This is a genomic window from Colwellia sp. BRX9-1, assembly GCF_014077195.1.
Lineage (GTDB): Bacteria > Pseudomonadota > Gammaproteobacteria > Enterobacterales > Alteromonadaceae > Colwellia_A.
Genome location: NZ_JACGVM010000002.1, coordinates 288,357 through 403,699 on the forward strand (window position 1 = coordinate 288,357; position 115,343 = coordinate 403,699).

Annotated in this window: 99 protein-coding genes and 1 other RNA gene (2 of these 100 cut by a window edge); 44 read left to right on the forward strand and 56 right to left on the reverse strand. The window is 37.3% G+C overall.

Annotation, left to right across the window (positions count from 1 at the left end):
• Both H4J76_RS03815 and H4J76_RS03820 read left to right on the forward strand, forming a co-directional pair.
• On the forward strand, window positions 1-862 hold the 3' portion of the coding sequence (locus H4J76_RS03815; protein ID WP_182214848.1) for a response regulator. The gene continues 83 nt to the left of window position 1, outside the view; the window shows 862 of its 945 coding nt (coding positions 84-945); its start codon lies off the left edge, out of view; the stop codon is at window positions 860-862.
• A gap of 89 nt (window positions 863-951) precedes the next feature.
• The gene (locus tag H4J76_RS03820; RefSeq protein ID WP_182214846.1) at window positions 952-1,272 is read left to right on the forward strand and encodes a GIY-YIG nuclease family protein; all 321 of its coding nucleotides are present in this window, start codon (window positions 952-954) and stop codon (window positions 1,270-1,272) included.
• A 54-nt stretch (window positions 1,273-1,326) separates the two neighbouring features.
• Here H4J76_RS03820 and H4J76_RS03825 read toward each other — a convergent pair whose 3' ends face one another.
• Together H4J76_RS03825 and H4J76_RS03830 are read right to left on the reverse strand one after the other, a co-directional pair.
• Complete coding sequence (locus H4J76_RS03825) at window positions 1,327-1,848, reverse strand: NUDIX hydrolase (protein ID WP_182214967.1); 522 nt, start codon at window positions 1,846-1,848, stop codon at window positions 1,327-1,329.
• A gap of 266 nt (window positions 1,849-2,114) precedes the next feature.
• Complete coding sequence (locus H4J76_RS03830) at window positions 2,115-2,939, reverse strand: zinc-dependent peptidase (protein WP_182230132.1); 825 nt, start codon at window positions 2,937-2,939, stop codon at window positions 2,115-2,117.
• A gap of 259 nt (window positions 2,940-3,198) precedes the next feature.
• Here H4J76_RS03830 and H4J76_RS03835 point away from each other — a divergent pair, with 259 nt between their 5' ends.
• From H4J76_RS03835 to H4J76_RS03850, 4 genes are all read left to right on the forward strand, one after another.
• Entirely contained in the window at window positions 3,199-5,286 is a 2,088-nt protein-coding gene (locus H4J76_RS03835) for a dipeptidyl-peptidase 3 family protein (protein WP_182230133.1), read from the forward strand.
• Between the two features lie 237 nt (window positions 5,287-5,523).
• Window positions 5,524-7,683 carry a S46 family peptidase gene (locus H4J76_RS03840; protein ID WP_182230134.1) on the forward strand — a complete coding sequence of 720 codons (2,160 nt, stop codon included), beginning with the start codon at window positions 5,524-5,526 and terminating at the stop codon, window positions 7,681-7,683.
• A 70-nt stretch (window positions 7,684-7,753) separates the two neighbouring features.
• Entirely contained in the window at window positions 7,754-8,197 is a 444-nt protein-coding gene (locus tag H4J76_RS03845; RefSeq protein ID WP_182214840.1) for a disulfide bond formation protein B, read from the forward strand.
• On the forward strand, window positions 8,194-8,838 hold the full coding sequence (locus H4J76_RS03850) for a thioredoxin domain-containing protein (protein ID WP_182214838.1): 645 nt from the start codon (window positions 8,194-8,196) through the stop codon (window positions 8,836-8,838). Before H4J76_RS03845 ends, H4J76_RS03850 begins: the two co-directional genes overlap by 4 nt.
• 136 nt (window positions 8,839-8,974) lie before the next feature.
• Here the strand turns inward: H4J76_RS03850 and minE are convergent, their stop codons facing one another.
• The 5 genes from minE to H4J76_RS03875 all read right to left on the reverse strand — a co-directional run bounded on the left by minE (window position 8,975) and on the right by H4J76_RS03875 (window position 11,457).
• Complete coding sequence (gene minE, locus H4J76_RS03855) at window positions 8,975-9,253, reverse strand: cell division topological specificity factor MinE (protein ID WP_070374180.1); 279 nt, start codon at window positions 9,251-9,253, stop codon at window positions 8,975-8,977.
• A gap of 1 nt (window position 9,254) precedes the next feature.
• Entirely contained in the window at window positions 9,255-10,064 is an 810-nt protein-coding gene (gene minD, locus H4J76_RS03860; RefSeq protein WP_070374181.1) for a septum site-determining protein MinD, read from the reverse strand.
• 28 nt (window positions 10,065-10,092) lie between these two features.
• Complete coding sequence (gene minC, locus H4J76_RS03865; protein WP_182214836.1) at window positions 10,093-10,812, reverse strand: septum site-determining protein MinC; 720 nt, start codon at window positions 10,810-10,812, stop codon at window positions 10,093-10,095.
• Window positions 10,813-10,903: 91 nt separating this feature from the next.
• Window positions 10,904-11,185, reverse strand: a complete 282-nt coding sequence (locus tag H4J76_RS03870) for a cell division protein ZapA (RefSeq protein WP_182214834.1) — start codon at window positions 11,183-11,185, stop codon at window positions 10,904-10,906.
• Window positions 11,185-11,457, reverse strand: a complete 273-nt coding sequence (locus H4J76_RS03875) for a DUF904 domain-containing protein (RefSeq protein WP_182214833.1) — start codon at window positions 11,455-11,457, stop codon at window positions 11,185-11,187. The genes H4J76_RS03870 and H4J76_RS03875 overlap by 1 nt, the downstream gene beginning before the upstream one ends.
• A 469-nt stretch (window positions 11,458-11,926) precedes the next feature.
• Between H4J76_RS03875 and H4J76_RS03880 the strand changes: the two genes are divergently transcribed.
• Complete coding sequence (locus tag H4J76_RS03880; RefSeq protein WP_182214831.1) at window positions 11,927-12,265, forward strand: GIY-YIG nuclease family protein; 339 nt, start codon at window positions 11,927-11,929, stop codon at window positions 12,263-12,265.
• A gap of 160 nt (window positions 12,266-12,425) precedes the next feature.
• Here the strand turns inward: H4J76_RS03880 and H4J76_RS03885 are convergent, their stop codons facing one another.
• Window positions 12,426-12,701, reverse strand: coding sequence for a GNAT family N-acetyltransferase (locus tag H4J76_RS03885; protein WP_182214830.1), 276 nt, complete (start codon window positions 12,699-12,701; stop codon window positions 12,426-12,428).
• Between the two features lie 199 nt (window positions 12,702-12,900).
• Between H4J76_RS03885 and H4J76_RS03890 the strand changes: the two genes are divergently transcribed.
• Window positions 12,901-13,872, forward strand: coding sequence for a DnaJ C-terminal domain-containing protein (locus H4J76_RS03890; protein WP_182221634.1), 972 nt, complete (start codon window positions 12,901-12,903; stop codon window positions 13,870-13,872).
• Between the two features lie 32 nt (window positions 13,873-13,904).
• On the opposite strand, the gene H4J76_RS03895 is transcribed toward H4J76_RS03890, so the two are convergent.
• Together H4J76_RS03895 and H4J76_RS03900 are read right to left on the reverse strand one after the other, a co-directional pair.
• On the reverse strand, window positions 13,905-14,453 hold the full coding sequence (locus H4J76_RS03895) for a hypothetical protein (protein WP_182230135.1): 549 nt from the start codon (window positions 14,451-14,453) through the stop codon (window positions 13,905-13,907).
• Window positions 14,454-15,095: 642 nt separating this feature from the next.
• Window positions 15,096-15,707: a hypothetical protein gene (locus H4J76_RS03900; protein ID WP_182221636.1), complete on the reverse strand. Its 612-nt coding sequence runs from the start codon at window positions 15,705-15,707 to the stop codon at window positions 15,096-15,098.
• An 813-nt stretch (window positions 15,708-16,520) separates the two neighbouring features.
• Here H4J76_RS03900 and H4J76_RS03905 point away from each other — a divergent pair.
• From H4J76_RS03905 to H4J76_RS03915, 3 genes are all read left to right on the forward strand, one after another.
• Window positions 16,521-17,480, forward strand: a complete 960-nt coding sequence (locus tag H4J76_RS03905; RefSeq protein ID WP_182230136.1) for an MBL fold metallo-hydrolase — start codon at window positions 16,521-16,523, stop codon at window positions 17,478-17,480.
• A gap of 213 nt (window positions 17,481-17,693) precedes the next feature.
• Entirely contained in the window at window positions 17,694-18,683 is a 990-nt protein-coding gene (locus H4J76_RS03910; RefSeq protein ID WP_182222228.1) for a transposase, read from the forward strand.
• A gap of 394 nt (window positions 18,684-19,077) precedes the next feature.
• Window positions 19,078-19,848, forward strand: coding sequence for an ABC transporter substrate-binding protein (locus H4J76_RS03915; protein ID WP_182230137.1), 771 nt, complete (start codon window positions 19,078-19,080; stop codon window positions 19,846-19,848).
• A 164-nt stretch (window positions 19,849-20,012) separates the two neighbouring features.
• Here H4J76_RS03915 and H4J76_RS19840 read toward each other — a convergent pair whose 3' ends face one another.
• Window positions 20,013-20,138, reverse strand: coding sequence for a hypothetical protein (locus tag H4J76_RS19840; RefSeq protein ID WP_259366378.1), 126 nt, complete (start codon window positions 20,136-20,138; stop codon window positions 20,013-20,015).
• A gap of 642 nt (window positions 20,139-20,780) precedes the next feature.
• Between H4J76_RS19840 and H4J76_RS03920 the strand changes: the two genes are divergently transcribed.
• Window positions 20,781-22,007, forward strand: a complete 1,227-nt coding sequence (locus tag H4J76_RS03920; protein ID WP_182222226.1) for a DEAD/DEAH box helicase — start codon at window positions 20,781-20,783, stop codon at window positions 22,005-22,007.
• Window positions 22,008-22,391: 384 nt separating this feature from the next.
• On the opposite strand, the gene H4J76_RS03925 is transcribed toward H4J76_RS03920, so the two are convergent.
• The 4 genes from H4J76_RS03925 to H4J76_RS03940 form a co-directional block, all read right to left on the reverse strand.
• Complete coding sequence (locus tag H4J76_RS03925; RefSeq protein ID WP_182230138.1) at window positions 22,392-22,622, reverse strand: glutaredoxin family protein; 231 nt, start codon at window positions 22,620-22,622, stop codon at window positions 22,392-22,394.
• Window positions 22,623-23,039: 417 nt separating this feature from the next.
• Complete coding sequence (locus H4J76_RS03930) at window positions 23,040-25,286, reverse strand: GGDEF and EAL domain-containing protein (RefSeq protein ID WP_259377115.1); 2,247 nt, start codon at window positions 25,284-25,286, stop codon at window positions 23,040-23,042.
• Between the two features lie 45 nt (window positions 25,287-25,331).
• Window positions 25,332-28,412 (reverse strand): chemotaxis protein CheB, encoded by a 3,081-nt coding sequence (locus tag H4J76_RS03935; protein ID WP_182230139.1) that lies wholly within the window; start codon window positions 28,410-28,412, stop codon window positions 25,332-25,334.
• A gap of 632 nt (window positions 28,413-29,044) precedes the next feature.
• The gene (locus H4J76_RS03940; RefSeq protein WP_182217812.1) at window positions 29,045-29,791 is read right to left on the reverse strand and encodes a CPBP family intramembrane glutamic endopeptidase; all 747 of its coding nucleotides are present in this window, start codon (window positions 29,789-29,791) and stop codon (window positions 29,045-29,047) included.
• A 312-nt stretch (window positions 29,792-30,103) separates the two neighbouring features.
• Here H4J76_RS03940 and H4J76_RS03945 point away from each other — a divergent pair.
• Window positions 30,104-31,272, forward strand: a protein-coding gene (locus H4J76_RS03945) for an IS3 family transposase (protein WP_182230140.1) whose coding sequence is annotated in 2 segments (ribosomal slippage) — window positions 30,104-30,362 and window positions 30,362-31,272 — 1,170 coding nt in all. Because the reading frame shifts where the segments join, the coding sequence is not laid out codon by codon here.
• A 123-nt stretch (window positions 31,273-31,395) separates the two neighbouring features.
• On the opposite strand, the gene H4J76_RS03950 is transcribed toward H4J76_RS03945, so the two are convergent.
• The 10 genes from H4J76_RS03950 to H4J76_RS03995 form a co-directional block, all read right to left on the reverse strand.
• Window positions 31,396-31,875 carry a hypothetical protein gene (locus H4J76_RS03950; protein ID WP_182217811.1) on the reverse strand — a complete coding sequence of 160 codons (480 nt, stop codon included), beginning with the start codon at window positions 31,873-31,875 and terminating at the stop codon, window positions 31,396-31,398.
• A gap of 189 nt (window positions 31,876-32,064) precedes the next feature.
• Window positions 32,065-32,349: a hypothetical protein gene (locus tag H4J76_RS03955; protein ID WP_182217809.1), complete on the reverse strand. Its 285-nt coding sequence runs from the start codon at window positions 32,347-32,349 to the stop codon at window positions 32,065-32,067.
• Window positions 32,350-32,675: 326 nt separating this feature from the next.
• Complete coding sequence (locus H4J76_RS03960) at window positions 32,676-33,383, reverse strand: SDR family oxidoreductase (protein WP_182217807.1); 708 nt, start codon at window positions 33,381-33,383, stop codon at window positions 32,676-32,678.
• Between the two features lie 476 nt (window positions 33,384-33,859).
• Window positions 33,860-34,732, reverse strand: coding sequence for a TIR domain-containing protein (locus H4J76_RS03965; protein WP_182230141.1), 873 nt, complete (start codon window positions 34,730-34,732; stop codon window positions 33,860-33,862).
• A gap of 111 nt (window positions 34,733-34,843) precedes the next feature.
• Window positions 34,844-35,401, reverse strand: coding sequence for a GNAT family N-acetyltransferase (locus H4J76_RS03970; RefSeq protein ID WP_182230142.1), 558 nt, complete (start codon window positions 35,399-35,401; stop codon window positions 34,844-34,846).
• A gap of 49 nt (window positions 35,402-35,450) precedes the next feature.
• Window positions 35,451-35,783: a hypothetical protein gene (locus H4J76_RS03975; protein WP_070374205.1), complete on the reverse strand. Its 333-nt coding sequence runs from the start codon at window positions 35,781-35,783 to the stop codon at window positions 35,451-35,453.
• Between the two features lie 108 nt (window positions 35,784-35,891).
• Entirely contained in the window at window positions 35,892-36,167 is a 276-nt protein-coding gene (locus H4J76_RS03980; protein WP_182230143.1) for a hypothetical protein, read from the reverse strand.
• A gap of 114 nt (window positions 36,168-36,281) precedes the next feature.
• The gene (locus tag H4J76_RS03985) at window positions 36,282-37,481 is read right to left on the reverse strand and encodes a serine hydrolase (protein WP_182230144.1); all 1,200 of its coding nucleotides are present in this window, start codon (window positions 37,479-37,481) and stop codon (window positions 36,282-36,284) included.
• 139 nt (window positions 37,482-37,620) lie between these two features.
• A complete protein-coding gene (locus H4J76_RS03990) occupies window positions 37,621-37,923 on the reverse strand; it encodes a hypothetical protein (protein WP_182230145.1) in 303 nt (100 codons plus the stop codon).
• Window positions 37,924-37,947: 24 nt separating this feature from the next.
• A complete protein-coding gene (locus H4J76_RS03995) occupies window positions 37,948-38,385 on the reverse strand; it encodes a hypothetical protein (protein ID WP_182217800.1) in 438 nt (145 codons plus the stop codon).
• A gap of 644 nt (window positions 38,386-39,029) precedes the next feature.
• Here H4J76_RS03995 and H4J76_RS04000 point away from each other — a divergent pair.
• Window positions 39,030-39,812, forward strand: coding sequence for a 3-hydroxybutyrate dehydrogenase (locus tag H4J76_RS04000; RefSeq protein WP_182217798.1), 783 nt, complete (start codon window positions 39,030-39,032; stop codon window positions 39,810-39,812).
• 15 nt (window positions 39,813-39,827) lie between these two features.
• Complete coding sequence (locus tag H4J76_RS04005; protein WP_220465987.1) at window positions 39,828-40,196, forward strand: carboxymuconolactone decarboxylase family protein; 369 nt, start codon at window positions 39,828-39,830, stop codon at window positions 40,194-40,196.
• Window positions 40,197-40,300: 104 nt separating this feature from the next.
• On the opposite strand, the gene H4J76_RS04010 is transcribed toward H4J76_RS04005, so the two are convergent.
• The 3 genes from H4J76_RS04010 to H4J76_RS04020 all read right to left on the reverse strand — a co-directional run bounded on the left by H4J76_RS04010 (window position 40,301) and on the right by H4J76_RS04020 (window position 44,721).
• On the reverse strand, window positions 40,301-42,301 hold the full coding sequence (locus H4J76_RS04010; protein ID WP_182230146.1) for an alpha-amylase family protein: 2,001 nt from the start codon (window positions 42,299-42,301) through the stop codon (window positions 40,301-40,303).
• Between the two features lie 303 nt (window positions 42,302-42,604).
• Window positions 42,605-43,534 (reverse strand): alpha/beta hydrolase, encoded by a 930-nt coding sequence (locus tag H4J76_RS04015; protein ID WP_182217792.1) that lies wholly within the window; start codon window positions 43,532-43,534, stop codon window positions 42,605-42,607.
• Complete coding sequence (locus H4J76_RS04020) at window positions 43,522-44,721, reverse strand: CynX/NimT family MFS transporter (RefSeq protein WP_182230147.1); 1,200 nt, start codon at window positions 44,719-44,721, stop codon at window positions 43,522-43,524. Before H4J76_RS04020 ends, H4J76_RS04015 begins: the two co-directional genes overlap by 13 nt.
• A 191-nt stretch (window positions 44,722-44,912) precedes the next feature.
• Here H4J76_RS04020 and H4J76_RS04025 point away from each other — a divergent pair, with 191 nt between their 5' ends.
• A complete protein-coding gene (locus tag H4J76_RS04025; protein ID WP_182230148.1) occupies window positions 44,913-48,374 on the forward strand; it encodes a PAS domain-containing hybrid sensor histidine kinase/response regulator in 3,462 nt (1,153 codons plus the stop codon).
• Between the two features lie 590 nt (window positions 48,375-48,964).
• Window positions 48,965-49,678 (forward strand): alpha/beta fold hydrolase, encoded by a 714-nt coding sequence (locus tag H4J76_RS04030; RefSeq protein WP_182217787.1) that lies wholly within the window; start codon window positions 48,965-48,967, stop codon window positions 49,676-49,678.
• 604 nt (window positions 49,679-50,282) lie between these two features.
• Here the strand turns inward: H4J76_RS04030 and H4J76_RS04035 are convergent.
• Window positions 50,283-50,939 carry a 3-oxoacid CoA-transferase subunit B gene (locus H4J76_RS04035; RefSeq protein ID WP_182217785.1) on the reverse strand — a complete coding sequence of 219 codons (657 nt, stop codon included), beginning with the start codon at window positions 50,937-50,939 and terminating at the stop codon, window positions 50,283-50,285.
• Window positions 50,940-50,941: 2 nt separating this feature from the next.
• Window positions 50,942-51,652: a CoA transferase subunit A gene (locus tag H4J76_RS04040; RefSeq protein WP_182230149.1), complete on the reverse strand. Its 711-nt coding sequence runs from the start codon at window positions 51,650-51,652 to the stop codon at window positions 50,942-50,944.
• Window positions 51,653-51,779: 127 nt separating this feature from the next.
• Here H4J76_RS04040 and H4J76_RS04045 point away from each other — a divergent pair, with 127 nt between their 5' ends.
• A complete protein-coding gene (locus tag H4J76_RS04045) occupies window positions 51,780-52,667 on the forward strand; it encodes a LysR family transcriptional regulator (protein WP_182217781.1) in 888 nt (295 codons plus the stop codon).
• A gap of 63 nt (window positions 52,668-52,730) precedes the next feature.
• On the opposite strand, the gene H4J76_RS04050 is transcribed toward H4J76_RS04045, so the two are convergent.
• The 4 genes from H4J76_RS04050 to H4J76_RS04065 form a co-directional block, all read right to left on the reverse strand.
• Window positions 52,731-53,396, reverse strand: a complete 666-nt coding sequence (locus tag H4J76_RS04050) for a response regulator transcription factor (RefSeq protein WP_182217780.1) — start codon at window positions 53,394-53,396, stop codon at window positions 52,731-52,733.
• A gap of 175 nt (window positions 53,397-53,571) precedes the next feature.
• Window positions 53,572-55,854, reverse strand: coding sequence for a TonB-dependent receptor (locus tag H4J76_RS04055; RefSeq protein WP_182230150.1), 2,283 nt, complete (start codon window positions 55,852-55,854; stop codon window positions 53,572-53,574).
• Between the two features lie 203 nt (window positions 55,855-56,057).
• Window positions 56,058-57,023: a PHB depolymerase family esterase gene (locus H4J76_RS04060; RefSeq protein WP_182230151.1), complete on the reverse strand. Its 966-nt coding sequence runs from the start codon at window positions 57,021-57,023 to the stop codon at window positions 56,058-56,060.
• A gap of 549 nt (window positions 57,024-57,572) precedes the next feature.
• The gene (locus H4J76_RS04065; RefSeq protein WP_070374211.1) at window positions 57,573-58,337 is read right to left on the reverse strand and encodes a Crp/Fnr family transcriptional regulator; all 765 of its coding nucleotides are present in this window, start codon (window positions 58,335-58,337) and stop codon (window positions 57,573-57,575) included.
• A gap of 335 nt (window positions 58,338-58,672) precedes the next feature.
• On the opposite strand from H4J76_RS04065, the gene dnaK reads away from it, so the two are divergent.
• Complete coding sequence (gene dnaK, locus H4J76_RS04070; protein ID WP_182230152.1) at window positions 58,673-60,565, forward strand: molecular chaperone DnaK; 1,893 nt, start codon at window positions 58,673-58,675, stop codon at window positions 60,563-60,565.
• Window positions 60,566-60,698: 133 nt separating this feature from the next.
• Here the strand turns inward: dnaK and H4J76_RS04075 are convergent, their stop codons facing one another.
• From H4J76_RS04075 to H4J76_RS04095, 5 genes are all read right to left on the reverse strand, one after another.
• Window positions 60,699-60,998 (reverse strand): YkgJ family cysteine cluster protein, encoded by a 300-nt coding sequence (locus H4J76_RS04075; protein WP_182176625.1) that lies wholly within the window; start codon window positions 60,996-60,998, stop codon window positions 60,699-60,701.
• Between the two features lie 185 nt (window positions 60,999-61,183).
• The gene (locus H4J76_RS04080; RefSeq protein WP_182222212.1) at window positions 61,184-61,561 is read right to left on the reverse strand and encodes a PAS domain-containing protein; all 378 of its coding nucleotides are present in this window, start codon (window positions 61,559-61,561) and stop codon (window positions 61,184-61,186) included.
• Window positions 61,562-61,866: 305 nt separating this feature from the next.
• Window positions 61,867-62,268: a hypothetical protein gene (locus H4J76_RS04085; RefSeq protein ID WP_182230153.1), complete on the reverse strand. Its 402-nt coding sequence runs from the start codon at window positions 62,266-62,268 to the stop codon at window positions 61,867-61,869.
• 223 nt (window positions 62,269-62,491) lie between these two features.
• Window positions 62,492-63,280 (reverse strand): phytanoyl-CoA dioxygenase family protein, encoded by a 789-nt coding sequence (locus tag H4J76_RS04090; RefSeq protein WP_070374215.1) that lies wholly within the window; start codon window positions 63,278-63,280, stop codon window positions 62,492-62,494.
• A 51-nt stretch (window positions 63,281-63,331) separates the two neighbouring features.
• Window positions 63,332-63,652, reverse strand: coding sequence for a hypothetical protein (locus tag H4J76_RS04095; RefSeq protein WP_182213907.1), 321 nt, complete (start codon window positions 63,650-63,652; stop codon window positions 63,332-63,334).
• Window positions 63,653-63,922: 270 nt separating this feature from the next.
• Here H4J76_RS04095 and H4J76_RS04100 point away from each other — a divergent pair, with 270 nt between their 5' ends.
• The 8 genes from H4J76_RS04100 to adhP all read left to right on the forward strand — a co-directional run bounded on the left by H4J76_RS04100 (window position 63,923) and on the right by adhP (window position 74,462).
• Complete coding sequence (locus tag H4J76_RS04100) at window positions 63,923-64,828, forward strand: ABC transporter ATP-binding protein (RefSeq protein WP_182213908.1); 906 nt, start codon at window positions 63,923-63,925, stop codon at window positions 64,826-64,828.
• Window positions 64,828-66,360, forward strand: coding sequence for a hypothetical protein (locus tag H4J76_RS04105; protein ID WP_182213910.1), 1,533 nt, complete (start codon window positions 64,828-64,830; stop codon window positions 66,358-66,360). The genes H4J76_RS04100 and H4J76_RS04105 overlap by 1 nt, the downstream gene beginning before the upstream one ends.
• Window positions 66,361-66,599: 239 nt before the next feature.
• Window positions 66,600-67,730: a methionine aminotransferase gene (locus H4J76_RS04110; protein ID WP_259377117.1), complete on the forward strand. Its 1,131-nt coding sequence runs from the start codon at window positions 66,600-66,602 to the stop codon at window positions 67,728-67,730.
• Complete coding sequence (locus H4J76_RS04115; protein WP_182230155.1) at window positions 67,718-68,506, forward strand: amidohydrolase; 789 nt, start codon at window positions 67,718-67,720, stop codon at window positions 68,504-68,506. The genes H4J76_RS04110 and H4J76_RS04115 overlap by 13 nt, the downstream gene beginning before the upstream one ends.
• A 263-nt stretch (window positions 68,507-68,769) precedes the next feature.
• The gene (locus H4J76_RS04120; RefSeq protein WP_182213913.1) at window positions 68,770-70,416 is read left to right on the forward strand and encodes a M14 family zinc carboxypeptidase; all 1,647 of its coding nucleotides are present in this window, start codon (window positions 68,770-68,772) and stop codon (window positions 70,414-70,416) included.
• Window positions 70,417-70,418: 2 nt separating this feature from the next.
• Window positions 70,419-72,173 carry a M14 family metallopeptidase gene (locus H4J76_RS04125; RefSeq protein ID WP_182213915.1) on the forward strand — a complete coding sequence of 585 codons (1,755 nt, stop codon included), beginning with the start codon at window positions 70,419-70,421 and terminating at the stop codon, window positions 72,171-72,173.
• Window positions 72,174-72,465: 292 nt separating this feature from the next.
• Complete coding sequence (locus H4J76_RS04130; protein WP_182213917.1) at window positions 72,466-73,125, forward strand: peptidylprolyl isomerase; 660 nt, start codon at window positions 72,466-72,468, stop codon at window positions 73,123-73,125.
• Between the two features lie 326 nt (window positions 73,126-73,451).
• Window positions 73,452-74,462 (forward strand): alcohol dehydrogenase AdhP, encoded by a 1,011-nt coding sequence (gene adhP / locus H4J76_RS04135; protein WP_182213919.1) that lies wholly within the window; start codon window positions 73,452-73,454, stop codon window positions 74,460-74,462.
• Window positions 74,463-74,728: 266 nt separating this feature from the next.
• Here the strand turns inward: adhP and H4J76_RS04140 are convergent, their stop codons facing one another.
• Together H4J76_RS04140 and H4J76_RS04145 are read right to left on the reverse strand one after the other, a co-directional pair.
• Window positions 74,729-77,617 carry a pitrilysin family protein gene (locus H4J76_RS04140; RefSeq protein WP_182213921.1) on the reverse strand — a complete coding sequence of 963 codons (2,889 nt, stop codon included), beginning with the start codon at window positions 77,615-77,617 and terminating at the stop codon, window positions 74,729-74,731.
• Between the two features lie 374 nt (window positions 77,618-77,991).
• Window positions 77,992-79,272: an acyltransferase family protein gene (locus tag H4J76_RS04145; protein WP_182213923.1), complete on the reverse strand. Its 1,281-nt coding sequence runs from the start codon at window positions 79,270-79,272 to the stop codon at window positions 77,992-77,994.
• A gap of 146 nt (window positions 79,273-79,418) precedes the next feature.
• Between H4J76_RS04145 and H4J76_RS04150 the strand changes: the two genes are divergently transcribed.
• The gene (locus H4J76_RS04150) at window positions 79,419-80,264 is read left to right on the forward strand and encodes a LytTR family DNA-binding domain-containing protein (protein ID WP_182230156.1); all 846 of its coding nucleotides are present in this window, start codon (window positions 79,419-79,421) and stop codon (window positions 80,262-80,264) included.
• 241 nt (window positions 80,265-80,505) lie between these two features.
• On the opposite strand, the gene H4J76_RS04155 is transcribed toward H4J76_RS04150, so the two are convergent.
• The 10 genes from H4J76_RS04155 to H4J76_RS04200 form a co-directional block, all read right to left on the reverse strand.
• The gene (locus H4J76_RS04155) at window positions 80,506-82,263 is read right to left on the reverse strand and encodes an ATP-binding protein (protein WP_404842526.1); all 1,758 of its coding nucleotides are present in this window, start codon (window positions 82,261-82,263) and stop codon (window positions 80,506-80,508) included.
• A gap of 390 nt (window positions 82,264-82,653) precedes the next feature.
• Window positions 82,654-83,637, reverse strand: a complete 984-nt coding sequence (locus tag H4J76_RS04160; RefSeq protein ID WP_182213927.1) for a transposase — start codon at window positions 83,635-83,637, stop codon at window positions 82,654-82,656.
• A gap of 338 nt (window positions 83,638-83,975) precedes the next feature.
• Window positions 83,976-84,605, reverse strand: coding sequence for a heme-binding protein (locus H4J76_RS04165; protein WP_182213929.1), 630 nt, complete (start codon window positions 84,603-84,605; stop codon window positions 83,976-83,978).
• 289 nt (window positions 84,606-84,894) lie between these two features.
• Window positions 84,895-87,786 (reverse strand): aminomethyl-transferring glycine dehydrogenase, encoded by a 2,892-nt coding sequence (gene gcvP / locus H4J76_RS04170; RefSeq protein ID WP_182213931.1) that lies wholly within the window; start codon window positions 87,784-87,786, stop codon window positions 84,895-84,897.
• A 243-nt stretch (window positions 87,787-88,029) separates the two neighbouring features.
• The gene (gene gcvH / locus H4J76_RS04175) at window positions 88,030-88,419 is read right to left on the reverse strand and encodes a glycine cleavage system protein GcvH (protein ID WP_070374238.1); all 390 of its coding nucleotides are present in this window, start codon (window positions 88,417-88,419) and stop codon (window positions 88,030-88,032) included.
• Between the two features lie 184 nt (window positions 88,420-88,603).
• Entirely contained in the window at window positions 88,604-89,692 is a 1,089-nt protein-coding gene (gcvT, locus tag H4J76_RS04180) for a glycine cleavage system aminomethyltransferase GcvT (RefSeq protein ID WP_182213933.1), read from the reverse strand.
• A 476-nt stretch (window positions 89,693-90,168) separates the two neighbouring features.
• The gene (locus H4J76_RS04185; RefSeq protein ID WP_182213935.1) at window positions 90,169-91,437 is read right to left on the reverse strand and encodes a UbiH/UbiF/VisC/COQ6 family ubiquinone biosynthesis hydroxylase; all 1,269 of its coding nucleotides are present in this window, start codon (window positions 91,435-91,437) and stop codon (window positions 90,169-90,171) included.
• A gap of 72 nt (window positions 91,438-91,509) precedes the next feature.
• Window positions 91,510-92,733 carry a 2-octaprenyl-6-methoxyphenyl hydroxylase gene (gene ubiH / locus H4J76_RS04190; RefSeq protein ID WP_182213937.1) on the reverse strand — a complete coding sequence of 408 codons (1,224 nt, stop codon included), beginning with the start codon at window positions 92,731-92,733 and terminating at the stop codon, window positions 91,510-91,512.
• A gap of 189 nt (window positions 92,734-92,922) precedes the next feature.
• Window positions 92,923-94,290 (reverse strand): Xaa-Pro aminopeptidase, encoded by a 1,368-nt coding sequence (gene pepP, locus H4J76_RS04195; protein ID WP_182213939.1) that lies wholly within the window; start codon window positions 94,288-94,290, stop codon window positions 92,923-92,925.
• Window positions 94,291-94,304: 14 nt separating this feature from the next.
• Complete coding sequence (locus H4J76_RS04200) at window positions 94,305-94,874, reverse strand: UPF0149 family protein (protein WP_070374244.1); 570 nt, start codon at window positions 94,872-94,874, stop codon at window positions 94,305-94,307.
• Between the two features lie 185 nt (window positions 94,875-95,059).
• Between H4J76_RS04200 and zapA the strand changes: the two genes are divergently transcribed.
• The 5 genes from zapA (at window position 95,060) to metK (ending at window position 98,830) form a co-directional block, all read left to right on the forward strand.
• Window positions 95,060-95,368, forward strand: a complete 309-nt coding sequence (gene zapA / locus H4J76_RS04205) for a cell division protein ZapA (RefSeq protein ID WP_182213941.1) — start codon at window positions 95,060-95,062, stop codon at window positions 95,366-95,368.
• A gap of 92 nt (window positions 95,369-95,460) precedes the next feature.
• A non-coding RNA gene (gene ssrS, locus H4J76_RS04210) (6S RNA) lies at window positions 95,461-95,642 on the forward strand.
• Between the two features lie 216 nt (window positions 95,643-95,858).
• A complete protein-coding gene (locus H4J76_RS04215) occupies window positions 95,859-96,560 on the forward strand; it encodes an ABC transporter substrate-binding protein (protein WP_182213943.1) in 702 nt (233 codons plus the stop codon).
• A gap of 103 nt (window positions 96,561-96,663) precedes the next feature.
• Window positions 96,664-97,512 carry a glutamate racemase gene (gene murI, locus H4J76_RS04220; protein WP_220465961.1) on the forward strand — a complete coding sequence of 283 codons (849 nt, stop codon included), beginning with the start codon at window positions 96,664-96,666 and terminating at the stop codon, window positions 97,510-97,512.
• A gap of 130 nt (window positions 97,513-97,642) precedes the next feature.
• Window positions 97,643-98,830, forward strand: coding sequence for a methionine adenosyltransferase (gene metK, locus H4J76_RS04225; RefSeq protein WP_182213945.1), 1,188 nt, complete (start codon window positions 97,643-97,645; stop codon window positions 98,828-98,830).
• 91 nt (window positions 98,831-98,921) lie between these two features.
• Here the strand turns inward: metK and H4J76_RS04230 are convergent, their stop codons facing one another.
• From H4J76_RS04230 to H4J76_RS04240, 3 genes are all read right to left on the reverse strand, one after another.
• Complete coding sequence (locus H4J76_RS04230) at window positions 98,922-99,902, reverse strand: rhodanese-related sulfurtransferase (RefSeq protein ID WP_182213947.1); 981 nt, start codon at window positions 99,900-99,902, stop codon at window positions 98,922-98,924.
• Between the two features lie 248 nt (window positions 99,903-100,150).
• On the reverse strand, window positions 100,151-103,258 hold the full coding sequence (locus tag H4J76_RS04235) for an efflux RND transporter permease subunit (protein ID WP_182230157.1): 3,108 nt from the start codon (window positions 103,256-103,258) through the stop codon (window positions 100,151-100,153).
• 10 nt (window positions 103,259-103,268) lie between these two features.
• Window positions 103,269-104,453: an efflux RND transporter periplasmic adaptor subunit gene (locus tag H4J76_RS04240; protein ID WP_182230158.1), complete on the reverse strand. Its 1,185-nt coding sequence runs from the start codon at window positions 104,451-104,453 to the stop codon at window positions 103,269-103,271.
• Window positions 104,454-104,692: 239 nt separating this feature from the next.
• On the opposite strand from H4J76_RS04240, the gene rsmE reads away from it, so the two are divergent.
• The 4 genes from rsmE (at window position 104,693) to ruvX (ending at window position 107,584) form a co-directional block, all read left to right on the forward strand.
• The gene (gene rsmE, locus H4J76_RS04245) at window positions 104,693-105,454 is read left to right on the forward strand and encodes a 16S rRNA (uracil(1498)-N(3))-methyltransferase (RefSeq protein ID WP_182213953.1); all 762 of its coding nucleotides are present in this window, start codon (window positions 104,693-104,695) and stop codon (window positions 105,452-105,454) included.
• Window positions 105,455-105,478: 24 nt separating this feature from the next.
• Window positions 105,479-106,435 (forward strand): glutathione synthase, encoded by a 957-nt coding sequence (gshB, locus tag H4J76_RS04250; protein WP_070374249.1) that lies wholly within the window; start codon window positions 105,479-105,481, stop codon window positions 106,433-106,435.
• Between the two features lie 140 nt (window positions 106,436-106,575).
• A complete protein-coding gene (locus tag H4J76_RS04255) occupies window positions 106,576-107,130 on the forward strand; it encodes a YqgE/AlgH family protein (protein WP_070374250.1) in 555 nt (184 codons plus the stop codon).
• Between the two features lie 19 nt (window positions 107,131-107,149).
• Window positions 107,150-107,584 carry a Holliday junction resolvase RuvX gene (gene ruvX / locus H4J76_RS04260; protein WP_070374251.1) on the forward strand — a complete coding sequence of 145 codons (435 nt, stop codon included), beginning with the start codon at window positions 107,150-107,152 and terminating at the stop codon, window positions 107,582-107,584.
• Between the two features lie 119 nt (window positions 107,585-107,703).
• Here ruvX and H4J76_RS04265 read toward each other — a convergent pair whose 3' ends face one another.
• Window positions 107,704-108,831 (reverse strand): PilT/PilU family type 4a pilus ATPase, encoded by a 1,128-nt coding sequence (locus H4J76_RS04265; protein WP_182213955.1) that lies wholly within the window; start codon window positions 108,829-108,831, stop codon window positions 107,704-107,706.
• A gap of 427 nt (window positions 108,832-109,258) precedes the next feature.
• Window positions 109,259-110,302 carry a type IV pilus twitching motility protein PilT gene (locus H4J76_RS04270; RefSeq protein WP_070374253.1) on the reverse strand — a complete coding sequence of 348 codons (1,044 nt, stop codon included), beginning with the start codon at window positions 110,300-110,302 and terminating at the stop codon, window positions 109,259-109,261.
• 68 nt (window positions 110,303-110,370) lie between these two features.
• Between H4J76_RS04270 and H4J76_RS04275 the strand changes: the two genes are divergently transcribed.
• From H4J76_RS04275 to tadA, 7 genes are all read left to right on the forward strand, one after another.
• On the forward strand, window positions 110,371-111,051 hold the full coding sequence (locus H4J76_RS04275) for a YggS family pyridoxal phosphate-dependent enzyme (RefSeq protein WP_182214126.1): 681 nt from the start codon (window positions 110,371-110,373) through the stop codon (window positions 111,049-111,051).
• A 91-nt stretch (window positions 111,052-111,142) separates the two neighbouring features.
• On the forward strand, window positions 111,143-111,958 hold the full coding sequence (proC, locus tag H4J76_RS04280; RefSeq protein ID WP_070374255.1) for a pyrroline-5-carboxylate reductase: 816 nt from the start codon (window positions 111,143-111,145) through the stop codon (window positions 111,956-111,958).
• Window positions 111,959-112,000: 42 nt separating this feature from the next.
• Window positions 112,001-112,549: a YggT family protein gene (locus H4J76_RS04285; RefSeq protein WP_070374256.1), complete on the forward strand. Its 549-nt coding sequence runs from the start codon at window positions 112,001-112,003 to the stop codon at window positions 112,547-112,549.
• A gap of 94 nt (window positions 112,550-112,643) precedes the next feature.
• Window positions 112,644-113,084, forward strand: a complete 441-nt coding sequence (locus tag H4J76_RS04290; RefSeq protein ID WP_070374257.1) for a DUF4426 domain-containing protein — start codon at window positions 112,644-112,646, stop codon at window positions 113,082-113,084.
• An 85-nt stretch (window positions 113,085-113,169) separates the two neighbouring features.
• Complete coding sequence (locus tag H4J76_RS04295; protein ID WP_182222193.1) at window positions 113,170-113,763, forward strand: XTP/dITP diphosphatase; 594 nt, start codon at window positions 113,170-113,172, stop codon at window positions 113,761-113,763.
• A gap of 2 nt (window positions 113,764-113,765) precedes the next feature.
• Window positions 113,766-114,914 carry a radical SAM family heme chaperone HemW gene (hemW, locus tag H4J76_RS04300; protein ID WP_182230159.1) on the forward strand — a complete coding sequence of 383 codons (1,149 nt, stop codon included), beginning with the start codon at window positions 113,766-113,768 and terminating at the stop codon, window positions 114,912-114,914.
• A gap of 2 nt (window positions 114,915-114,916) precedes the next feature.
• Window positions 114,917-115,343 carry the 5' portion of a tRNA adenosine(34) deaminase TadA gene (tadA, locus tag H4J76_RS04305; RefSeq protein ID WP_182230160.1) on the forward strand. The gene runs 86 nt beyond the window's last position, so the window shows 427 of its 513 coding nt (coding positions 1-427); its start codon is at window positions 114,917-114,919; its stop codon lies off the right edge, out of view.

Below are 115,343 nucleotides of genomic sequence, written 5' to 3' on the forward strand. Positions count from 1 at the left end.
ATCGGGGAGCGCCGGCGAAGCTTTTATGGATAAAGTTGAAGACTTTCGTTTTAAAGGTTATGCCGTTTGCTCTGATATTACCGGCTGTTTAGATGGGGTAATTATGATGCATCATTACCCAGAAACCGCAGTAGCTATTGGTAATTCTGTTTGCCAAAATATGTTTGATGAAGCATATGATTACACAGAAATAAATGATGAGTTAAGTAATGCTTTAGCAGAATGGGGCAATACCATTGTTGGTCGAGCAACTGATTTACTGAGCCGCAACAACTTAAAATTTGATTTTTCTAGCCCATATTTTATCCATAATTTTAAAGATATGGAAAAATACTTAGCAGGCGTTAAAGAAATAATAACTGTACCAATTACCGTTGAAGGTGTTGGTCGTTACTATTTTAATTTATTGGTGCGTAATGTTAATTTTCAAACCAGTAATGTTGAAAGAGAACAAAGCTCAGGCATTGCAAATCCACACAGCACACCTTTACCACTAGAGAGTAAAATATTACTTGTTGACGATAGTGCGATGATACGAAAAGCAATAAAACGCTTTTTAGCCGGTTTAGGTTATGAAAATGTCATTGAAGCAGACGATGGTAGTACTGCGGTAGAAGCGGTAAAAAATCAAGCACCTGACTTCCTTTTCATGGACGTCGTGATGACTAAGATGAACGGTAACGAGGCATTGAAAGCTATTCGTGCCAGTGGCTCAAATGTACCTGTGGTAATGTTGTCTTCTGTTACCGATAAAGGACTCGTCGATGAATGCCAAGCAAGTGGCGTTTCTGGTTTTATTTTTAAGCCAATTCAAGCCAGTAATGGCGCAAAAATAATTAAAGACTATTTAAAAGTAGTTTAAGCCCGTACATATTTATTTGATGAGGTACTTTATTTCAAAGATAAAGTACCTTTAAACTATTTAATATAAAAAAGAAGTTTATAAAAGACATGGAAAAAGACACTGTTTCAACGGGTAACGTTTATGTGATGACTCACTCTTTTTTTTCAGATGTGATAAGAATAGGCTGTACTCCAGATGATCCGGTCGAATACGCTCGGTTACTATCAAAAAACTCGCCAGGTGATTACTCGCTGGTATTTTCTTTAGCGTGTAACAACCCGTGCGCGATAAAAAAGAAAATACGCGAATATCTCAACGCACAAGAATACGTTAATGAGTTTTACCAAGTATCGGCAGAGGTCGCAGCAAAACTATTAAAAAGAGAAACCTTAAGAATTGCCATTACTAATGAAGTAAGTACTGACTAATTTTTGTGAAAAACGTCCTGCCCCAGACAATAGCCACAATAAAACCACTTAACCCTATTTGACTAGTAGCTCACTAACAATAAGCTTTAACAAAAAAGTTTCACGTTCAATAGAAAGTCCCTTTTTTAGACTATTCGCTATTGTTTGCTCATTATGACTAATAGCTTGATGTATATTCATCCAAATTGGATGCATACCATTATTAATTTCATGCGCTTCAAGCTCGGGTTCAAGTAACTCTTCATCTATTGAACAAATATAACAGTAAGACTCCATATGAATAAGTTCGAAGTCGGGCTTATGCCAAGGTCTAAATTCTTCATATAAACCAAACGCTTGAATATTTTGCACATTATGTGCGCCAGTTTCTTCTTTTAACTCGCGCACCAAACCGGCAACATTACTTTCACCTTCGTCGATACCGCCACCGGGTAAACTGTAATCATGATACCGCTTGGTATACAGCAAAAGTATATCTTCACCCTTTAAGACAATAGCCCGCGTTGCTTTTCGAGTAAATTGGCGTGCTGACATATCACGAATGTCAGGATGAATAGTTGATTTTAGTAAACGCATAGCAGGATCTTTAGAAATATCTAGAAAATCATCACCATTAAAACAAGAAGTTGTTAACTCCACGCCCTAACCGTAATAATTTTAAACAACAAGTTATGAGCATCTTACTACAGTGAAGATAGATTAGCCGAAGATTTTATAGCTCCGCCTAAATAGTACCCAGTAATAACAGGAGCTTGCGCTATTATTTTAGTATATCAATAAAGTACTTTAGAATAATCACCAGATTTGTCATTATTAAAGTGATGTTATCTGTCATATGAATATTAAGCCCAGTGAACAGGATCAACATGATAATAATTTTTAAGTTGCTGATAGAGCATCGGATACTTAGCATGAAACTGTTTAGCTTGTTCAAAAAATACTTCACTGGTAACAGCAAAAAATTCAGCCGGATTTGTTGCTCCGTAATAATCAAATAATGAGGGTGCTCCGGTTCTTGCTTGCATCTTTAACTGTTCAAATTGTAGAGAAAAAGCAGCAGACCAACCTTGATAGCTCTGCCCTTCATCCAGTATAGGCGCACCGTTAGCGCTGCCATTTTCTTGGTCTAGCTGATGGGCAAACTCATGAATGACCACATTACGACCATCATCAGGTATTTTTGCACCGTCTAAAGTATCTTGCCAAGATAATACAACTTTACCAAAATCCCATGATTCACCCGCCAATGCTACTTTTTGTTGGTATCTTAAGCCATCAGTCCCCATATTTTGCTGTTGCTTAATAAAAGCCCGAGGGTAAACCAGTATGGTTTGTAATTTAGGGTAAAAATTAGTCTTGCGATTAAGCAACAATAGACATGCTTGGGCAGCAATAGTTATACGTATTTCATCGGTTATTTTAACACCGTTACAACCAACGAAGGTTTTCTCCGCCAAGAATACCTGAATATGTTGCTTTAACTGCAACTGTAAATCTGTTGGCATTTGTCCAAAATAAGGCATTCTTTGTTGAATGATTTTTCGCCATGTTTTTTTAAATGGCTGACGCCTTATTTTATCTCGCTGATATTCTCGCCAGTAAGGCTTACCGACAGAATAGCCAATAAGTAAAACGCCAATAAATATGGGAAGAAGATAAGACAACATAGTGAACTTTACTGGTTAGGATTTACTATGATGTAGGTCCGCTATGATTAAATATCAAGCTATTGCCGCTATATTTAATCATTAAAAACGCTAAATATTAATTTTCCCGTCCTTTAAAGAACCTTTTAAGCTAAATACTGATTGTTGCCAATAAAGTTAACAGGTATACATATTGCGACATTGTGAGTATTATTTTAGCGTTAAGTAATACTTATAATAAAAGGCTCGATCGCAGGGCAATACTTGGAATTAAAACCACATGAAATTATCAAAAATATCTGCAGCGTTAGCAGCTGTGCTCGCTTTTTCTGGCTGCTCTGAACAAGAAACAAGCAGCAATAAAGCAGAGCCAAAGCAAACTCATCAAGCGACAGCAACTAGCAACAATGAATTTAAATGGCAGGTAGACCGTTTTGCTGATATCCGTGTTATACGTTATCAAGTACCTGGTTTTGAAGAGTTGCCTCTAGAAACTAAAGAGTTGTTATTTTATCTTTATAAAGCAGCGCTTTCTGGTCGTGATATTACTTGGGATCATAACTACAAATACAACCTCACCATTCGTCATACGCTAGAAGCGGTTATTGCTGATTATGCCGGAGACAAAAGCAGCGAAGAATTCAAAAAGTTCAATGAATACACCAAACGTGTTTGGTTTTCTAACGGCATTCATCACCATTATATGTCAGGTAAATTCAGCCCTGAATTTAGCCCTGAAACTTTTGAACGCTATGTCATGTCAGTTGCCGAAAAAGGTAAATTACCCTTAAATAAAGACCAAAGTGCTGAGCAGTTAGTGGCCTTACTAACGCCTATTTTATTCGACCCAACGGTCGCACCTAAAATGGTTAATCAGTCTGCTAACATTGATAATGTTGTTGCCTCTTCCGTTAACTATTATGAAGGCGTTACCGAACAAGAAGTTGAAGACTTTTATAAAAATAAGGTCGATGTAGACCCTAAGCGTCCAGTATCTTGGGGCTTGAATTCTAAATTAGTAAAAATTGACGGCAAGATAGTTGAACAAGTGTGGAAAGTGGGTGGTATGTACGATAAAGCCATCAGTGAAATTGTCTTTTGGCTAGATAAAGCAGCAACCGTTGCTGAAAACGAGCAACAACGTAAAGCCCTAACCTTGTTATCTAAATACTATAGAAGCGGTGATTTAAAAGACTTTGACGACTACTCTATTGCGTGGGTTAAAGACGTTAATTCAGATGTTGACGTAGTAAATGGTTTCATCGAAGTTTACGACGATCCTCTAGCTTACAGAGGTTCATTTGAATCCGTTGTTTCGGTAAAAGATCACGAAGCCACCAAGGTGATTGCTAAGATTGCCGCAGAAGCTCAGTGGTTTGAAGATAATTCACCACTCATTGAAAGCCATAAGAAAAAAGAAGTCAAAGGTATTACCGGTAAAGCCATTACAGTTGTTATTGAATCTGGCGATGCTTCTCCTTCTACGCCTATTGGCATTAACTTACCCAACGCTAACTGGATACGCGCTGAGCATGGTTCAAAGTCGGTAAGCTTAACTAATATTGTTAGTGCTTATGACAACGTAAAAGGTGGTTCGTTAGCCGAGTTTGTTTGGGACGATGCTGAACTTGCCCGCAGCAAAGAATTTGGTCCGTTAGCGTCTCACTTACATACCGATTTACATGAAGTTGTTGGTCATGCTTCGGGGCAAATTAACGAAGGCGTTGGCACACCTAAAGAAACGTTAAAGCAATATTCGTCAGCCCTTGAAGAAGGTCGCGCCGACTTAATTGCCTTGTACTATCTTATGGATCAAAAATTAATTGATATGGGTGCAATGCCAAGCTTAGAAGTGGGTAAAGCAAGCTACGACAGTTATATTCGTAACGGCATGATGTTGCAATTAAGGCGTCTAAAAGAGGGTGAGCATATTGAAGAAGCACACATGCGTAACCGCCAGTTAATTGCAAGTTGGGCATTTGAAAAAGGTGCCACTGACAATGTTATTGAAAAGCGAGTTCGTGATGGAAAAACTTTTTTTGTTGTCAACGACTATCAAAAGCTACGGACATTATTTGGCCAATTATTACGTGAATTACAACGAATAAAGTCTGAAGGTGACTTTGCTGCAGGCCAAGCTTTAATTGAAGGCTATGCGGTTAAGGTTGACAAAAAATTGCACTTAGAAGTGTTGAGCCGTTATGAGAAACTTAAATTAGCACCATATTCTGGTTTTGTTAACCCTAAATTAGAGGCCGTTTATCTAGGTGATAAAATGACTAATGTTAAAATCACTTACCCTGATAACTTCCAAGAGCAGATGTTGGAATATGGTAAAGATTATGGTTTATTGCCCGTTTTAAACTAAAGTCAAAACCTCTTAAAATAACGTAAACGTTATCAGAAACCAAGGCGTGTGATCACAATAATCATACGCCTTGTTTATTTTGCTTAAAACGCCCTCTTTATCCTTAAAGTTATCTTTGGCATAATGTCGATTAGCAATATTAAGTAAAAACATGACAACTAAGTATTTTATAATATTTACGCGCAGCTTATAACTATAAAATTAAAACTATAAATTAATACAATCCAGAGAATTCTAATGAAAAAAACAACGATTTTATTATTAGCGATGGCTTCAACATTTGCCACAGCTGATGAAGGTATGTGGCAACCTCACCAATTGCCAAGCATTGCATCAGAACTTACCCAAGCAGGTTTAAAATTAAATCCTAACGATTTAACCGATCTTACTGGTTTTCCTATGGGTGCTATTGTCAGCCTTGGTGGCTGCACGGCTTCTTTTGTTTCTGATAAAGGCTTAGTTGCCTCTAATCACCATTGTGTTTATGGCTCTGTTCAATACAACTCAACAGCAGAAAACAACCTACTCGCCAATGGTTTTCTAGCAAAAACCTTTGATGAAGAGCTACCCGCTACACCCGGCAGTCGTATCTATGTAACAGAAGAAATCAATGATGTTACCACGTTAATTAAAGGCAGTATTACCGAGAACATGTCGGGCTCTGAGCGCTATAAAGCCATAGATAAAAACTCTAAAACATTAGTAGCTGAATGTGAAAGTGATGACAAATATCGTTGTAGTGTTGTCAATTTTCATGGCGGTTTAGAATATTATTTATTTAAACAATTAACTATTCGCGATGTTCGTTTAGTCCATGCTCCAGCAAGTAGTGTTGGTAAGTATGGTGGCGATGTTGATAACTGGATGTGGCCACGCCACACCGGAGACTATGGTTTTTATCGTGCATATGTCGGTAAAGATGGCCAACCCGCCGATTTTAGTAAAGACAACGTACCTTATGAGCCAAAGCATCACCTAAAAGTGAATAAAAGTAGTGTTGATGAAGGCGATTACATTATGGTGCTAGGTTACCCAGGACGCACCAACCGTTACCGCACTGCACTTGAGGTTGAAAACCAATTTACTTGGACTTACCCTAATGCTAAAAATTATCGTGAAGAGCTTATCGACTTAATTCATAACGAGTCTGCACCAGAAAGTGAAGCGAGAATAAAGTACGAAAGCACCTTAGCCGGCTTAGCTAACTACGCAAAAAATTACGGTAGCATGATAAAAAGCTACAATAAAGGCACAACGTTAGCCCGTAAACAGCAACTAGAACAAGACTTAAGCGCTTGGATCAATGCTGATAAAATGCGAAAAGCTAAATATGGCAACGCACTTACCGGCCTAAATAAGCTCCTAAAACAAAACCAAAAAAATCAAGCACGCGATTTGATTCTAGGTTATATGGCTTACAACAAAATGTTAAGCACCGCTTATCGTTTACATCGTTTAGCCGTAGAAAAAAACAAACCAAACGTAGCGAGAGAAAGGGGTTACCAAGAACGTGATCTTGCACGTTTTGAACAAAGCATGAAAACCTTTAATCGTCGATTCGACGCGAATATCGATCAAAAGATCTTATTCGCTATGTTGACACATTATGTTGAATTGCCTAAATCAGAACGTATTCTCGCCATCGATGAATTTTTTGAACTTGAACAAGGGCTAAATAAAAAAGCCTTAAGCACTAAGCTTGAAAAAATGTATCAAACATCAACAATTGCTGACCAAGAAACTCGCCTTACTTGGATGAATAAATCGGTAGCCGACTTTGAAAAAAGCTCAGATCCCTTTATTCAACTTGCCGTAAAGACTTTTTCTGTAAGAAAAGCACTTGAAGAAAAAGACGAAGAATTGTCAGGTAATATTCAAGCTTATCGTCCTAAGTATATGGAAGCGTTAATCGCCTATTTTAACGATAAAAAACTCCCTGTATACGCAGATGCTAACAGTACATTACGTATTACTTACGGTAACGTAAAAGGTTATTCGCCAGTAGACGGACTCACTGCAACACCTTTTACCACACTTGAAGGTATAGTAGAAAAAGACACAGGTATAAAACCTTTTAATGCGTCTAAAAAACAACTCGAGTTAATTAAGAGTAAAAATTATGGCGAATACGCTAAAAAAGAACTCGGCTCAGTGCCAGTAAACTACCTAGGCACATTAGATATTACCGGTGGTAACTCTGGCTCACCTACTCTCAACGATAAAGCAGAATTTGTTGGTTTAGTCTTTGACGGTGTTTATGAAAGTATTATTGGTGATTGGGATTACGACACTAAATTAAACAGATCGATTCACGTTGATATTAAATACATGTTATGGGTGATGGAACATGTTGACGGCGCGACCAATCTTATTGAAGAAATGGATATAGTTGAATAATTAACTTAATTTTATTTACCTTAAAAATCCGGCTTAAGCTGGATTTTTAACGTTAACTAAACGAGATTATATGAACGATATACCTGCTAACAATACGTTATCCAAAGGTTGGTTGTTACTCTTTTCAGTTTGGGTACTCGCCACCATAAGCACGCTTGCTAGTTTATTTTTTAGTGAGGTTGTTAAACTCCCCGTTTGCTCTTTGTGCTGGTATCAGCGAATTGCTATGTACCCTTTGGTCGTTATTTTACCAATGGCTTTATTTCCATTCGACGCTAAAGTGACCCGCTATGCGAGTGTATTGGTTTTATTTGGCTGGCTAACCGCATTATTTCATGTGTTATTAGTGGCCGGTTATATTCCTAAAAGCGCACAGCCCTGCGTACAAGATATTCCTTGTTCAGAAACGCATCTCAATGTTTTTGGGTTCTTAAATATGCCAATGATGTCTTTACTAACCTTTAGTCTCATGGCTTTATTATTATTTTTTATGACTAAATCGGAATCATCATGAATAAAAAAACACTTTTCATTAGCGCCAGCCTTATTATCCTTTTGGCTTTTATTGGCGCAGCAACAATATTTAAAGCAAACAATAGCCACCAGAGCGCTAAGGTTGAAAACCTCGACATCATTGAACGTGTTGGCGCGCCAATAAAAGGACCGTTAGAGGCAAAAGTGACCATTGTCGAATTTTTCGATCCTGCTTGCGAAACATGTTCAGCTTTTTACCCACTGGTAAATAATTTAATTAAACGCTACCCTGGTAAAGTTAAGGTTATGATGCGCTACACCCCTTTCCATAAGGGTTCAGATCAAGTGGTTAAACTACTTGAAGCCGCACACTTACAAGAACAGTTTTGGCCGGCAGTAGAAATTTTATTTGCCAAACAGCAAGCCTGGACTCGCCATCATGTTGCTCAACCACAAAGTGCTCGTGCGTTATTAAAGGACTTACCTTTAGATAGCGCACAGTTTATGCGTGATGTCAGTAGCGAAAACGTTAGCAAGGTTATAATGCAAGATATCGCAGACGGTAAAACCCTCGAAGTTCGAGCAACGCCGCAGTTTTTTGTTAATGGAAAACCTCTGGTTAATTTTGGCTACGAACAGTTAACTCAGTTAGTTGAAGAAGCCATCGCCGAAGCCTACTAAGTGTTAAAAAAAAGATGACGGTAAAATGTTTAATCATTTCATCGTAAAATAAAATGAAAAAGGCGCGTATTCTTTCAAAGAATACGCGCCTTTTTTATGTTTACCAATAAGGTCTGATAAACAATATCAAATCGACTTAGTTAATACTGTTCTCATCACTTAATTCAATATTAAGTTCTAAGACATTTAAATCGCCACCTTTATTATCAAGGTTTATCGAAAAACTTTCATCGGTGACTTTAATGTACTTACGCAATACCTCAAGGATATCCGCAGTGAGTTGCGGCAAGTAATCAGGCTGTTTATTTCGACTATTGCGCTCATGGGCAACAATAATTTGTAAACGTTCTTTCGCCTTAGAAGCGGTTGTTACCTGTTTTTCTTTTTTACGTAAAAAATAATCAAGTAATGCCATGTTATCCTCCAAACATACGACTAAGAATGCCTTTTTTCTTGGCATGTAAAAATCTAAAATCAACGGTTTCACCTAAAAGGCGATCAACCACATCCTGATACGCTTTTCCTGCATCACTTTCAGTATCTAAGATCACTGGCTCACCGGCATTAGATGCCTTAAGTACCGCTTGTGATTCCGGAATAACACCTAATAAAGGTATTGATAGAATATCTACCACATCTTCAACACTTAGCATTTCACCATCATCAACACGCTTAGGTGAATAACGCGTTAATAATAAATGTTCTTTAATAGGTTCTAAGCCAAGCTCAGCTCTGCGAGAACGGCTAGCTAACATACCTAAAATTCGATCAGAGTCACGAACCGATGAAACTTCAGGGTTAGTAGTGACTATAGCTTCATCAGCATAATAAAGCGCCATCATAGCGCCTGCTTCAATACCCGCTGGAGAATCGCAAACTATATAGTCATAGGTTTTACCAAGCTCTTCAAGAACCTTACCAACGTTTTCTTTATTTAACGCATCTTTGTCACGGGTTTGTGAAGCAGGTAATATAGATAAACTACTGACACGCTTATCTTTAATTAATGCCTGATTTAGGGTGGCTTCACCATTAATCACATTAACAAAGTCATAAACAACTCGGCGTTCACAGCCCATAATCAAATCAAGATTTCGTAAGCCTATATCAAAATCAATTAACACAACCTTTTGACCTTTTAACGCCAAACCAAGACCGATTGCCGCACTTGATGTCGTTTTGCCAACCCCGCCCTTTCCTGATGTAACTACTATTATTCGTGCCATAGACCGAATATCCTTTATAAGTTAAAAGTTAAATAAGTTTTGATGACGTTAATTCACTGTCAGTCAAATGTATATATACGGGTGAGCCCCAATGTTGCTCCATTGACTCGCTTAGCCAATAGTTACCATTAATCGAAACTAATTCTGCTTCAAGATTTTGGCAATATATTTGCGCATGATGGTGACCTGTTGCGCCGGCAATGGCTCGACCACGTAACGAACCATAAACATGAATATTACCATCAGCAATCACTTCAGCTCCAGCAGATACTGAGCCAATAACCACTAAATTTTGGTCTTTAGCATAAACTTGCTGACCAGAACGAATTTGACCACGATGTATTTTATCGCTGAAAAGTCCACGATCTGGTATATCTGCTATCGTTTCAGTTTTTGTAATTTCTGGTTTTTCTGCACGAGGCGCTTTATCTAAAGACTGGTTTTTTGCCGTATTAACGAATGAAAAGCCAAGTTCGCGGATCAACGTTCGTTGTTCGTTAGCTATCAACCCCGTAAAGCCAACAAAGGTAAAATTGAATTCTTCAATTAATGATTTGATTGCTTGATAGTCAACCGAACCCTCTAATTTTTCAATACTAACCACAATAGGAACAAGATAAAAAAAATCTGGCGCTTGCGCGACTTTTTTTGCTAAATCAGACCGAATATCTGCTAATTTTGATGTTTTTAAATGTAAAACAGACAGGGTAAAGCTTGAACCTTTAAATTCAATGCTAGCATCAGCCATAGCTAAATTTTTCCTAAGTATAAAGTAACGATGATTACCACTATCTTAACTTACTCAGCGATAGTGGCAATACTAGAAAAGGTGAAAGTGTTTATAAAGCGTTTTTAAGTGTCGAAATCAACACTTCTTGTCTGTGTTGATTTTGCTCAATTTTATTATTTGCTATTAATAATGAATAGCTTAAATTAATTGACGCAACTAATAAAGCACGCTCGCTGCTAGCATTTCCTCTTTGCTGTTTAATGTCATCGCACATAACAGCAAGTTTACTAGCCGCTTCCTTTAAATCCTCTGCCTGTTCAGCTGGGCAAGAAAACTGATGTAGCTTACCCATAATTTCAATGCTGATGCCATTAGAGTCTTTAATAGACATTAACTAAGCTCTTCTGCACTTTGCAATTTAGCTAATAAAGCAGTTAATACATTATTTGTTTGTTTCTGTTTTTCTTCACCTTCTAAGACTTCAAGCTGAAAGGTTTCATTTTCATCGACAAGCAAAGCTTTTTGCTCTGCTAATTCTGCCACTTGCTGAGCTAAGCCTGCTTTTTGCTCTGCTAATTCTGCTATTTGGCTTTTTAATTGGTTATTTTTATCAATGATTTTTTCGATCAGTTGTTCGAGTTGTGGGAGAGTATTTTCGTTCATAAGGCGCTCTGGTTAACTGTACTAATTAAGGGCGGCAAATTTAATATAAAGTGAGGCAGAATGCTACTTTTTACGACAATTATCGCCTTAATTTGTGTAACAATTATTAAAGATAGAATAGATTAATAAATCACGTTTAAAAAACAAGCGCTTCGACCAAATAACAAGCGGCAAATATAAGAAGTCTAGCCGGTAAATTTTTATATTAATTAACACCAATACGCATTTAGCAACGCAAACTATCTTAATCTCGACCCTTTTGTATCACTAAATTAACTGACCTTTCTCTAACCTACTTATCAATAACTAAAACATTGACCCGCATCAAGTCTGCGTTCAAATAATAACGCAACGACATAAATAACAGTTCGAGATCAATATTCGAGACAAAGAACTCGATAAAATAACGTCATAGATAAAGATAAAGACAATAAGTCACTACATTTTATTACTCAATGAGAACAAACTTATGAGCTTAAAAAATTCCCGCTTGGTTAACCCACTTGATAATGTTTCGTTTGGCAATGTCTACATAATGACACATTCTATTTTTTCAAATGTAATTAGAATAGGGTGTACTTCAAGCAATACTGAAGAATATGCAAAGTCGCTGTCAAAGAAGAGCCCAGGCCATTATCAACTCTTTTTTTCTTTGGCATGCGAAAATCCGTGTAAAGTTAAAAAGCAGATAAGACAGTATTTTGATGCGAAAAAATACGTTAACGAGTTTTATGAAGTATCGCCTGAAATAGCAAGAAGCCTATTAAAAAGAGAAGTGTTAAAAATACCCGTTTTAAGCGTGAACTAAACTATTTTTATAGGGTTGATCTTAATAAGTACTGATTAATATACTATTAAGATGACGGTCAACATTATGGAAATAACAGATTGGTTATAAGCGCCTATAGATAAAAGTGACTTTATTCATTTTAAAACTCATCGCTAATGACGCTTTTTATTGTCAATAATTATACAAATAAGTGACTTGCTTCAGGGTGTTTTTCTAAATATTTGATAATGTATGAACACTGCGCAACCGCTTTTTTATTATCAATTTTTATCTGCTGAAGAACATCTTCTAACAGTGTTTTTGCTAGGCCTTTCCCCGCTAGCTCATCAGGAACAATAGTATGGGTTAAGTGCATATTACCGTTTTGATCATCGTAAGTGATATAAGCAACCGCGCCATCGATATGGTATTCGTATTTACATTCGTTTGCGTTATGTATGAGCGTGTAAGACATTATTTTTTCCTTAAAAGAGATTAAAACGACTTCTTTCAAAAATAGCATGAAAGATCTAAGTCTACCTGCCATATTTTACTGAAAGTGTCACATTACTGACATTCATCATATTTATTTATTCTTATAATAACACCATCAAATTGGACTAGTTAACATTAGGACAATATTTATCTGCCGGTTTACTAAGCAGGAGTTCACTGTGAATTATAAAGATTATTACAAAATTATGGGCGTTGATAAAACGTCGTCTCAGGATGAAATTAAAACATCATATCGGAAATTAGCACGAAAGTTTCATCCCGATGTCAGTAAAGAAAAAGATGCAGAAGCTCGCTTTAAAGACATTAATGAAGCCTATGACGTGTTACGCGATAAAGAAAAGCGCGCAGCTTATGACCAACTGGGTAGTAATTGGAAGGCGGGCCAAGCAGGCTTTACCCCGCCACCTAAATGGCAAGAGCAATATCAGCAAGGTAATGGGAATTTTAATGCCGGTGGTCAAGGCGACTTTAGTGATTTTTTTGAATCATTATTTGGTGGCGGCTTCAACGCAAACCAGCATTCATCGCGTGGTCCTCAGTCTAGGCAAGGGCGAGACAGTCATGCAAAAGTATTAATTGACTTACCTGATGCATATACCGGGGCAACTCGAAGCTTTACCTTGCAAGATCAAGTGGTTGATGAACATGGACAAGCACAATCAAAAGCGCGAACCTTGAAAGTAAGTATTCCAAAAGGTATTAAACCTGGACAGAAAATTCGTTTACAAAAGCAAGGTGAAACAGGTTTTGGCGGCGCTAACAATGGTGACTTATATATTGAAGTGGGCTTTAACCCTCATCCCTTATATACCATTGAAGGGCAAGACATCACCACCGAGCTTACTATTAGTCCATGGCAAGCAGCACTAGGTGAAAAAGTAAAAGTGCCAACACCAACAGGAACAATTGATTTAAGCCTGCCTAAATTAGTAAGTAGTGGTGCTAAAATGCGTCTAAAAGGTCGGGGCTTACCAGGTAAAATTGCTGGAGACTTTTTTGTAAAACTTAAAATTGTTTTTCCAAAAAGCTTATCCGCAGCAGAAGAAGCGCTATACCAATCTTTAAAAGGACTCGCGAATGATACTAGCAAAAAAGAAAGTGAAGATGACAAGGTTAAACAAAGTAGTTAAACAAAGTATTTAGCGTCTGCTGAGGGGAAAGACTAACGGGTAATGGTTCTCAACAAAGTAACATATTTTTGATAACCGGTATTATTGAAGTTATTCGAATGATAATTCATAAAACCATGTAGGTACTCTACTTGTGTTATTTTAACATTAGCTTTAACTTCAAGCTTTTTTATAAGCTCAATAACATCAAAATGAGCTTCATTTTTAGGAAAGATTAAATTTATTTTAAAATACGGGTCTATTTGGGTGAAATTTCTTATTTGTGAGCTATAAAAACAAAAAGCTTGTTTGATAAAATTATTTTCATTTGTTTGAGAAATTCTCCAAATAGCCGAGGCCCCAATACTAAACCCAATGAGTGTTGTTTTTCCATCAAGCGACACCAAGGCCTCTAAGACTATTGAAATATAGCGATCAAGTCCAACCTCAGCCATAAAGTATGAATATGCCTCAGCTTCATTTTTAAAATCCATACTTTTTCCATTATATGGATCAACAATAGTCGTTACCCCGAGTTTATCTTTTAGTTTTATTAAAGCGGGGGTCATACCAAAAACATCTGAAACTATCACTATATTCATAAATCTTATTTACCCATTAACACCTTGAGTTATGACAATAGCTTTGCCCCGAGTTGCATTTAAACCGTAAGTCAATAACATTGAATCCAGCCACTAAATAACATCGACATTGCCCCATCAATAACTTTTAGCTATTAATCAGTCATTAGTAGCGTATTGTTAAAAACAGATGTTACTAGTTATTTTTATAATGACAAGTGCTCCACCATTACGTCTTTTGGATAAATAGCTTTAACCCTCAGTATTTCAGCAAACGTTCGTCAGCACAGAGTAACTTTAAAGACGTTTTAGATACGATATCGGACATTAGTCTAGGCTTATCTAGTACAAGTGATCAGACAAACGGTCATTAGTATCAATGTTTTTTTGAACTGTTTTAGTATTCAGAAGGCATCAAACTACCATCATTTTGATAGACAAAAACCACCACAACGTTAGTTCATGTTCAGCGGCTTAGTTCTTTGTGCGCTTAGTTGAAGGTAGTAGGCTCACTTTCTAAATTCAGGACATAACTTCAAGCGGACATGAGATATTAGCGAATCGTCTTTGGTGAGCGGTAAACTTAACGTATTTATTTCCTAGAAAGTTAGGTTTGGTTGCTCTTTGACACCATAGCAACTTTTTATGTCGACTCTTTTATTACTACCTAGAATATATTCGTAATAACCGACCAGTAGGTGAAAATTCAAACATAACACTTTTACTCTGAATTCTAATATCCGATGATTTAGTTAAGATATTGTTAGATTTAAGTGACAATAAAATTTCTTTCTTTGGGATATTTTGTAATAAATACTTGAGTGTTCTAGTGTCGATTTCCCATTCATACCCGCCTGTAATCCTTCCATCATATTCTTTTTTTAAATTACTTTGCTCTTCTGTTATTTTTACGTAACGGTTAGATTCCCAATATACTTGACGTAATTTACTGAGGGGTTCAAGGTTGCGCTTAATTGAATCTATTTCTATTTGTGTCTTATTTGCAAGAAATATAGATAAAATATTGTAGATATCGTATTTAAAATTAGTGGAGGACATATATACATTATCATCATCGAGGGCGACATCAGGCCCTCTTTTGATAACAGCGCTGAAAGGTCTAGGTTTATGAAGTTCACTAAAGGGTTTGTTTCCTTTTACAACATCTATTAGAGACAACAGACTTATAGGGCCAGCTACAAAGCCATAGGTGCTTATTAACAGTCCCAAAGCCAAGGAAAACCAAAGTATAGTTTTGTTATAAGTTAAGGCCATTATGATTCACTATTATAGTTGTATACCAGAATCATATCGTACTGCTTTTTGATTCTCAATCTGAAATGTATCCAAAAAAACTATCCAAAGCCTTTAATTGCTATTTAGAGTCGACTGGGTCTCATTTTTTATAAGTATCAGATATAACGTCTTTTTTCGTATCTAAACTGTCCATCAAGAGGGATGGTTTTGGTTCACAAAAGCTTATAACTAAGTGGTAAACGTTAGCGTTTCAATATGACTTACCACTGACTGCTTTGATACAAGAGCAGGCATTAACATCAATAACTAGCGAATTTAAACACGGTAAAATGTTATTTTATAGTTAAGAGTGTGAACTTTTTTAGTTCGTGGATCGTATGAATTCTAATGCTAAAAAGGGATAAATATTTTTAATATTTGTCTAGGTCAACTGAACCAGCAGAGCTCGTTCACTGTTGAACTGCAACTGTGCACTTTTCGGAATTTCTCATTACTTTTTGTCGATATATTTTCTAATAAATTATTCGAACCATATTACTGAGAAGTATCCATAATAAACTGTTATTTTTTTGAAGATACTTGTCGTTCTAAAATTTGTATTTTAAATTTTTCAGTTTAAGCGTGATAATTGCGTATGATTTTATATCCCCTTTACGCTAGCCATGCATAGCTTCTTCAAGCTTACTTTCATAAAGTTTGTCTAGTTTTTAATTGGAGCTTCCTTACATATTAAAAGTATATTCATTAACTTTTAATTTAATAGCTAAGCCTATACGTTAATTAATATGTTTTTGGTTTTAAATAAAGACTAAGAAAAAATGAGCAAGCTAAATGAAAAAACTATCAGCGTTAATATTTACCCTTTTACTATCCTCTTGTGTATCTCAACCTTATGAAAAGACTAATGCTCCTTTTGACGGTGTGAAATTTGATAACATTGAGCCTTTTAGCGATAAAAGTATATTTGACCTACTCAGTTGGAGAATTAAGGCTATAAGTGAGTCTACTCCTTGGCCAGATAAAATTGACTCCAAGCAGTTTAAACCCTCTAGCCAAAGATCGGTAAAGCCAATAATTACTGTGATCAGCCATGCATCAGTTCTTATTCAGATTGATAATTTAAACATATTAACAGATCCTCATTATTCACTCAGAGCTTCACCTGTTCAATTTGCTGGACCCAAAAGAGTCGTTAAACCTGGTATTGCCTTTGATGATCTGCCATCAATAGATATCGTTCTTATATCTCATAATCATTATGACCATCTAGATGTTGATACGCTTAAGCGATTAAACGATAGAGATGCCCCCAAATTCGTTGCAGGATTGAAAACAAAGTCATTTCTAGAAGATAATGGAATTGAAGCCGCTGTCGATCTGGATTGGTGGCAAAATATAACAGCTAATAATACTAAGATTACTTTTGTTCCTTCCCAGCATTGGTCAGCCAGAGGTCTATTCGATAAAAGGAAAATGCTTTGGGGTGGATTCTATATTGAAAATAATTATAAGATCTACTTTGCAGGAGACACCGGATATGGAAAGTTTTTTAAAAAAATTAAAGAGAAACTTGGTGCACCGGATCTTTCTTTGATTCCAATTGGAGCATATGAACCTAGATGGTTCATGAAAGATGCCCACCTTAACCCAAAGGATTCTTTACAAGCATTTAGAGACCTAGAGAGTAAGAAGATGATCGGTATTCACTTTGGAACTTTTAAGTTAACTGATGAGGGATATAATGATCCAATTGAAACTCTTAATGAAGAAATTAAACATGGATCCTCTTAAAGTAATTATTCCTACTTTTGGAAAGCCTTATTCAATTTAGGTGATATTGCAGTCAGTTCACTATTGATATCACTTAAATATTTTGAGGCTAAAAAACATAACAATAGACTATAGCTGCAATAGGATCACTAATTAAGCCACCCATAATAACTTGTTTGTTTTTTCAACAATAAACTACACTTAATTTACACTCTTATAAGTGTGGTGATTGTTATGCCCAAGCCTCGTTCACAACAAATTAGTTTATCTGATACGCCGTATTATCATATTTGCAGTCAAACCGTTCGAAAAGCCTTTTTATGTGGTGTTGATAAAGAAACCGGTGTCAGTTATGAGCACAGGCGCCATTGGATTGAACAGCGCATTTTTACATTATCTCAAGTCTTTGCTATTGGCATTTGTGCTTACGCTGTCATGAATAATCACTTACATTTAGTCCTTCATGTTGATAGTGAAAAAGTTAACAACTGGACGACGCTCGAGGTACTGTCCCGTTGGCATACGTTGTTTAAAGGCACCCTATTAACCGGTCAATATCAGCGACAGCAATCATTAACTACATTAACGACATTCGAAATGGAAATAGTTGAAGAAACAGCACAGGTCTATAAACAGCGTTTAATCGATATCAGTTGGTTTATGCGAGCATTAAATGAGCCTATTGCTCGACAAGCCAATAAAGAAGATGAATGCACGGGGCACTTTTGGGAAGGACGCTTTAAATCACAAGCCCTGCTCGATGAAGGGGCATTACTTGCTTGTATGGCTTATGTAGATTTAAATCCAGTGCGGGCAGGCATTGCTCCAACACCTGAGCAATCGAGTTTTACCAGTATTCAACTGCGTATCAAAGCAGCCATTACAGGAGAGCAACCGACAAGGTTATTACCTTTTACGGGCAATGAACAGCAAGCTAAAACCTCCGGTATCCGCTTTAGCTTAAAGGACTATTTAACCCTTGTAGATGAAACAGGTCGCGTAATAAGAGCAGACAAACGAGGCGCTATCGTGACTAAAACCGCAAATATACTGTCAAGACTTCACATCAGCGATGAAAGTTGGCTCAAACTCACCACAAACTTTGAAGGTATATTCACGGGCGCGGTCGGCACCGCAGAGCATTTGTGTGAATTTACTGAGCACGTGGGGTTAAAGCGCGCACACGGTAAAGCAAATGCTCAAGCTTGTTTGGATAGCGCGTAAACTTAACTAGATTCAAAGACCACACTAAGACAGCAAAAAAATACGGCTACCTTTAGGTAACAAGTTAAGCTTGCCTGAAATTCACTCATTTAATCAACATCTATAAAAATCGATAGGCAAAGGCTTATAATATGAAGTACATGAATTGTTGCTGACCAATCGATAGCTGTGTTTCAGAGCATTATTACTGCGGAGAATTATCATGGGTGGCATAATAATTTATATTTCAGAGCATTATTACTGCGGAGAATTATCATGGGTGGCATAATAATTTATAAGTTTTTAAAAATATGTTCTTAACTACGTAGTCTACAAATTAATCTATAAGAATTTTTGATAGCGTGTAATATTTATCCTATATTTAAACTTACCAAATGTCTTTTATGTTGTCTTAATGATTTATAAAAAAAGAATCATACTATTTTTACTACTGGCATGCTTTAAAGTCTCCGCATCAATGAGAGTGCCTTTAATATTAAATGACATTGATTGGCCTCCTTTTTTCTTAAATAACGAAGAGGAATCACTTAAAGGTGTGGCAAAAGACATTCTCGAAAAATGTGTAGACAATAAAGTATACCAACAAAAATTCATAAAACTTCCTGTTAAAAGAACCCACGTTTACATGCAATCAGGTGAAATTGACATTAGTATTTATTCTTACAATAAATTTCGCAAAAATTTTGTTATTTATAGTAAAGAGCCTATGTTTACCAGTGATTATGGTTTTGTGGTAAGTGCAGAAAGTAGCATTGAAATTAATGAACTGAATGACTTGTCTCCTTATGTTATTGGCCATCTGTCAGGTTTGTCACACACGCCTGAAATAATGCAAATAATTAAGGATAAACGTCTAAAGAAACAAGTTTTTGATGGGTATAATGTTGACGCAATGTTTAAACAATTACTCGCAGAAAAACCTAGGTTTGACATTATGATTAACTCCAAAGAAACATTTTATTGGCGTGCGAATGTACTGAATATCAAATCAAAAGTTAGAGTGTTAGATTACAATATCAAAGTGAAAAATTATTTTCTTACTGTATCAAAAGCATCAAAAAACATAGAAAATAAAGAACAGTTTTTAAATAATTTTGATGCCTGTTTGGTCAAGATCAAAGAACAGGGTCAATATAAGGAAATATTAGCTAAATATGGTCTTTAAGCTTTATAAATATCACTTTGGCATGGGAAAGCTGTCACATTGTCATCGACTGTTTTTTCATAACCCACAGGATTTGAAAAATTTAGAACGGGATCCGTCTTAAATTCCCATTAGCATTCACCTGAACTTTTTAACAAAAAAAATCTTAAACGATTCATCAATCATTATACAACCAATTTAGGTTCTGCTCTTGCTTCTTCAAAGGGCTCATTGAGTAACTGCTTGCGTAAATCAAATAACTCCTTACTAACAAAAATATGTATATGAGCAGCGGGTGGTGCTTTACCCACATATAAACTTTATCCCTCAAGCGTCTTTTTAATAAAATCAACTTGTTGATCTTCAATATATACATACTAACGGAGTTTTATCCGTTGGTAGTAAACTCTTGTTATTGTAAGGCGAACTTTGATTTATCATTCTAAATTTAGGCGAATAGTTAACATTTGAAATTCGAAATCCACAGTTGCCTTGAGCTTAAACCAGCCCTAAAAACGAACTGTAAATTTTAGTTAAACTTACCCTGGATATGATCATGGTTTCTTAAAAGCTCAATGACCGTATATGGCTAGAAGTTCCCCCAAGGCTCAACTAATACCTAATTACTGCAAAGCTGGAGAAACCGATCATTGCAATAAGGGGATTTTAGTCACTTTGGATACGAAAGCTGCCTAAGGTCGAAGGTAAATACAATCTATATATACTTTGTTTTATAAGGCTTACTGTCAATGTATCCTTTTTAAATTAACTATCCCGTAAAGTCCCCCCCGTGAAAGAAAAATCAAGGGGTCAGAGCACTTAGTTACTTAATTATAATTTTAATAAGATCTTTTGTGAGGATCCGTCAGAAAAAGCCATCTTTAATACGTCTTAAATATATTAAAGCATTCTGTTAGAATAGTCGGCTATTGATTAAAGGACACCGAGGCAGCATGTCAGAATTTACAGAATTTTCACTTTTAGAGTCAATTATTGATCGCGTTACTCTTAAGGGCTATAAACAGCCTACACCGATCCAAAAAGAATGTATTCCGGCTCTTATTAATGGGAATGATCTTCTTGGTATAGCGCAAACGGGAACAGGAAAGACGGCGGCTTTTTCACTGCCTATTATCAATAATTTTGGTCGAAATAAAATAGATATTCAAGCGAAGAGCACACGTTCGCTAATACTAACGCCAACGAGAGAGCTCGCCTCGCAAATAATGCAAAACATTGATGACTACTCTGAAGGTTTAGAACTTAAAACTAAGGTTGTTTATGGTGGTGTAGGAAGACAAGCTCAAGTTGACTCGATCGCGCTTGGACTTGATATTTTAGTGGCAACCCCTGGACGATTATTAGATTTAATTGAAACGGGTGATATAAATTTTAAGGCGTTAGAAATATTTGTCTTAGATGAAGCCGATACTATGCTTGATATGGGGTTTTTTAAAGATGTTCAAACCATTATATCTAAACTGCCAAAGAAGCGACAAACACTATTGTTTTCAGCGACTATGCCCGCTGAAATAGAAATACTGGCAGAAGCAATATTAACAGATCCAATAAAAATTCAAGTTGCGGCTGAAACGGTCACTATCGATTTGGTTAATCAAAGCGTATACCATCTTGATAAAGCGAATAAAGTACCTTTACTCTTTAATATATTACAAAAACCTGAATTTGAAAAAGTGCTTATCTTTTGTAAAACAAAGTATGGCGCTGACATCATTGTTAAAGCATTAGAAAAAGCATCAATAACAGCCGCTAGCCTTCACAGTAGTAAAACACAAGCAGTTAGAGAGGAAGCGCTACAAAACTTTAAAGATTCAAATCTAAGAGTATTAGTTGCCACTGATGTTGCTGCTCGCGGAATTGATGTTAATAATATTACTTTAGTTATTAACTATAACCTTCCTGAAGATCCAAGAAATTACATACATCGTATAGGTCGAACTGCTCGCGCCGGTAAAAGTGGAATGGCCATTTCATTTGCTGTAGAGAATGATATGAGGCAATTAATTAATATCGAAAATAGCATAGGACAAGTCATTCCTGTTGTTACAGAGCAGCCTTTTCATAAAGAGTTTTCAAAATTACCTAAAGAAGTCAAAAAAAAGGTAAGTAAAACAAATAAAACGAACAGAACGAATAGCACAAGAAAAAAAAGAAAATAAGATAGCTATAAAGTAGCCAACTAGAGATTTTTAGCTCGGCTACACATATCAACTCTCGATGCCTTAGGATGCTTTTTTTGCGGTGAAGATAAGCACACTGGGCAAAAAATTATCAGCATTAACCTAGTTGCTGTGCAAATGAGCACCATACATTAAGTAATGTTTAGCGATTAATTTTAGTGCGCATGCGGTAATGGCTAACCACACCTATTGGGTGCTATTCGTTGCTCAGTAATACGCAATAAGTGATCATTAATTATTATAATGCTCAGGGGCAGATTATATGGTGCCCTACTTTTCTATCTTTTTATCCATTCGAAATAGAGTAATCAAGCATTCTGTGCTCGTTGGTTACTCAATTATCTAATGAGATAATTGAGCTTGTTAATCTTCGGCATAGAGTTTCTTAAAGTTTTTTAGATTCCAGCCAATCATGACTGCATTACCAATTTTAAGGGCGGGTAAAGAGCTAGCTCCGGCAGCGTCAAGCTCTTTTCTACCGCGCTGCATTTTTGCATTGGTTAATCTGTATTTTATGCCGTTATTATCCAAGTATTTTTGAGCTTCACGAGAATGGGGGCATTTATCTGAAATATATAAAACAACGCGTTTCATCACTAACCTTTGCAGAATTGTTAAAGATTCACTATTTTACTGAACTCTCAGAAAAAACAAAGATGAATTAACCGAACTTTCAATTTTATACAAAGAAAATTAAGCTACTTTGTTAAACCAAGGTGATAAAAATATATCAACTAGTTGTTTGGGTTTTGAATTTAATCGTTTCTGCTTAGAGCTGCCAACAGAAAAACATTAACAATTAAACTTTTTTTAATTTGTGGTTTTATCCACTTTACAAATGTGAACATCATTAGTTTCTTGGACGGTTTACAGCATTCAGAATATGTAGTTCTACCTTTCCCCTGACAGACAACTAAACCACCAAACTTAACGTTCAAATGATTGCCTTGGCATTATTTTTTGTAAACTCAATTGACCTAAAAACCTTAACAAACTTCTCTAATTGAAATCTTACGCTGTCCAAATTGGATTTATATGCCAACTCTCCAACCACAAAGGAAAATCATCCGCCGGCATGGGGCGAGAAATTCCGTAGCCTTGCGCAATAGTGCAGTTAAGCGACAGTAGTTTTTCAGCGTGAGCCTTTGTTTCAACTCCCTCGGCTATCACACCACGATTGAAAATATTAGCTAAGCCGATAACAGCCTTAACAATGGCAAGGTCAGAGGGATCTGTAAGCATATCTCGAATAAAAGTCTGATCAATTTTTAAAATATCAGCGGGTAGGCGTCTAAGGTAAGTTAGCGAAGAATAGCCAGTGCCAAAATCATCCAAGGCAAACTTTACCCCCATCTTTACACAGGTATTCATGAGTTTACTGACCTGAATTACATCTTCTAGTGCACTAGTCTCTAATATTTCTAATTCCAGTAATTCAGGATAAATTTCAGGGTAGGCAGCTAACGCTCCCGCTAAATGTGTTACAAAATTACCACTTTGTAATTGGCTAGCACCTACGTTGACACTTACTGGTATGGTTAACCCTTGTGTCTGCCAGATACTCATCTGTTTAAGTGCTGTATCAATAACCCATTCACCAATTTTAATACTAATTAAATGGCCTTCAATGATGGGTAAAAAACCTCCTGGTGGCAAGATGCCTTGTTGAGGGTGTTTCCACCGGATCAGAGCCTCTGCGCCAATCACCTCATTGGTTTTCATGTTCACTTTAGGCTGATAATATAAAACAAACTCTTTTTTCTCAAACCCCTGACGAATGCGCTCAAGACCCTCCCTTCGTGTTCGATCTGCCTCTGAGGGGCCTATATCGAAAAACCGATAACAACCTTTCCCTGCATCTTTGGCAATATACATGGCCTGATCCGCTTGGCGAAGTAGGAGGTCAGGATCAGAGCCGTTTTTCGGATAAAGCGTCACACCAATGCTGGCTGAAACTTTAAGTATATTATCATTACAGATAATATTTTGAGATGCAGCTGTCAATATGCGCTGCAATACCGGCTCACATTCGTTTACATTATCGAGGTCGCTAAGTACAGCGATAAATTCATCACCGCCAATACGCGCTAAAAAATCACCCGCACGTAAAGACTGCTCAAACTTAGCTGAAATGTCGATTAGAAATTGATCACCCGTGTTGTGCCCATAACTATCATTAATTTTCTTGAAACCGTCTAAATCAATATAGGCAAGTGCAAGTATTTTTCCGTGTCGCTGGCTTTGCTTAATAGCCAACGTTAACTTATTAGCCAACAGTATTCTATTGGGAAGACCGGTTAATATATCGTGATGGGCGCTATGTTCAAGTTGCTCTTGATGCGCTTTAAGATGAGTAATATCAGAGAACATTGATACATAGTGCATTACCTGACCCAATGCATCACTTACTGCGCTAATTGATTGCATTTCGGGATAAATGTCACCATTTTTTCGTCGATTCCATATTTCTGAGCTCCAGTAGCCGTGTTTCTTCAGGGCTTTCCACATGTGTCTATAATAGTCATCGGACTGACGTCCTGATTTGAGAATTCGTGGGTTTTGACCAATAGCTTCCTTTCTACTATAACCAGTAATTTGGGTAAAAGTGTCATTAACCTCAAGGATATTACCCCTGATATCTGTTATTAAGATACCTTCGTGGGCGTGACTAAATACGCTAGCAGCGAGTTTTAGTTTTACTTCTGTTTGCTTGCGCGCGGTGATATCAGTTAATACGGTTAAGCACTCGAGGCCGTCGTCATTGATACTCATCATCACCTGAACGGTAATTAATTTATTATCAACGTATAGTTTTACCTCACAAGCGGGTTGATTTAGCTCTTTAAAAGCATTCGACAGGTGTGAGTTGAATTGAGGCAGGGAATCTTCGGTTAAAAACGCGGCCAATCTCAAACCATTTATTTTTGCGCGCGGAATACCCAACATGCTAGCAGCGGTTAGATTAGTTTGGGTAATATGGCCTGAACGGTTAAGGGAAAAAAAAGCCACTGGGGCAAAGTCGTATAAGGATTCATAGCGTATTGCTGCTGCTTCAGAAGAATCTCTGGCTAGAATAAGATCATTTTTCTGCATTTCTAACTCTATCTGGTGCACCTGTAACTCATGCAGAAGGCTAGCAGTGGTTGCTTCATCAGTAATTGAATCACTGTCAGGCAGCCCCTTTTCTTGCAGACGTAGCATAGCCTCTTTACGCACAGCAACTTTTTTACTTGTAAGCTGCTTTGAGTCTTTTTTCATGATGTACTCTTACTCATCGGGCATTTACCTTTATGTGATACTCAATTATTCCAGTATTAGCAGTTTTTCTAGTGTATTTTGTACATTAACGAGCATTTTTTTCATTGCCTTTGCCGAGGTGTTATCACCTTGTGCCAACATCACCTTAACATCATCCAACGTGCTAATATTTTGTTTTTTATCAGTAATATTTTCGGTCACACAAACGAATAGGCCTTGCTCTTGTGAGTACATTGCACAAACAAACCACTGCCTAGACTCTTTAACGTAATATTCAAATTTTTCAGACTTTCCTGACATTGCTACGCGACCACAAGCGGCCATAAATTCAGCGTTAGATTGTAGGATATTTGGCACGACTTCACTGCCTTTTTTCCCTGCTACATGATGTAATCCAGTTATGCCCGCGTAAGCATTGTTTACTTCAAGATAGTTGAAATCAACCGCTTTGTCGCCTTCCATTAGTATGTTCTTGTAGGCAACGGCATGAGATGAATTCTCAAATAGCAAACGAAAGCGAGATTCTGACACAGCCATAGCAATACTTGCATTCCTGTTAATAGTATTATCGCTAAAAGTTATAACCACGCCATCAATTAGAGTTTCCTGCGTGCGATAGGGCATAATGCGTACAATATACCAACGACCATCATGAGTTGTTACTTCTTCTTCATGAAATATCAGGCTTCGTAGTACTTCATCCGTATGTTCTGACAACTTAGGATAAATTAATGAACTGACCAAGTCTGTAATAGGGCGACCGACATCACTAGGAATGAGTTTGAAAATTTTAATTGTTTCTGGGGTGAAACGACGTACATTGAGCTCATTGTCTAAAAAAAGCGTGGCGATGCTAGTACTATTAAGTAGATTTTTTAAATCATCTCTCGCTTGAGACAATTCATTGACTTTGATGTTTAGCTCATGATTAACCGCTCTTAACTCTTCATTCATCGACTGCATTTCTTCTTTGGAGGTTGTAAGCTCTTCGTTAGTGCTTTGAAACTCCTCATTCGTACTTTGTAATTCTTCGTTGGTAGATTTAAGATTCTCTTGTGCAACCTGCATTTCGTTAGTGGTAAGTCGCAGTTCTTCCCTGCCCTGCGACAATACATTTTTTAGTTTTTCTATTTCATTACTATGTTCTTTGGCTAGATTACCTTTGAGCGATGTTTTAATGGGTGCAATGGGCGTTGCGGAAGTCGTAAACAACACAAGAACCATAGGGCCTAATGCTGATGAATCTAATAGTGGTTGTACCCTCACATCGACCAGAATAATATTACCGTTACTGACAACCTCAACGTTCGTTATATCTAACTTTTTCTTCAGGCGCACCGCGCGATTAAATATTTCGTTCAATGGTGCCGCCAAGCCTTCACGTGCCATTGAGAAAAGGTTGTAATTCACCTTGCCTACCGCTGGCTCTAAATATTTCCCAGTTTTTCCGTTGATATAAATGACATCCGCTTTTTCAGTGGTTAGTAGAGCCGCCGGAGTAAAATTCTCTTGTAATAAGGATTGGAGTAAATCTTCTAAGTTCATAGTAACTGTATCTTGGGGGTTAACGGGCACATTTTTTTCTGGCTTTAACTCATGAGAATAACTATTCACTTCGTTAACCGGAAATTTCATTACATTAAAAGGCTGTGATGTCTCACGTCGTTTGTAAATACGCTGTTTTCCCTCTAAAAGAGTAAACAGTGACTCTTCGTTTCCAATGGTTTCAGACGTTCCTAAAACAAGCACTCCAGACGGTTTTAAACTGTAATGAAATAAGGGAAACAGTTTCTTTTGTAACTCTGGCTCTAGATAGATGAGCAAGTTACGACAACTGATGATATCAAGTTTGGTAAATGGGGGATCCATCACCAAATTTTGTTGGGCGAAAATAACACTTTCTCGTGCCTGTTGGCCTATTTGATAGCCACCGTCTACTTTCACAAAATATAGGTCTAATAGTTCCTTGGAAATATCGGCGCGAATACTATTGCTGTAAATCCCCATTCTAGCTTTGTTTACGGCATCTATATCGAGGTCAGTAGCAAAAATCTGTAGTTCAAAATGTTTGGTCGAGTTAAATTTTTTAAAAGCTTCTTGAAACACAATTGAGAGGGTATAGGCTTCTTCTCCGGTAGAGCAAGCAGGAACCCAAGCACGCAATGTACCTCCCTCTGGATATTCAGAAAAAAGCGAGGGGATCACCTCATTTTCTAGTTTTTTCCAAACAGTATTGTCGCGAAAAAAGTTAGTAACACCAATCAGTAATTCCTTAAGGAGTAATTCATTTTCTTGGGGATTAGTCCGTAAATAACGTACGTAGTCGGGTATGTTGGAAAGCTGATGCAAGGCCATACGTCTTTCAACACGACGATTAATAGTGGTTTTTTTATAAAGCGAGAAATCTTGTCCGGTATGAGCACGTAGTAATACCATCACCTTTTCAATATCTTCTTTATTTTTATTGTAATCTTCAATCGGCAACGGCACTTTATTTACATAGTTAACGATATAACTCATTAACTCATCTGCTGGTGCTACGGCATCAACTAATCCGGTATCAATGGCATTTTTGGGCATACTGTCAAACTCGGCTGTATCAGGACTTTGCACAAATACCGCACCTGCTTTATCTTTGATCGACTCCAAACCTAACGTACCGTCTGCCCCCATACCTGAAAGAATAACAGCAATACTATCCTCCTTTCTATCGGCTGCCAGAGAAGTGAAAAAAGAATCAATAGGCAATTGCAAACCATGCGGGTTAACACGAGCGAATAAAATTAATGTTCCATTTAGAATAGTTAGATCGCAGGCAGGTGGTATCACGTACACATTATTGGGCATAATCACCATATGATCGGTAATTTGATGTACATCTAAGGGAGTCATGCGTTGCAATAAGTCACACAGGATGTTTTTGTGGTTAGGGTCTAAGTGTTGCACCACAACAAAGGCCATGCCGCAGTCAGCAGGCACATTACTTAAAAATCGTTCGATGGCTTGAAGACCGCCAGCAGAAGCACCAATACCAATGATAGGGAAAACATCAACAGTAGACGACGTTTTATTCTCTGTTTTCTCATCAACCTGTTGTTCAGAAACAACATCTTTAGATTTTTTCATTGTGTGTGGGTATTTTTATTCTTAGGGTGGCGTTTATAGATAATGCGCCGAATATGATGAAAATTCAATAAATTCAGGTTAATCATTGGCTGCGATGAACTAAAAATACTGTCATGGTGATTGATTGAAGAGTTCTTAAACCTCAAATAACAATTAGACTCATATTGAACAAATTTACTACATAAATTCTATTTGGAGTTATTTTCTTTACAAAAGAGAAATATAAGATTTATGTCGTCAATATGTTTGCAAAGATGACTTTCAAACACGAAGACCTACTTTGTATTCAGTGCTGATGAAGTAAACCTGTGACTTCAGTAAGTTTACGACCTCGAATTACTGGATAGCTTTCTGAAATAAAATTTCATTGGCGGATTTGAGCTTGAAAACGCCTCACAAGTAGTCAGATAGAGGTCATTCACCCTTACATTATTAATGCTACCTTTGATAGTATCAATTGATTTTAGGTGGTCAGCTCGTTAAAAATTGCCGTTGATGCTTAGGTGTTATTACTAACATTTTGTTGAAAGAGCTACCCTGCCCCTAATGACATTACCCTTAAAGGTAACAGACATTATAAAATAGCTTAAAAACGCTTTATGGTTATAGGAAGAGGAAGTTGTTTTAGTCTTTTATAAAAAATTTTCTGCAACCACTATAATATTCATGACCATGTGACCAAATATGCAATACCATAAATTCCCACTTACATATCTAATCAATCCTAATAAGCATGAAGATAAGAAGAGTAAAATAAATACCTCTGTTTGTTCATATTGAGAATGTATCAAGGTAAACGCTAAACTGGTAATGACAATGATGAACGTTGGATTTAGGGAGATTTGTTCTAACTTGTAGAAGGCGATCCCCCTAAAAATAATTTCTTCAAAAAAAGGACCTACGATTCCAACCGTTAAAATAAGTAATGTAATTTCAAGACCTGTATCTATTGATTCTAAAAAGTCGAGCATAAAGCTTGGCGTTTCAAAAATGCCCATACGAAATATAAAATATTCAAATAATGAGAAGGTTAACACGGCTAATAAGGTCATTATTAGTCGTGTTAACGTTATAGATCTTAAAGCTAATCGGTTAACTATATTTTCTTTATTTTTTGCGGAAAGATAATACTGAAGAAGGGGTAGCATTAAAAGTACCGAAACTATTGATGTTGTAAAATTAAAGCCTAGATTCGTGCTCAGCTGTTCAATAGTATGTACATCATCTAAAAATATTGAGCCAAGACCTGATATAAACACAATAAAGGTTGAAAATATCGGTAGTGCTAGAGCTAACAGTAATATCGATAACATTGACAATACCGATAACATCATCTTATTTAATGCCGCTGATGCGTTATTAACCTTTGATATACTCATAAATATATTAAAATCCAATTGAAAAAAACAAAACGATTGAGAAATTAATCTCAATGCATAATATTAAAACGTAATTGTCGAACCCTACTTACTGGTAAAATTAACCTGTATATCTATTAGGTCCAATAAAACAGGCAGTAAGATCCTGTCATTTAAGTGGAGACCTTAGAAGCTCCAACCATTATATTTGCAAAAGTCAGCGATATTATTAGGGAAGCCGATTTGTATGCTGATTTATAGTAAGAGAAATGACGTGGTGTAATGGATTCGACTACCTAGTTAAGAGATAATAATCTTAATTGGAGATCGAAAATGACAAAACGTAAAAAATATTCAAAAGAATTCAAACTTGATGCTATCGCTTTAGTCGTTGAGCAAAACTATAGCCAAGCAGAAGCCTCAAGAAACTTAGGTGTTAATCCTAATATGCTAGGTCGTTGGATCAAAGAAGCTGACAATGAGAATGGTCACGCTTTTCGTGGAAACGGGAAATTAACACCCGAGCAGGAAGAAATCCGTAACCTAAAAGCTCAAGTAAAACGTTTAGAAATGGAGCGTGAGATCCTAAAAAAAGCGACGGTCTTCTTTGCCAAAGAAACGAAGTAAAATATTCGTTCATTACCCAACATAAGAAGATCTGGCCTGTGGTCGTAATGTGTCACGTACTGGGTGTTAAAAGTAATAATTTCTATAGCTTTCAAAAGCGTAAAGTAAGTACCGCTGATGATCCAACACATCAAGAAATGATTGCGTTGATCAAAGATATTGCTAAATTCAGCGACAATACTTATGGCGCTAGACGGATTAAAAAAGTACTCAATACATTAAGCTTTCCGGTTAGTCGACGTAAAACGGCTCAACTAATGAAAGAAGCGAACGTTTGGGTTCGTTATAAAAAGAAATACAAGGCAACAACGAACAGCGACCATAACAAACCCATTTATCAAAATGAGCTAAAGCAAAACTTTGCTGTTGAAGCGCCAGATAAAGCGTGGGTAGGTGATATCACCTACGTTTGGACATCAGAAGGTTGGCTATATTTATGTGTCGTGATTGATTTATATTCACGAAAAGTCGTGGGTTGGAGCATGGGGTCAAGAATGAAAGCGCAGCTTGTTTGTGATGCGTTAACAATGGCTATTTGGCAACGACAACCCAAAGAAGGATTGATAGTTCATTCAGATCAGGGCGTTCAATATGCCAGCCATCAATATCGTCGATTACTCAAGTCACATGGTTTTGTTGGCAGTATGAGTAAAAAAGGATGTTGCTGGGACAATGCCGTTGCCGAAAGCTTCTTCGGTAGCTTGAAGCAAGAGAGAGTTCATTGGCGTAATTATGAAACTCGTTATGCCGCACAGCAAGATGTACTGAATTACATAACCATGTGGTACAACAGCCACCGACTTCATTCGTATCTGGATTATCAAAGTCCTAACGTTTTTGAATCAGTGGAGAGAGAATTAGAAATGGTTGCTTAACTAGGTTGACTGAATTTGGTTGACCACGTCAAAAGCCTTATTTGTACTTTTAGTGAATGTTAGCATGTGAAATAACAACGGCAGTAATGAGCTAAAACCGACTAGGCAGATTCATTAAATATCTTAATTAACAAATTTGCCATAAAGTTTATTTCGAATAGGTCGTTTAACGAGATAAATAGCCTCATTAGCCCTCATTTCTTTAATTAAACTAAAAGGAATGTAATCGGGTATTAGCTCAAAATAATTATTATTATTTAAATCATCATACTTAATGCTATTTACCACTGCATTCTGCCATTGATAGAAAACCCTTCCATAAACAATAGCCACATTACTGCCGCTAACACTTACCACTTTAGCTAATCTATATTTATGCTTAGGATTCAATTTATTATTAATCAACCTCATGTCTAAAAAGTAAATATCATTGACTTGAGGAGTTAAAATAAAAACGGATGCTTGTGTTTGCTCAGCATTATGTAAAGCATATTTTTCATAGCCAAAATATGCAATCACCACTAGAAAAGTCAATAACACGAGTTTATTTAAGGAGATTGATAACTTTGCTTTTACATTTTTTGATTCGAAGGTATGTGGCACTTTAATAAATCCTTTTAAAGTTAACTCTATTTGATAACACTGTTTAGGTTTAAAATTGAGTAATAAATCATAAATTCAATGATATATCCAATGCTCATCTCCAATATAACACCTCATCAAAAGTTAAAGATGGTTGAATAAAATAGTAAGTTAAATACAAGGTCAGCCACTCTTTAAATGTTGAGTAACTTAGGCGTTTACACTAGATAGCATCATATAAGTAACATAGGTAAATAGACATATTGGAACAACAACATATGCAAAAGCATCAGATTTACACCAACAGCCTTGAGCTATTTTTTCTTTTCTAAATAAGGATATTGAAGAGCCATAAAGAATAATCAAACCAACGGCAACTATCGACATCCAAGAAATATCATTGCCCACTAAAAGCAATAATGGCGTTATTGCCGAAAGACACCACAATGAAGCTACAAAACTAGCGCTGTTGTATATAACAATTAGATACTTCATCACATCCAAAATCTTACTAAGTCGTTAAAAATTGTTAGTTAAAATAACTAGCCATTGGAAACAACCAACTTTTATTTATTCTACTTTAATCGTTTGTCAGTTTTTAACGTCTTGATGATCGAGTATAAAAACCAAAAGTGAGCAAATAGTCATACAAATAAAACGCGAAAAACTGCTCATTACCGCTTCCATAAAAGTATACGAAGAAAAAATACTCTTTTATTGCTAATTAATGCCTTTACTGTTGATTTTTAAACTAATTTTTTATTTTATAATAATGTTTTGTTAATTACCATTTCATCTAATTATCCCTATTTAATAGCTTTTTAAAACGGTAATTCCTCTCCCTTAAAATCATAAAATTTCCCAGTGGTATCAATAGATAAATTTAGAATCACTTTCATAATTCCAAGAGCCGAATCTTTAACATTTTCTCTTGCAGAAGAACCGCCCATATCTGTTTGAACCCAACCAGGATGAACAGCCACCACAGCGACATTGTCATTAACAAGTTCATTGGATAAATTCACGGCTAGCATGTTGGCTGCTGCCTTAGACATTCGGTAACCATACCAATCTACACTTCTTTCTCGTGTTAGGGATCCCATAACAGAAGAAATTATAGCTATTTTACATAGACGATTTTTCTTCATCAAAGACAAAAAACAATGAGTTAAATACAATGGGCCAAGCGAATTCACTTTAAAACTCATTTCAGCATTTGCATAATTAATGTCATGAATACTTTTATTTTCTTGATCTAAATAACCAGCATTATTTATGATTAAATCTATTTTGATACTTTCTTCACTGAGTTTATTTGCTAACCTCTCAATATTTTCTGGACAGGTGATATCCATTAATTCAATGAGTAATTTTTCAGAGAACTTATCCTTCAATGTTATTAAGTCAGCCGATGCCTTTTCATTTCTACAGGTAGCAATTACTGTCCACCCATTTATAAGATATTGTTTTGTTAATTCGAAACCAATGCCTCTATTAGCACCCGTTATTAATACAATTAAATCACTCATGTTGAACCTTTAAATATGACACCCCATTTAGAGGCAAAAATGGTTTACTAAAATGGTAGATATTTTCCAAATATGAGAGCGCAACAGAAAACTGTTTTTGGTCTCTCTTTAATAGCTTATAGTTTGATTAACAGCAAACTAAAATAACACAATTAAAAAACAAGCTAGAATAATTGCCAAATAAAAAAACTGCCTACCTGTACTCGAACGTTTTTCCGCTTGCTTTGAGTGTGTCATGTGAATATCACGAATAATTTGTCCCTTGTTTTTACCGACACAATGGGGGCAAATAGAATAAGATATTTTATATCTCAAACCACATTTATTGCACTGGGTCGTTGGCTCTCTACTGTAATCTATAATCATGATTTTTTGTCATAAAGCACTTTATTAAGCTTGTAAAAATAGCTATTTATAATAACAGGAACAAGAGAAGCAAATGTTTTGTGGCCGTTTAAGTAACTGCATAGACGCTATTATAATTCAGGCTTAAAACCAGCTGCTTTAATTTCATTAATTAAAAATAGCCCAATATCATCGATATTATGATCAACTTTTTTATATATAAAACCGCTTAAATCAGCAGGTATATCCACATCGCCTTTATGAAGAACACAGACATTTTTTCTCCCAAGCTTAGCGACCAAATAACCAAACTCAAAAATGACATTAGGTTTGGCTCTAATGACTTTTTTTCTCTCAGCATCTATAACACTAGATTGATCAATCGTATACGAAACTTCATCAGGGGTAAGTAATATGAATGCATAAGATACATCACTGTTGGCCTCGAGTTTTTCAATGAGACTTTGCTCAGCATCCACTTCTCTGTGCAAAAAAATTGGCTGAATTCCGATTTGTGTAAGAAATAGCGCTAATTCAATTTTTAAAGCATTGTCATGCCCATGAACAATAAGTACTTTATTATTACTTGGTACTAGGGAGTTAGTTACATTTGTTTTTTCGGTCGAACCTTTGGATTTATTGGTTTTTTTTGGTGGCCCTGAAACTAATAATTCATTAAATATATCGCCTTCATCTATTAACGAAATTAATGCATTTAATGTTTTAATATAATTGTCTTTTGCAAACTCAAATTTGTCTTCACTATTACCTGTTACCTTTGAATTATTTGCAGCTTTAAAATAAACAAAAGGTTCTGAATTTGGCTTAACTGTTTGTTTCAAAATATTTTCTATATCATTTACCCATGTATCCCACGTATCCCACGTAGTTAAAGGCTCCCCTAAAGTCAGATCAAGAGGATCATGCTTTTTACTACAGTTTTTCCAATTAAACGCTTCACTCATTTCTGCTAGTTTATTGATTTTATTTTTTAACAGCTTCACTACTCGGATCCTTGAACTGCATATAACGCCCGATTAACTGGCGTATAATTGTTGACTAAAGTAAGCACCGAAGAAGCAAATAGCCAACGGTTATTTATTTTATTTAATAGCTTATGTTTCACCGTACTCTGACTTTATTAAGCCAAAACATTTAAGGTCGTGAAACTGATTCTTCCAATATCCACTTTGACGGCGAAGACCCTCTTCTTTAAAGCCTACGTTGAGTAAAAGAGACTCTGAGGCTAGATTCCCGGGAACCGTATCACCTTGAATGCGATTCAATGCTCCGCATGGTAAGTCACCACAAAATGCTGATTTAACAATTCTATGCACAGCTTCTGTTGTGTAACCACTGCCCCAGAACTTAGGCAATAAATCGTAACCTATAACAGCATTTTTCATTTTAGGACTCCAAGTATTAAACCCACAAGTCCCTATTAATTGATGTGTTTCTTTTAAGCGTATAGCCCAACGAATACCAGAGTTTTCTGTAAAGCGAGCATTAAAGAATTCTATTAAATTACTCGCTTGTGAATGTTTAGTAAATGCGTCCAGATCATAATATTTGACAACTGAATTGTCTGAGAATAAATCAAATAAGCTCTTTGAATCTTCTGTAGTTAATTTATCTAACCTTAAACGATTAGTTTCTAATACTGGAAATAACAACCTAAATCCTCCATGAACTATAGTATCCTACTTGAGTCGCTTACTATTTTTACCACTCTCGCCATTCTTCTGTAACATCACCTTCAAATTCTACATTGGCTTTAGTTGTTACTTTTTGAATGAAATCACAAATATCTTCACGTTGGTCAGTTTCTATTAAACATTGACCACAGTCATCGTTTAATTCGTTCAAAGATAAAATTAAATATTTAATATGATTTTTAGTACTATCAACAGTTTGAATTTCTGATCCCATTGACGACATGAACTCTAAGAGTAATGTAATGCAATCAGTAACATTATCAGATGTGTAATCAGGTTGATTTTCTCCCTCAATAAAATCTAACATTCCATATTGAATACTTTTAAGTAAACTTTTCACATAAATCTCCGTAAAAAAATGCCCAATTAAGGGTAAAGTTTAGTTAGCTAAAATGTGAAGCTAAACGTAAGCTAGCCAACGGTTAAAAGCCCAGCTTGAATACCTTTGCTATATAACAAATGCAACAATAATTGCCGTTACAGCTAATACACTGTACTCGGGCATCCCTGTTGGTAACTTAGACATAAGTACGAAGCAAACGAAAGCTAAGGCAAATAAAATGGCACTGCCAACAAAAACCCCCATAAATGTATGCCCCATAATTAAACCAACAATAGCTAAGGGAATACTAAACAATAATGCTGAAAAATAAGGTTCCTTTTTCATCAAGTATAATTTATATGAAAGAGCTAACATCGATAGTTTAATAATCAAAAAGAGCATGGAAATACCTTGTAATATAACGCCCATTTAAGGGGGGAATAATGGTTAGTTAAAATAGCGACCAAAGAGCAAAAGCCAGCGGCTTTTTGTCCTTGTTTAATTTGTTGTTGCTTGCTAATCGGCATAGGTATGCAATATTTCGTTTACAGATGGCCGTTTATCGAAGCTGAAGTTACAAAGTTGAATATACCCAATATTATGACTAGGTGAAAGCCAAAAGTAACTCCCCATTGAGTCAATTGATAAACCTCTATGAGAATATATTGTCTCACCTTTAACCTTCCTAATGAACAGTCCATTATTATATGGTACTCCTCCAATTTTAGAAACGGTCTTTAAAGAAGATAATATTTGACTGATAAAATGACCTTTACTGTCGTCAGTATTCTGGAAACTGGAGAGTCCTCCAATGTTGGAAACAGGCTTCATCGGATGCAAGAATGTACTCCAAAATAATTTGTCATCAATAGGGGACATTAAATGACTTATCCATTTGGCAAAATCAGGAAGCGTTGCTAAAATTCCGCCATCGCCCTGGGTAATTAGATTTGATGAATTACGTCGATATTTGTATGTAGGCGAATTTACAACACTATACCCCGTAGCACTCCAAGGAATTTCAATAGTCTGTGAACTCACAAGTCCAGTCGAAGACATTCCAAGTGGTTTAAATAGTTGTTTTTTAGCTAAGTCACTAAAAGGTATTCCACTAGCTTTTTCAAGTATATCAGCCAAAAACAAATAACCCGTATTACTGTAACTTGAATTTTCTCCCGGTTTGAATGATGGTGCAGATAACGCCATCATAGTATCAAGAACGTGCATTAGAGTAACATCACGTGCAATCGGCTTCCCTACAACTAGATCTTCAAGTACATGGGGTATGGTAGATACCCTTTTTACAAGTTCCTCCCTAGTTTTTTCATCATTTAAATAGTCTGGCAGACCACTTTGGTGATTAATTAAATGATGTAACTTGATATTTTCAAACCAACGGGGGCCTTGGGGATAATATTTCTTCAATGAATCATTTAAAGATAGTTGGCCTTTCACCTCTAATTGTAACGCTAAAACAGCAGTAAAATGTTTAGTAATAGACCCCAAGTTAAAAACGGTTTTCTTATCTATTGGAACTTGATAGCGTAAGTTTGCCTGCCCAAAATAGCGCTCATAAACTAATTCACCTTTCTTCACCACACCAACAGCACAACCAGGAGTTTCAGAGTTTAACTCACTAAAATCATCACTAACGTTAGCATCTACGGTGAATGTAATCGTGTTTAAAATAATAAATATTAACAAAGGTATTTTCATTTAAAATCCATTTTATCAATGCCAAGTTTTATATTGTAAGCTAACGCGGACTAAAATAGGCGACGCGCAGAAGCAAGTAGCCAACGGTTAAAAGTCCTGCTTAAATGGCCTGTTATAAGCAAATGCCAGCTAACTTTAACTATTTCGTTAACGTGCACTCTTTTTTTATATTGCCTTCAGGATCTATACAGGTAGCTACATCTGGCTTAACACACGAATTATAAGTCTCGGGGGAGATATTTCTATGGGCACCTTGCACGGTTACGTTAAACAAGCCAACAAAAATATCGCTAATAAAATTAGAGCTCCAAGAGCTTTCTTTATCGTGTTCACTATAAGTAGAACCAGAAGCAAAATTGCAACCAACCTCTTCTGCACCATGAGAAGAGCAACCAGAAACCCCCAAGACTAAAAGTAAAACTAACGTAAATTTAAATGCCATTGTTCATCCTTGTTTAATGGGGCGTTATATTTTTTGACACAGCTTAGTATCGACCTTTATTTCGGTGATCTGTTTATGATTAGTATCATAGTAATTATATGAAATGAAAATATTTAAATCTCTAAATGCTTGCATTTCTTTTGTTGAACAAACAAAGTTCGTCACCTTAGGTGTCATAGTTTCGACAAATTTTTTTAAATCTAAATTGTCTTTCTCATAATTTGGCAATTGATAGTTATATGTAAACGTTTCTTTTGCACCAATAGTAGCTATTAAAACTGTTTCTGAATCTACATTCATTGGTAGATTCTTATTTATTTCGCTAGCTGTACTCATGAGAAATTTAGTTTTATCTTCACCTGCATCACCACTAAATAAACCACTTACTGCCCAATTTCCAATTATTGCCCCACCGATTGCACCAGCAATGGTTAAAACATTCGTCCATGTAATTTTTTTCATTAATACTCCAAACTTGGTAATAATAAAACAGCTTATTAGACGAGCAAAAACTTCCTTCTCTCCAGATAATTAACCGTCTATGATTATAATGAAAACATAAAATACTCATAACCTTCAATTGCATCAAGCCTTTATTAACATTATTTTAACTAAACTTTAAATTATGACTGTTTTATCACGCGTTCTCTGTTGAAAGTATACAAAGTTACTAGCTTAAAAATTATTTTTCTTACTTAGTCTTATTGTCGAAATATTATCAAGGCTGATGCCTGTTCATTTACATAGGGTAATTAACGATCTGTTTTCCAATTAATAAAGGCGATGTGATTTTTAGCTGTTGATGAATGCAGCAGCAAAGTTATTTGACTAAACCTATGGTACTAAGGTGCCAATTAAAAAGTTAACTGTTTGCATTAATATATAGCATAAGAATAATGCTGAAGATTTTAGAGCAACGGGTTAAATAGCCTTTTCGAGATGGCCAAACTTACTCTTTTACTATTATCTGATGCCCTTTAATAAACCGCCCTATCGCAAGTATTTGCCCAATAATGATCAACGGCGCAGGGGCTCACACGTCTAATTACTTTTTTATTGACGAAAACGGTAAGAAACTAATAACACAATTAAATAGGAAAATAATTATGCTAAAAGGTAAAACAGCTTTGATCACAGGTTCAACCAGTGGTATTGGTTTAGCGGCTGCACATGTCTTAGCTGAGCAAGGCATTAATTTGGTACTACACGGTTTAATGGCTGACGAAGAAGGCCAAGCCTTAGCCGATGAATTTGCGAAAAAATATAATATCAAGACACTTTTTGATAGTGCAAATTTAATGTTAGCCCAAGATATTTCAGTGTTTATGACTAAGGCTACTCAAGTCATGGGCTCTATCGATATACTGGTCAATAATGCCGGTATTCAACATACCGAAAGTATTGATACTTTCCCTGAAAATAAGTGGGATGCGATAATTGCCATCAATTTGACCGCGGCATTTCACACCATTCAAAAGTCACTTCCGGGTATGAAAGCAAAGGGTTGGGGCCGCATTATTAATATCGCTTCTGTTCATGGACTCGTGGCCTCGCTAAATAAATCCGCTTATGTTGCAGCAAAGCATGGCATTGTTGGCTTAACGAAGGCCGTTGCGCTTGAGTGTGCCGAGCATGGCATTACCGTTAATTCTATTTGCCCAGGTTGGGTGGATACCCCATTAATTAATAATCAAATTAATGATATAGCACAACAGAAAAGTGTTAGCTTCGAACAAGCCAAGTATGCCTTAGTAACGGCTAAGCAACCCTTACCTGAAATGATGGACCCTCGCCAAATTGGTGAATTTATTTTATTCTTATGCAGTAATAGTGCGCGTAGTATAACCGGTTCGGCACTTCCCATGGATGGTGCTTGGACCGCCCAATAAATAACAGGATAATATATGACGATAGCTAACAACGAAAAAACAGCAGGTGAAAAAATTCGCCGTCAAGTAATGGGCGATGAATTTGTTGACCGCGCACTTAATAATGCCGATGATTTTAGTCAACCTATGCAAGACTACATCAATGATCATGGCTGGGGAGCAACCTGGCAGCGAACTGAATTAGATATTAAAACCCGTAGTTTAGTGACTATTGCTATGCTGGCAGCACTAAGAGCTCCTCAAGAACTTAAAGGGCATATTCGTGGTGCATTAAATAATGGCGCGACTAAAGAGGAAATACGAGAAGTATTACTGCACAGCGCTGTGTATTGTGGCGCGCCAGCTGCACAAGAGGCTTTTAGAGCCGCTAAAGAAGTTTTATAAATCGTCTATAAATACCGCTTTAAAGTTATAAAGGCTAGACAAAAAAATTTGCCTAGCCTGCTTACTTATTTAGTTAAAAATCATCATAAAAACGCGACAAAATTCTAAAAACTTCGAATTTCTACGATATTACTATTGAAGTTAAATTTGTTGATTTTTCCGCATTCAGCAAAATGATTACTCGATGCATAAGGTGTGTTAGCTTGGTTTATGTCACCTTCCCAACCTTGACCATTTTTAACATAGGCTTTTACTTCAAACTTGTTATTAACCGCTTTACTACAATCCATATCAACATCTAACATCCAGTAATGTTGACCCCAAATATTTAACGGCTCTTCACCATAACCATCATTAGCAACGGTACGCTTTGTTCCCCAACCTGCAGGCCAAGCATTGGTGGTCCAATCAAGCGGAGTTCCTTCAGCGGTGCTACTTTGAGCGGCCTCACTGCCATACCAATCTAAGTAGCTTTCGTTGGTTTTCCATGGTGTTGTCGTTGCACTTTTTAAGTTGTTATGGCGAATAGTCATTGCACACTCAAAATTAGTGGTTTGACAATTTCTACCAAGATTATTATTGGCGTAGTTATGATCAATGCCGCCGCGAATAAACATATCTTGACCACTTTGCGTTTGTGCTTGAATAAATATCACCGTACGTTTCAATGTTGCTGGGCCTGTTACTTCACCATTAATTTTTGCGCCTTGATGAATGGCAAATGCATCCCAAACCCCCACATTGGCATTAATACTTCCACCGTTGTTTACTGTAATCGTTTCACCGCTACACGATTTAGCATCAGCAGATAATTGCCCTTTTAAAACGTTACAATAAGTACCTGCACTCATTTGTGTACTTAGCGTAGACGTTAAATTAACATCTTCTTTATTAATTGCGACAAAACCCGAACTACCTCGACCAAAAGCAATTTGGTTATTGCCATTATCCCACCAGTTTGTGGTGCTCCAATTATCTGCAGTATTATTTCTAAAGTCGACACCACCAGCAATATATGACCATCGATGCTCACACTTCCAACTACTGCCAAAGCATTCTAGATCACCATTGTTATGGACCGGAACACTTGGAGCACCCGCATCAGTATCACCCTGGAAATCATAGCTCGACATAACTTTTGGGTAACCATACGGATAAGCCAACATAAATACATTCGCTAAGTCGTATAAACGGCCATCTTCAAAAGTAATCACATTACCACCGCCACCATGACCACGTTGATTATCATGGTTATCGACAAAAACCACCGCAGAACTACTCGGTAAAAATCCCCAAGCTTCACCAAAACTACTCAGTGATGCTAGGCTGCCATTTTTGAAGGTGTTACCCAGCTGTGTGGTATATTTAAATTCAGTTACTAAACCTGTGCTTTGGTATTCACTGGAGGTGATGGGTTCACCGCCTTGATCAATCACTTCCTGAAACACCAAAGGTGAGCCATTAACTTTCGACAATACTCCTTGAATATCGCCTAATGACATGTGCTTAGAGGCGTCAAATCGAAAACCTGTAACACCAATATCTTGCAAGTCGTTTAAATAACCTGCGAGCGTTTCTTGTACATAAGCGGCACCAGTATTGAGGTCAGCTAAGCCCACTAGCTCACAGTTTTGTACTTGCCAACGATTGTTATAATCGGTAATGGCACAAGTATCATGAAAGTCTTGTGGCCCATAATTAGGGAAGCTTTTGTTACCATAATTACTCCCTGCAGTACCTGTACCACTGCCAGATGCCATATGATTTAAAACTGCATCAACATATATTTCTACGCCAACGGCCTTACAACGATTCACCATATCGACAAACTGGGCACGGTTACCGCTTCGACTCTCTATTTTATAGCTTACCGGTTGATATCGAGTCCACCATTGTCCCCCTTGAATATGCTCATTAGGTGGTGACACCTGAACTGCGGCATAACCTTTAGGGCCTAAATAATCTTCACATTCTTGGGCAACATCTTGCCAGCTCCATTCAAAGAGATGAACAAAAGTAGTCGGTTGAGCAGCAGCTTGAACCTGACAAACAATGCCTAATGCCAGACCTGTTGTTAATAACGATTTTATTACTTTAGTTTTCATTTTTATTGTTATTCCTAATGTAAAATTAATGTTTATATTTGCTTATTAAATAGCCAAGACAGGTTGCGTTAAATTTAAACAAAGCGCTATATCAAAGAAGATGAATACGTATTCAACCATTTTTTGTAGGTGTTTTACCGAACAAGAAACTATATTGAAATTATGATGACCTAGATAAATATGAAACGTGTTAACAACGTCGGTAACGGGATCACTGACATTATGATAAAGAGATCTTGCTCTCTGGTAACAAGACCTTGCGATAATTAATGCTTTTGCCACAGAAATATGTGGCAAGCTTAGCTATTTATTAATAAAGTTAGCGATTAGCTGAAAAGTTTGCTGACACTCTTCTGCAACCAATGCATCAAGTAACATATAGGCATGCGTTAACCCATCAAACTGATGATGATGCACCGCTACCCCAACCGCTTTTAGCGCTTTAGCATAAGCTAAACCTTCATCTCTTAACGGGTCGCATCCGGCGGTAATAACTAAGGTTTCGGGTAAAGTCTTGCTTATTTCACCATACAAAGGTGATGCAGCTTTACTGTTATCACTCGCTTTAAAATACTGATTAAAGTACCAAGTTATTTTATCTTGCTCAAGTAAAAAACCTGAACCATTCTCGGTAAAAGAAGGCTGCTGGCCGGTGTAATCAACACTTGGGTAAATTAAAATCTGCTTATCGATTCTTAAGCGTTTATCTTGCTGGCTTTGCATAGCAAGCGTAGTACAAATAGCGCCGCCAGCACTATCACCGATAATATAAAGTGCATTAGAAAAGTTGAGCCCAGCTAAACAGGCTTGGTAATTAATTAACACCTCTCGACAATCATCGATACCTGCTGGATAAGGATGCTCTGGTGCTAAACGGTATTCGACACTGATAACAATACAATGACTTTGTGCGGCAATTTTACGACAAATGGGATCGTATAATTCAACACTGCCACACATATGACCACCGCCATGATAATGAATAACTACGGGTAATGCTTCCTCTGGCGCTGGGCTATAAACTCGCACGGCAATAGCGCGTTCTTCTGCTTGCACTGCACGGTCTTGCACAAAACTGAGTGCTGGCCCCTCGCCTATCAAAGGCGCCAATTTATCTAAATTTGAGCGAACCAGTGCAGGAGAAAATTGCACACCTTGTTTTTTTGACTCGGCTAAAGCTTCATTTGCCTGCGCTAAAAAGGGCGCTAATTTTTCTGAAATTACACCTCGCATAATTCATCTTCCTTGTTTTTTTGTTGACCCGTTTCAGTTAAGAAAAAACTACCTATAAAGAAAGTACCACTGACCAAGGTGGTTAAAGCAAATGCCCATGTATAGTCACCTTGGTGGATATCAACTAACTTGCCAAACAGCCATAAAACCAAGGTACCCACCATATAACTTATCGAATAGAACAAACTAAAAACAACGGTTATTTTTTGGCTGGTCATTTTTGACAACTCATGAGGTATTGCCACTAATGCCGTTATTGGAAAGAATATAGAAAAACCTAACACCATAGCACTAAGTGTTTGTACTACTTCTGACGGGCTAAAAGATAAGGTAAACACAGTGATCACAATCAGTAAACCTGACCAACGGATCACAGGCACCCGTAAAGGGAATTTTTTACTGTAAATAATACCGGCTAACGTTCCTATAATTCCAAAACCTATCAATAACGCACTTTGACTGATACCCGCCTTAGGATAGAAAGTGAACAAACATAAATAAAAGGCAAGAATACCTGAATAGGTTAACGCATAGACCCAAGAAAATTTATCTTTTAAGCCATCTGTGTACGAATAATGCGTGTTAATTTCACTTGTATCTTTGGCTTGGTTATGAGGTTTTGCCTCGTCAACAAATAACCAAGCAATACTTAATGCCAAACTTGCTAATGAAAAAATAATCAAGGTATTTTGCCAGCTACCGGTTAACGAATTAAAGTTACTCATTTGCCATAAAATAATGCCTGTGCCTAAATTAAAAGCAACGGCATTGATCCCGTTTATCGTGGCACGCTCTTCTGGAGGGAACCAAGACATAACGATGGGGTTAAAATATACAATCATAAACGCTCCGCCCAATCCCATTAAAAACCGGCTCACTAATAGCAATTCATAATTGGGCGCAAAAGGTGTTAATAGCCCCACTGAAATTAAAATACCTGATGCAAAAAAAGCATACTTACCCCCTAGTTTTAGGGCTAACCAAGCAGCGGCAAAGGTCCCTACAATTTTAGCTAAGGTAACCGCACCACTAATAAAGCTGGCTGAAGCTAAACTATTAATATTCATTGCCGCCATGATTTGATTCATGCTTGCGGTGCCGCCAACCCATGCCATTGCAAATAAGGTGTAACTAATAAAAACAATGGCTTCTACTAAATACTTGTTACTTATCTTAAGAGTTCTCATATAGATTAATTTCTAATATAGTAATGTCAAAATTCAGCTTAACTAAATAAATTATCTATTGATGTACTACCTTCGTGCACTGTGCTGAAATTTAAGCCATGTTATGATGTCTGCCGCCATTTTATTTGCAGACGTAAAGTTGATATGAGATCGGTACATAGTAAAGTGTTGCTATTTATAAGGTGTTTTCAGTGTTAATTTGGCTTTCTCTTAATACTTGGTTGGTGTCTTTTCTTGCCATAGGTTATTTATTATTATTGTTTGTTGTTGCCTATTGGGGACAAAAGCAAACCACTAAGCAGTGGCATTCTCGCCCTTGGGTTTACAGTTTAGCTTTAGGGGTAAGCTGCACCTCTTGGGCTTTTTATGGCACGGTTGGGCAAGCAGCAACAACCGGCGCTTGGCTTGCTCCCATCTATATTGGCTCAATTTTATGCTTTGTTTTGGCTTGGCCGATGTTGCTGCGAATATTACGTATTACCAAGCAACAAAACCTAACCTCTATTGCTGATTTTATTGCTTGTCGCTATGACAGATCGCCAAAAATAGCAGCGACAGTAACCTTAGTCGCCCTTCTGGGCACCATTCCCTATATCGCACTACAATTAAGAGCTATCAGCAAAAGTTTTGATTTACTCACCGGCACTTACCGCTCAGGAATAAGCACGACCTTTGTTGTGACCTTAGTATTAATTATTTTCAGTATATTATTTGGTGCCCGCCAAGTAGCCGCCAATAAACAAAATCAAGGCTTAGTTCTAGCCATAGCTTTTAGTTCGTTAGTTAAATTATTTGCCTTAACCGCGATAGGTATTTTTGCGACATTCTTTGTTTTTGATGGTATTGGCGATTTAATCAGCCAAGCCGAAACGTCAACTAATTATCAACCGGTAAAAAACACTTATTTTGCAGTATCACAAGCGATACTTGGCGTAATTACTATTTTTATTTTGCCACAGCAATATCACATGTTGATGATAGAGAATCATCAGCAAAAAGAATTGAAAATGGCACGTTGGCTCTACCCCGTTTATTTAATTGCCATTAATTTATTTATCTTACCTATTGCCTTAGCTGGCCAAAGTTTATTTCCGGGTGGTGGTGTTGATGCCGATACGTATGTTATTACTATCCCACTCTTTTTTCAGCAAGCATGGCTTGGTGGCCTCGCTTTTATTGGTGGTTTAGCCGCAGCAACCAGCATGGTCATAGTCGCCACAATAGTACTCAGCACTATGGTAACAACAGAAATCGTTAACCCCTTGCTACTGCACTACAACAGTTATATTAATACCCAGAAAAAACAACTGTCAGGGCTGTTATTAAATATTCGCCGCATAGCAATTGCTTTACTGCTGCTATTGGCTTTTGGCTTTGAGCGGATCGTTAATCAACAAAATCACCTTGCCACCATTGGCCTATTGTCATTCGTACTTCTATCACAATTAGCCCCTTTAGTTGTTGGCGCATTATATTGGCGAAGAGCAACCAGTAACGCCGCTTTTATTGGCTTAATTGTCGGCAGTCTTTGCTGGTTTTATACCTTATTGCTACCCAGTTTATTGCCGAACGCTCCGTGGATAACTACAGGATTATTTGGTATAAGCAGCTTACGGCCTTATGCACTTTTTGGTGTCAACTTTCTCGATAATATTAGTCACGGTTTATTATTTAGTTTATTAGCCAATACTTGCTGTTTTATTGGTTTTTCATTATTTGGTCAGCGCAGTGTTGGCGAAAGATTACAAGCAGAGCTCTTTATCAGTAAAAAGCAGGGGGCAATTCAACAAAACTTATCAAGTAAAGACCTTTATCACTTATTGCAACGCTTCGTTAATGATACAAGCGCCGATGATTTTCATCATAATCATGCAAAACAACTTAGTAATACCGCCGCGAGTCAAAAGCTGGTCGAGTATACCCGCTTGCAGTTATCAAGCGTATTAGGCTCAGCCTCAACGCGCATGGTAATGAAAGCCGCAAGTAAACAACAAGCCTTACCTTTGGAATATGTCGTTAATATTGTTGATGAAGCCAGCAAGTTGTTTCAATTTAATCGCGAATTATTACAAGCCGGTGTAGAAAATATAGAACAAGGTATAAGTGTTGTTGACGCCGACATGCGCTTAGTTGCTTGGAATAAACGCTATATAGAATTACTAGATTACCCAAGCAGTTTAGTTTGTGTCGGTAAACCAATCTCCGAGCTTATTCAATACAATGCCGATCGCGGAGTCATTATTGCTGATAAAGGTAACTCTACAAAAAATAGTGCCGAGCATACCGATGATTTTATAACACGCAGAATTGACTATATGCGTAAAGGGAACAGTCATTATTTTCAGCGAGAAATGCCAAGCGGTATTGTCTTAGAAATTAGAGGCCAAGCGATGCCTGGCGGTGGTTTTGTTAGTACTTTCTCAGATATAACCGCACATATAGAAGCTGAAAAAGCTTTACAAAGGGCGAACGAGACCCTTGAACAAAGAGTGATTGAACGAACCCGTGAACTAAACCATGCAAAGGCAGAAGCCGAAACAGCTAATAAAAGTAAAACTAAGTTTTTAGCGGCTGCCAGCCATGATTTAATGCAACCTTTCAATGCTTTATCTTTATTTACCAGTATGCTTAATAAAAAAGTAACCGGTACTCATTTAGAAGAATTAGCCAGCAACATTCGTCATTCACTAAATGCTGCAGAAAGTTTACTCTCAGATCTCGTTGAAATATCTCGCTTAGATGGTAAGTCGCAACACATTGCGATCACCTCTTTTTATGTTGACGAATTATTAGCCCCCTTGAGTAAAGAGTTTTTCTTACTGACAGAGCAAGCTAATCTAACGTTTAGCTATGTAAAATCTAACTGTATTATTGAAACCGACCAAAGATTGTTACGCCGTGTGGTGCAAAACTTTCTCTCCAATGCTATTAACTATTGCCCACAAACCGACCGCCAAGGCAAAGTATTACTTGGCGTTAGGCGACAACAAGACAAGATCGTTATTGAAGTTTGGGATAATGGACCGGGTATTGCGAAAAACAAACAGCAAACTATCTTCAAAGAGTTTGAGCGCTTAAATGAAACTCAAGACCAACCGGGTTTGGGGCTAGGTTTAGCCATATCAGATCGTATAGCTAAACTTTTAGGGTTAACCATTTCAGTAAAATCTACGGTTGGTAGAGGTTCATGCTTTAGCATTACTCTACCTCGTAGTAAGTTATTACCGGTCAGAGCCTCGGTTGTTAATACTCAAAATAGCATTAGCGCCACTGCTGAATTTAATCAGTTACCTATTTTACTTATTGATAATGAGCCCTTAATGCTAAAAGCGATGCAATCGCAACTCGCTGAATGGGGGTGTCATGTTATTGCCGTGAGAAATGAAAAACACTTAGCAGAAGTACTAGTTGATAAAGAGTTCAAACCCAAATTAATTATTTCAGACTACCACTTAGATGATGACAAAAATGGTGTTGATTTAGTGCAAAAAACGCTTGCTAACAATAAGTGGCAAGCTCCTTGTATTATCTGCTCTGCAGACCCCTCTGAACAAGTGCGAGAACATACCAGCGGTGCCGACTTCTCGTTTATGCGTAAACCAATTAAAGCGTTAGCGTTAAAAAAATTGATGCGACAGTTATTATCGCTTTAGTCATACTAGCAGTGACAGCAAAGTTAGTGTCGCTGCTATGATTTTAAATATATTCCAAAGTCTTTAACAATAATAAAACTACGAATAAAAACCTCAAAAATCTGATAAAAGTGTCCGCCACAACAGACACTTTAATTAAGCGAGAATTATTTAATTTATTCCACATAATCCTTCTACTACTAAAGAGTCACTTCTTTTGCTACCAATATTCGTTAATGTTGTTGAGTTCAAATTTCAAACAGTTTGGATACAAAAATGGAGAGTACCCCTCAGGACAAGTCAAAAATAAATGACAATAAATAATAGGCTTTTTATGAAACAGGTCCTAATTACACTTTTTACATACATTTTAACAACCGTGACGTCCCTCACTCGAACTTATCTAACCGCTTTATGACTAGTGTTTTAGTTGGTAATACGACCGATAGTTCGCCGTAAAGGTCAACATTGGCGGCTAATAAAATACCTAGATACAACACTTGCAGTTACTTCCTAATGTTTACTTTATCTTTTGATAAAACTAACCAATAGACCAAGTAGAAAATATTGAAATAACACTCAAATAATAATAAAACAAAGAGAGATTCATTATGAAAAGAAAAATAAATATCCAATTAAAGGCAATATTAACCGTTGCTGGCTTGTTACTCGCCAGTGCAACCGTGCAAGCCAGTTGTCTCGATAACGTGGTACTGGTGCATGGCAATACTGGCACGCCGTCAGATTGGGATAATACCTACGACGCTTTACTCGCGAAAGGCTACAGCAGCAGTCAAATATACCGCCCAGCATGGGGTGGTAGTAATGCCGCTTATAATAATCACAGCGGCTCAGAAGAAACACCTGTTCGAAATGCTATCAATTCAGCGCTTAGTGCGTCATGCACAGGAAAAATTGATGTAATTGGCCACTCTATGGGGGTTACTTTAGCAGCACAACAAATTATTAAACTCAATAAAAGTAGCCAAGTGGATGCCTTTGTCGGCGTTGCAGGTGCTTATCGCGGTTTATGGACTTGTGGCGCATATCCATGGAATGTTTGGATCCCTACCTGTGCCAGTAATGGCTTATCGGTATCAAGTCCATTTCTTGATTGGCTAGGTAATAAAGTCATTGCTAATCGTGTTTATTCTATTAAAAGTTGGGATGATCAAATAGTTTGCGGTAGCGGAACATGTACGGTAAGCGGAGTTCATTCGAGTCAAATACCTAATGAACTAGCCAGCTATACTTATTCACTTGACCATTTTGGTTTACAAACCAATACAGCCAGTAAACAAGTAAGCTTAGTGACAGCACAATAACTCCTTATGAGTTATACAAACCAATACGGCCAGTAAACAAGTAAGCTTAGTGACAGCACAATAACTCCGTATGGGTTATACAAACCAATACGACCAGTAAACAAGTAAGCTTAGTGACAGCACAATAACTCCGTATGAGTTATACAAACCAATACGGCCAGTAAACAAGTAAGCTTAGTGACAGCACAATAACTCCGTATGAGTTATACAAACCAATACGGCCAGTAAACAAGTAAGCTTAGTGACAGCACAATAACTCCGTATAGGTTATACAAACCAATACGGCCAGTAAACAAGTAAGCTTAGTGACAGCACAATAACTCCGTATGGGTTATACAAACCAATACGGCCAGTAAACAAGTAAGCTTAGTAACAGCACAATAACTCCGTATGGGTTATACAGAAAAGGATGGCTAAACAGCCATCCTTTTTTATCTTTATAGTTTTGTTTAGGTGCCTTTACAGACCATTGCGCCCTGCTCGCCCGATAACATAGCTAAGCACGAAAAACTACTGACATAATGTCTTCTAGCGGTTCTAACAACATTGACAACAATCACTTACCTTGATTAATTTTTACTCTTTTCTAGTCAAAAATATATGACTAAAACTGCATTTCAGGAACATCATCAGGAATGACTAATTCACCTGCGGTTAGTTTAACAATCTCTGCAACACTCACCCCTGGGGCACGTTCGAGTAGATGAAAACGACCGTCTTTAATCTCAATAAAAGCCAAATCGGTTAACACTTTTTTTATACAGCCTTTACCGGTTAACGGCAGTGTACAATTTGCCAGTAATTTAGAATCACCATGTTTTGACGCATGGGTCATGGTTACTATGATATTGTCTGCGCCAGCAACCAAGTCCATTGCACCGCCCATACCTTTAATTAGCTTACCGGGAATCATATACGAAGCAATATTACCGTTAACATCGACTTCAAAAGCGCCCAGCACCGTTAAATCAACATGACCGCCACGGATCATGGCAAACGACTGTGCAGAATCAAATATTGATGCACCGGTCGCCATAGTCACAGTTTGTTTACCGGCATTAATTAAGTCGGCATCGACTTCAGCTTCACTGGGAAATTGTCCCATACCTAATAAGCCATTTTCAGATTGCAACATTACTTCTATCCCCTCAGGAACATAGTTAGCTACTAAGGTAGGAATACCAATACCAAGATTAACATAGAAGCCATCTTGTAATTCTTGCGCGACACGCTGAGCGATTTGATTTCGATCTAAAGCCATGATTATTCTCCTGTTGTCGTGCGAATAGTGCGTTGTTCAATACGTTTTTCAAAAGTGCCTTGTATAACACGGTTAACATAAATGCCCGGTGTATGGATTTCATCTGGGTCTAGCTCACCTGGCTCAACAATTTCTTCAACTTCTACCACAGTAATTTTGCCTGCCGTTGCTGCCATAGGATTAAAGTTACGTGCTGTTTTTCTGTAAATTAAATTACCAAACTTATCAGCCTTCCAGGCTTTAATAATGGCAAAATCACCGGTAATAGCTTCTTCAAGAATATAATCTCGTCCATTAAATTGGCGTTGATCTTTACCTGCTGCCACTAAAGTTCCAACACCGGTTGCGGTATAAAAAGCGGGGATACCAGCACCACCTGCGCGCATTTTTTCGGCTAAAGTACCTTGTGGTGTTAATTCCACATCTAATTCTCCCGACATCATTTGTCGTTCAAATTCAGCATTTTCTCCAACATAAGAAGCAATAATTTTTTTAATTTGCCGCTTAGGTAACAACAGGCCTAAACCAAAATCATCAACACCACAGTTATTAGAAACTAGCGTTAACCCTTTAATGCCTTGGCGCTCGATTTCTTTGATTAAATTCTCAGGAATACCACATAAACCAAAGCCGCCAGCGACCACCGTCATATTGTCGGTTAACCCTGCCATTGCTTCTTCATAGGTATTCACTACTTTATTAAATCCTGCCATTATTTTTATCCAGTTATTAAGGAAGTTGACTTAACACCAGCATTATACAATTGCATAAATATGTAAAATTAATTAATATTAACTATTGATAAATAAAACTTATAACTGGATATTTTAGGATAATTGCATGAATATTACTCTCAAGCAACTACGCACTTTTATCACTATTGCCCAATCTAAAAGCTTTGCCGAAGCCAGTGAAATTTTACATTTATCACAGCCAGCATTAAGTATTAGTATCAAAAATTTAGAAGAGACCGTTGGCGGTAAGTTACTGGCGCGTTCAACAAGAACCTTATCATTAACGCCTGAAGGGCAAATTTTCTTACCAACAGCAAAACGTTTGTTAGCAGACTTTGATGATGCTTTTATTGAGCTTGCTGAGCTGTTTTCTCTCAAACGTGGAAATTTATCTTTAGCCGCAATGCCATCATTTGCGAGTACCCACTTGCCGCAACATTTACTGGCTTTTACAACCCAATATCAAGAAATTAAAGTAAGAGTGCATGATGTTATCGCCGAAGAAGCTGTTGCTATGGTGCAAAATGCTAAGGTAGAGTTTGCGATTACCTTTGATCCTGGTGAATTTGATGATTTACATTTTGAAACACTGTTTAGTGATGAATTACTGGCGGTATTCCCAGATAACCATGACCTAGAACAAGCTGAAGAGTTAACATGGCAGCAACTCAGCCATTATCCTTTTATTGCCTTGCAACGACCTTCGAGTATTCGCTTACTTATGGAGGAGACATTAGCCGAACAGGCTTTATTTTTAAAGGTAAAGTATGAAAGTAATCAGTTGGCTACTGTCGTTCAAATGGTCGCTAATAAATTAGGCGTTAGTGCAATACCGTCTTTGTACAAACAACAAATACAAGCGCTTAACATTCAGCATCGCCCATTAGCTTCACCAACCATTAGTCGCCGTGTAGGAATTGTTACTCGAAAACGTTATCCGTTATCCCAGTCAGCACAGTTTTTTGTTAAATTATTACGTCAGCACTATCACTGATCACGCAAAGCCTTGATAAATTATCAAAGAATAAAACATAATTAACCGCTGTATTATTACACATTATAGACTTTCATTTTCTTGTGGCGCTAACATCAATTGCTGATAAGCTAAACCCGCTTGAGTGCGGTTATAAACGCCCAGTTGCAGCAAGATTGCTGAAACATGCTTCTTTACCGTATTTTCTTTAATATCTAAAATGCCGGCAATTTGCTTGTTTAATTGCCCATCGGCAACATAAGACAAGACCTTGTATTGCTGCGGAGTTAATTTTGCTAATTGCTGAGCCAATAACTTATTTGCAGTAACTTGTTCACTGTCTAATGAAATATCAAAGTTATCAGGTAACCAAGTTCCGCCAGCGAGTACACAATTTATCGCTTGTGCTATGACCGATAAATCAACAGACTTGGGAATAAAGGCCGCCGCACCAAAATTAATCGCTTTTTGCATAATATTAGGTGTTTCATCAGAAGACACCATAATAACAATAAGGTCTGGGTGATTGTTTTGTAGCTGAGTAAGTCCCGTAAAACCATTATTACCTGGCATATGTAAATCAAGAAAAATTATTTCTAAGCCTGGAGATTGTTCTATTTGCTGCAATAAATCACTAAAACTAGACGCTTCAATAATGCTACAGGCAGGCATACATTCGACCACAGCTTGTTTTAACGCCGTACGAAACAACGGATGATCATCAGCAATTACTACTTGCGCTGTACTCATGCTTTATCCTCTATCGGTATATCACAATGTCATTTAATTAATAACAGTTTAAGGGATGTTTTTCTACTACGCACACTTTTAATTTTCAGCTAAAGTAGTGACTTAACCAAAATTATATCAACAAAAAAGAGCGAGTAATAACTCGCCCTTTTACAGTTAAAATAACAAACTACACCTAGAAACTATAACCAACACTAAAGGCAACAGTTGATGGATCACCATAATAACCAATTAACGTAGTATCGCCACCTAAACCGGGTGCGTAGCTACCATCATTATTTTGCTCACCCAGAAAAGCATAATTACCCACTAAATACTCTTCATCGGTGATGTTTTTCCAATGTAACGAAGCGGTCCAATCACCATCATTGCTATACCAATTAACGCCAACGTTTAATAAACCGTAACCGTCTTGTGTTAATAAGTTATCTGTTGGTGTTAAGTCATAGTCGCTGCGATAATAGTAATTACCATTAACAACAAAATCACCCATAGTACTTTCGATATTGTAAGCAAAGCCTATATTAGCAGTAGTGTCTGGCGTATTGGTAATAGTGAAAGTATCACTAATATCAATAGACTTACCTTCACCATCAAAAGAATTTACTTTTTTAAACGATGCATCAATTAGACCTAAGGTTGCAAATAAATTTAAGTTGTCGGTAACAGAATATTGAACTTCTAGTTCTAAACCGGAAGCCGTTGATTGCCCAATGTTACCTAAACGTTGACTTAATTCACTACCATCACCACCTTCTACCGGTAATACCGTTACAAATTGACGGTCGGTATGGTCAAGGTAAAATACTGTCGCATTAATTCTTAAATTGTCATTCCATTCACTTTTTACACCCATTTCATATGAATCAACCACTTCTGGGTCTACTGCTGGCTCAGGGCCACTGGCTCTAGGGTTAAACGTTCCTGATTTAAAGCCTTGTGAATAGCTAGCAAAAAACATCATGTCTGTGGTGTATTGATATTCAACACCAACTCGAGGCGTAAAGCGAGACCAGCTTTCGCTGTCATTCAGCACTTCAGGGAAAGTAATATCACTTCGAACATAACCTGGTACCCAATCACTTTCTGGATAAATAGTTTCATATGCTAAGCCATTATTAACGTTTGCCACTTTTTCTTCATCGGTATAACGAGCACCTAAGGTCATAGAAAGCTTATCGGTAATATTGTACGAGCCTTGTGCATAAACCGCATAACTTTCGCTATTATTACAACCAGCAACTTCACGAGTGAGCCCTGGTAAGCTAAGCGATTGGCCTAAATGCTCTAAAATCGCATCAAAGGTCCCACAAGACTCACCGTCAAAGTAATAAAGACCAGAAACAAAAGTTAGGTTGTCTGAGTCATAATTTACTTGAAACTCTTGCGTAAATTGTTCGTCATCATAAATAGCGGGTACATCAAAAATGCGCTCTGGTGTATTATCAAAATCAATATTGGTCTTAGAATAATTTTCTCGACTCGCTGTAATTGACTTAATTGACCAGGTATCATTAACATAATATTCTGCGGTTAGACTATAGCCTTCTGACTCAACACTGTTCCAGGTAGGCATACTGGTATAGGAATCGTAGACGCTGTCTGGTACAGGTGCGTCAGTAACAATGCTTGGTAAAAGTCTGTAACCTCCCTTCGCATTTGAGTCATCAATTGTTTTATCGTAATTAAAACGAAAGAAAAGATCATCTGTCGGTGTGAATTCAACGGTAAGACGACCGGCAAAAACATCTTTATTGTAGTTCTCTAAATCTTGATCAGGTAATTCAGACTGTAAAAATTCACCGTAGCCGTCACGAGTTAAATTGGCTAAAGCAAAACCCACATAAAGTTTATCTTCGATAACAGGAATTTTTCCTGCTAGTTTATAATCTTGGCGGCCATAATTACCAAAGGTTGCTTTGAGGTCGACTTCAACGTCACCTGACATTTTTTTAGTGACGTACTTAATAGCACCGCCTATAGTATTTTTACCATATAAGCTTCCTTGTGGGCCACGTAATACTTCAATACGTTCTACATCAAGAATATCAAGAACCGCGCCTTGTGGACGAGCAATATATACATCGTCAACATAAATACCTACGCCAGGTTCATAACCCCATAATGGATCGTCTTGACCCACACCGCGAATGAATGCGGTTAAGGTTGAGTTAGTGCCACGGCTGCTTTGCAACGTTGTATTTGGCGAAAATTGTTGAACTTCTGTCATGGCACTAATACCATTTTGTGCGAGTTGTTCTGCTCCTACCGATGTAACAGCTACAGGTACATTTTGTAAACTTTCAACTTTTTTACGCGCAGTAACCTCAATACGTTCAAGACCTGAGTCTTTTGCTGCAGCCGATGTGTCTTCTGCTGCTGCAAAAGTTATATTACTGGTTAATGCTGCGGCAATAGCCAAAGCGAGGTAACTTCTATTTTTGTTGTACTGTTTCATGGAGGAAGCCTTATTATAATTTTTATGTTTTATATTTTATGTTTTATATTTTGTATTTTGTATTTTGTATTTAGTTGTCTTACTTGTTCTTTTGAACCCCAATTTTAGTCACGTTGTTATTACAACTATTTACACTCTACTTGATAATTTAACAAAAATAATTAGCACTATAGTACCACAACCAAGTTGTTGTTTATTAAGGGTTATATTAAAGGCGCGTTGTTTTTTGTTGAAGCCAAGTGCCAAAAGTCAACAATGTGTTTAGCGGTACTAACAGGAGATTCAAGTAAGTAGTTGGCTGTTTCTCCACCATTAACTTCTTTCGGATTAACCATAATGCCATGACCTACATTAGCGATAGTCATTAACTCTACCTGAACTTTTTCTTGCTTATCTCCCCAGGATTTACGGGTGTAACCTGCTTTAGTTTTTACTTGGGGTATTAACGTTATTCCTGATAACGTAGCCCAATGATCAGCTAAGGTAATCGCATTCAACGGATTAACAATCGCATCATTATCTCCTGTCCATATAGATAATTTTGGCCATACCTTTTGATTCGGATTTAATTTTTGAACTAATAATGTAAGTTCATCTGCCGTTTGTGATGGGCCGTTTTTCATACAAGAAATAGCGGTAATTAAACCATCGGCACAAGGAAATGGAATGCCTGCAACGATTGCTCCTGCAGTAAACAGTTCAGGATAATTAACTAACAAACTGCTTGCCATAGCGCCACCAGCAGATAAGCCTAAAATATAGATATTTTGCCCAACCAGCTGTTTTTTTAAGGCCAATATCATATTTTTTATTGATAAATTTTCACCGGTTTCTTTAGCGTAATCACTAGCAGAATACCAATTAAAACAACCCTTAATATTATTTTCTAGGTTTTGCTGAGGGATTAACAAGGCAAAATTATGCTGTTGTGCTAAACCAAGCAAACCACTTTGCCTCGCCAATTCTTTTCCCTCTTGCGCGCAGCCATGAAGTAATACAACGATATTAGGCTTAGCGGTTACCGGTGAAAAATAACTTGCCGTTAGGTTGCCTGGATTATCACTGAAATCTTTTAACTCAGTTAATTGAGCATAAGAATTTTGACTAAACAAGCTAAATACTAGCGTCAGTGATATCGATAATGAAGTTAAACATTTGAGAGTAGACATAATATTAACCAAAATAAATAGTGGGTTAGATAATGAATGAAAGTACCTTAAACAAGCAATAGCACTTTAGTGCACAGCCGACTCAAGGTCTTTGGCAGAGGTATACCAGTATCATAAAGACACTTACGAATGCGTAAACTAACACCCATGACGATAAGCAAATAAATGAGGAAATAATAACTTAAATTCAATAGAATATTGAATAGATAGATAAATAAAAACAGCTAACTAGTGATGCTAAAAATCGACAAGTAATAGTGTTATTGTGAAGACCATTTTTCAATACGATAAAAAGCCAATATTTAAATATCGGCGCTATAAAAGCGATGATGATGGCTGTTTATCAGCAGCTATATTAAACAGGCTTATGCAAATAGTGTGGTCTCAAGTAGTAATAGCAATCTATTGCTCGTCTATCACTGCTTCTTAAAAAACATGTCGATGCAATCGTTGAAAATGATTTGATAATCCAATACGAAATTGAAAAATCAGGTAAAACAACCAATGTAGACACACCGGCTACCCTATTAATTATCGATAATTTTGTCTTTAGGGTTTAAAAAAAGGGGCGTTAGGTAAAGTTTCTGTATATTTAGCTTCTTTCACTAAAGCCTCTAAATCTTTAATAATCAATTGATTACGTTTTTTGTCAAGCGTACCTTCTTTTTTCCAGTGTTGTAACTGCTTATTAATCACTTGCCTAACTGAGCCAGTCATCCGCGCTAAGGTTTCATCGTTTAAACCGTTAACCAAATGATGTTGATGCTCTGCTTCTATTGTGCCGTTATAAAACTTAATTTTATTAATATGTTCTAAAATAATACGGCTTAAACGTGTGGTAACATCGTGTAAAACTAGGCTACTGGCTTGTTGTTCTTTTTCACGCATTTTTTTCGCTAAGTAAGGCATAAATTGCTGGTTAAACTCTGGATACGTCCACAACCAATGCCGCATGGTGGAAAGTTTCACTGACAATAACTTTACCGTTGTTAAAGGTGAAACAATAACCTCATGTGGTTGATCGTCTAACAGCACCATTAAGTCAAAACAGTCACCCGCATAAAGCATATCTAAAGTGGCTTCTCTGCCCGTTTCTGGATTACTTTGTTTAATTTCTAAACTACCGCTAATCACCACAAAAAATCGCTGAGTAAGTAAAGCCGGATTAAAGTAATCACCTTTGTACCATTCATCAAGCTGAAACTCTTGTTGAAAATCTTCAATTAACTTCGCCGGTAAATCTGCAAAAATATTAGCTTGCTTTACTAAAACTGGGCTGGCTTTTTGAGGTAGATGAGTAGCGTCTTTATTCATAAGAGTAGTATTAAAGCCATAGCGGGCACGAATAGTTTTATTCTACCCTTTGTATCTATAGAGCAAAAGACAATGTTGCTTTTTAAATTTCAATACTATTTCTCACGTTAATCTGCTGACTTTTAACTTATAAAGCCGAGATAATATAAAAATTATAAAATGATCGATACTGTCATATTTGTGACAGAAGCATTTTATGACCTTAGGTATTATAGCGCCACTAACCAAACGCCTAACGTTAAAACATCACGTTAGTTTGTTTATACGGTCAAACTGCTTGCTGGATAATGACCATAAAGCATTAGACCTTTTTTAATAAATAATAGGTAATTATTATGTCTAAGATTATTGGTATAGATTTAGGTACAACAAATTCATGTGTAGCAGTTATGGAAGGTGGCGTTGCTAAAATTATTGAAAATGCTGAGGGTAGCCGCACCACTCCGTCAATTGTTGCTTATGCAAACGAGGAAACATTAGCGGGCCAACCGGCAAAAAGACAAGCCGTTACCAACTCTAAAAATACATTATTTGCGATTAAACGTTTAATCGGTCGTAAATTTGATGATAAAGAAGTACAAAAAGATATTAAGTTAGCCCCTTATAAAATTGTCAAAGCAGACAATGGTGATGCTTGGGTTGAAGTTAATGGTAAAAAATTATCACCACAAGAAGTATCAGCGCAAATTTTACGTAAATTGAAAAAAGATGCTGAAGCCTATTTAGGTGAAACGGTTACCGAAGCGGTTATTACTGTCCCCGCTTATTTTAATGATTCACAACGCCAAGCAACCAAAGATGCCGGTAAAATTGCTGGACTTAATGTCAAGCGTATTATTAATGAACCAACAGCTGCGGCATTAGCCTACGGCGTTGATAAAAATAACAAAGCTGACCAGAAAGTGGTGGTTTATGATTTAGGTGGCGGTACCTTCGATATTTCAATTATTGAAATTTCTAATGTAGACGGCGAAAAACAATTCGAAGTATTAGCAACCAACGGTGATACCTTTTTAGGTGGCGAAGACTTTGATTTACGCCTGATTAACTACCTTGCTGATGAATTTAAAAAAGAAAGTGGTATTGATATTCACCAAGACCCATTGGCGTTACAGCGTATTAAAGAAGCGGCTGAAAAAGCAAAAATAGAGTTGTCATCAGCATTACAAACTGACGTAAACTTACCGTATGTTACTGCTGATGCTAGTGGTCCTAAACATTTAAACGTACAAATTACCCGAGCAAAATTAGAGTCTTTGGTTGATGACTTAGTGAAAAAGACTATCGCTCCATGTGACCAAGCACTTAAAGATGCTGGCTTAAGTAAAGGTGATATTGATGAAATTATTTTGGTAGGTGGTCAATCACGTATGCCAAAAGTACAAGAAGCAGTTAAAACCTTCTTTGGTAAAGAGCCGCGTAAAGATGTTAACCCCGATGAAGCAGTGGCTATTGGTGCAGCGATTCAAGCAGGTGTGTTATCAGGAACGGTCGGTGATGTGCTATTACTTGATGTAACGCCATTATCACTAGGTATTGAAACTTTAGGCGGTGTAATGACTAAGCTTATCGATAAAAATACTACGATACCAACACGTGCTTCTGAAACATTCTCTACGGCCGAAGATAATCAAGCCGCGGTAACTGTGCATGTATTGCAAGGTCAGCGTGAAATGGCAATAGATAATAAATCGTTAGGTCAATTTAACTTAACAGATATTAACCCCGGTCCTCGTGGCTCGGTGCAAGTTGAAGTCACTTTTGATATTGATGCAGATGGTATTTTAAATGTCTCAGCAAAAGATAAAGCAACCGGTAAAGAGCAGAGTATTAAAATTACGGCATCAAGTGGTTTAACTGAAGATGAAGTTAATCGCATGGTCGACGATGCCCAGAAGCACGCAACTGAAGATAAGCAAAAACGTGAGTTAGTTGAACAACGCAACCAAGCCGATCAATTGATTCATACGGTACAAACGTCAATGACTAGCCTGAGTGAAGATCAACAAGCCGAGCTTAAAACATTAATTGAGCAATTAAAAATGGCCGTTAATGGCAATGATAAAGCGGCGATAGAAATGCGACAAAAAGCATTACAAGAAGCGCACAGTAAAATAATGCAAGCTTCACAATCACAAGCAGAGCAGCCTCAAGGTGATGCGGCTAATGATAGTGCTAAAAACGAAGATGTTATTGACGCAGACTTTGAAGAAGTGAGTAATGGTTAATCAATGAATGGTGGCTGATAAGGTAAGTTAAGTTAAGTTAACCACTTATTTATCATAATACTGTATAAAAACAAAACCCCTAATATTAATTATTAGGGGTTTTTTATTATGATAAAATAAACAGTCAACTATTTTAAGAGGTATAGAGCTTTTCTGTTCTTTCGTCGATACATTCATATGAACCCATCTCAAATTCTCGACAAACCCAAGGTCTATTTTCGTAAATAGAACACAATAATGTATCTCTGTTTAACGCTGAGCACAGACCATCATCAAGTCGTAACATTGATTCGTGTCCATGGTCATCAATATAGATATGCCGATGAGGCACACCAGTATCTGAAATAATTCTAACTTCTAAACTACAGCAACATGCCTGGCAATTTGCACAGGTGACTTCGGGAACGGGAATGTTTTTTACTTCAATGTTCATAATAAATAATAAATAACAATAAACTTAATGGTGAGTAGGATACGCTAAACCGCTCAGCTTCTCGAGCAAATAGAAGCTGATGGGGCAAATAGCAGACATAAAAAGAACTGATTAAAGCACTGCACTACAAAACAGCCACAATATTTTGTACAACTTGGAGACGCGATTGCCTCTCAATACTAACGTTAGAAATCAAAATGTTTAAAGAAAACATCATAAATGACCTTTTCTACTTCAGTTCCATAACAACGCGTATGCTTAAATTCGCCATCTTCTTCGTAAACACTAGAGTTGTAGATAATATATTTAATTTTATCTTTACCTTGGACTCTCGCTGGATAATTTTTCAATATATCAAAATGGCTCAAACGTGTCATCATGTCAGTTAAACAGCTTTCATCTATCTGAAACTCTGAGATGTGATGCCCTATATATTCACTTTTTGTATAACCTAACACTTCAAGTTCACACTCATTGGCATAAACAATAATGCCTTCTGGCGATACAGCATGAATACCAATAGATGAATTATAGATAAAGTCTTCTGGATTCTCTGTAAACATAAAATCACCTAACGCCTTACTTGCGTCAAAATAGATAGTTAAAAAATAGACGATAGACAACAGTAAACTATTTCTGCCAGCTTAAGTCACTCATAAAAAATAATTGGTCGCTAAACATTGGTCGATAAACGCAGAAACACAACAAGTGCTCATTTTAACCTAGCCGTAAACTAATAAGTTTAAGAGTAGTTCAGCTCAAATAAATATCCAGAAAAGTATATATTCAGGAGAACACTAAAATAACAATACTTTGGCTTTCAAAATGCGCAAAAAACGCTTTAATAGCACACTATTTTTAAAAACAATTATAAGGAAACTAATTCATTCTCTAACCATTGTTTAGCCGTTGGTGTGTCACTAAAAAATTTATTTTTAATGCCAGCCTTTTTATACACAGCCTCAAATTCAAGTTGAGTGGTTAATGCAAATGAACTATGTATCATATTAATGGCAATTGCCTTAGCGGTTCCGTGCTTCACTTTATACAAGTGATAATCTAAACCTTCCTGTGTTGCTAATGTTTCTCCTTTAAGTATCACAATGATCCCGTAATTTATATTGATAAAATTTTCTAGGACGACTTGTTGTAGATTAGCGTGCATTTGTTTGAAAAACTCGACATTCCATGGACCCTCTGCATCAATAATAATAATATTATTATCGAGTGTGAATTGGCATTGGCCATGCGAAGCAAACTTTTGAATCAATGAAATCTACCTATGTTATCTAATGTTAATTAATCGAGAAGCTGGGTTTTATAATCATTTGTCATTAAGCATAATCTATAAAATTAATGTAATAAAGTTAATGTAATAAAATATTGATTAGCTGTTATTACCCCATTGAAATCATCAGCTGTTTTTTTATAAAAAATTTAGTCTATTCAAATAGCTCAATTAAAAATTAATACCAATAATAAGTGTTGCTTTACTATTTTAGCTTTATTGCCTTTAAGTCGAGGGTATTGGTAAATAACCTTGGGTTTTCAATCTTATCTAGCATCGAAAATTCTGGTAAACAATCGTCATCAACGTAGTCAGCAAAATCGCCAGCGGGATCAAAAACTAAAATATCTAATGCTAATCGATCAAGTCCATACAAACCACGGTGGATCATATCCGCCGAAAAAACTAATAAATCACCGGCCGCTAACTTTATTTCTTTACCGGTAGAAAGGTTTTCGCTGCTCACTCTGCCCTTTTCTTCTTGTCGAACATTAAATTCTTCTTCGTTGTCCCAGCGTTTATGTGTTCCTGGCACTAATTCCATACCGCGCTCATCAAATAATGGCACACGTAAGTGAACAACTTGTGTCTCTTGAATGGCTTTTTTCTGTTCTTCAACCTCGTGATCATATTGACAATCTCGATGCCAAAAATCTTTTTGTGCTGGATTAACGGGATTAAAAAACAACTGAGTATTCATAAAGGCTGGTTTTGCCGCTATAACAGACTCGACAACAGCCATTATTTTTTTTGAACTAATAAAATTGAAAAGCTTAACGCGATCGTCAAATGCTAAGTACTGACTGCCGGTGATCAAAGAAGAGTTGAACGCTTCTTCTTGATAAAATTTTGCGTGATCTTTTTTCCAAAGATCGTGAAATTTCAATACCACTTGTCTTAGGGCTGAAATTTCAGTGTCATTAAAATAATTTCTAATAACAAAGTAACCTTGGGCATCATAATGCCCCTGCAACTGACTTTGATTTTCTAACATTAACGGCTTTTACCTTGGCTTGACTGTTTAGGATTATATTTTGACGATTGATTAACGCTCATATCTCATCCACAGTTTGTAATAAACCGCATTACACTTAGCATTATCATCCATAATGCCGTCTCTATCACAATCGGAACCCGTCAAAGATTTAACAACATCAGTGCCATATTCGGCGATATCTTCTGGCTCAGGTTTAACTTCAATGGTGACTTTAGGGGAATGTTCGATGAATTCGCCAACGTCTTTGTATCGTGAGAATTGTTCTTTTGAAATAATATCACCGACATCAACTTTTTTCGCTTCGAAAGCGTAGACATCTGTTGCACTAAACAACAAGAATACAACAATAAAGACAGCTATAAATTTCATCAAATATGCCTAAAAGTTATTAAAATTAACATGCTGATTCACCTGAAAAGGCCACGCTATTATTTCACGCAAGTATTATAAAACACAATGTCACCGTTGTACCTTAGTGAAATTTATTAATCGTTAATAATTTCACTAATAGTTGGTTTAATTGAACATTTATTTTCAAAAAAATAAAAACCAAAAACAATAAACCATTGAATTAAAACAACTTATTCTTGGCGTAAACTTTGCTAAATAGATAACATCTTAATGTCGAAGGGAAATACAATGTTATTGGATATTCAATCACTTAGCCATCAATACCAAAGTGGCAAGCACACACAACTAGCAATCAAATCATTATCACTACAAGTTAGACCAGGGATTTTAGGCTTACTAGGCGCTAATGGCGCAGGAAAATCTAGCTTAATGCGTATTCTTGCTACGATAACAAAACCTAGCCAAGGAAAAATTTTATGGCAAGGACAAAACATTGTTAAATCACCACAATTATTGCGTAACGAACTCGGTTACCTGCCTCAATATTTTGGCGTCTATGACCAATTGTCGGCTATTGAATTTTTACAATACATGGCTGGCTTAAAAGGGTTAAATCAATCTTTAGCGACTCAAAGAATCGAGGATTTACTTGCTAAGCTCAACCTTACCCATGCTGCTCATATGCCATTGAAAGGTTATTCGGGGGGGATGAAACAGCGCATTGGCATTGCACAGGCTTTACTTAATGACCCTAAATTATTGATTATTGATGAACCAACTGTGGGTCTAGATCCACAAGAACGTGCCAATTTTCGCCAGTTATTAACTGAATTAGCCGATGATCGTTGCATTATTTTATCAACTCACATAGTCGCAGATGTTGAATCTATTGCTGACCAAATTGCGATTATGCAAACTGGGCAATTAATTCAATCAGCAACTCCAAAGGCACTACAAGAAAAAGTTGCCGATAAATGCTGGCAACTCACCACTAACTTGAATGAATTAAAACAAATTCAGCACGACTTTATTGTCAGCCACAGTGTGCGAAAAGACAACAAGGTCGAGTTAAATATTGTCGCTGAACACTGCCCTGATGCACGAGCAATACCAAGAGCGCCAACATTAGAAGATGCGTATCTCTACTTTACCAGTAATAAGCGTGCTCGAACTGTTCTTGCGAGGGCATGTTAATGAATCAATTATGGCAATGTACGGTCGCTGATTTTAAACAACGAACACGCCAGCAAAGCTTTGTGGTTACTTTACTGGCGATGTCGGTATTAACCTTACTTTTTTTCCCTTCACTCGATGCTCAATATCAAACACTTATTATCAATGGTTATAGAGGTCTTTATAACAGTGCCTGGTTAGGTGTTTGTTTAGCGATGTTAAATGTTTTATTTTTACCTATTATTTGTTTTTATCTCATTAAGAATGGTCTTGAATTAGATCGAAAATCGATGACCTGTGAACTTATTGCTGCCACTCCTATGAGTAAGTTAACTTTTATATTCGCCAAATGGTGCACCAATGTTTTAATTTTGTTTACTATCGTATTGGTTATGCTGATCAGTTGTATTTTACTGCAACTTTATTATGGGGAAAATTATCAGATAGACCTTTGGGCGTTAGCTTGGCCCCAATTAGTCTTTGTTCTACCTGTGTTATTAGTTGTTGCTTCACTGGCGATAATGTTTGAATCAATAAAGTGGCTTAAGGGGGGCTTTGGCAATGTTGTTTATTTTTTCTTGTGGACCGGCTCTATTGTTCAAACCATTGAAAGCGTTTCAGGGGTTGGCGCAATACTTTCTGCTATAGAAACCGAGGTTGCAGAACGTTTTCCGTCACAAGCAGGCTCAACACATATTGGCGTAACGGTTGTTGATGAAGAAAATGCAGTAAACACTTTTCTTTGGCAAGGAATAGAGCCAACAGCACAGTATTTATCGAGTATTCTGCCGTTACTGATCATTTGCTTAAGCTGTTTTATTATTGCAGTAATCTTTTTTGATCGCTTTAGTCGAAACCCCGTACCTGAAACCAAACAAACCTCATGGCTAATAAACACCTTAACCCGTCAAGTGTTCAATCGACTCGATGCACTATTTACCATGCTAACCAAGCACTTTGCTTTTACTCGCTTATTACGTTTAGAACTAAAATTATTATTAAAAAGCCATTCGATTTACTGGCTGTTAGGTCTTTTAACGTTAAATATTATTCAACTATTTATTAGTCAGCAATTACTGGTTAGCATATTTTTACCGCTGTCATGGTTATGGTGTGTTTTAGTGCTTTCACAGCTCGGCCAAGTAGAAAAACAAGCAAATACGGTTGAGTTAATCACCTACAGTAAAAAGTCAGCGCTATTGCAAAGTTTAGCGAGCTACTCTGCTGCATGGATATTATTAGCATTGGCAAGTTTGGGTAGTGTACTTAGATTTGCGGCGATAGCCGAGTGGCTGTTAATCATACAATTAATTATAGCCATTTCATTTACCGTATCCCTAGCTTATTTTTGTGGGGTATTGACCGGCACAAAGCGAATGTTTGAAGTGCTATACCCGGCAATTTGGTATATGGGACCGATTCAAACAGCACTATATCTAGACTTTTTTGGCGTTAATAGCACCATGAGTTGGCAAGCAGGCATGCCTTATTATTATGCTGCTCTCGCAATTGGCTTAATGTTGTTAACAGTACGCGCTAAAAGTAGCCGTTAATTTATTAACGGTTGTTTACACTAAGATATCGATTTAAAAAGGATAACGATTGAACTCATCAGCCGTTAGCCTTAACATTCGATTATTGTTTCCCGGTCTATTTAAATAAAGGCCGATTGAACCATGCTTATTTAAGCTAATTTTCCTCAAAAATATCGACTTAATAATCCAGGGAGCCTTTTGTGCCATCTTCTTTTACCAGTAAACTGCCCAATCTAGATACCAGTATTTTCACAGAAATGTCGATGATGGCAAATCAATATCAGGCAATTAATTTGTCGCAAGGTTTTCCTGAATTTGATACTCCAGAATTTTTAAAAGATAAAATAAACTTAGCCATTAGTGAAGGTAAAAATCAATACTCACCCTCAAACGGTTTACCTGAGTTATTAACGCAAGTTGCCGCTATGGTGCATCGACAGTATCAAACAGATTTAACCACTGCACAAAAACTTAATGGCTTAAAAAACGTTACAATAACCTCCGGGGCTACCGAAGCACTATGGGTTGCAATACAAACGCTGGTTCGCCCAAATGATGAAGTTATTATTTTTGATCCCGCTTATGATTCTTATGAGACAGCCATTGAACTTGCTGGTGGAGTTTGTCGCCATGTCGCACTAGATGCGCCTAACTATGCAATAAACTGGTCCTTAGTTGAGCAAACCATTAATGAAAATACACGTGCCATTATTATCAACAGCCCACACAACCCAACGGGTTCAATACTGAGTGCTGCAGATCTTACTAGCTTACAAGTTTTGCTTGAGAAATATGATTTATATGTAATAAGCGATGAAGTATACGAACACATGACGTTTGACGGCTTACGTCATGAAAGTATTTTACGTTACCCTGATTTGTTTAAACGCGCCTTTGTCGTCTCTAGTTTTGGTAAAACCTTTCATTGCACCGGCTGGAAAATGGGTTATTGCGCCGCACCTGATGCGCTTACGGTCGAGTTTAGAAAAATTCATCAGTACGTTACCTTTTGTTCATTTACCCCGGCACAAATAGCTATAGCGCAAATGCTAAAACAGCACCCCGAGCATATCACCGAGTTATCAAATTTCTATCAGCAAAAAAGAGACTTACTGATCAATGCACTAAAAGACTCTCGCTTTACAATGCTACCGTCAAAAGGTACTTATTTTTTATTGCTTGATTACTCTGCAATCTCAGCACTTAATGATCGTGAATTTTGTCATTGGTTAACCCAAGAAGTTGGTGTTGCAGCCATTCCGTTGAGCCCCCTGTATCCCGCTGACAAAAGGGAGTCTTATCATCAAAACAATAAAGTAATCAGACTTTGTTTCGCAAAAAACGACGATACCCTACTTAAGGCCGCAGGAATATTATGTCAACTTTAACCATAGCCGCAGTGCAGTTCGATATTAGTTGGTTAGACAAACAAAGCAATTTTGATCGTTTAGAGCAACTTTTCAAAGATCACTTTACTGACCATGCGGCTGCCGATTTATTATTGCTACCAGAAACATTTTCAACCGGTTTTTGTATTAATAGAAAAGATGTGCAAGAGCCAGAAGATGGTGGCTCTGCTCTACATTGGTTAAAAAAAATAGCAAAGCAATATAACTGTGTAGTGGCTGGCACGGTTTTAGTGAGCCAAAATGATAAAAAAGTGAATCGTTTTTATTGGGTCTTTGCTGATGGTCGGGTTGAACATTATGACAAGCGCCATTTGTTTCGTTTAGGTAAAGAGCAAGACTTTGTTGAGCAAGGCCAGCACAGAAAAAAAATCAACATTAGGGGTATAAAAATACTGCCTTTGGTTTGTTATGATTTGCGCTTTCCTGTTTGGTCGAGAAACCGCCAAGATTATGATCTTATGGTCAACGTTGCTAATTGGCCTGCTCCACGTCGTCATATATGGGATACCTTATTAAAAGCCCGGGCAATGGAAAATCAAAGTTTTGTGGTCGGAGTTAATCGTATCGGACCAGATGGTAACGATATGCCTCACTCTGGTGGCACAACTTTCATTAATTTTGATGGTGAAAACATACTTTCTGCCACTGATCACCAACAACAAATCATCACAACCCAACTCGACTTCAGCAAACTTGATAAATTTAAAAATCAATTCCCCGCCTTTTTAGATGCAGATAAATTTGAGTTGTATTAAAAACCAGTCGATTTATTCTCGTAACCCAAAGCCGTTTATTGTTATAAACAAGACAAACCTAAAACAACATTATAAGTGGTTAAGTTGTTTTAGGTTTTTATACATTTTGATCATCTAACCTGAATTACTAGCAAACCAGCTCATTTAATTCACTTTTCTTTGAATTAACTGAATAAAATATATACTCTTTATGGCTAATTAAAGTTCGCCTATAAAACAAATTATAATAATTAAGCGTTTTTATAACTGGAGCATATAAGTAAATGAAGCGACTACTCGCGTTATTCCTCATCTCTGGCAGTTGTCTTGGTCAAGACTATATTAACCAATACACCAGCCATGCAGAAATGTTAAAACAATTAAAACAACTGGGTGTTCAAACTCAGCAAATTGGTACTTCACGATCAGGAAAGTCAATAATCGTGGCTCAATTTGGTGATAAAAGCTCACCAGCAATTTTGGTTACTGGCAACGTTGATGGCGATTATTTAGTCGGTACTGAACTTGCGATGCGCCTAATCGAGGATCTAAAGTCAGGTAAAGTCACCCGAAATGGTAAAAGTATATTTATCGTACCTATGCCAAACCCTGATGCAACAAGTTTTATACTGGGTAAAAATGGTTATTCAACGACCTTTAATCACTTAAAAACAGATGACGATAACGACCTAAAAATAAATGAAGACGGTCCTAATGATCTCAACAACGATGGTTTTATTTCTCAGTTAAGGATCTCAGACAGTTCTGGCCCATACAAAGCTAGTGAACAAGATGCCAGTTTATTAGTAAAAGTTGATCGCCTCAAAAACGAAGCAGGTCAATACCGTTTACTCAATGAAGGAAAAGATGACGACGGTGATGGTAAATTAGATGAAGATGGCTATGGCGGAACAGCAATAAATAAAAACTTTACCTATAACTATGACTATTTTGGTATTGGCTCTGGTGTTAATCAAGCATCTGAACCTGAAACGCGTGCCTTAATAGATTTTGTTATCGATCATCAAAATATTTTAATGACCGTTAATTTTTCTAAATACGACAACCTCCATGAAAACTGGTCGGCTAATAAAGTACTGGTAAGTGAATATAAACGTCCACTGGAAGCCTTTGATAAAATGCCTAAAGAAGATGTTGACGGTTATAAATTATTTACTCACCTATGGCAGCAAGCCCATAAAGACTGGCAGGTAAAAGCAGAAAACCGTGGTCGAGGTACTTTTCACGACTGGGCCTATTTTCACGGTGGTCGTTGGTCAATAGCCACCAATGGCTGGAATTTTAAGCAAATAACCATTGCCCAATCAGCTGACGTAGAAAAAAACAAAGAGGCTGATGTTGAAAAAAACAAAAACACATCAGCAAGCGAAGATACCAAAGAAGCTCGTTTGGTTACTAACGCCAAGGAAAAAAATCTACAAGGGGCGATTATACCGTGGACAAATATTTCACACCCAGACTTTGTAAATGAAAAGGTGGAAGTGGGTGGTTTTCGACTTGCCTATTTAAATAATCCTGATATTAGCGTATTTGCTGAAACTAAAAGTTCGGAATATATTACTTCCTTAACCACACTTTTTCCTGAGCTTAACGTGAGCCAGAGCGTAAAAAAAATAGGTAAAGATCTTTATCGAGTGACCTTAAAAATAAAAAACATCGGTAAACTTCCAACACAAAGCGCCATGGGTAAACTCACCCGTTGGATGCTTCCCGTAAGAGTTCAGTGGAATTTACCCAAAGAACAATTTATTGGTGGTAGCAAGCGGACATTATTAGCGCCTATCGCCGCTCATGGCGGTCAACAAGAAATCAAGTGGCTGATCAATACCAAAGGCTTCAATGATGCCTCATTTGAAGTATCTTCACCTGTCATCGATGCGGTGACACAAACCGTTAATTTTGGAGCTTAATCATGAAAAAAATATTGCTCACCTGCATTTTAACGGCCACAGCTTTGTTAACTATAACGGCACAAGCCGCAGACAAACTCACTGGATTACAGGCATTAGGTGCGCCTTTAGACCCAAAAGTAGATATTCGCTGGAATCGTTTTTATGACTCAGAAAGTACTATAACGATACTCAAAAAAATAAATAAAGCTTACCCTAAACTTACTCGACTGGAATCTATTGGTCAGTCTTACGAAGGTCGTGATATTTTTGTTATTAAAATTACCAATTATAACAACGGTGATGATACGACAAAACCGGCGATGTATATTGATGGCAATATTCACTCTAATGAGATTCAAGGTACAGAGGTTTCTCTTTATACCGCTTGGTATTTAACTGAAAGCTACGGAAAAGTGAAGTGGATCACCGAGCTACTTAACGATAAAGCTTTCTATATTGTCCCTACAATTAATCCTGACGGGCGTGACTGGTTTATGAAGCAGGCTAATACTGCGCACTCTCCTCGTTCGGGCATGGTACCTACTGACAACGATCTTGACGGTGAAATCGATGAAGATGGTCCAGAAGATCTCAATAATGATGGCCATATTACTCGCATGCGCATTAAAGATAAGGTACGTGGTACTCATAAAGAAGACGAGAAATACCCAGGTTTAATGGTACCTGTTGCAGAAGGTCAAACTGGCGATTACCGCATGTTAGGAGCTGAAGGATACGACAACGATGGTGACGGTCTTGTCAACGAAGATGGTAAAGGGGTTTACGAATATGATCCTAATCGTGATTGGGCCCATGAATGGGAGCCAGCTTATATTCAAAGAGGTGCACGCCGTTACCCTTTTTCATTAAAAGAAACCAGTGCAGTGGCTAAATTTGTTAAAGCTCATCGTAATATTGCTGCCGCGCAAAGTTACCATAATACCGGTGGTATGATTTTACGTGGTCCGGGTAAAGCCAATAACAAATATACCCGTTCTGATATTAGCGTCTATGATTTTATCGCCAACCAAGGTGAGCAAATACTACCCAATTATCGCTACCTCGTCGCTTGGAAAGATCTTTATCAAGTCTACGGTGGTGAATTTGATTGGTTTTATGGCAACAACGGTATTATGGCATTTACGAATGAACTTTGGACATCGGCTAATATGTTTCGCCCAAACGATAAAACAAGCGATAAATTAGGCAATCAAAATCACAATTTCAACAAGCATATTTTATTTGGTGATGCTTTTGTTCCTTGGACTAAAGTAAAGCATCCAATTTATGGCGATATAGAAGTTGGCGGTTTTAAGAAGAATTTTGGTAGAACGCCCCCTTCTTTCCTATTAGAAGAAGAAGCACACCGAAATATGGCCTTTACCTTATTTCACGCCTACCATATGCCACAGTTAGAAGTAACTCGTTCATCAACGCGCAAGCTCAGTAATGGTTTGTATGAAATAACGGTTAATATTGCTAATGAGCGAGCAATTCCGACAAGATTATCACAAGACATTAATAATAATTTGTCGTTTGAAGACCGCATATCGATTCTCTCGGATGACTTTTCAATATTAAGTGGGTTAACCGTTATTAGCGAAGGTGCCAACACACATACTGACCACGACTTAAACCCAGCAACGATTAAGGTCGCCACGCTTGCGGGTCACTCAACAACCATAGTGAAATGGATTGTCGATGGCAAAGGGACTTATAAAGTGACAGTAGACTCAGAAAAAGGCGGCAAGCACAGTAAAACGTTTAAGTTTTAACAAAGAATATAAAGGTAATATTCTGCTAATAACATAGTAATGTAAAACCGGCCTCTGTCGGTTTTTTATTAGCCGTTATTTAACACTTCTCCCCTCTAGTGAAGTGCTAAAAATATTATAATACGCCTTACATACGAAACAGCATTGTTGGCATCAAAGCTTAGTCATCTTAAGCTGCTGACTTAATGATTGATCAGTTAATAAAAATTATTATTTCTTAGTCGTTAATACCTGATAATATTTGATAACTTAGTCTATTTTCAAAAAATTAAAATAAAATAAGAAGTCTTTTATGAATAATATGAAAAACATCATCACCAGTCTTTTGTTAATAATGATACTGGCCGCATGTTGCGGAATAGATCCCGCATTAAACACTATTGATAGATTTATTACTAAACAAGCGGTTGATAAAACAAACCCTGCTTGGAAAACGACGTTAAGTAAACCGCCATTACTGACCTTCACCCAAGGGAAAGATTACTTTTGGGAGCTGCAAACAAACCAAGGTAATCTGACCATCAAGCTATTCACTGACTCTGCGCCTATGCATGCTTCTAGTACTATTTACTTAACTAAATTGGGTTTCTATGATGAGCTAAATTTTCATCGTGTTATTCCTGGCTTTATGGCACAAGGTGGCGATCCATTGGGTAATGGCACGGGCAACCCAGGTTATAAATACGATGGCGAATTTAATAGTGACATAGGCCACAGTGAACCGGGTATGTTAAGTATGGCAAATTCAGGTCCAAGCACTGATGGCAGTCAATTTTTCATTACTTTTAACGCGACACCTCATTTAGACGGTAATCATACTGTTTTTGGTAAAGTAGTGACTGATGTAGAAGATAGCTTAACTAAAATTGAAGCCTTAGGTAGCCGAAGAGGTAAAACTAGAGAAGCGGTCAACATCATTAAAGCGTCAATCCGTATCGCCGACAAAGAATAACTTAATATTAATTCTTGCTGATCACATCAGATTGACCGGTGAGTAATAATCGCTTATTGGTGTTATCGGCAGATCAAAAAATTAATGTTCAAGATATGCATTCACGCTTAAAAGCCATGAATAAAACAGTCTTCACCTTGATATAAGTAAACATTATTATGTCTCAAGAAAAATAACTCACCTTTACTAAATGGCTATTATTTATTAACAAATTAAGATAGCCATTAACGTTTCTTTCTGACCATTTATTGTTCTACATCATATTTTTATTAAAGTTGAGTACTATAATATTTTTTACAATGTATTAACGTAAAGAAAGGTCACTAATGAAAGCAGCTGTTATTCATCAATTCAAAGACAAGCTCGAGATTAAACAACTTGATAAGCCTACAATTTCGAGTCATGAAGTTTTAGTAAAGGTTCATGCTTGTGGTGTATGTCATACCGACTTACATGCGTGTCATGGTGACTGGCCAGTAAAACCTAAGATGCCACTTGTTCCAGGCCATGAAGGTGTTGGAGAAATCGTTGAAGTAGGCGAGCAAGTTAAGCACCTTAATCTTGGTGACCGTGTAGGTATTCCATGGTTATATAGTGCTTGTGGATATTGTGATTACTGCTTATCTGGTAATGAAAACCTCTGTTTGTTACAGCAAAATGCAGGGTACTCTGTTGACGGGAGTTATGCTGAATACTGTAAAGCAGATGGCAACTATGTTGTAAAAATACCAGACGAGATTAGCTATGTAGATGCTGCCCCCTTGTTTTGCGCAGGTGTTACAACTTATAAAGCATTAAAAGTATCTACGGCTAAACCAGGTGAATGGGTAGCTATTTTTGGTATTGGTGGCTTAGGGCATTTAGCTGTGCAATATGCTGTAGCAATGGGCTTAAATGTCATCGCTATTGATACTGGCACTGAAAAATTGAAATTGGCTAAAGATTTGGGTGCCTCTTTTTGTTTAGACTTCAAGTGTGATGATGTTGTAGCAAGAGTTTTAGCTGAAACAGGCGGCGTTCATGCCAGTATTTGTACCGCTGTTAGTAAAAGTGGCTTTGAACAAAGTTACCAAGTTATTCGTCGTGGGGGTAAGTGTGTACTAGTTGGCTTACCCGCCGAAGATATGCCGTTACCTATATTTGATACTGTTTTAAATGGTGTTAGCGTTGTCGGCTCTATTGTGGGTACGCGTAAAGATTTAGTTGAATGCTTAGATTTTGCCGCTAGAGGAAAAGTTAAAGCGATCACCATTGAAAAGTCACTAGAAGATATTAATGATATCTTTGAAGATATGATCAACGGCGAAATTACCGGTCGAGTGGTTATGAAGTTTTAATCATTTCTATCTAGCTATTGGCATTTGCAACTAACGCAGCAATATCTTTGGTAATTTGAGTTGGAAAATTACAATCACCGTTTATTAGCCCAATAACCGATATATCTAAACTCGATGCATAAAGCACAATTAATCGTTATTAATAAATAAAAAAACCGGCAGATGCCGGTTTTTTATTTTTAACTACATGCGTTATTCTTATTAAGTTATTTGTAATATTCAATAAGATAATAACGAATATTTATTAAAGTGAGCTTAAACGCAATTTATTGAAAAACCTCATCTATTGCAATCACTTCAACATTTTTAGACGGCAGTGTTAGCTTGTAACTTTCAATGATTTTATCTGTCGCTAAAAGCTCTGCTGGCTTATCACTGTTATATGTTAACGGTGATACTTGTTCAGACAACAAACGTTGCTTCATGTCTTTACCATCGTCTGAAATGAAAACATAATGAATATCATCTGTTTGTAAGTTTTCTTTGATAACACGATTAACATCATCTAATGATAGTTTTGCAAATTGATCGCGAACGTACTTAACAAACTCTTCTGTTTGATAAAACTCACTATCAAGTGCATAACCTAACTGTTGATCTTGGCTGGCCACTAATTGCGGTGCATAGTTCGTTAAGTAATTACGTGTTGCTTGAAAGTCTTTTTCGCTCATGCCCTTTTCAATCAAGTTGTCCAATTCATACAAAGCGGCACGCGTTGCGAAATGAGCATCATTATTTGAACGTAAAGGACGTAACCACACTTGAAAAATTTGACTAGAACGACCTAAATTTGCATCAGGTTTAGTTTGGTACATCCCTCGTGGAAAATATTCAATATAAGAATAATCTCCATAGTTCATACCACGCGCTTGACGAATTTGTTGATACAAGTAGCTGTTAGAACTACGATGTTCACCAAAGTATGAACGCACTAACCAAAGTGCCGCCCAGTCTTTATCACTGCGTATAGTATCAATGGGAAAACCAAAAGATACCGCTGTAGATTGCGCACTTTTTTCTATAATTGTCGCATGATGACCTTTTAAAACGGGTGCTTTAGCAATTGTTAAGCGCTTTTCATCACCGACGGGTAAAGTCGCTAAATCTGTCATTAATTGTGCTTTTAAAGCACTAGGCATAGCGCCAGTTATACCTAAGTTTAATTTTGCTTGGGTAAGTTGGGTGTTGTAGAATGCTTTAACATCTTCAAGAGTAATTGCGGCTAAGTCAGACAAATCACCACTATTGTAGTTTTCGTAAACATGCCCTTGATAAAGTTCGCTATAAAGCACCTCTTTACCTAATTCTTCATCATTAGAAGATTTAAGACCTGATTTAATACCGTCAACAAGCTCTTTTTTCAGACGCTTAAAATCGTCTTCACGCCATCCTGGATTCAATAATTGATCGCTAATAAGTTCGTACCACTGAGTAGCATTATCTTTATGCACCCGGCCAGTAAATGACATCATTTCTTTATCAAGCTGCGACGAAAAACGTCCAGCTAAAGGGTATAAACCTTTCTTAATATCTTGATAGCTTTTTGTTGCCGAGCCGCCTTGAGTTAACATACGAGCGGTTAAAGCCGCTACCCCTTTTTTACCGGCTGGATCTGCTGCAGCACCGGTATAAAATAAGAAGTTAACATCAATCAACGGTGAGTCATTGGTCTTATCTAATACCGCAAACTGTGGAGTACTCGGCTGCGAATTTTTCATGACTATTTTTGCAACGGCGCCATTTAAGTCAACTTCTTGTTCGAAGTCGGCAATCTCATCTAATGCTGATAAAGTCACTGTTGTGCGGTTTTCATCAATAAAGTATTCATTAGCAATACGTTGAATATCTTCAGCTGTAATATTGTCAAAGCTATTATAGAGGTGATTAATCGTTTCGGGATCGCGGTCAAAATGCATATAACTCGCCAATGTTGAAGCGATAGACTCTGATGAATCTAAACTATTAACAAAACTATATTTTAAGTTAGACTTTAAGTTATCAAGTTTTTCTGAAGAAACGAGCTCAGTTCTTACTTGTGCGTAAGTACGGTTTACTGCATCACGAACCGTTGCTAGGTCTTTTTCATCATTCACTTTGATAAATACGTGACGTAAGCCAGCATCTTTTGTTTCAGGGTTGTAGTTAAACATTTGGCTAGCCAACTGCTTATCAACAACGAGTTCTTGATACAATGCTGAGTTATTGGAAAAATACAATTCAGAAATTAAATCTAAAGCCGCGCGATCTTTTTTCTTGGGTTGCCAATCAGCACCTTTATAAGAAACGAGTAACCAGTGACCCGGTAAGCCATCGAATTTTTCATGAACATATTTCGCAGCTTCCTGTTTTGGCTCAGGTGCTATAGTGCTAACAAAATCACCTTTTTGCCAATTTCCCCAATGCTTCTCGACCATGGCCATTGTTGCTTCTGGTTCAACATCACCGACAATTACTAAAGAAACGTATTCTGGCTTATAGAATTGTTTAAAGAACTGTTCACCATATGCAACTTGATCAGGCATTGCTTCTACATCTTCAAAGAAGCCCATAGTGGTATGCTTATAAGTATGAGTATCGAATGCTTCTTTTCGCACCGCCGCTAACAACTTTCGAGTTGGACTAGCATTATTTTTTAAATACTCACCTTTTACCGTTAAGGCTTCTGTTTTAAATTGTGCTTCGGTGTACTTTAGGTTTTTAAAGTGATCCGCTTGAATCTCTAATACTTTATCTAAATGATCTTTAGAAAAATCTAAATGATAGTTAGTATAATCGTTGGTGGTGTAAGCACCGTTATCAACACCGGCATTTTTAAATAAATCGGCATAAACAGCTTGTGGAAATTTTTCTGAACCTTTAAACATCATATGTTCAAAGAAGTGGGCAAAACCTGTTTTACCTACTTCATTTTCATCACGAGAACCTACAGAAACGGGGATTTGTACTGAAACAAGATCTGGATAGTCTGTTTTTACCACTAAGACACGTAAACCATTAGCCAACTCTTTGAACAAGTAATTTTGGCTAAAGACTTTGTTTGCACTCTCTTGGCTTGATTGCTGTGACATACTATTGCCAGAGTCGTTGCTGGTTGCCATACAGGCGGATAACGTTAAACTTGCAGCTATGACAGCCGCTAAATATTTCTTTTTCATCATAGTTCCCTTTATTTTTATTGCTGTATTTTATGTAACTCTGAGAAATTTTTCATTAAATTTTTGAGGATAAGCCACGACATCATGTAACAAAATAAGTACGGGTCATAAATAAAGAAATAAAATGGGAAGGCAATTATTTTATAACCAATTAACGTTTCTAAAATATCTTCTCAAGTCGGCTCAAATAACAAACCCAATAATATTATCGGGTTTGTCTTCATAAATAGGTATGGAGTAAAACATTTTTTCTTGTGCTTATGAAAAAACTCTCTGATTCGACGTTCACGCATACTATAGATATATGAGCGATAGTGTCATTAGTAGATATTAGCTCTCACCTCCATGACGAGAATGTAAATACAGATTAATCGTTAATAAAGATAAAAGAACCAACCAAATATGGGAATAGCTATAGGTAAAACAATCAAGATGCCCACACTTCGATAGACTTTAGCTTTAAAAAACACACGGCTCACCGATGGCATATCTTTCCTTGAAATAGTTAAGCCAAAAAATGGCTTTAACAATGGTACCCGACGAATAACTTCATAACTAATAACACATATAGATAATGTTCCCACCAAAACCAGCACTGCTTCTAAAGCTCCGCCAAGCTCGAATGGACTGAGTAATGAACCAATACAGATAATCAACGTTTGATGTAGAATATATACAGGATATACTGCAGGATTAAGGTATTGAATTACCTTGTTTTCTTTATTTAGGTAAGTATAGGCATAGCCAAATATACTCACTAACCACAACCACTTATTCGCAGCTGACGCTAAACTAAAAATAATTTCCATTTGGCTATTTATAGCAACACTTTCATCCAAATAAATAGTTTGATAGCGATAAATAAGAAGCACATAACTAATAGCAGCAAGCCCTAATGCTAGCTTTCTTACTTTCTGCATTGCTAACCACCAGCCTTTCTGATTTGCAATTAAGAAACCCGTAATAAAGAAGGTAAAGCCTGTGGCCTGGCGTAATCTATCACCTTCGAGTTGTTTAAAAACAAAATAGTCAAGTGCAAACAGTATAAGCAAAGGGACAATTAACACACTGTACTGGCCAACTGCATCGCTATACTTTTTAACCGCTTTTGATATTACAGGTAAATACAGTAAGGGTTGAAGAACTATCAGCACCAAAGTAAAAGCCCATAACTCTCTTAAATACCATAAATGATTAACATCGATATGTGGCAATATTCCCGATTTATATTTATCAAAAATGGGGTTGTCTAAATCGAAAAAGATTTGCCAAAATTGCCAGAAAGTTAATTCCATATCGCCATTAAATTTCATTTCAAAATACAGTTGTGGCGGTACTATAAATAGAATACCAAAGGTTAAAGGTAGTAATAAGCGTATGGTTCTACTTGTTAAGAAATTACCTATGGATAGTTTTTGCAGGAGAAAACAAGATGCAATACCTGAAATCATCCATATTAATGCCATACGCCATGGTTGAACCATTAGCATAAGGTTTGCCAAAAAATTGCTTTGGTAATTACTTTTGATATGCCACTCCCACCCAGCAACATAAAGCATGCATGTGTGATATAAAATTAATAGTCCAAACGCAAAAACTCTAAGGTGATCTATATCGAATCGTCGGTTATTATTGCTCTCTAAATTTATGTTCATAAGTCAGCCTTTGCGATTTCAAGAAGACTATTTAATCAATTCACAGTAAACTCATCAACACCTAAGTGATTGAATCTACTGTTTTTGTGATAAGAGGCAAGCTGATGTGATAAGATTTTACGCATCACTTTTAAGGAATTTTTAATTTGCTACACCCGTTATATGAAAAGTATCAAAAACAGCTTGAAGTATCATATTGGTTACTTATTGGTACGATTACAGCACTGGTCAATAGCTTCTCAGTGCTTGACGATTATAAGCGCCGAGGGTTGTCTATTGAGCGATGGCAGCCATTTGTTTGGGAGTTTTCTAGCCAAATTTCAATATTTATTTTGATTCCTATACTGTTTTATATAGACAAAAAACATCCAATTAATATTAGTAAAATTAAACAAAGTCTTTTATTACACCTTCCGCTTTCTATAGCCTTCTCTGTATTACATGTTTATCTAATGATAGCTTTACGACACTTTTATTATTATTTCAGTCAAAGCAATTATGATTTTGGAAACTGGTCTGTAGAACTGATTTATGAATATCGCAAGGATTTAGGCAGCTATATTTCAATCTTAGCTACATTTTATATCTATAGATTCATTATCAGCCGACTACGTAATGAAGCAAGAGAAATAGAGGTTGGTGAAGGTCCACAAGGCTCAATTTATGTAGAAAGATTAATTGTAAAAAAAATAGGTAAAGAATTTATTATTAGGGTGAGCGATATTGCTTGGGTCGAAGCATCAGGCAACTATATGAATTTGCATATTGGTGAGAGTTGTTATCCAATTAGAACGACAATGGCTGATTTGGAAAAAAGGTTAGATCCACATCAATTTGTAAGAATTCATCGTTCTACAATGGTAAATCTGGACTTAGTTAAAGAAATTATTGCGTTAGAAACAGGTGATTTTTTATTAACGCTAAATAATGGGCGTCAACTGAAGTTATCACGGAGTTATCGTGATGAGGTAAATACTCGGCTCGCTGGGTAGTGGGATTAACTATGCCACCCATGATAATAATTGAATTTAACTATGCCACCCATAATAATGGCCAAGTTCTTTGCACACTTAAATAGGTATAATGTTTATTTTGTGGAGTAAAACTAATCGGAGTTAATCAATTTATCTATTTCAATCATATTGTCTAATATGAGGTCAACGACCTAAAGGCTCACGCTGTGCGTAAAATAACTTAATGCGTTATTTTTTCTAGTACCTACTTGTATCTAGATTAACTCCTTTGGTCACTTTGTAAGAACTTTGAAATGGTTCGATATAATAGATTCATATCTACAGGCTTAGGGATAAAGTCATTCATTCCGTTTGCTAGGTAGTGTTCTACATCACCTTTCATTACGTTTGCGGTGAATGCAATTATGGGCTTATTAAATTGCTTATTCCTGAGTTCATTACTTGCTGTAACGCCATCCATCTCTGGCATTTGAATATCCATCAACACGATATCAGGGGAAAAATTAAAGGCTAAGTCTACGGCTTCTCTACCATTATTTACACAGTGTAATAATGCATGAGTCGGCTTTAACATGGCACAAATAATTTTTTGATTAATTCTATTATCTTCTGCAATTAATATTCTTTTATTTGACCAGTCTGGTGCTAAGTCGTTACTGATAATTTTTGGATTTTTAGCTGCCACTAAAGGTGAGATAATAGATCTAGATTTAGATTTAATTGTAAAAATGAATGTTGACCCTTCCCCTTTTTTACTGGTGACCGTTAAGTTACCCTCCATTAATGTTGCTAAGCGTTTTGCAATTGATAGACCTAGCCCAGTTCCACCAAACTTCCTAGTGATCGATGCATCTGCTTGGCTAAAGTTTTGGAAAAGATTGTTGATTTCTTCTGTGCTCATACCTATACCTGTATCAACCACTTCTGAAGTTAGGTATGACACTCCATTGATGCTCTTTTGAGTAATATAAACATTAATGGCGCCAGTATCAGTAAACTTAGTTGCATTGGTTACAAGATTAAGTAATACCTGATAAAAACGAGTAGGGTCACCTGTCCACAACGTATTTTTACTGGTTTTATTGATGAAATTGAGCGATATACCTTTCATATCTATATCTAACTCTACGTTTGAGTAGATTGAATCTAGAATAGGCTGTAGTTCAAATTCGATATTTTCAATATCTAATTTATTTGCTTCGATTTTTGAAAAATCTAAAATATCATTCAAAATTCTTAATAAATTTTTGGCTGAAAAAATGGCGGTGTCGATCAGGGTGTTTTGTTTTTCGTTGGGATGTTCTAAACGCAATAACTGCATCACCCCCAAAACACCATTCATAGGGGTTCTTATTTCATGAGACATATTAGCTAGAAACTGCGATTTTATTTCACTAGCTTCTTCTGCTTTAATTTTTTCAGCTTCGTAAGCCTTTGTTCTTAATTTAACTTGTTTATCTAACTCAGTTAATGATTGTTGATACTGAGAAGACATGAATGTCAGCACAATATATAAATTTGTCGCGACAAAAATAGTGGTACCCAACATGAGTAACCATGCATTAACAGAAGTGTGATACTCATCAGCATTGACTATATAAGTAAGATGGCCGGTAATATAAGCAATACCAATAGACGTAATAATGATAAATCCAACGGCAATACTAATTAATGCCGAAATACGATCAAAAAGTAGACTGCATAAAGCAGTGTACATAATCATCAGTAATATCCCCGCACCAAATAAGCCAAATTGAATCATGCCGCCAATTGCTAATAATAGAAAACAACTAGTAATGAAATAAGCTTTAAATTTGTAGAAGACTTGCTTACGAAAAAAAAATATAGCTGCTGAAATAAAGTACATACTAATTTGAATGCCCATTATGGGCTGGAAACCAATATTAGAAATTCTAAGAAGAGAGCTAATTAAGGCCGGAGTAGAAAATATTATAAACACTAATAGTAATCGATTAGCCAGATGACTATTAATTTCCATGCTCGGTGTGTTTAACATTAATTGACGGCCTTAATAAAGAATCTTTTATATATGTGAACAATATTAACTTAATTGTATTTGTGTATAGCCATTTAAGCAAAATTTGAAGTAATGTTTAAATTACTATGCCACCCATAATAACAATAAATAATGATGATAAGCCATTTCTTGTCTTTTTAGCTTATAACAATACCTATTGATACAAATTACTATGCCACCCATAATAACCTCAAATAATAATGATAAGCCATTTCTTGTCTTTTTAGCTTATAACAATACCTATTGATAAGGTAAAGCGAGTTTCTATAGTCCTTTATCGCAACTACTTTCTTCAAACATCAAATGATAGCTGAGTTAAACCCACCACTCTAAAATAGTAGTAAGGTTACGTCTTATTCATAAAGAGCGTTATGCGCTATTCAAGCAAGCCTGAGCATTCGCTATACCATGTGTTCGCTGCAAACCAACATGCTCACTAAATTCACATAAATGCTCAGCAGTACCGACAGCACCTGTGAAGATAGTTTCAAAATCCGTCGTAAGTTTTAGCCAACTTTCATCATTGATGTGTAACCTCGCGAGAATATTTACCGTGGTCGTGTCGATGGCGCCACGTTTATCACGCAGGAGGCGTCCTGTTTCATCAACCAGAGTTAAGTAATCTTGTAAGCTAAAATAAATACCCGCGCCAGTTGATTCTTGATGGGGTTCATTACCCATAAAAGGTAATAAACAGGTCGGTTGCTCACCGGTTATAGCCGCTTTAATGCGTCGTTGAATACTGGTGAAGTCAGAATGCTCTGGGGTAACTGAAATACCTGCTCGTATAGGGTTTAAATCAACATATGCCATACACGACAGTAACGCCCCTTCATCAAGCAGTGCTTGTGATTTAAAGCGCCCTTCCCAAAAGTGTCCGGTACATTGGTCTTCTCGGTTAGCTTGTCGGGCTATCGGCTCGTTCAATGAGCGCATAAACCAACTGATATCAATTAAACGCTGCTTATATATCTCAGCCGTACTTTCAACCGTCGCTAATTGAAACTTATCAAGCGGTTGTTTGTTCGAATATTTTTGAGTTAATAAGGTCCCTTTGAATAATTGATGCCAACGTTGCAATACCTCATCGGTTGACCAGCGCTCTATTAGCTCACTATCGACATGCAAGACAATATGTAAATGATTATGCATGACACCATAAGCACAGATATCTATCGAAAATACCTCAGATAATGTAAATAATCGCTTTTCAATCCATCTGCGTCGATGCTCAAAACTGACACCCGTCTCCTTATCTACGCCACACAAAAAAGCCTTGCGTACCGTTCGACTGCAAATGTGATAATAAGGTGTATCCAATAAACTAATTTGTTGTGAACGAGGCTTAGGCATAACAATCACCCGACTGAATAAAGGTAACTTAAGTCTAGTTTATTGAACGAAACCTGCATAAGTTATTATGGGTGGCCTATTAAGAAGGAAGAAGCGTCTCGAACGAAACCTGCATAAGTTATTATGGGTGGCCTATTAGGAAGGAATAAGCGTCTCGAACAAAAACTGCATAAGTTATTATGGGGGTCTATTAAGAGATTTTGTGACTATTTTGTCAGTGAACGCTATTCGAAAAAGCAAACATTTAAATGTTTCGTCTTGCACAACAGCAAGCCAGTCAGAGGAAAAACAGATACCCTAACTGGCATTTACAGCAACCAATAGTAATGCATTTTGGGCTATTTCACTTCAATTAACACTTCGTTGTGGCGAAGCCATGGGATAGTGAAAGGACCATTGTAGGCTGCGTTAATAGGCTCGCTAACTGCGGTATAGCCGTTTTTCGCAATCCAGTTATTAAGGATTTGGGTTTGTGTTTCAACATTACTATCACTGAGTAGCCCGCTGAACTTTATCACCACGACTTTGTAATCCTTTACTTCTGTTATCCAGACGTCTGGATTGGTTGGCTTAGGGGTGCTTTGTATCGTAAAGTCGGCAGGCATTACAAATGACATTACTTGTTGTTCTGATCGCTCTTTCATAAACACCGGAGCGGTCATAGTGATTTTGGTCCCCTTAGATAATGCCTCTGATTCATCCATCAGTACAGGTGCTGTCATGGCTATTTCTGTGGCGCCTTCATTCTCACCAGTAATGTATCTGAACAGATTCCTGAAAGCACCGTTCATTCCGTCGGCTGACATGTCGGAGGACACTAGCACTATCGATTCATAGTTACGCACTTCAATTTTCTGTACCTGATCAGATTTCAATAGTGTATAAGGCGCGTTTTCAACTCCACTTTCTCCAAACACGGAGCAACCGGCCAAAATCAGTGGAACAAGAAGTGCGAAAAGTAATTTCATAGAGTTTCCTTGAGGTCTTATAAAACAGTGTTTATCACTGTTTTCATTTTTTATTAAGACTAAATACGTAAAACTGGGAAATTAGTTCAATTTTATCTTCAATAAAACCTGTTGGTTGCGGTTGACTAGTGCTGAATTACAAGAAAGCCGATATCGGCTCACTTTTCTAACCGTAATAAATAAAAAGGCGAATCATTTCTGATTCGCCTTTTTAAATTTCACAAACTTAATTAATTTTTCAAACTTAATTAAACTTTCACAAACTTAATTAACAGATGACAGCAAAAAACTAGTCTTGATAACTTTCAATTGGAGGACATGAACAAATTAAGTTACGGTCTCCGTAGACATCATCGATGCGATTAACTGTTGGCCAAAATTTATTTTTGGCTGCAGCAGGAACTGGGAATACCGCTTCTTTAATAGAATAACCACGTTCCCAAGTATCTGTAATATCCGCTAACGTATGAGGAGCATTATGTAATGGATTGTCGTCACTTGACCATTCACCCGATTCAACTTTACGTACTTCGTCGCGAATAGAAACCATCGCTTCAACAAAACGGTCAAGTTCAACTTTTGACTCAGATTCTGTAGGTTCAATCATGAAAGTACCCGCTACTGGGAACGACATCGTAGGTGCATGGAAACCATAATCAATTAAGCGTTTTGCTATATCAACTTCACTAATACCTGATGTGGCTTTAAGTGGACGTAAATCGATAATACATTCATGAGCAACACGACCATTTTTTCCTGCGTATAAAAGTGGGTAATGTTGGCTTAACTTTTTAGCTAAATAATTGGCATTAGTAATAGCATATTTAGTCGCATCTGTTACGCCCTGCTTACCTAGCATTGCACAGTAAAGGTAAGAGATACATAAAATACCCGCACTACCAAATGGTGCTGCTGCAACGGCTCCATTACCTTTAGTACTTTCATCAATGTTAATTAATGCATGATCAGGCAAGAATGGTGCAAGGTGTGCTTTAACGCCGATAGGTCCCATACCTGGGCCGCCACCACCGTGTGGAATAGCAAACGTTTTATGCAAGTTTAGGTGAGAAACGTCAGCGCCAATATAGCCTGGCGACGTTACGCCTACTTGTGCGTTCATGTTTGCACCGTCAAGATAAACTTGACCGCCATGTTCGTGAACGATGTTACAAATTTCTGCTACTGTTGTTTCATATACTCCGTGCGTTGACGGGTATGTGATCATAATACAGGCAAGATTGTCGGCCATTTCGCTTGCTTTAGTACGCAGGTCGTTCATGTCAACGTTACCTTCTTTATCACAAGCAACAACAACAACTTTCATACCAACCATTTGCGCAGACGCAGGGTTTGTACCGTGGGCAGAAGATGGAATTAAACAAATATTACGATGTGCATCGCCACGACTTTCATGATATTTAACAATCGCGATTAAACCCGCATACTCGCCTTGAGCACCAGAGTTAGGTTGCATTGAAATGTTGTCGTAACCCGTTAGTTCAACTAACCAATCGCCTAACTCGTCAATCATTTGCTTATAACCTTGAGCTTGGTCAATGGGTGCAAATGGGTGCATGTTAGCGAATTCAGGCCATGATACTGGGATCATTTGTGCTGTTGCATTTAACTTCATCGTACAAGAACCCAAAGAAATCATTGAATGGTTCAATGCTAAATCTTTGTTTTCTAATCTTTTGATATAACGAAGCATTTCTGTTTCGCTGTGGTATGAATTGAATACCGGGTGAGTCAATATTTCAGATTCACGTACTAATGCTGCAGGAATTGAAGAATGACCGCTACTGACTATTTTGTCGTCAAGGTCGCTAACGTCTAAACCATGGCCTGCGCCTAATAATATATCGAATAAACCAGCAATATCAGTACGAGTCGTTGTTTCATCTAGAGAAATACTAATTTGACCCGCAACATCAGTGCGGAAGTTAACACCTGCAGCTAGTGCGCGTGCAACGATTTCTTCTTTATTATCTAAATTGAACGTTAAGGTATCAAAGTAGTTAGCATGAATAGCTGTTAAGCCTTTTGTGGCTGTACCTAAGCATAAAATATCTGCGAAACGATGAATACGATTAGCAATGATTTTCAAGCCCTTTGGACCATGATAGACCGCGTAAAACGCCGCCATGTTAGCTAAGAGTACTTGGGCAGTACAAATGTTTGAGTTAGCTTTTTCTCGGCGAATATGTTGTTCGCGAGTTTGCATTGCCATACGCAATGCAGCGTTACCACGGGTATCTTTAGAAACACCAATAATACGACCAGGCAATGAACGTTTGTATTTCTCAGAGGTAGTAAAAAATGCAGCGTGTGGTCCGCCGTAGCCCATTGGAACACCAAAACGTTGGCTTGAACCAATAACGGCATCGGCACCTAATTCACCCGGTGCTTTTAACATCACTAAACTCATGATATCGGCGGCAACCGCAACAATACCTTTGTTTGCGTGAATTTTTTCAATTAACTCACTAATATCTGTAATTTCACCCGATGCACTTGGATACTGTAGCAAAGCACCAAAAACATCATGGTCAGCGGCTTCGTGAGCAGGAGCAACGATAACGTCAAAATCAAACATTTCTGCACGCTGTTTAACAACGTCGATAGTTTGTGGATAAACATCACTTGAGATAAAGAACAAGTTTGATTTTTTGTTTTTAGAAACACGTTTTGCTAATGCCATGGCTTCAGCAGCCGCAGTTCCTTCATCTAATAATGAAGCAGAAGCTAGTTCAAGACCAGTAAGGTCGATACACATTTGCTGGTAGTTTAATAATGATTCTAAACGACCTTGAGCAATTTCTGGTTGGTAAGGCGTGTAAGCCGTGTACCAGCCTGGATTTTCTAACACGTTACGCAAAATTACGTTCGGTGTTAATGTGCCGTAGTAACCTAAACCAATGTAGGTGTCGTTTACTTTGTTCAAGCTTGCAACGGCTTTTAAATCACTTAAGGCTTGCGCTTCTGTTTTACTTTCTTCAATCGCAGGCAATGCTGATAAACGAATATCACTTGGTACGATTTCATTGATAAGTGCGTCAACCGACTCTGCGCCAATGTCTTTTAACATCGCTTGAGTTTGTTCGGCATTAGGGCCAATGTGACGACGAATAAAGTCTTGAGTTTGCTCTAAATAAGCAAGTGATTTTGATTGAGTAGTCATAAAACAGCTTCTCTTAAGTGGGTAATTAATTTACTGGGTCTTTAGTTACGGCGTAACTAAAATAAAGCCCCAAACAAGCAGTTGGAGGCTTAATAACAGATTTCGTAAACAGCTAGCTTTTTGGTAAGGCGCTAAAATTATCAGTCTTATAAGCTTAATAAGCCTTTAGCTAAAGGCTATTAAGCAAGTGAGATTAGACGAGTATCAAAAGCAACGCAGCATAAAAGCTAAATGTGCCCGAAATTAGTCTTCGTCAATAGAGTTCGCGTAACCTTCAGCATCTAATAAAGCATCTAACTCTGCTTCATCAGCTAACTGAACCTTGAATAACCAACCAGCGCCAAAAGCGTCTGAGTTAACTAATTCAGGAGAATCTTCTAAGTCTTCATTTACTTCAATAACTTTACCTGAAACGGGTGCGTAGATGTCTGAAGCTGCTTTTACAGATTCTGCAACTGCAACGTCGTCACCCGTACTGATTTCGTCATCAACATCAGGTAACTCAACAAATACCATGTCACCTAATAAGTCTTGTGCATGTTCAGTGATACCAACTGTAACTACGCCGTTACCTTCTTGACGTACCCATTCGTGTGATGTTGCATATTTTAGTTCTGAAGGAATGTTGCTCATTTTTTATTTTCCTGAGGTTAATTATTGTTTATCGTAAACTCAATTTCAATTGTCGCTATTGGCTAACAATTAAATACTATAGCTTAATTATTCTTCTATATTGGACAAGCGTAAATAGATTTACCCTCGACCAATCTTGTCATTCTACTTGCTTTTATAACAAATCTTTATGATTAAAAATTAATTAAAAAACTTTTTTGCCATTGCGAACAAAGCCAGCTTTGATCACTTTAACGTTAACTAATTTTTTACGCATTTCTACTTCAACAGTGTCGCCTAAGCTTACGCTGCGAGGAACACGAGCCATAGCAATACTATGACCTAATGTTGGCGAGAATGTACCTGAGGTAATAATACCTTCACCAAATGGCGTAATCACTTTTAAGCCAGTGCGTAATACGCCTTTTTCTTCAAAGACTAAACCAACAAGTTTAGGTTGGTCGCCAGCCGCTTTTTGGGCAGTTAATACTTCACGGCCAATAAAGTTACGATCTGTTGGTTCCCAGCTAATGGTCCATGCCATGTTAGCCGCTAATGGCGAAACAGTTTCGTCCATATCTAAACCATAAAGATTCATGCCTGCTTCTAAGCGCAAGGTATCACGAGCGCCTAAACCACAAGGTGCAACACCTGCGTCGAGTAGTTTTTGCCATAAATCTGCTGCTTGGTCTTCTGGAACCACTATTTCATAACCATCTTCACCGGTATAACCCGTGGTGGCAATGAATAAATCGCCGGCTTGAACACCAAAGAATGGCTTCATACCTTCAACAGCTTGAGTTTGCTCTGGTGTTAATAGTGAAGCTACTTTAGCTTTAGCTTGAGGACCTTGCACGGCAATCATGCCAAATTCAGGACGTTCGGTAATTGTAATGTCGAAACCAGCCGATTGTTCATTCATCCACGCTAAATCTTTTACGCGCGTTGCTGAATTAACAACCAAACGATAATAAGTTTCAGTGAAGAAATAAATGATCAAATCATCAATAACACCACCTTCGTGATTGAGCATACCGGTATAAAGGGCTTTACCTTCAACGGTTAATTTTGCAACATCGTTGATCACTAAACGGCGTAAATATGCTTTGGCATCAACACCTTTAATATCAACAATGGTCATGTGTGAAACATCAAACATGCCGGCATCAGTTCGAACAGCATTATGCTCTTCTATTTGCGAGCCGTAGTTAATTGGCATTTCCCAGCCGTGAAAATCAACTAGTTTTGCGCCAGCTTCAATATGCTTAGCATGTAATACGGTTTTATTAGTCATCGTATGTATTCCACTTTAATTGTTGAATTCACCATTAAGCCAAGCTTAAAGGTAGTATATTTACAAAATAATTGGCCAGATTATAGCCGCGCAAAGCAACCTATTCAACTAAAAACAAAGAAAACAGTCAATAATACAAATTTTAAACCAGATAAATATTTTAATCCAAATTTAATTTTCAAAACCTCGTGTTTTGAAAATTATAATCAGTTTTACTTCGTTAAAAAATAGAATCTTGGGTTTTTATTTTGTGTTTTTTACTGACATTTTTTTTCAGGAAAACTTATTAATTTAAAAGCTAATAATATCAAAAGGAAGGAGGAATATTAGGACGTTTATAAAATTATTTTTCATCGATTAACCATACACTTAAAAGACAATCATTAGATAAGTTTTATAAAACAGAGCAAACGTTATTACAAGCTCTTACTGTCATGTCAAAAGCGTTTGCTTAAATGCTCAAAGCAACGTTAATTTTAAAATAACTTGTCTTTGAGTTTTGCAAGTTTAGGTAAATCACTTTTCAAACCCAATGCTTGTTTAATTAAGACTTGCTTAACGGGCTTTAAGTTATTAATTAAAGACAAACCTAGACCTCTCAACAATTTTATAGCGCCTTGTTGAGGCGTAAACACTTGTTTAATTGACTCCATTGCTGCAACCATTTCGGTTGCTTCGGCTTTACGCCAACGCGAATATTCATTTAACAAACGAGTGGTTAACCAAGCATCATTAGGGGATTTTTGTTGGGTTATCTTGTCATTAATAATTTGCGCCAATGATACCGCGTCAAGTAAACCTAAATTAACGCCCTGGCCTGCTAATGGATGAATGGTATGAGCAGCGTCACCAACCAAAGCAATACGCTCTTGAACAAAGCTTTGGGCGATACGCATAGTTAGCGGATGAGTAAAACGTTTACTCTGTAGTTCAATATTCCCTAATTTTCCATCACTTGCTGCCGTTAACGCTTTTGAAAACTCTGCTGGGGTTAAGCCATTTAAACGAATTGCATCTTCGGGGGATGTAGACCAAACAATCGAGCATAAGTCTTGCGTTCCAAGAGCGTCGTTAAGTGGTAGTAGCGCTAGAGGGCCAGTTTCTAGAAAAACTTGCCATGCGGTATTTTGGTGTCCTTGTGAACATTTTACCGTAGCAACAATAGCGTGATGATCATAATCACGAAAAGTTAAAGGGAACGCCATTTGACGTCTAACCCAAGAATTTGCGCCATCAGCACCAACCACTAATTTAGCGGTTATTGGCATAGGGTTGCCGTTAGTTGATGTAAAACTAACAAAAGCCTCACTTTCACCAATACTTATATTACTTAAGGTATTCTCAGTATAAAAAATTATACCTTGATCTGCTTTTGCTTTTTGCCAAAGGCTCTGACGTATAACGCTATTTTCAACGATCCAACCTAGCTGTTCATTGGCTGAGGTATCGGCTAAATCGTCACAAGAAAAAAGTAACTTGCCAAAGCCAGCTTTATCCCAAACATGCATATCAGTATAAGCTTGAATACGTTTTTGTTGAATTAATGGCCAAACATCAAGATTATCAAAAATTTGTTTACTGGCGACATTAAGCGCACTAACTCGAACATCAGGCTGTTCTGATAATTCATCCGGAGGAGAAGTGTCAACAATAGCAACGGTTAACTGTGTTTGCTGACGTAGCGCTAAAGCTAAGGTCAAGCCCACCATGCCGCCGCCAACAATTAATACATCAAATTTTTGCATGTTATTCTTCTTAATTTTAAAATGGCTTTACGTTAGGTTAACTGGGTGTTTTTAGTTACCTTGGTTTCACCCTTAATAACCCATCGTTTTTCTAACGAGGCGACTTTTTAAAGGTGATAAATAATTCATAACTTTCAAACCAACATTACGACCTATAACTAAAGGGGGCAATTTATTTGAAAAAAGTGTCACTAACGAATCGGTTAAACCAATGACTTGCTGATGATCTAACTTTCGTTGCGAGGCATAATGACTTAACAGAGAAAATTGTCCAATGTCTTGATTGTTATTTAAGGCTACTTTGATCAGCTCCACCATTTGCTTAACATCTCTTACACCCAAATTAAAACCTTGTCCGGCAATAGGATGAATAGTGTGAGAAGCATTACCAATAAGTGCCATCCGATGAAAAACCTGTTCATCTGCCATTAATAATTTAAGCGAATATACATCGCGCTTACCCACTTGGGTTATTGCGCCAAGCCAACTACCAAAAGCATTTTCAAGTTCATCTTGGAATTGTTTATCGCTAAGTGCTAGCATTTTATCTGCTTGTTCAGGCGGTAATGTCCATACCAAAGAACAACGACTATCACTTGTTGCGCTCCCCTGTTTTGACAGCGGTAACATCGCAATAGGACCAGTATCAGTAAAGCGTTCAAAAGCCAAATTGTTGTGGGGAATCGCCGTACTTACATTGGTAATAAGTGCCGATTGATCGTAGTGAGACTCTTGAACAGCAATGTTAGCAAATTTTCGACAGGCTGAATGAACACCATCACAGGCTAATAGTAATTTCGCGCTAAGCTTTGCTGTTGAATTAAGCGTCAGTTCAACCTGCTCTTTTTGCCAAGTAATATCGGTTATTTTATCGGGAGTGAACCAAGTGATATTACCTGTTATTTTGTTTTTCTCTTTTAAACTGCTTAATAATGCTTGCCCAAGCAATGACATTTCAACAACAAAGCCGAGTGCATTAACTTGATGATGCTCAGCATAAAGTCGAGCTTTACCGTAGAAGCCTCGATCAGAGATATGAATATTTTTAATGGGCTCGGCTAGGTGCTTTAATTGTTGCCAAACGCCTAAACGTTCTAAATAGGTTGCTGTGCCATGTGAAAGCGCTAACACACGATCGTCAAAAGTTAATCTTGGATCTTCTAATACCGGATTAGCTTCAACAATGGCAATAGACAGTGGCTGACCCTGTTGTTTTTTGCAGTCGATCAAACTCAGTGCCATTAATGCACCAGATAAACCACCACCAGAAATTACGATATCGAATTCTTTTTTCATAGTTACTTTTTTTAGCTATTTAATACAGTCGCTTAAGATAAAGCGTTAAAGTGAAATGCTAAGTTCATTGCCAATTCATCATTGAACTGTGAAATAAAACATTGATTAATGATTGCTGCCTGAATGTAAATACGTAAATCTATGATGACAAGTTCATATGGCAATGTGAATTGACGATAAAAAAGTCAGTTAATTATTCGCAGTCATTAGTTGTTCAATTTCAGCAATTGATTTTGGCGCATTTACCGTTAAGTTTTCATGACCTTGATCAGTTACTGCTATATTATCTTCAATTCTTATTGCTATACCGCGCCACTTTTTATCAACACTATAATCATCAAGTGGAATATAAATGCCCGGCTCTATGGTCATCACCATACCTTGTTCAAACGCTCGACATTGCTCGCGTTTATCATTTGACTGATAATCACCAACGTCATGAACATCTAAACCCAACCAGTGCCCTAAACCATGAATAAAATACTTTTTACAGGCTTTATCCTCGATTAACAGAGCTAAATTCCCAGACAATATACCTAAACGATGTAAACCTGAAGTTAGGAAGTTATTCACTAAAACATTAAGCTCGGCAAAGGTTGCGTGTGGCTTTATTGCATCAATCGCTAAGTTCTGTGCATCTAGCACGAGTTGATAGACTTCTCGTTGTGCTAATGTGAACTTGCCATTTGCAGGAAAGGTGCGAGTAATGTCAGCCGCATAGCCGCTAAGTTCACCACCGGCGTCAATCAACACCAATTCATTATTTTTCAGTACGTCATCATTGTTAGTGTAATGTAAAATATTGCCATTATCACCACAGGCAACGATACTGCCATAAGCGGGGTGCCTTGCACCATTACTGGCAAATTCATGCAATATTTCCGCTTCTAATTGGTATTCAAATTTACCAATCGCTGACTGTTTCATCGCTCTGGCATGAGCCGCACCGCTAATAATATTTACTTGACGCATAATATCGAGTTCGCCGGCACTTTTGATTAAACGCATTTCTTCAATAATATTTCGACAATCAACCAATAGTGTCGGTGCTTTTACGCCAAGGCGGCTTTGCGCTTTAACCGCTGACAACCATGCATATATTTGGCTATCTAAGCGGGTACTTTTTCCTTGGCAAAACAACAAGTGACTTTTATCCGCAATATAATCAGGGAGGTATTGATCTATTTCGGTTAGTGGAAAACATTCATCTACACCATAATGCTCTACCGCTAACGTTTGTCCTACTCGCCTACCGTGCCAGACTTCTTGAAGGGCATTTTTCTCAAGATTAAATAAAATACTTTGTTGATTTTCTTCTCCCTTATCAGCAGATTTAATCAGCACTAAAACAGCATCAGGTTCGTTATATCCCGTTAGATAATAAAAACTTTTATCTTGGCAAAAAGCATATTCGGTATCGTTACTACGCGTGACTTCTTGTGCAGCGGAAAATATCGCAATAGAATTTTCTGGCATCGAAGCAAAAAATTGAGCACGACGTTGGATGAATTCTGCCAAAGGTAATAAAGTATTTTTAACTAAAGTTGATGTATTCATGACTTGATCTTTTTTTAGTGGACAGTATCTTCTGCGCTTTTACTTTCTGGCGGTGAGCCTAGCTCGGTAAAACACAATAAAGCAGAAATTCTGACATATTCAGCTATTTCAAAATAGGCTTGCTCGGTATCTTCGTCTTCTTCCATTTCGTCAGACAAATTAGAGATTTCAGCAAAATCAATAAGGACTTCTTTAACGTCTTCTGATAATACCGCTTTGTTTTTTTGTTGTAGGCCGAATCCTAAATTGAAGCCTTGTACCCAAACACTTAAGGCATGGCCACGTTCAACTATACTATCGTCATCATCGGGTAACGTTAATTGAAAACCATAAGAGTCATCAATAATGTCATGCCAAACTTTTGCAAACATTGATTTCACCAACGACTTAACGGCACGAGGTAAACCTTCGCCGTTGTTAAACAAGTCATTAATCATCACGATATAGTCCTCACTTTCAAAGGTAAAACCGGCACAAACTAAGCCAGTTAATACCCCATGTAATTCAGCGCCATGGACGGTAATACTTTCTGTTGTAAGAATTGCTTGCACTGAGGCAAAGTCTAAAGAGGTTTCGTTGGACATGTTTTAATCATCAATAAAATGCGTGAGTTAATGCAAGGTATCGTAACATTCACGCTTTTATGATGCTAGAGATTAAAAGGAGAAAACCCTAGAGAACGCTTGCATAGTGTACTGCTCATCGCTATAGTGCTCAGATATGTATATATTACTATTAATTAAGATGTTTTTGTGAGAATAAGCCTGTTATGAGTCAACACTCGGTTACCATTGAAGTTGCTAATAGAAGACTGAAGATTTCATGTCCTAGCGGGCAAGAGTCGTCTTTATTATTAGCCGCGGAAGAGTTAAACCAACGTTTGCTAACAGACAGTAAAACTTGTTCTATAAAGACACCTGAACAATCACTAGTAATGACTGCACTTAACTTATCTAATGATTTATTAGCTGCTCGTAAAGAAATTATCGATGAACGTGCTGCGATGCAAAGTAAAATTGATTTACTACAAGCGACTATCAAACAAGCTGTAATTTCCGAATACCTCAAGAAAGCCTGATTTTTCAGCAACCTCTGTTCACTAAAAAAACAAACAAACTTAAGTTACAAAAAAACACTTAAATCGCTTTGAAAAATTAGCTATACTAATTTCGTCTTCTGGGGTGTTTGTATGTTAACTATGTCCCTGAGCCGATAAGTTTTAACTAAGGAAGTTGATTATTAACTATTGTGCAAGCCCGGCTCGTATCGGGAAGCCTACGGTTGAAATGATACCTCCGCCCTGAACACCCGGTGTTCAGGACTAAAGTGGACTGCGGCACCTTGGAAGCATCCTTTTTAAAACCATCGCAGGTTTAAACATATTAGGCTTAGACCTGATACCTCCGCGCAGCACCTAACAACATCTTATTTATCAAATATTATTTATAATGTTACAGCTGAAATAAAGAATAAAAGGCTAACTTACTATATACTTAATACACTTATTGTTATTAATTAGCTTACTTGTTTATATGCCTATAAAATACCTTTGTGTAATGCTGTTGCTAATGCTGAATACTTCATCAAGTATCGCTAAGCAACTTGTTGTTACTGAGATATTACCGCCCTACCAATTCTATCAAGAGAATACTGCGCTAAGTGGATTCTCCGTAGAAGTCATGCAGGAAATATTCAAAATTACCGGTGATGAAATTGATTTACAAGTATTCCCTTGGGCTCGAGCTTATAAAACCGCACTTAACCAACCCAATACTCTTATCTTTTCACTATCTCGCACCAAAGTTCGAGAAAATCTATTTATTTGGGGCGGTAAATTAATGAGAGAAGATATTTATGCTTGGTGTTTACAAGAAAAATTTAAAACACCCGTCACTGATATAGAGCAACTTAAAAAATATAAATTGGCGGTCACTAATTCGTCAAGTACCGCTCAATATTTTCAGCAACAAGACTACCCCTTTATTTATACTGTCGTTTCACCAGAGCAAAGCTTACAGATGCTCTACCTTAATAGAGTTGATTTTATAACGGGAACAAAGAGCACCTTAGTGGCGCGAGCGAGTAAATTAAATTTAGAGGTAAGTAGACTAAAAAAAATTATACCTCTCTCAGTCGTTAATCATGACTTATATTTTGCTTTTAGTCTAAATAGCGATAAAAAGATTGTCACTAAATATACCAACGCTTATAAAATAATAGAGAAAAATGGCACTTTAGACAAACTGAGAAATAAGTGGCAAGTGCAGTAAACGCTACATACTTAGTAAATAATGGCTAGTGCGCTTTACTTTTATCTAAAAAATCAATATAACAAAGACGAATTTTATCAGTTAGTTAATAACCATAGACAACATGACCCAAAATCATCTAGCCAACAAATCAAAAAAACCACAAGGGCAAGTTTATGCTGACACACCAGCGATCGGTATTTTTGACTCTGGCATTGGTGGTTTGTCGATTGCTAAGTGTATCCATCAACATTTACCCAATGAAAATCTTATTTATGTGGCTGATAGTCAATTTGCACCTTATGGCGATAAGTCGTCAGCAGAAATTATTGAACGGGTAAATAAAATTGCTGACTGGTTGATTCGCCAACAGGTAAAAGCCATTGTTGTTGCCTGTAATACCGCAACAGTTAGCGCTATCGATCAACTGCGTTTAAGGGTTTCAATTCCAATTATTGGCGTTGAACCAGCGATAAAACCCGCTGCGTTGCACAGTAAAACAAAGAAGGTAGCCTTGTTAGTAACAGGGGCAACCGCAATAAATACTCGTTTTCTATCTTTAGTGAATAAGCATAAAAATGGCGCTGAAATTTATATTCAGCCATGCCCTGGCTTAGTAGAGCTTATCGAGCAAGGCCTTCATGAAAGTGAACAGTGCCTTGAAATACTGCATACTTTTTTGCAACCTCTTGTGCAAAGTAATATAGATACCTTAGTCTTAGGTTGTACACATTACCCCTTTGTTCGTTCGCTTATACAAAGAATTGTTGGTGATAAAATTACCATCATGGAAACCGCTCAGCCCGTAACGGATCAACTTACTCGGCAACTGGCAAACCAAGGATTATTGGCAAGTACTCTATCTATTTCACAACAACACTTTTTTAGCTCTAAGGTATCTAAGCAACAAGCCAAATTGATGTCAGTACTTTTTGGTCAGAATGTTACCCTTCAGCAATTTCCTGCTCTATAAATGAACAATTAATAATTATTTTTAGCCGTTTAGCCATCTAGGCGTAAAAAAACTAGAAAATAGTTAATCTTGCAGTTAGAATAACTCCAATTCGAAAATATTTTAAACTATTACATTTTTCTGAGGTTATATGTCTACTCAATTTTTCACTTCTGAATCAGTTTCTGAAGGTCATCCGGATAAAATCGCCGATCAAATTTCTGATGCGGTACTTGATGCTATTATCGCTAAAGATAAGAATGCTCGTGTCGCTTGTGAAACTATGGTGAAAACTGGTGTAGCTATTATTTCAGGTGAAGTTTCTACCACGGCATGGGTTGATCTAGAAGCGATTACCCGTAATGTTATCAGTAATATTGGCTATACTTCGTCTGACGTTGGTTTTGATGGTGAAACTTGTGGCATTATGAATTTAATTGGTCAGCAATCACCTGAGATTGCCCAAGGTGTTGACCGAGCAAACCCTGAAGATCAAGGTGCTGGTGACCAGGGATTAATGTTTGGTTATGCGACCAATGAAACTGAAACGTTAATGCCTGCACCAATATTTTATTCTCATCGTTTAGTAGAGCGTCAAGCTGAAGTGCGTAAATCAGGGGTCTTACCTTGGTTGCGTCCTGATGCTAAATCTCAAGTCACTTTTATTTATGAAGATAATAAGCCAGTAGCGATTGACGCGGTTGTTTTATCAACTCAACATAATCCAGAGATTTCTCAAGAAGATTTGCACGAAGCTGTGATGGAAAATATTATCAAAGCTGTGTTACCTGCCGAGTTATTAACTAAAGATACTAAATACTTTATTAATCCTACTGGCCGTTTTGTTATTGGTGGTCCGGTAGGTGATTGTGGTTTAACGGGTCGTAAAATTATTGTTGATACCTATGGCGGCATGGCTCGTCATGGTGGTGGTGCTTTCTCAGGAAAAGATCCATCAAAAGTTGATCGCAGTGCTGCTTATGCTGGTCGTTATGTAGCAAAAAACATCGTTGCGGCTGGTTTAGCTGACCGTTGTGAAATTCAAATTTCTTATGCCATTGGTATTGCTGAGCCAACGTCAATTTCAATTGAAACCTTTGGTACCGGTAAAGTCTCTGAAGCAAAATTAATTGAATTGGTAAGAGCACATTTTGATTTACGACCATACGGCATTACTAAGATGCTTGATTTGTTACACCCTATGTATCAGATGACAGCAGCTTACGGACATTTTGGTCGTGAACCTGTTGAAGTCACTGTTGGTGATGATACTTTTACTGCATTTACGTGGGAAAGAACTGATAAAGCTGACGCACTTAGAAAAGCTGCTGGTTTTTAGTTTTCACGACTAAACATCAAGGCTCCTAATAAAAAAGCGACTTAATAAGTCGCTTTTTTTATGTTCAAAGGGTAAATAGCAACCTAGCTCATCACGACTTAGTCGACTGTGCTTTTTTGCTGGCAACTTTATCTTTTCGTCGTTGTTCGATAACATCTTGAACATTGCCACCAATATGCTTTTCGCCTCGTTGGTTCGCTAAATTTATTTGACGCTCACGCTCAGCGAAACCACTGCGCTGCTCGTCGGTATACTTGTCATAACAACGATGACAACTCACACCTTTAACATAGTGTTCGCTTTGCATTTCTTCGCTTGTTATCGGGTAACGACAAGCAAAACATTGGTCGTACTGGCCTTGCTCTAAACCATGTCCAACGGCAACACGGCCATCAAAAACAAAACATTCGCCTTCCCACATTGAATTCTCTTGTTCAACTTCTTCTAAATATTTAAGCACACCTCCCTCAAGGTGGTAAACGTCTTCGAAGCCTTGCTCTTTCAAGTAAGCTGTTGATTTTTCGCAACGAATACCACCAGTACAATACATAGCCACTTTTTTGTGCTTATTTTTATCTAAATGTTGGGCAACATATTCTGGAAATTCACGGAACGTTTCAGTCTTAGGGTTAACGGCGTTTTTAAAGGTACCAATTTCAATTTCATAATCGTTACGCGTATCAATCAATAAAACTTCTGGATCTGAAATAAGCGCATTCCAGTCTTTTGGTTTCACATAAGTACCAACGGTTAATAATGGGTCAATGCCTTCAACACCCATAGTAACAATTTCTTTTTTTAATTTTACTTTGCTACGTTGAAAAGGGTTTTCATCAGCATATGAATATTTATGAGAAACATTAATTAAACGTTCATCCGTCTCTAAATGAGCTAAAAGCAGATCGATACTGGCTTTTGTACCTGCAACCGTACCGTTAATACCTTCGTTAGCGAGTAATAACGTACCTTTGATCTCGTTTTCTAACATAACGCTTAATAAAGGTGATTTAAGTTGTTCGAAGTTTTCTAAGCGCACAAATTTATAAAGTGCACAGACAGTAATATTTTGCATAGTAATAATACCCATTGAGCCAGCCAGAACGTAAATCCGGAGCTGTAGATTAATATAAAACCAACACCTGCTACTAGCGATGTTAGTCGAAAGATGCGCATTCTATCAAAAGCGCTTATTTAGATAAAGTACCTCGTCGCTCGCCTTAATTATAAAGTTGTTGTCTATCGTATTATTTAGAGCTAAAAAAAGACTTAACACCACAGTGAAAAGTCTTTTAAAAGGCAAAGTATTTCAATAAAAATTCGTTAACTCGGTGAGCCTTTAAGTTTTTCGCGCAACCTTTGAATAATCATATAGAAATATGGCACAAGTAAAGTACCCAATATAGTAGCAGCTAACATACCTGATAGTACGGTAACACCCAAGAATATCCGGCTACTAGCGCCTGCCCCCGAAGACATAACCAAAGGAATTACACCTAACACAAAAGAGAGTGCAGTCATTAATACGGCTCTAAATCTTAATTTTGCGGCATCAAGCGCGGCTTCCATAATACTTTTACCTGCGGCTCTAAGTTCCATGGCAAACTCAACAATAAGAATCGCGGTTTTAGTCGATAAGCCGATGAGTAGCACTAACCCCACCTGAGCATAAATGTTATTCTCCATGCCCAAGATATACAGCGTTAACATTGAACCAAACAATGCCAAGGGAACCGCTGCGATAACCGAGAATGGTATGGTCCAGCTTTCATATTGCGCCACTAAAAATAAGTAAACAAACAACAATGCTAAGCCAAATAGAACAGGTGCTAAATTACCTGCCTCAATTTCTTGTTTAGACTGCCCGGCCCATTCGAAAATATAGCCCTGAGGTAAGTTTCCAGCTAATTCTTCCATAATAGCTATTGCCTCACCTGATGAATGACCACTCGCTGCTTGCCCAGTAATGTTAGCACTACGATATAAATTAAAGTGTCCGATACTTGTTGGTCCTAAAATAGGTTCTAACTTAGCCAGTGTCGTTAATGGCACCATTTCACCCTCTTGATTACGGACAAAATAGTGACGTAAGTCAGACGGGTCTTTGCGGAACTCTTTTTCTGCTTGAACAGTTACTCTATAAGTACGACCAAACTGGCTAAAATCGTTAATATACATTGAGCCAAGTTGGGCTTGTAAAGTAATAAAAATATCAGACAAAGCGACACCTTGGGCTTTGGCTTTATTTCGATCGACCTCTAAAAAATATTGCGGAACATTAGCGCGGTAAGTACTAAAAACTTGATTTAATTCAGGACGCTGATTAGCTTCATAAATAAGACCATTCATCACTTGCGCCAAATCACTTGGGCTTCTGCCTTCACTATCTTGTAATTTAAATTCAAACCCCGAACTTGACCCTAGCCCAGGAATAGGCGGCGGATTAAATATCATGATTTGCGCGTCTGGTATGGTCCAAAGTTGCCCCATTAAACGTTGAATAACAGCACGTAACGCTAATTCTGGTTCAGTTCTGTCCTCCCAATCTTTTAGCATAATAATGCCTAAACCATTATTAGAACCCGCTCCTCCTAATAATGAAAAACCAGCAACAGTAATCACATCAGTCACCGCAGGATCAGCTTTTATTATCGGCGTTATTTTATCAATAAGTGCTTGTGTTCTATTACTCGATGCAGCATCTGGTAATTGAATATTAAGAAAAACATAACCTTGGTCTTCACTTGGCACAAACCCCGAAGGTACCGACGTTGTTAACCAACCAGTTGCCATAAATAAAACACCAACAATAATACCAACACGAGCGGCGCGTTTTAATAAAAAATTTACCGCTGTGGTATAGCCTCCAGTCATCTTCTTAATACCCCGTTCAAAGGGAATTAACCATTTTATTGGCTTCATATTATCTTTACTTAATAACACCGTACAAAGCGCAGGGCTAAGTGTTAAGGCATTAACAGAAGAAATGATAACGGCAAATGAAATAGTAACCGAGAATTGTTTGTACAGTTCTCCGGTAATACCTGGCATAAAGGCCACAGGAATAAATACTGCTAGTAACACCAAAGTAGTCGCTATAATAGGACCTGAGACTTGTTCCATTGCCTTAGTGACAGCGGCTTTTATTTCAAGTTGCTCTTCTTTAAGGATTCGTTCTACGTTTTCAATAACGATAATCGCATCGTCAACGACTATACCTATCGCCAGTACTAAGCCAAAAAGAGTGATAGTGTTTATCGAATAGTCCATGGCCAACATAAAGGCAAAAGTACCTATTAATGACACAGGTATCGCGATGGTCGGAATAAGTGTTGCTCGCCAATTTTGTAAAAATAAGAACACTACTAAAACTACTAAGACTATCGCCTGAAATAAAGTCACTTTCACTTCGTCAATAGAGCGTAAGATAAACTCAGTGGTATCGTAAGGGATAGCGTATTCAAGCCCTGCAGGAAAACGTGTTGATAGTTTTTCCATTTCCAGTTTAACCAAACGAGCAACTTCTGTTGCATTTGCACCAGGTAATTGATAAATAACTAAGAATGCAGTTTCGTTGCCATTTAAGCGTGCTTGAACACCATAGTTTTGCGATCCTAGTTCTAAGCGTGCAATATCGCACAAACGGACAAAATTACCGTTTGTGCGAGCACGAACAATGGTTTGCCCGAACTCTTCAACCGTTTTTAAGCGCCCTCTTGCTTGAATGGAGTACTCAAATTGTTGGTTAGGCAATGCCGGGCTTGCACCTAACTTGCCAGCAGCAACAATTAAATTTTGTTCTTGAAGGGCTTGTTTTACCTCGGTAACGGTAACCCCTAATGATGCCATACGGTCGGGTCTTAACCATGCACGCATGCTGTAAGTCATTTCACCCATCACACTGGCTTCAGCAACGCCAGGGATACGTCCTAACGGTTCAGTTAGTGAATTAGTCGCATAGTTACTTAAAAACAATTGGTCGATTTCAGCTTGTTTTGAAAATAAATTGATCGCCATTAACATCGAGCTAGACTTTTTCTTAACCGTAACCCCCAAGCGTGTTACTTCTGAAGGCAATGCACTTTGAGCCAATGCGACACGATTTTGCACATTGACCTGTGCCATATTGTCATCGATACCGACTTTAAAAAACACGGTAATGGTTGCTGAGCCATTATTTGAAGCGGTTGATTCGATGTACATCATATCTTCGACACCATTGATTTTTTCTTCAATGGGACGAATAACTGACTCTTCGACAACTTGCGCACTCGCACCTGGATACACCGCAGTAATTTGCACTTGTGGTGGTGTTATTTGTGGGTACATATTAACGGGTAATAAGCCCATAGCAATGATGCCTGCTAAGGTGATAACAATTGAAATAACAAAGGCAAACTTGGGGCGATGAATAAACGTTTTACTGATCATAGCAGTCCCCTTATTGGGCTAAAAAGTCAGAAATAATACCGGTAAATGGATCAATACTTTTAGCTACGGGTTTAACTTCAACACCATTTCTGACTTTTTGTAAACCTTCGACAATAACCCGCTCGTTGGCGTTAATACCTGATTCAACCACCCACATTGCATTAATTCTTCGCCCTAAAGTAACCAGACGCTGTGAAACTTTATTATCTTCGCCAACAACAAGGACAAATTTTCCTTGTTGGCTTTCCTGTACAGCGACCTGAGGCACTAAGGCCATTTGTTCTTTTTTCTTACCTTCTATAATTAAAGTAAGAAATAAACCGGGCACAATAATACCATCAGGGTTATTAAATATTGCGCGTAATTCAACCGTTCCCATGCCTTGATCTATTTTTGTTCCGGCAAACGTTAACAGGCCCTTTTCACTATATTGAGTGTTATTAGGTAAAAGTAAGGAAATATCAATCGATAAATCTTCAGGCTTTTGAGTGTTTTTATGTTTTTGTAAATAAGAAACATATTCGCTTTCTTCTACTTGAAAACTGACATACATAGGATCTGTTGCTGTTAATGTCGCCAGTGTGTTACTACTTGGGCTGATAATCGTGCCAATACTATAATTTACTTTGCCAATACGTCCTGAAAATGGCGCTTTAATAACGGTGTAACTTAAATTCAACTCAGCGTTTTCTAATGTTGATTGGGCGACCTGCACTGATGCCCTTGCTTGTGAATCATTAGTTATTAATTTATCGAGATCAGATTGAGAAATATAACCTTGCCCTGCGACTTCACGCCCACGTTTTAAGTCTCTTGCAGCACCATTAGCACCAGCGACTTTACTGGCTAAATCGGCTTTTGCTGACTCTAAAGAAACTTGGTAAGCCGCGGGATCAATATTAAGTAACACTTGAGATTTTTCAACAATAGAGCCTTCACTAAAGTTACGATCGATTAACTCACCTTCAACCCTAGCGCGTAAGTCAACTTCTTTTGACGCAACTGAACGAGCAACAAATTCACGGTAACTACCAATTTCATTGACCTTTATTTGATAAACAGAAACAGCGGGAGCAGGAGCTGCTATTTTAACTTGTTCAACTTGTCCACAACTTATCACTGTAAAAGTCATCACTGATAAAAGACTAACGCGAAATAAAATAGGTTGAAAAGCTTGCTGATATTTTGTGAACATCTATGTTCTCCGTTTAGTGCTAACAGCACGTGACAAAACTACTATTAAGAATAAATTGCTAAAGAATATATTATTACATGTGATGATAGTTAATTCAGTCTGAAAATGTATTTAAACATTGAAAACACCTTATGCTTTTTTTAAATAGCCGTTTTTACGCTATTTTATAAAATCATAATTGAAATATGAGCAAGTCGCCCTTATATTTCTTGATAAGATAATAAAAAATATTAATAAAAATGAGCAATCCTAGAATTTTTCAGCAACAATCATTTTCTGTTGGCGACACTATTACTTTAAGTGAAGATGCCTTTGGCCATACCATAAGAGTTCTGCGTTTAAAAAGTGGTGATGATTTAACCCTTTTTAATGGCGAATTAAACCAAGGTGTACTTGGCGATTATCAAGCTGAAATAACTGACGTTAGTAAAAAAAATGCCCAAGTCATTATAAAATCGTTCAGCGAAAAAAATGTTGAATCACCATTAAATATTCATTTAGGGCAAGGTATTTCACGTGGCGACCGAATGGACTTTACCTTACAAAAATCGGTGGAGCTGGGTGTTAACACCATTACCCCGCTATTTACCGAACGTTGCGGAGTAAAGCTAAACGGCGATCGCTTACAGAAAAAAATAGACCAATGGCAAAAAATAGTGGTCAGTGCTTGTGAACAAAGTGGCCGTTGTTCGGTCCCTATTGTTATGCCTGCTGTTTATTTAGATGAATGGCTAACTCAACAAACTGCTTCATTAAAACTAAATTTACACCCAAAAGCGCAATACTCAATAATGAATTTGCCTGAAAAAAACATAAATGATTCAAATCAGCGAGTGCGTTTACTTATTGGTCCAGAAGGCGGTTTAAGTGACGATGAAATTAAACGAGCCAATCAAGCCTCTTTTGTTGATGTTTTATTAGGACCAAGAATATTAAGAACAGAAACGGCAGCATTAACGGCAATTACCGCATTGCAATGCCGCTTTGGCGATATTAATTAGTAACGAACACATTAGGAAATAAAGATGACAATTAAACTTGGCGTAGTAATGGACCCTATTTCACAGGTCAATGTAAAGAAAGATTCATCTATGGCGATGATGTTCGAAGCTCAAAAGCGCGGTTACGAAATTTATTACATGGAAATGAAAGATTTATACCTTGATCAAGGACAATGCCGTGCCACAGCACAAAAATTAAAGGTTTTTGACGATCCTCAACATTGGTATGAACTAGACGAAGTAAACGACATAGCTGTTTCAGAACTTGACGCGGTTTTAATGCGTAAAGATCCTCCTTTTGATACCGAATTTATCTACGCGACCTACATGCTTGAGCGCGCAGAAGTTGAAGGCACATTAATTGTAAACAAACCACAAAGCTTGCGTGACTGTAACGAAAAACTTTTCACCGCTTGGTTTGCAGAGTTGACACCACGTACCTTAGTGACACGTAACAATGATAAAATTCGTGAATTTCATCAAAAAGAAAAAGACATTATTATTAAGCCACTTGATGGCATGGGCGGTGCGTCAATTTTTCGTATAAAAGAAAATGATGCTAATGTCGGTGTTATATTAGAAACACTCACCAACCACGGTAATCAATACGCCATGGTGCAAGAATTCATGCCTGAAATTAAAGATGGTGATAAACGTATTCTTATTGTTAACGGTGAACCTATGCCTTATTGCCTTGCACGTATCCCTGCACAAGGTGAAACGCGTGGTAATCTAGCTGCCGGTGGCCGTGGTGAAGCAAGACCCCTTAGTGCTACCGATAGGTTAATTGCTGAAACTATTGCACCAGAATTGAAGAAACGTGGTCTATACTTTGTTGGGTTAGATGTTATTGGTGACAAAGTTACCGAAATTAACGTTACCAGTCCCACCTGTATCCGAGAAATTGAAGCTGCATATCCTATTAATATCAGTGGAAAATTAATGGATGCAATAGAAGAAAATATTCGTCCTAGAGTATAAATATTTTAGTTATATTTTTTACCATTTAAAGTTATGAGTCTCTACTAGCGGTGATCCTTTGAAATAAACGATCACCATACCTCTATAAAAACAATGATACATAGAGTTTTTTTAAAACTTAAAGTGTAAAAGGTGATGGTATGGAAAGCTTAGAAAATCAACTATTAATTGCAATGCCTGCATTAGACGATGCCTATTTTAATAAAACCGTAACTTATATTTGTGAGCACAATGAAGAAGGCGCTATGGGTCTTATTATTAACTTACCCGTTAATGTGACTTTAAACGAATTGCTCATCCAGATAGATGCTAAAAAAGAACAAGCACCTGAGTTAGGTCAACAAGTGCTAACCGGAGGTCCTGTTTCTCAAGACCGAGGTTTTGTTCTACATAGCCCACAAGATTGCTGGAAACAATCGTTATCGCTAAGTAAAGAGGTCATGATCACCACCTCTAAAGATATTTTAATGGCGTTAGGGACAGAAGGTGCGCCTGAAAAATATATGGTTACCTTAGGTTATGCTGGTTGGGGGCCTGGTCAATTAGAAGAAGAAATAAAAACTAACGCCTGGCTTTTAACCCCTGCTGATGGTGATATTGTTTTTAATACACCGATTGAGCAGCGCTGGAAAAAAGCCACAGAAAAACTAGGTATTGATATGGCTCATTTATCTACGGATATTGGCCATGCTTAACAACATTGAGGAATAATAAGTGTCAAAAGATGTCGGCCAACGCACCGTTTTAGGTTTTGATTTTGGTAAAAAATATATTGGCGTTGCTGTTGGCCAAGAAATGACCGGAAGTGCCTCTCCTTTAGGCTCGATTAGAGCTAAAGAAGGTATTCCTAATGAGATGGAATTAACAAAATTTATTAAAGAATGGCAACCTGACTATTTAGTAGTGGGATTACCCTTAAATATGGATGGTAGTGAGCAACAATTAACCCTTGATGCCAAAAAATTTGGTAACCGCTTATCGAATAAATTCGCCCTGAAGGTAGAATTTCAAGATGAACGTTTAACCACAGCAGATGCCAAAGAACGTTTATTTGCCGCAGGAGGCTATCGTAATTTAAAAAAGGATAATATTGATGCTGAGTCAGCAAGATTAATTATTGAAAGCTATTTTGAAACGCTTTACGACTAGAAAATAGCAATATAGTCAAACCACATAAAGCTCATGCGTCAAGTGGTTTGACTATCTATTGTTACACGGTTCAAGAAACTTAGCTTAACACCTAGCAATGTTTCTTAAGTATCTGTTAACTAAATATCTTTAGGGCCAAAACCGTCAATGGTCACGCCACTTAATGCACCGGTGCCTCCTTGCTCATTACTGCGCAACTTAATCATTAAGCGTAAATCATTAGGTGAATCAGCATGATGCAATGCATCAGCATAGTTTATTGAGCCTTTTTGATACAACTCAAACAAAGCACCATCAAAGGTCTGCATGCCAAGTTCTTTAGACTTTTCCATCACTTCTTTAATACTACCAATATCACCTTTTTTAATAAGTTCAGCGATATAAGGCGAGTTAAGTAAGATCTCAATCGCCGCAACACGCCCGTTACCGTCGCAGGTAGGGATCAGTTGCTGAGCGATAATACCGCGTAAATTTAACGCTAAATCAAACAATAACTTGCCATGTTGATCGGCAGGCACTAAATGCATAATACGGTCAATCGCTTGGTTAGCATTATTTGCATGCAAGGTTGCGATACATAAGTGCCCGGTTTCAGCAAAGCTTAACGCATGTTCCATGGTTTCTTGGTTACGGATCTCACCAATTAAGATAACATCGGGTGCTTGGCGTAATGAGCTTTTTAAGGCCGCATCGAAACTTTCAGTGTCTAAACCAACCTCTCGTTGCGTTACCATACAACGCGCATGTTCATGAACAAATTCAACAGGGTCTTCAATGGTAAGAATATGGCCACGCGAATTTTTATTACGATAGCCAATCAATGAAGCCATTGATGTTGATTTACCCGTACCCGTGCCACCAACAAAAAGTACTAAACCGCGCTTTGACATGACTACATCTTTTAAGATTGGCGGTAAACCGAGTTCGTCAGCATCAGGTATTTCTGTGACGATACGTCGGACAACCATACCTGCCATATCGCGTTGCCAAAAGGCTGAAATACGGAAGCGGCCAATGTCGTCAATTGAAATGGCAAAGTTACATTCTTTTTCTTCAGTAAATTGCTTTTTCTGTTTATCGTTCATTGCGTTATGAACAAGAGCTAACGATTCATCGCTTGTTAAAAGGTGATCATCGATTGCTTGTAACTCGCCATTTACTTTGGCGCTTACCGCAAGCTTAGCGGTAACAAACATATCAGAGGCACCTTCTTTTACCATCTTTTGTAATAAGTCATGAAAATTCATTGATCTTTCTCTTATCTTTTAAACCGTAATGTGAAGTAATAGACACCTAGGGTTTGAGCTAGTTTTAAAAACCTCTAAATTGATTTTTATCAACTGCTTTTTCCATCGCATCCTGTTTAGTTATTAGGCCTCTATTCACTAGACCTTGTAGACAATAGATACCCATGGTTTGACCGTGCTTTAAAAGCCTCTAAATTGATTTTTATCCACTGCTTTTTCCATCGCATCTTGTTTAGTTATCAGGCCTCTATTCACTAGACCTTGCAAGCAATAGATACCCATGGTTTGAGCTGGCTTTAGAAACCTCTAAATTAGAAGCCTCTAAATTGATTTTTATCCACTGCTTTTTCCATCGCATCTTGTTTAGTTATCAGGCCTCGATTCACTAGACCTTGCAAGCAATAGATACCCATGGTTTGAGCTGGCTTTAGAAACCTCTAAATTGATTTTTATCCACTGCTTTTTCCATCGCATCTTGCTTAGTTATTAAGCCTCTATTCACTAGACCTTGCAAGCACTGATCCATAGTTTGCATACCATGAGACATACCGGTTTGAATGGCACTGTACATCTGCGCTATTTTGTCTTCACGAATTAAATTTCTTATTGCAGGAACACCTAACATTATCTCATGAGCGGCAACACGACCCCCACCCACTTTTTTAATCAAGGTTTGTGAAATAACCGCACGAAGTGATTCTGATAACATTGAACGCACCATAGATTTCTCTTCACCGGGGAAAACATCAATGATACGGTCGATGGTTTTTGGTGCAGAGGTTGTATGTAAAGTACCAAAAACTAAGTGGCCGGTTTCCGCCGCTGTCATCGCTAAACGAATGGTTTCTAAGTCGCGCATTTCACCAACAAGAATAACATCAGGGTCTTCACGTAAAGCACTGCGCAGAGCAGCTTCAAAACTTAGTGTATCGCGATGAACCTCACGTTGGTTTATTAAACATTTTTTGTTTTCGTGAACAAACTCAATAGGATCTTCAATGGTAAGAATATGATCGTGTTTGTTGTTATTAATATAATCGACCATAGCCGCTAAAGTGGTTGATTTACCTGAGCCTGTTGGGCCCGTGACTAAAACTAAGCCTCTAGGTATATCAGAAATTTCACGAAAGATATCAGGACAGCCTAAATCATCTAAGGATAATATTTTGCTTGGAATAGTACGAAATACCGCTGCAGGGCCACGATTTTGATTAAAAGCATTGACACGAAAACGTGCTAAATTTGGCACTTCAAAAGAAAAATCGACTTCTAAATTTTCTTCATACTCTTTGCGTTGACGATCATTCATAATATCATAGACCAGAGCATTAACATCTTTCTCGTCAAATGCTGGGATATTGAGTTTACGTACGTCACCGTCAACACGAATTGAAGGCGGAGTGCCTGCAGATAAATGTAGATCAGATGCATTATTTTCCACACTAAAAGCAAGTAATTCGGTAATATCCATAAAAAGACCTCTTAATAATTATTTTTTATAATATAAAGTAAGTTGAAACTAAATTGACACAAAACAATATGACACCCATTAAAGATAATCTTGCTAAGATAAATCTGCAAATTTTTAATGCTTGCGAGCTAGCAAAACGTCCATCTTCACAGGTGACCTTACTCGCGGTAAGTAAAACCAAAACTAGTGCCATGATCGAACAAGCTTATTTAGCGGGCCAACGAGAATTTGGTGAAAACTATATTCAAGAAGCCGTTGAAAAAATAGCAGAATTACAAAGTTTGTCAGACATTACTTGGCATTTTATTGGTCCTATACAGTCAAACAAAACACGATTAATTGCCGATAACTTTGCTTGGGTACATAGTGTTGACCGCATTAAAGTAGCAAAACGCCTTAATGATCATAGGTCTAGCCAAGATACTCCCCTCAACGTTTGTTTACAAGTCAATATTAGTGGCGAAGAAAGCAAGTCTGGCATAGCCGTTAAAGATATTAAAGCGTTAGTTGATTGTATTGAGCATTGCCCACATTTAACCCTTCGCGGCTTAATGGCTATCCCTGAGAAAAATGCCTCAGAACAAAGTTTTGAAAAAATGCAGCAACTTTATACGCAATTAAAAAAAGAACATCCTAGTATGGATACTTTATCGATGGGCATGTCAGGTGACTTGAGTGACGCTATTGCCAAAGGTTCGACTATGGTCAGAGTTGGCTCAGCCATTTTTGGCGCTAGAGAAGATAAATAGTTATATTCGGATACAATCTATTTCACTTTCTTTAAGTATAATTCGTTACAATAGTTAAAATATTCACATTCTTATTTATCATAGGTATTTCATGACAAAAATTGCTTTTATTGGCGCTGGTAACATGAATGGCGCAATTATTTCTGGCTTAGTAAACACAGGCTTTGCCGCTCAAGATATTATCGTATCAAACCCTTCACCTGAGAAGCGACTGGCTTTACAAGAGCAACTTGGTATTAAAGAAACAGCAGACAATATCGTTGCGGCTAATTTTGCAGATTTTATTGTACTTGGTGTTAAACCTCACTTTATTGCTGAGGTTTGCCAAAAAATCAGCCAAGAAATTGATATTAGCAACAAGTGCTTTATTTCCGTTGCTGCTGGCTGCACTGTTGCACAAATGCAAAAAGCCTTAGCCAAACCTTGTGGCATTATTCGTACTATGCCCAATACCCCGTCGCAGATTGGTTTAGGTGTTACTGGTTTATATGCCGACGAAAATGTTAATACTCAACAAAAACAGGTTGCCGAAGAACTAATGAGTTCGGTAGGTATTATCAAGTGGTTAGCCACTGAAGATGAAATTGACAATATTATCGCGGTTTCTGGCTCAGCGCCTGCCTATTTCTTTTTGTTTATGGAAGCGATGGAAAAACAAGCGATAGCGTTAGGTTTTTCAGCAAAAGAAAGCCGTGAATTAGTGCAGCAAACCGCTTTAGGTGCTGCGCAAATGGTGGTAAACAACGATATTCCAATCAGTGAATTACGCGCTAAGGTCACCTCAAAAGGTGGTACAACCAATGCTGCTATTAATTCTTTTATAGATGATGGTTTGGATAAAATAGTAACAAATGCAATGAACAGTGCATTGCATCGCGCGAAAGAAATGGCGCAAAATAACGTTTAATACCGTTTGAATTTTATTAATTATTAAGTTTTGGAGAAGTAGATGGAAGCCATTAATTATTTGCTGAGCTTTGCCTTTGACGCATTATTAATGTTGTTAGTTTTACGTGTATGGTTACAATTGGTCCGTGCTGATTTTTATAACCCGTTAAGCCAGTTTATTGTAAAAGTTACCAACCCAGCCGTTATTCCGCTTCGCCGCGTTATACCTGGTTTTGGTGGTATTGATGTATCAACATTGCTGTTAGCTTTTGCCGTAGCAGCGTTAAAGTTTATTCTTATCCCATTACTTAATGGTGGAGATATCAATATTATTTCGGCGCTATACTTAGGTCTTATTTATTTAATTAAACAAACGGGTGTATTGCTATTTATGTTAATGCTCGTTATGGCATTAATGAGCTGGGTAGTTCAGGGTTATAACCCTACGCAAGCTATCTTCCAGCAGTTAACTGAACCGTTTTTAAAACCGATAAAACGTATTGTACCCAGCATTGGTGGTTTAGACTTATCTATACTTATTGCTTTCTTATTACTAAACGTAATTAATATTTTCCTATCTGGCGCCATTCCAGGTTGGGCAATGCTATAATAACGTAGAAACAATAAAACAGGTTTTGTAATAATTTGGCTATAAAACCTGTCTTATTAAATGTATGGATCATTAAAACAAAAAGGAACACATTATGAAAAATATCTTTCAAACCTGTTTATTTATTATTTTAGTTTCATTGACCCTAGTCAGTAACGTTTTTGCTGAAAACATGAAAAAATTGGGTTCGATGCAAGTTCATTATATGGCAATAAATGCCACATTTTTAACCCCAAAAGTCGCAAAAGCTTATGATATTGAACGTAGTCGTTTTAACGGTTTAATTAATATTTCGGTTTTAGACGATACTAAACCGTCAACGCCAGCTAAAGCAGTAACTATTCAAGGAAAAGCTCGAAATGATATTGGTCAAATCAAAACCCTTGAATTTGACGAAGTAAAAGAAGGTGATGCTATTTATTATTTAGCACAAGTTAATTACACCAACGAAGAAACCTTTTACTTTGATATCACCATTAGTGACGGCAAAGAAACCCACCAGCTTAAATTCAAACAGAAATTTTATGTTGATTAATCACTAATTGTATACAAATAATTAATATATAAAATCAGGTTTTACCTGATTTTACTTTTTCATTTCTACACGCTCAAGGTACAAAATGTCAACCATCGTATTAGCCACAGGCAACCCAGGTAAAGTTAAAGAGCTTAGCCATTTATTAGCCGCACATAACATTGAAATAAAACCCCAAAGTGAATTTAATGTCAGTGAAGTGGCAGAAACAGGCACTACTTTTGTTGAAAATGCCATCATTAAAGCGCGTCATGCAGCTAAAATAACGGGCTTACCGGCAATCGCTGACGACTCAGGTTTAGAGGTTGATGCATTAAATGGCGCACCGGGGGTTTATTCGGCGCGTTACGCGGGTGAAAACGCTAGTGATAGTGACAATACTGATAAACTGTTAAAAGCATTAGAGAATATACCTAATGAACTACGTACCGCTAGATTTCATTGTGTGCTGGTTTATATGAAACACGAGCACGATCCAACGCCGATAATTTGTCATGGCGTTTGGGAAGGCACAATTACCCATGAAAAATTGGGCGAACAAGGTTTTGGTTATGATCCTATTTTTTGGCAAGAGCTACAGCAACAAACTTCAGCACAATTGCCTCGCGATTTAAAAAATAGTTTAAGTCACCGCGGCCAAGCACTTGCTAAGCTTGTACAACATTTTGGTGTTAAATAATAATGCTACAAGCGCCCCCGCTTTCTTTATATATCCATATCCCTTGGTGTGTTGAAAAATGCCCATATTGTGATTTTAACTCACATGCTTTGAAATCAGCGGTTCCAGAAGAAGAGTATGTAAAACATCTTATTGATGATTTAGATGCAGATATCGCCAAGTTCTCTCTAAGTGATCGCCCATTACACACTATTTTTATTGGTGGTGGTACACCGAGCTTATTTTCTGCACAGGCGATTGAAAGTTTATTAACCCAAGTCCTTGCGCGCTTCTCACATAAAGATGACATTGAAATAACGTTAGAAGCGAACCCAGGCACCGTTGAAGCTGAAAAGTTTATTGGATTCTTTAATGGTGGTGTTTCAAGACTATCGATTGGTGTACAAAGTTTTGAATCTGACAAACTAATAAAATTAGGTCGAATTCATGACAGTAACCAAGCAAAAAAAGCAGCCGAGTTGGCTTATTCTTGTGGTATAAAAACCTTTAATCTTGACTTAATGCATGGCTTACCACAGCAAAACATTGCTAACGCCCTTGATGATTTAACCACCGCTATTTCACTGAATCCAACCCATTTATCTTGGTATCAGTTAACAATAGAACCCAATACCGCTTTTCATTCTCGCCCGCCTAAGTTGCCTGAAGACGAAGTACTTTGGGATATTCAAGATCAAGGTATCGCCTTATTAGCTGCCGCGGGTTATCAGCAATACGAAATATCGGCTTACAGTAAACCCGGTTTTGAATGTCAGCATAATATCAATTACTGGCAGTTTGGTGATTATCTGGGCATTGGCTGTGGCTCACATGGCAAAATAACAGATCCACTTAATGGTAAAATTTTCCGTACCATCAAAGTAAAACACCCTAAAGGTTACTTAGACGAGAGTCGTCCACACTTAGATCATTTAGTTGAAGTCAGTGCACAAGAATTACCTTTTGAATATATGATGAACAGACTGCGCTTACATGAACGTTTTAGCTTAACGGAATATCAACAAAGAACAGGCTTATCAATTGAAACTGTCTTGCCGACATTGCAAATCGCTAAACAAAAACAATTGATGCAAGAAAACAATGATGGCACTTGGCAAGTCAGTAAATTAGGTCATCGCTATTTAAATGACTTACTCGAGATGTTTTTATAGTGATGGATAGTGAAGCACAACAAGCATTAGACCAAGTGTTTATGCAACGAGCTTTTGAGCTTGCCCAACAAGCAGAAGCGATTAACGAAATCCCCGTTGGTGCTGTGGTTGTCGCTAATAATCAAGTGATAAGTGAAGGCTACAATCAGTCGATTACACTTAACGACCCATCAGCCCACGCTGAAATGGTTGCGATACGCCGAGCTGGCTTAGCTTTACAAAACTACCGTCTGCTCGACTGTACGCTCTATGTAACATTGGAGCCTTGCCCAATGTGTGCTGGTTTATTGGTACATAGCCGAATTAAACGCGTGGTGTACGCGACGCCAGACTTAAAAACAGGCGCTGCAGGTAGTGCCTTTAATTTATTGTCTGATGAAAAGCATAATCATCAAATTGTGCTGTCTTGTGGCATAATGGCAGAAGAAT

What these genes read in the sequence shown, in the direction of transcription:
- H4J76_RS03940 (WP_182217812.1), bottom strand. Translation starts at nt 29,791, where the DNA reads ATGAGTATATCAAAGGTTAATAACGCATCAGCGGCATTAAATAAGATG.
- pepP (WP_182213939.1), bottom strand. Translation starts at nt 94,290, where the DNA reads ATGAATACATCAACTTTAGTTAAAAATACTTTATTACCTTTGGCAGAA.
- H4J76_RS03850 (WP_182214838.1), top strand. Translation starts at nt 8,194, where the DNA reads ATGAATAAAAAAACACTTTTCATTAGCGCCAGCCTTATTATCCTTTTG.
- minD (WP_070374181.1), bottom strand. Translation starts at nt 10,064, where the DNA reads ATGGCACGAATAATAGTAGTTACATCAGGAAAGGGCGGGGTTGGCAAA.
- rsmE (WP_182213953.1), top strand. Translation starts at nt 104,693, where the DNA reads ATGAGCAATCCTAGAATTTTTCAGCAACAATCATTTTCTGTTGGCGAC.
- H4J76_RS03905 (WP_182230136.1), top strand. Translation starts at nt 16,521, where the DNA reads ATGAAAAAACTATCAGCGTTAATATTTACCCTTTTACTATCCTCTTGT.
- gcvP (WP_182213931.1), bottom strand. Translation starts at nt 87,786, where the DNA reads ATGACTACTCAATCAAAATCACTTGCTTATTTAGAGCAAACTCAAGAC.
- H4J76_RS04060 (WP_182230151.1), bottom strand. Translation starts at nt 57,023, where the DNA reads ATGTCTACTCTCAAATGTTTAACTTCATTATCGATATCACTGACGCTA.
- H4J76_RS04235 (WP_182230157.1), bottom strand. Translation starts at nt 103,258, where the DNA reads ATGATCAGTAAAACGTTTATTCATCGCCCCAAGTTTGCCTTTGTTATT.
- H4J76_RS03955 (WP_182217809.1), bottom strand. Translation starts at nt 32,349, where the DNA reads ATGAAGTATCTAATTGTTATATACAACAGCGCTAGTTTTGTAGCTTCA.
- H4J76_RS04130 (WP_182213917.1), top strand. Translation starts at nt 72,466, where the DNA reads ATGAATAATATGAAAAACATCATCACCAGTCTTTTGTTAATAATGATA.
- H4J76_RS04055 (WP_182230150.1), bottom strand. Translation starts at nt 55,854, where the DNA reads ATGAAACAGTACAACAAAAATAGAAGTTACCTCGCTTTGGCTATTGCC.
- H4J76_RS03985 (WP_182230144.1), bottom strand. Translation starts at nt 37,481, where the DNA reads ATGAAAATACCTTTGTTAATATTTATTATTTTAAACACGATTACATTC.
- H4J76_RS03825 (WP_182214967.1), bottom strand. Translation starts at nt 1,848, where the DNA reads ATGCGTTTACTAAAATCAACTATTCATCCTGACATTCGTGATATGTCA.
- proC (WP_070374255.1), top strand. Translation starts at nt 111,143, where the DNA reads ATGACAAAAATTGCTTTTATTGGCGCTGGTAACATGAATGGCGCAATT.
- H4J76_RS04095 (WP_182213907.1), bottom strand. Translation starts at nt 63,652, where the DNA reads ATGAAATTTATAGCTGTCTTTATTGTTGTATTCTTGTTGTTTAGTGCA.
- H4J76_RS03960 (WP_182217807.1), bottom strand. Translation starts at nt 33,383, where the DNA reads ATGAGTGATTTAATTGTATTAATAACGGGTGCTAATAGAGGCATTGGT.
- ubiH (WP_182213937.1), bottom strand. Translation starts at nt 92,733, where the DNA reads ATGAAAAAAGAATTCGATATCGTAATTTCTGGTGGTGGTTTATCTGGT.
- H4J76_RS03820 (WP_182214846.1), top strand. Translation starts at nt 952, where the DNA reads ATGGAAAAAGACACTGTTTCAACGGGTAACGTTTATGTGATGACTCAC.
- H4J76_RS03995 (WP_182217800.1), bottom strand. Translation starts at nt 38,385, where the DNA reads ATGAAAAAAATTACATGGACGAATGTTTTAACCATTGCTGGTGCAATC.
- H4J76_RS04100 (WP_182213908.1), top strand. Translation starts at nt 63,923, where the DNA reads ATGTTATTGGATATTCAATCACTTAGCCATCAATACCAAAGTGGCAAG.
- H4J76_RS04215 (WP_182213943.1), top strand. Translation starts at nt 95,859, where the DNA reads ATGCTGAATACTTCATCAAGTATCGCTAAGCAACTTGTTGTTACTGAG.
- H4J76_RS03880 (WP_182214831.1), top strand. Translation starts at nt 11,927, where the DNA reads ATGAGCTTAAAAAATTCCCGCTTGGTTAACCCACTTGATAATGTTTCG.
- H4J76_RS04000 (WP_182217798.1), top strand. Translation starts at nt 39,030, where the DNA reads ATGCTAAAAGGTAAAACAGCTTTGATCACAGGTTCAACCAGTGGTATT.
- H4J76_RS04035 (WP_182217785.1), bottom strand. Translation starts at nt 50,939, where the DNA reads ATGGCTTTAGATCGAAATCAAATCGCTCAGCGTGTCGCGCAAGAATTA.
- H4J76_RS04255 (WP_070374250.1), top strand. Translation starts at nt 106,576, where the DNA reads ATGGAAAGCTTAGAAAATCAACTATTAATTGCAATGCCTGCATTAGAC.
- H4J76_RS03990 (WP_182230145.1), bottom strand. Translation starts at nt 37,923, where the DNA reads ATGGCATTTAAATTTACGTTAGTTTTACTTTTAGTCTTGGGGGTTTCT.
- H4J76_RS03870 (WP_182214834.1), bottom strand. Translation starts at nt 11,185, where the DNA reads ATGTCTATTAAAGACTCTAATGGCATCAGCATTGAAATTATGGGTAAG.
- H4J76_RS04140 (WP_182213921.1), bottom strand. Translation starts at nt 77,617, where the DNA reads ATGAAAAAGAAATATTTAGCGGCTGTCATAGCTGCAAGTTTAACGTTA.
- H4J76_RS03915 (WP_182230137.1), top strand. Translation starts at nt 19,078, where the DNA reads ATGATTTATAAAAAAAGAATCATACTATTTTTACTACTGGCATGCTTT.
- H4J76_RS03925 (WP_182230138.1), bottom strand. Translation starts at nt 22,622, where the DNA reads ATGAAACGCGTTGTTTTATATATTTCAGATAAATGCCCCCATTCTCGT.
- H4J76_RS03885 (WP_182214830.1), bottom strand. Translation starts at nt 12,701, where the DNA reads ATGTCTTACACGCTCATACATAACGCAAACGAATGTAAATACGAATAC.
- H4J76_RS03935 (WP_182230139.1), bottom strand. Translation starts at nt 28,412, where the DNA reads ATGAAAAAATCTAAAGATGTTGTTTCTGAACAACAGGTTGATGAGAAA.
- minC (WP_182214836.1), bottom strand. Translation starts at nt 10,812, where the DNA reads ATGGCTGATGCTAGCATTGAATTTAAAGGTTCAAGCTTTACCCTGTCT.
- H4J76_RS04200 (WP_070374244.1), bottom strand. Translation starts at nt 94,874, where the DNA reads ATGTCCAACGAAACCTCTTTAGACTTTGCCTCAGTGCAAGCAATTCTT.
- H4J76_RS03835 (WP_182230133.1), top strand. Translation starts at nt 3,199, where the DNA reads ATGAAATTATCAAAAATATCTGCAGCGTTAGCAGCTGTGCTCGCTTTT.
- H4J76_RS04160 (WP_182213927.1), bottom strand. Translation starts at nt 83,637, where the DNA reads ATGCCTAAGCCTCGTTCACAACAAATTAGTTTATTGGATACACCTTAT.
- hemW (WP_182230159.1), top strand. Translation starts at nt 113,766, where the DNA reads ATGCTACAAGCGCCCCCGCTTTCTTTATATATCCATATCCCTTGGTGT.
- H4J76_RS03910 (WP_182222228.1), top strand. Translation starts at nt 17,694, where the DNA reads ATGCCCAAGCCTCGTTCACAACAAATTAGTTTATCTGATACGCCGTAT.
- H4J76_RS04045 (WP_182217781.1), top strand. Translation starts at nt 51,780, where the DNA reads ATGAATATTACTCTCAAGCAACTACGCACTTTTATCACTATTGCCCAA.
- H4J76_RS03845 (WP_182214840.1), top strand. Translation starts at nt 7,754, where the DNA reads ATGAACGATATACCTGCTAACAATACGTTATCCAAAGGTTGGTTGTTA.
- H4J76_RS04120 (WP_182213913.1), top strand. Translation starts at nt 68,770, where the DNA reads ATGAAGCGACTACTCGCGTTATTCCTCATCTCTGGCAGTTGTCTTGGT.
- H4J76_RS04155 (WP_404842526.1), bottom strand. Translation starts at nt 82,263, where the DNA reads ATGTTAAACACACCGAGCATGGAAATTAATAGTCATCTGGCTAATCGA.
- H4J76_RS04270 (WP_070374253.1), bottom strand. Translation starts at nt 110,302, where the DNA reads ATGGATATTACCGAATTACTTGCTTTTAGTGTGGAAAATAATGCATCT.
- H4J76_RS04020 (WP_182230147.1), bottom strand. Translation starts at nt 44,721, where the DNA reads ATGAGAACTCTTAAGATAAGTAACAAGTATTTAGTAGAAGCCATTGTT.
- H4J76_RS04015 (WP_182217792.1), bottom strand. Translation starts at nt 43,534, where the DNA reads ATGCGAGGTGTAATTTCAGAAAAATTAGCGCCCTTTTTAGCGCAGGCA.
- H4J76_RS03840 (WP_182230134.1), top strand. Translation starts at nt 5,524, where the DNA reads ATGAAAAAAACAACGATTTTATTATTAGCGATGGCTTCAACATTTGCC.
- H4J76_RS04165 (WP_182213929.1), bottom strand. Translation starts at nt 84,605, where the DNA reads ATGAAATTACTTTTCGCACTTCTTGTTCCACTGATTTTGGCCGGTTGC.
- H4J76_RS04040 (WP_182230149.1), bottom strand. Translation starts at nt 51,652, where the DNA reads ATGGCAGGATTTAATAAAGTAGTGAATACCTATGAAGAAGCAATGGCA.
- H4J76_RS04290 (WP_070374257.1), top strand. Translation starts at nt 112,644, where the DNA reads ATGAAAAATATCTTTCAAACCTGTTTATTTATTATTTTAGTTTCATTG.
- H4J76_RS03900 (WP_182221636.1), bottom strand. Translation starts at nt 15,707, where the DNA reads ATGGCCTTAACTTATAACAAAACTATACTTTGGTTTTCCTTGGCTTTG.
- H4J76_RS03930 (WP_259377115.1), bottom strand. Translation starts at nt 25,286, where the DNA reads ATGAAAAAAGACTCAAAGCAGCTTACAAGTAAAAAAGTTGCTGTGCGT.
- H4J76_RS04110 (WP_259377117.1), top strand. Translation starts at nt 66,600, where the DNA reads ATGTCGATGATGGCAAATCAATATCAGGCAATTAATTTGTCGCAAGGT.
- gshB (WP_070374249.1), top strand. Translation starts at nt 105,479, where the DNA reads ATGACAATTAAACTTGGCGTAGTAATGGACCCTATTTCACAGGTCAAT.
- H4J76_RS04030 (WP_182217787.1), top strand. Translation starts at nt 48,965, where the DNA reads ATGAAAAGAAAAATAAATATCCAATTAAAGGCAATATTAACCGTTGCT.
- H4J76_RS03895 (WP_182230135.1), bottom strand. Translation starts at nt 14,453, where the DNA reads ATGAATATAGTGATAGTTTCAGATGTTTTTGGTATGACCCCCGCTTTA.
- gcvH (WP_070374238.1), bottom strand. Translation starts at nt 88,419, where the DNA reads ATGAGCAACATTCCTTCAGAACTAAAATATGCAACATCACACGAATGG.
- H4J76_RS04105 (WP_182213910.1), top strand. Translation starts at nt 64,828, where the DNA reads ATGAATCAATTATGGCAATGTACGGTCGCTGATTTTAAACAACGAACA.
- H4J76_RS04275 (WP_182214126.1), top strand. Translation starts at nt 110,371, where the DNA reads ATGACACCCATTAAAGATAATCTTGCTAAGATAAATCTGCAAATTTTT.
- H4J76_RS04145 (WP_182213923.1), bottom strand. Translation starts at nt 79,272, where the DNA reads ATGAACATAAATTTAGAGAGCAATAATAACCGACGATTCGATATAGAT.
- H4J76_RS04185 (WP_182213935.1), bottom strand. Translation starts at nt 91,437, where the DNA reads ATGCAAAAATTTGATGTATTAATTGTTGGCGGCGGCATGGTGGGCTTG.
- adhP (WP_182213919.1), top strand. Translation starts at nt 73,452, where the DNA reads ATGAAAGCAGCTGTTATTCATCAATTCAAAGACAAGCTCGAGATTAAA.
- H4J76_RS04005 (WP_220465987.1), top strand. Translation starts at nt 39,828, where the DNA reads ATGACGATAGCTAACAACGAAAAAACAGCAGGTGAAAAAATTCGCCGT.
- H4J76_RS04090 (WP_070374215.1), bottom strand. Translation starts at nt 63,280, where the DNA reads ATGTTAGAAAATCAAAGTCAGTTGCAGGGGCATTATGATGCCCAAGGT.
- H4J76_RS04240 (WP_182230158.1), bottom strand. Translation starts at nt 104,453, where the DNA reads ATGTTCACAAAATATCAGCAAGCTTTTCAACCTATTTTATTTCGCGTT.
- H4J76_RS03875 (WP_182214833.1), bottom strand. Translation starts at nt 11,457, where the DNA reads ATGAACGAAAATACTCTCCCACAACTCGAACAACTGATCGAAAAAATC.
- minE (WP_070374180.1), bottom strand. Translation starts at nt 9,253, where the DNA reads ATGGCATTACTTGATTATTTTTTACGTAAAAAAGAAAAACAGGTAACA.
- zapA (WP_182213941.1), top strand. Translation starts at nt 95,060, where the DNA reads ATGAGTCAACACTCGGTTACCATTGAAGTTGCTAATAGAAGACTGAAG.
- metK (WP_182213945.1), top strand. Translation starts at nt 97,643, where the DNA reads ATGTCTACTCAATTTTTCACTTCTGAATCAGTTTCTGAAGGTCATCCG.
- H4J76_RS04265 (WP_182213955.1), bottom strand. Translation starts at nt 108,831, where the DNA reads ATGAATTTTCATGACTTATTACAAAAGATGGTAAAAGAAGGTGCCTCT.
- murI (WP_220465961.1), top strand. Translation starts at nt 96,664, where the DNA reads ATGACCCAAAATCATCTAGCCAACAAATCAAAAAAACCACAAGGGCAA.
- H4J76_RS04010 (WP_182230146.1), bottom strand. Translation starts at nt 42,301, where the DNA reads ATGAAAACTAAAGTAATAAAATCGTTATTAACAACAGGTCTGGCATTA.
- H4J76_RS04065 (WP_070374211.1), bottom strand. Translation starts at nt 58,337, where the DNA reads ATGAATAAAGACGCTACTCATCTACCTCAAAAAGCCAGCCCAGTTTTA.
- H4J76_RS04230 (WP_182213947.1), bottom strand. Translation starts at nt 99,902, where the DNA reads ATGCAAAATATTACTGTCTGTGCACTTTATAAATTTGTGCGCTTAGAA.
- dnaK (WP_182230152.1), top strand. Translation starts at nt 58,673, where the DNA reads ATGTCTAAGATTATTGGTATAGATTTAGGTACAACAAATTCATGTGTA.
- H4J76_RS04285 (WP_070374256.1), top strand. Translation starts at nt 112,001, where the DNA reads ATGGAAGCCATTAATTATTTGCTGAGCTTTGCCTTTGACGCATTATTA.
- H4J76_RS04080 (WP_182222212.1), bottom strand. Translation starts at nt 61,561, where the DNA reads ATGTTTACAGAGAATCCAGAAGACTTTATCTATAATTCATCTATTGGT.
- H4J76_RS03980 (WP_182230143.1), bottom strand. Translation starts at nt 36,167, where the DNA reads ATGCTCTTTTTGATTATTAAACTATCGATGTTAGCTCTTTCATATAAA.
- H4J76_RS04295 (WP_182222193.1), top strand. Translation starts at nt 113,170, where the DNA reads ATGTCAACCATCGTATTAGCCACAGGCAACCCAGGTAAAGTTAAAGAG.
- H4J76_RS03920 (WP_182222226.1), top strand. Translation starts at nt 20,781, where the DNA reads ATGTCAGAATTTACAGAATTTTCACTTTTAGAGTCAATTATTGATCGC.
- H4J76_RS04115 (WP_182230155.1), top strand. Translation starts at nt 67,718, where the DNA reads ATGTCAACTTTAACCATAGCCGCAGTGCAGTTCGATATTAGTTGGTTA.
- gcvT (WP_182213933.1), bottom strand. Translation starts at nt 89,692, where the DNA reads ATGACTAATAAAACCGTATTACATGCTAAGCATATTGAAGCTGGCGCA.
- H4J76_RS03830 (WP_182230132.1), bottom strand. Translation starts at nt 2,939, where the DNA reads ATGTTGTCTTATCTTCTTCCCATATTTATTGGCGTTTTACTTATTGGC.
- H4J76_RS04050 (WP_182217780.1), bottom strand. Translation starts at nt 53,396, where the DNA reads ATGAGTACAGCGCAAGTAGTAATTGCTGATGATCATCCGTTGTTTCGT.
- H4J76_RS04125 (WP_182213915.1), top strand. Translation starts at nt 70,419, where the DNA reads ATGAAAAAAATATTGCTCACCTGCATTTTAACGGCCACAGCTTTGTTA.
- H4J76_RS04075 (WP_182176625.1), bottom strand. Translation starts at nt 60,998, where the DNA reads ATGAACATTGAAGTAAAAAACATTCCCGTTCCCGAAGTCACCTGTGCA.